Annotated in this window: 111 protein-coding genes, 1 tRNA gene, 2 pseudogenes and 3 riboswitches (2 of these 117 only partly in view); of the genes and pseudogenes, 83 read left to right on the top strand and 31 right to left on the bottom strand. The window is 54.2% G+C overall.

Annotated elements, in window-relative coordinates:
• The 4 genes from ACAF76_RS03425 to ACAF76_RS03440 form a co-directional block, all read left to right on the top strand.
• Positions 1 to 485, top strand: the 3' portion of a protein-coding gene (locus ACAF76_RS03425) for a lecithin retinol acyltransferase family protein (protein WP_421617424.1). The gene continues 94 nt to the left of window position 1, outside the view; 485 of the gene's 579 nt are visible here — the last part of the coding sequence; the start codon falls outside the window, past its left edge; its stop codon occupies positions 483 to 485.
• A gap of 197 nt (positions 486 to 682) precedes the next feature.
• Entirely contained in the window at positions 683 to 1,696 is a 1,014-nt protein-coding gene (locus ACAF76_RS03430; protein ID WP_421617425.1) for a VanZ family protein, read from the top strand.
• Between the two features lie 214 nt (positions 1,697 to 1,910).
• Positions 1,911 to 2,447, top strand: coding sequence for a suppressor of fused domain protein (locus ACAF76_RS03435; protein WP_421617426.1), 537 nt, complete (start codon positions 1,911 to 1,913; stop codon positions 2,445 to 2,447).
• Between the two features lie 15 nt (positions 2,448 to 2,462).
• Positions 2,463 to 2,930 carry an NUDIX domain-containing protein gene (locus ACAF76_RS03440; RefSeq protein ID WP_421617427.1) on the top strand — a complete coding sequence of 156 codons (468 nt, stop codon included), beginning with the start codon at positions 2,463 to 2,465 and terminating at the stop codon, positions 2,928 to 2,930.
• A 38-nt stretch (positions 2,931 to 2,968) separates the two neighbouring features.
• On the opposite strand, the gene ACAF76_RS03445 is transcribed toward ACAF76_RS03440, so the two are convergent.
• Positions 2,969 to 3,880, bottom strand: coding sequence for a DMT family transporter (locus ACAF76_RS03445; protein WP_421617888.1), 912 nt, complete (start codon positions 3,878 to 3,880; stop codon positions 2,969 to 2,971).
• 157 nt (positions 3,881 to 4,037) lie between these two features.
• On the opposite strand from ACAF76_RS03445, the gene ACAF76_RS03450 reads away from it, so the two are divergent.
• The gene (locus tag ACAF76_RS03450) at positions 4,038 to 5,477 is read left to right on the top strand and encodes a PLP-dependent aminotransferase family protein (RefSeq protein WP_421617428.1); all 1,440 of its coding nucleotides are present in this window, start codon (positions 4,038 to 4,040) and stop codon (positions 5,475 to 5,477) included.
• Positions 5,478 to 5,544: 67 nt separating this feature from the next.
• Positions 5,545 to 5,760, top strand: coding sequence for a CLC_0170 family protein (locus ACAF76_RS03455; protein ID WP_421617429.1), 216 nt, complete (start codon positions 5,545 to 5,547; stop codon positions 5,758 to 5,760).
• On the opposite strand, the gene ACAF76_RS03460 is transcribed toward ACAF76_RS03455, so the two are convergent.
• From ACAF76_RS03460 to ACAF76_RS03470, 3 genes are read right to left on the bottom strand one after another with little or no spacing between them, the layout of a single operon-like run.
• A complete protein-coding gene (locus ACAF76_RS03460; RefSeq protein ID WP_421617430.1) occupies positions 5,753 to 6,895 on the bottom strand; it encodes a Ger(x)C family spore germination protein in 1,143 nt (380 codons plus the stop codon). The genes ACAF76_RS03455 and ACAF76_RS03460 overlap by 8 nt on opposite strands.
• Positions 6,892 to 7,980: a GerAB/ArcD/ProY family transporter gene (locus ACAF76_RS03465; RefSeq protein WP_421617431.1), complete on the bottom strand. Its 1,089-nt coding sequence runs from the start codon at positions 7,978 to 7,980 to the stop codon at positions 6,892 to 6,894. The genes ACAF76_RS03460 and ACAF76_RS03465 overlap by 4 nt, the downstream gene beginning before the upstream one ends.
• Positions 7,981 to 7,982: 2 nt before the next feature.
• The gene (locus ACAF76_RS03470; RefSeq protein WP_421617432.1) at positions 7,983 to 9,386 is read right to left on the bottom strand and encodes a spore germination protein; all 1,404 of its coding nucleotides are present in this window, start codon (positions 9,384 to 9,386) and stop codon (positions 7,983 to 7,985) included.
• Positions 9,387 to 9,542: 156 nt separating this feature from the next.
• On the opposite strand from ACAF76_RS03470, the gene ACAF76_RS03475 reads away from it, so the two are divergent.
• Together ACAF76_RS03475 and ACAF76_RS03480 are read left to right on the top strand one after the other, a co-directional pair.
• Positions 9,543 to 10,058 carry a serine protease gene (locus ACAF76_RS03475; RefSeq protein ID WP_421617433.1) on the top strand — a complete coding sequence of 172 codons (516 nt, stop codon included), beginning with the start codon at positions 9,543 to 9,545 and terminating at the stop codon, positions 10,056 to 10,058.
• A 22-nt stretch (positions 10,059 to 10,080) separates the two neighbouring features.
• Complete coding sequence (locus ACAF76_RS03480) at positions 10,081 to 11,658, top strand: SPFH domain-containing protein (protein WP_421617434.1); 1,578 nt, start codon at positions 10,081 to 10,083, stop codon at positions 11,656 to 11,658.
• A 52-nt stretch (positions 11,659 to 11,710) separates the two neighbouring features.
• On the opposite strand, the gene ACAF76_RS03485 is transcribed toward ACAF76_RS03480, so the two are convergent.
• A complete protein-coding gene (locus ACAF76_RS03485) occupies positions 11,711 to 12,454 on the bottom strand; it encodes a polysaccharide deacetylase family protein (protein WP_421617435.1) in 744 nt (247 codons plus the stop codon).
• A 289-nt stretch (positions 12,455 to 12,743) separates the two neighbouring features.
• Here ACAF76_RS03485 and ACAF76_RS03490 point away from each other — a divergent pair, with 289 nt between their 5' ends.
• A complete protein-coding gene (locus ACAF76_RS03490; RefSeq protein WP_421617436.1) occupies positions 12,744 to 14,150 on the top strand; it encodes an aspartate kinase in 1,407 nt (468 codons plus the stop codon).
• Here ACAF76_RS03490 and ACAF76_RS03495 read toward each other — a convergent pair.
• Positions 14,126 to 14,575, bottom strand: a complete 450-nt coding sequence (locus ACAF76_RS03495) for a M67 family metallopeptidase (RefSeq protein WP_421617437.1) — start codon at positions 14,573 to 14,575, stop codon at positions 14,126 to 14,128. The two genes, ACAF76_RS03490 and ACAF76_RS03495, sit on opposite strands and share 25 nt — an antisense overlap.
• Positions 14,576 to 14,629: 54 nt before the next feature.
• Between ACAF76_RS03495 and ACAF76_RS03500 the strand changes: the two genes are divergently transcribed.
• From ACAF76_RS03500 to ACAF76_RS03520, 5 genes are all read left to right on the top strand, one after another.
• Positions 14,630 to 15,481 (top strand): DUF72 domain-containing protein, encoded by an 852-nt coding sequence (locus ACAF76_RS03500; protein ID WP_421617438.1) that lies wholly within the window; start codon positions 14,630 to 14,632, stop codon positions 15,479 to 15,481.
• A 21-nt stretch (positions 15,482 to 15,502) separates the two neighbouring features.
• Positions 15,503 to 16,327, top strand: a complete 825-nt coding sequence (locus ACAF76_RS03505; RefSeq protein ID WP_421617439.1) for a sulfite exporter TauE/SafE family protein — start codon at positions 15,503 to 15,505, stop codon at positions 16,325 to 16,327.
• Positions 16,328 to 16,352: 25 nt separating this feature from the next.
• Positions 16,353 to 17,798 (top strand): bifunctional metallophosphatase/5'-nucleotidase, encoded by a 1,446-nt coding sequence (locus tag ACAF76_RS03510; protein WP_421617440.1) that lies wholly within the window; start codon positions 16,353 to 16,355, stop codon positions 17,796 to 17,798.
• A 75-nt stretch (positions 17,799 to 17,873) separates the two neighbouring features.
• Positions 17,874 to 18,176 (top strand): YunC family protein, encoded by a 303-nt coding sequence (locus ACAF76_RS03515; protein WP_421617441.1) that lies wholly within the window; start codon positions 17,874 to 17,876, stop codon positions 18,174 to 18,176.
• 137 nt (positions 18,177 to 18,313) lie between these two features.
• Positions 18,314 to 19,411 carry an HD-GYP domain-containing protein gene (locus tag ACAF76_RS03520; protein ID WP_421617442.1) on the top strand — a complete coding sequence of 366 codons (1,098 nt, stop codon included), beginning with the start codon at positions 18,314 to 18,316 and terminating at the stop codon, positions 19,409 to 19,411.
• Here the strand turns inward: ACAF76_RS03520 and corA are convergent, their stop codons facing one another.
• The gene (corA, locus tag ACAF76_RS03525) at positions 19,412 to 20,347 is read right to left on the bottom strand and encodes a magnesium/cobalt transporter CorA (protein WP_421617443.1); all 936 of its coding nucleotides are present in this window, start codon (positions 20,345 to 20,347) and stop codon (positions 19,412 to 19,414) included.
• Positions 20,295 to 20,483, bottom strand: a complete 189-nt coding sequence (locus ACAF76_RS03530; protein ID WP_421617444.1) for a hypothetical protein — start codon at positions 20,481 to 20,483, stop codon at positions 20,295 to 20,297. Before ACAF76_RS03530 ends, corA begins: the two co-directional genes overlap by 53 nt.
• 248 nt (positions 20,484 to 20,731) lie before the next feature.
• Here ACAF76_RS03530 and ACAF76_RS03535 point away from each other — a divergent pair, with 248 nt between their 5' ends.
• The 6 genes from ACAF76_RS03535 (at position 20,732) to ribE (ending at position 27,083) form a co-directional block, all read left to right on the top strand.
• Positions 20,732 to 22,048 carry a globin-coupled sensor protein gene (locus tag ACAF76_RS03535; RefSeq protein WP_421617446.1) on the top strand — a complete coding sequence of 439 codons (1,317 nt, stop codon included), beginning with the start codon at positions 20,732 to 20,734 and terminating at the stop codon, positions 22,046 to 22,048.
• A 188-nt stretch (positions 22,049 to 22,236) separates the two neighbouring features.
• Positions 22,237 to 22,968, top strand: a complete 732-nt coding sequence (yunB, locus tag ACAF76_RS03540; protein WP_421617889.1) for a sporulation protein YunB — start codon at positions 22,237 to 22,239, stop codon at positions 22,966 to 22,968.
• 98 nt (positions 22,969 to 23,066) lie between these two features.
• Positions 23,067 to 23,213: riboswitch (FMN riboswitch) on the top strand.
• 134 nt (positions 23,214 to 23,347) lie between these two features.
• A riboswitch (FMN riboswitch) is annotated at positions 23,348 to 23,495 on the top strand.
• Positions 23,496 to 23,604: 109 nt separating this feature from the next.
• Positions 23,605 to 24,744, top strand: coding sequence for a bifunctional diaminohydroxyphosphoribosylaminopyrimidine deaminase/5-amino-6-(5-phosphoribosylamino)uracil reductase RibD (gene ribD, locus ACAF76_RS03545; protein WP_421617448.1), 1,140 nt, complete (start codon positions 23,605 to 23,607; stop codon positions 24,742 to 24,744).
• On the top strand, positions 24,729 to 25,385 hold the full coding sequence (locus ACAF76_RS03550) for a riboflavin synthase (protein WP_421617449.1): 657 nt from the start codon (positions 24,729 to 24,731) through the stop codon (positions 25,383 to 25,385). Before ribD ends, ACAF76_RS03550 begins: the two co-directional genes overlap by 16 nt.
• 16 nt (positions 25,386 to 25,401) lie before the next feature.
• The gene (locus tag ACAF76_RS03555) at positions 25,402 to 26,598 is read left to right on the top strand and encodes a bifunctional 3,4-dihydroxy-2-butanone-4-phosphate synthase/GTP cyclohydrolase II (protein ID WP_421617450.1); all 1,197 of its coding nucleotides are present in this window, start codon (positions 25,402 to 25,404) and stop codon (positions 26,596 to 26,598) included.
• 20 nt (positions 26,599 to 26,618) lie between these two features.
• On the top strand, positions 26,619 to 27,083 hold the full coding sequence (gene ribE, locus ACAF76_RS03560) for a 6,7-dimethyl-8-ribityllumazine synthase (protein WP_421617451.1): 465 nt from the start codon (positions 26,619 to 26,621) through the stop codon (positions 27,081 to 27,083).
• Between the two features lie 65 nt (positions 27,084 to 27,148).
• Here the strand turns inward: ribE and ACAF76_RS03565 are convergent, their stop codons facing one another.
• The 3 genes from ACAF76_RS03565 to ACAF76_RS03575 all read right to left on the bottom strand — a co-directional run bounded on the left by ACAF76_RS03565 (position 27,149) and on the right by ACAF76_RS03575 (position 31,363).
• The gene (locus ACAF76_RS03565; protein ID WP_421617452.1) at positions 27,149 to 28,675 is read right to left on the bottom strand and encodes an aldehyde dehydrogenase family protein; all 1,527 of its coding nucleotides are present in this window, start codon (positions 28,673 to 28,675) and stop codon (positions 27,149 to 27,151) included.
• A 64-nt stretch (positions 28,676 to 28,739) separates the two neighbouring features.
• A complete protein-coding gene (locus ACAF76_RS03570; RefSeq protein ID WP_421617453.1) occupies positions 28,740 to 30,233 on the bottom strand; it encodes an IS1182 family transposase in 1,494 nt (497 codons plus the stop codon).
• Positions 30,234 to 30,352: 119 nt separating this feature from the next.
• Positions 30,353 to 31,363 carry a M23 family metallopeptidase gene (locus ACAF76_RS03575; protein WP_421617454.1) on the bottom strand — a complete coding sequence of 337 codons (1,011 nt, stop codon included), beginning with the start codon at positions 31,361 to 31,363 and terminating at the stop codon, positions 30,353 to 30,355.
• 178 nt (positions 31,364 to 31,541) lie between these two features.
• On the opposite strand from ACAF76_RS03575, the gene ACAF76_RS03580 reads away from it, so the two are divergent.
• From ACAF76_RS03580 to lipA, 3 genes are all read left to right on the top strand, one after another.
• The gene (locus tag ACAF76_RS03580) at positions 31,542 to 32,669 is read left to right on the top strand and encodes a metallophosphoesterase family protein (protein WP_421617455.1); all 1,128 of its coding nucleotides are present in this window, start codon (positions 31,542 to 31,544) and stop codon (positions 32,667 to 32,669) included.
• A complete protein-coding gene (locus tag ACAF76_RS03585; RefSeq protein WP_421617457.1) occupies positions 32,555 to 34,861 on the top strand; it encodes an ATP-binding protein in 2,307 nt (768 codons plus the stop codon). Before ACAF76_RS03580 ends, ACAF76_RS03585 begins: the two co-directional genes overlap by 115 nt.
• Before the next feature lie 88 nt (positions 34,862 to 34,949).
• On the top strand, positions 34,950 to 35,837 hold the full coding sequence (gene lipA / locus ACAF76_RS03590) for a lipoyl synthase (RefSeq protein ID WP_421617458.1): 888 nt from the start codon (positions 34,950 to 34,952) through the stop codon (positions 35,835 to 35,837).
• 68 nt (positions 35,838 to 35,905) lie between these two features.
• On the opposite strand, the gene ACAF76_RS03595 is transcribed toward lipA, so the two are convergent.
• The gene (locus ACAF76_RS03595) at positions 35,906 to 37,111 is read right to left on the bottom strand and encodes a YhcN/YlaJ family sporulation lipoprotein (RefSeq protein WP_421617459.1); all 1,206 of its coding nucleotides are present in this window, start codon (positions 37,109 to 37,111) and stop codon (positions 35,906 to 35,908) included.
• 127 nt (positions 37,112 to 37,238) lie between these two features.
• On the opposite strand from ACAF76_RS03595, the gene ACAF76_RS03600 reads away from it, so the two are divergent.
• Entirely contained in the window at positions 37,239 to 37,847 is a 609-nt protein-coding gene (locus tag ACAF76_RS03600; protein WP_421617460.1) for a YutD family protein, read from the top strand.
• A 72-nt stretch (positions 37,848 to 37,919) separates the two neighbouring features.
• Here the strand turns inward: ACAF76_RS03600 and ACAF76_RS03605 are convergent, their stop codons facing one another.
• Both ACAF76_RS03605 and ACAF76_RS03610 read right to left on the bottom strand, forming a co-directional pair.
• Entirely contained in the window at positions 37,920 to 38,171 is a 252-nt protein-coding gene (locus ACAF76_RS03605; protein WP_421617462.1) for a hypothetical protein, read from the bottom strand.
• 96 nt (positions 38,172 to 38,267) lie between these two features.
• Entirely contained in the window at positions 38,268 to 38,537 is a 270-nt protein-coding gene (locus tag ACAF76_RS03610; protein WP_421617463.1) for a DUF3055 domain-containing protein, read from the bottom strand.
• 178 nt (positions 38,538 to 38,715) lie between these two features.
• Here ACAF76_RS03610 and ACAF76_RS03615 point away from each other — a divergent pair, with 178 nt between their 5' ends.
• The 8 genes from ACAF76_RS03615 to ACAF76_RS03650 all read left to right on the top strand — a co-directional run bounded on the left by ACAF76_RS03615 (position 38,716) and on the right by ACAF76_RS03650 (position 44,882).
• Positions 38,716 to 38,823: an amino acid ABC transporter permease gene (locus ACAF76_RS03615; RefSeq protein ID WP_421617464.1), complete on the top strand. Its 108-nt coding sequence runs from the start codon at positions 38,716 to 38,718 to the stop codon at positions 38,821 to 38,823.
• 10 nt (positions 38,824 to 38,833) lie between these two features.
• Complete coding sequence (gene hepT / locus ACAF76_RS03620; RefSeq protein ID WP_421617465.1) at positions 38,834 to 39,268, top strand: type VII toxin-antitoxin system HepT family RNase toxin; 435 nt, start codon at positions 38,834 to 38,836, stop codon at positions 39,266 to 39,268.
• 92 nt (positions 39,269 to 39,360) lie between these two features.
• Positions 39,361 to 39,987, top strand: a complete 627-nt coding sequence (locus ACAF76_RS03625) for a helix-turn-helix transcriptional regulator (RefSeq protein WP_421617466.1) — start codon at positions 39,361 to 39,363, stop codon at positions 39,985 to 39,987.
• A gap of 117 nt (positions 39,988 to 40,104) precedes the next feature.
• On the top strand, positions 40,105 to 40,896 hold the full coding sequence (locus ACAF76_RS03630; RefSeq protein WP_421617467.1) for a TIGR01457 family HAD-type hydrolase: 792 nt from the start codon (positions 40,105 to 40,107) through the stop codon (positions 40,894 to 40,896).
• Positions 40,897 to 41,013: 117 nt separating this feature from the next.
• Positions 41,014 to 41,748 carry an HAD family hydrolase gene (locus tag ACAF76_RS03635; protein WP_421617468.1) on the top strand — a complete coding sequence of 245 codons (735 nt, stop codon included), beginning with the start codon at positions 41,014 to 41,016 and terminating at the stop codon, positions 41,746 to 41,748.
• A 212-nt stretch (positions 41,749 to 41,960) separates the two neighbouring features.
• Positions 41,961 to 43,046 (top strand): hypothetical protein, encoded by a 1,086-nt coding sequence (locus tag ACAF76_RS03640; protein WP_421617469.1) that lies wholly within the window; start codon positions 41,961 to 41,963, stop codon positions 43,044 to 43,046.
• A complete protein-coding gene (locus ACAF76_RS03645) occupies positions 43,003 to 43,962 on the top strand; it encodes a 2-hydroxyacid dehydrogenase (RefSeq protein ID WP_421617470.1) in 960 nt (319 codons plus the stop codon). The genes ACAF76_RS03640 and ACAF76_RS03645 overlap by 44 nt, the downstream gene beginning before the upstream one ends.
• Positions 43,959 to 44,882: an alpha/beta hydrolase gene (locus ACAF76_RS03650; protein WP_421617471.1), complete on the top strand. Its 924-nt coding sequence runs from the start codon at positions 43,959 to 43,961 to the stop codon at positions 44,880 to 44,882. The genes ACAF76_RS03645 and ACAF76_RS03650 overlap by 4 nt, the downstream gene beginning before the upstream one ends.
• Positions 44,883 to 44,958: 76 nt before the next feature.
• On the opposite strand, the gene ACAF76_RS03655 is transcribed toward ACAF76_RS03650, so the two are convergent.
• Positions 44,959 to 45,180 carry a NifU family protein gene (locus ACAF76_RS03655; protein WP_421617890.1) on the bottom strand — a complete coding sequence of 74 codons (222 nt, stop codon included), beginning with the start codon at positions 45,178 to 45,180 and terminating at the stop codon, positions 44,959 to 44,961.
• 192 nt (positions 45,181 to 45,372) lie between these two features.
• On the opposite strand from ACAF76_RS03655, the gene cysK reads away from it, so the two are divergent.
• The 5 genes from cysK (at position 45,373) to ACAF76_RS03680 (ending at position 49,576) form a co-directional block, all read left to right on the top strand.
• Entirely contained in the window at positions 45,373 to 46,296 is a 924-nt protein-coding gene (cysK, locus tag ACAF76_RS03660; RefSeq protein WP_421617472.1) for a cysteine synthase A, read from the top strand.
• A 2-nt stretch (positions 46,297 to 46,298) separates the two neighbouring features.
• On the top strand, positions 46,299 to 47,432 hold the full coding sequence (locus ACAF76_RS03665; RefSeq protein WP_421617473.1) for a bifunctional cystathionine gamma-lyase/homocysteine desulfhydrase: 1,134 nt from the start codon (positions 46,299 to 46,301) through the stop codon (positions 47,430 to 47,432).
• A gap of 39 nt (positions 47,433 to 47,471) precedes the next feature.
• Positions 47,472 to 47,801: a YuzD family protein gene (locus tag ACAF76_RS03670; protein WP_421617475.1), complete on the top strand. Its 330-nt coding sequence runs from the start codon at positions 47,472 to 47,474 to the stop codon at positions 47,799 to 47,801.
• A gap of 169 nt (positions 47,802 to 47,970) precedes the next feature.
• Entirely contained in the window at positions 47,971 to 48,312 is a 342-nt protein-coding gene (locus ACAF76_RS03675; RefSeq protein ID WP_421617476.1) for a hypothetical protein, read from the top strand.
• Positions 48,313 to 48,478: 166 nt separating this feature from the next.
• Entirely contained in the window at positions 48,479 to 49,576 is a 1,098-nt protein-coding gene (locus ACAF76_RS03680) for a threonine aldolase family protein (RefSeq protein ID WP_421617477.1), read from the top strand.
• A gap of 43 nt (positions 49,577 to 49,619) precedes the next feature.
• Here the strand turns inward: ACAF76_RS03680 and ACAF76_RS03685 are convergent, their stop codons facing one another.
• Positions 49,620 to 50,687 carry an NAD(P)/FAD-dependent oxidoreductase gene (locus ACAF76_RS03685; RefSeq protein ID WP_421617478.1) on the bottom strand — a complete coding sequence of 356 codons (1,068 nt, stop codon included), beginning with the start codon at positions 50,685 to 50,687 and terminating at the stop codon, positions 49,620 to 49,622.
• A gap of 175 nt (positions 50,688 to 50,862) precedes the next feature.
• Between ACAF76_RS03685 and ACAF76_RS03690 the strand changes: the two genes are divergently transcribed.
• Positions 50,863 to 51,117 (top strand): DUF1450 domain-containing protein, encoded by a 255-nt coding sequence (locus ACAF76_RS03690; protein WP_421617479.1) that lies wholly within the window; start codon positions 50,863 to 50,865, stop codon positions 51,115 to 51,117.
• 61 nt (positions 51,118 to 51,178) lie between these two features.
• Here ACAF76_RS03690 and mqnE read toward each other — a convergent pair whose 3' ends face one another.
• Positions 51,179 to 52,282 (bottom strand): aminofutalosine synthase MqnE, encoded by a 1,104-nt coding sequence (gene mqnE, locus ACAF76_RS03695; RefSeq protein ID WP_421617480.1) that lies wholly within the window; start codon positions 52,280 to 52,282, stop codon positions 51,179 to 51,181.
• 255 nt (positions 52,283 to 52,537) lie between these two features.
• On the opposite strand from mqnE, the gene ACAF76_RS03700 reads away from it, so the two are divergent.
• From ACAF76_RS03700 to ACAF76_RS03735, 8 genes are all read left to right on the top strand, one after another.
• Positions 52,538 to 52,759: a Spo0E family sporulation regulatory protein-aspartic acid phosphatase gene (locus ACAF76_RS03700; protein ID WP_421617481.1), complete on the top strand. Its 222-nt coding sequence runs from the start codon at positions 52,538 to 52,540 to the stop codon at positions 52,757 to 52,759.
• Positions 52,760 to 52,907: 148 nt separating this feature from the next.
• Positions 52,908 to 53,267, top strand: coding sequence for an iron-sulfur cluster insertion protein ErpA (gene erpA / locus ACAF76_RS03705; protein WP_421617482.1), 360 nt, complete (start codon positions 52,908 to 52,910; stop codon positions 53,265 to 53,267).
• 217 nt (positions 53,268 to 53,484) lie between these two features.
• Positions 53,485 to 54,609 (top strand): glycosyl hydrolase family 8, encoded by a 1,125-nt coding sequence (locus tag ACAF76_RS03710; protein ID WP_421617483.1) that lies wholly within the window; start codon positions 53,485 to 53,487, stop codon positions 54,607 to 54,609.
• Positions 54,593 to 55,444: a GGDEF domain-containing protein gene (locus tag ACAF76_RS03715; RefSeq protein ID WP_421617484.1), complete on the top strand. Its 852-nt coding sequence runs from the start codon at positions 54,593 to 54,595 to the stop codon at positions 55,442 to 55,444. The genes ACAF76_RS03710 and ACAF76_RS03715 overlap by 17 nt, the downstream gene beginning before the upstream one ends.
• A complete protein-coding gene (locus ACAF76_RS03720) occupies positions 55,410 to 57,143 on the top strand; it encodes a DUF2334 domain-containing protein (protein ID WP_421617485.1) in 1,734 nt (577 codons plus the stop codon). The genes ACAF76_RS03715 and ACAF76_RS03720 overlap by 35 nt, the downstream gene beginning before the upstream one ends.
• Positions 57,136 to 58,419: a glycosyltransferase family 2 protein gene (locus tag ACAF76_RS03725; protein WP_421617486.1), complete on the top strand. Its 1,284-nt coding sequence runs from the start codon at positions 57,136 to 57,138 to the stop codon at positions 58,417 to 58,419. Before ACAF76_RS03720 ends, ACAF76_RS03725 begins: the two co-directional genes overlap by 8 nt.
• 12 nt (positions 58,420 to 58,431) lie before the next feature.
• Entirely contained in the window at positions 58,432 to 60,678 is a 2,247-nt protein-coding gene (locus tag ACAF76_RS03730; protein WP_421617487.1) for a cellulose biosynthesis cyclic di-GMP-binding regulatory protein BcsB, read from the top strand.
• A 47-nt stretch (positions 60,679 to 60,725) separates the two neighbouring features.
• A complete protein-coding gene (locus ACAF76_RS03735; RefSeq protein WP_421617488.1) occupies positions 60,726 to 61,370 on the top strand; it encodes a GGDEF domain-containing protein in 645 nt (214 codons plus the stop codon).
• A gap of 68 nt (positions 61,371 to 61,438) precedes the next feature.
• Here the strand turns inward: ACAF76_RS03735 and ACAF76_RS03740 are convergent, their stop codons facing one another.
• The 3 genes from ACAF76_RS03740 to ACAF76_RS03750 all read right to left on the bottom strand — a co-directional run bounded on the left by ACAF76_RS03740 (position 61,439) and on the right by ACAF76_RS03750 (position 64,129).
• Positions 61,439 to 62,773, bottom strand: coding sequence for an ATP-binding protein (locus tag ACAF76_RS03740; protein ID WP_421617891.1), 1,335 nt, complete (start codon positions 62,771 to 62,773; stop codon positions 61,439 to 61,441).
• Positions 62,695 to 63,597 carry a 7TM diverse intracellular signaling domain-containing protein gene (locus tag ACAF76_RS03745; RefSeq protein ID WP_421617489.1) on the bottom strand — a complete coding sequence of 301 codons (903 nt, stop codon included), beginning with the start codon at positions 63,595 to 63,597 and terminating at the stop codon, positions 62,695 to 62,697. Before ACAF76_RS03745 ends, ACAF76_RS03740 begins: the two co-directional genes overlap by 79 nt.
• Before the next feature lie 157 nt (positions 63,598 to 63,754).
• Positions 63,755 to 64,129: a hypothetical protein gene (locus ACAF76_RS03750; RefSeq protein ID WP_421617490.1), complete on the bottom strand. Its 375-nt coding sequence runs from the start codon at positions 64,127 to 64,129 to the stop codon at positions 63,755 to 63,757.
• Between the two features lie 222 nt (positions 64,130 to 64,351).
• On the opposite strand from ACAF76_RS03750, the gene ACAF76_RS03755 reads away from it, so the two are divergent.
• Positions 64,352 to 65,491 carry a response regulator gene (locus ACAF76_RS03755; RefSeq protein ID WP_421617491.1) on the top strand — a complete coding sequence of 380 codons (1,140 nt, stop codon included), beginning with the start codon at positions 64,352 to 64,354 and terminating at the stop codon, positions 65,489 to 65,491.
• Positions 65,492 to 65,553: 62 nt separating this feature from the next.
• On the opposite strand, the gene ACAF76_RS03760 is transcribed toward ACAF76_RS03755, so the two are convergent.
• On the bottom strand, positions 65,554 to 67,191 hold the full coding sequence (locus ACAF76_RS03760; RefSeq protein WP_421617493.1) for a M20/M25/M40 family metallo-hydrolase: 1,638 nt from the start codon (positions 67,189 to 67,191) through the stop codon (positions 65,554 to 65,556).
• A gap of 212 nt (positions 67,192 to 67,403) precedes the next feature.
• On the opposite strand from ACAF76_RS03760, the gene ACAF76_RS03765 reads away from it, so the two are divergent.
• The 4 genes from ACAF76_RS03765 (at position 67,404) to ACAF76_RS03780 (ending at position 70,578) form a co-directional block, all read left to right on the top strand.
• Positions 67,404 to 68,888, top strand: coding sequence for a DUF4153 domain-containing protein (locus ACAF76_RS03765; RefSeq protein ID WP_421617495.1), 1,485 nt, complete (start codon positions 67,404 to 67,406; stop codon positions 68,886 to 68,888).
• Between the two features lie 128 nt (positions 68,889 to 69,016).
• Entirely contained in the window at positions 69,017 to 69,403 is a 387-nt protein-coding gene (locus ACAF76_RS03770; RefSeq protein WP_421617496.1) for a cupredoxin domain-containing protein, read from the top strand.
• A 103-nt stretch (positions 69,404 to 69,506) separates the two neighbouring features.
• The gene (locus ACAF76_RS03775; protein WP_421617892.1) at positions 69,507 to 69,920 is read left to right on the top strand and encodes a hypothetical protein; all 414 of its coding nucleotides are present in this window, start codon (positions 69,507 to 69,509) and stop codon (positions 69,918 to 69,920) included.
• A gap of 40 nt (positions 69,921 to 69,960) precedes the next feature.
• Entirely contained in the window at positions 69,961 to 70,578 is a 618-nt protein-coding gene (locus tag ACAF76_RS03780; protein ID WP_421617497.1) for a hypothetical protein, read from the top strand.
• A 61-nt stretch (positions 70,579 to 70,639) separates the two neighbouring features.
• Here ACAF76_RS03780 and ACAF76_RS03785 read toward each other — a convergent pair whose 3' ends face one another.
• Together ACAF76_RS03785 and ACAF76_RS03790 are read right to left on the bottom strand one after the other, a co-directional pair.
• Positions 70,640 to 70,894, bottom strand: a complete 255-nt coding sequence (locus ACAF76_RS03785) for a hypothetical protein (RefSeq protein ID WP_421617498.1) — start codon at positions 70,892 to 70,894, stop codon at positions 70,640 to 70,642.
• 150 nt (positions 70,895 to 71,044) lie between these two features.
• Positions 71,045 to 72,046: an NAD(P)/FAD-dependent oxidoreductase gene (locus ACAF76_RS03790; RefSeq protein WP_421617893.1), complete on the bottom strand. Its 1,002-nt coding sequence runs from the start codon at positions 72,044 to 72,046 to the stop codon at positions 71,045 to 71,047.
• Between the two features lie 326 nt (positions 72,047 to 72,372).
• On the opposite strand from ACAF76_RS03790, the gene ACAF76_RS03795 reads away from it, so the two are divergent.
• The 4 genes from ACAF76_RS03795 (at position 72,373) to ACAF76_RS03810 (ending at position 75,137) form a co-directional block, all read left to right on the top strand.
• On the top strand, positions 72,373 to 73,563 hold the full coding sequence (locus ACAF76_RS03795) for an NAD(P)/FAD-dependent oxidoreductase (RefSeq protein ID WP_421617499.1): 1,191 nt from the start codon (positions 72,373 to 72,375) through the stop codon (positions 73,561 to 73,563).
• A gap of 281 nt (positions 73,564 to 73,844) precedes the next feature.
• Positions 73,845 to 73,997: a YuiA family protein gene (locus ACAF76_RS03800; RefSeq protein ID WP_421617500.1), complete on the top strand. Its 153-nt coding sequence runs from the start codon at positions 73,845 to 73,847 to the stop codon at positions 73,995 to 73,997.
• A gap of 110 nt (positions 73,998 to 74,107) precedes the next feature.
• Positions 74,108 to 74,368 (top strand): YuiB family protein, encoded by a 261-nt coding sequence (locus ACAF76_RS03805; RefSeq protein WP_421617501.1) that lies wholly within the window; start codon positions 74,108 to 74,110, stop codon positions 74,366 to 74,368.
• Between the two features lie 145 nt (positions 74,369 to 74,513).
• Positions 74,514 to 75,137 carry a 3D domain-containing protein gene (locus ACAF76_RS03810; protein ID WP_421617502.1) on the top strand — a complete coding sequence of 208 codons (624 nt, stop codon included), beginning with the start codon at positions 74,514 to 74,516 and terminating at the stop codon, positions 75,135 to 75,137.
• Positions 75,138 to 75,232: 95 nt separating this feature from the next.
• Here the strand turns inward: ACAF76_RS03810 and ACAF76_RS03815 are convergent, their stop codons facing one another.
• Together ACAF76_RS03815 and ACAF76_RS03820 are read right to left on the bottom strand one after the other, a co-directional pair.
• A complete protein-coding gene (locus ACAF76_RS03815) occupies positions 75,233 to 76,009 on the bottom strand; it encodes a cobalamin-binding protein (protein ID WP_421617504.1) in 777 nt (258 codons plus the stop codon).
• A gap of 17 nt (positions 76,010 to 76,026) precedes the next feature.
• Positions 76,027 to 76,494 (bottom strand): divergent PAP2 family protein, encoded by a 468-nt coding sequence (locus tag ACAF76_RS03820; RefSeq protein ID WP_421617894.1) that lies wholly within the window; start codon positions 76,492 to 76,494, stop codon positions 76,027 to 76,029.
• A gap of 194 nt (positions 76,495 to 76,688) precedes the next feature.
• On the opposite strand from ACAF76_RS03820, the gene ACAF76_RS03825 reads away from it, so the two are divergent.
• From ACAF76_RS03825 to ACAF76_RS03840, 4 genes are all read left to right on the top strand, one after another.
• Positions 76,689 to 77,060 (top strand): DUF309 domain-containing protein, encoded by a 372-nt coding sequence (locus tag ACAF76_RS03825; RefSeq protein ID WP_421617895.1) that lies wholly within the window; start codon positions 76,689 to 76,691, stop codon positions 77,058 to 77,060.
• Between the two features lie 56 nt (positions 77,061 to 77,116).
• A complete protein-coding gene (locus ACAF76_RS03830) occupies positions 77,117 to 78,622 on the top strand; it encodes a leucyl aminopeptidase (protein WP_421617505.1) in 1,506 nt (501 codons plus the stop codon).
• 13 nt (positions 78,623 to 78,635) lie between these two features.
• Entirely contained in the window at positions 78,636 to 79,067 is a 432-nt protein-coding gene (locus ACAF76_RS03835; RefSeq protein WP_421617506.1) for a CoA-binding protein, read from the top strand.
• 79 nt (positions 79,068 to 79,146) lie between these two features.
• Complete coding sequence (locus tag ACAF76_RS03840; protein WP_421617508.1) at positions 79,147 to 79,731, top strand: sulfite oxidase-like oxidoreductase; 585 nt, start codon at positions 79,147 to 79,149, stop codon at positions 79,729 to 79,731.
• A gap of 399 nt (positions 79,732 to 80,130) precedes the next feature.
• Here ACAF76_RS03840 and ACAF76_RS03845 read toward each other — a convergent pair whose 3' ends face one another.
• Positions 80,131 to 81,078 (bottom strand): DMT family transporter, encoded by a 948-nt coding sequence (locus ACAF76_RS03845; protein ID WP_421617509.1) that lies wholly within the window; start codon positions 81,076 to 81,078, stop codon positions 80,131 to 80,133.
• A gap of 133 nt (positions 81,079 to 81,211) precedes the next feature.
• On the opposite strand from ACAF76_RS03845, the gene ACAF76_RS03850 reads away from it, so the two are divergent.
• Together ACAF76_RS03850 and ACAF76_RS03855 are read left to right on the top strand one after the other, a co-directional pair.
• Positions 81,212 to 82,603, top strand: coding sequence for a PLP-dependent aminotransferase family protein (locus ACAF76_RS03850; protein ID WP_421617510.1), 1,392 nt, complete (start codon positions 81,212 to 81,214; stop codon positions 82,601 to 82,603).
• Between the two features lie 540 nt (positions 82,604 to 83,143).
• The gene (locus ACAF76_RS03855; protein WP_421617511.1) at positions 83,144 to 83,740 is read left to right on the top strand and encodes a hypothetical protein; all 597 of its coding nucleotides are present in this window, start codon (positions 83,144 to 83,146) and stop codon (positions 83,738 to 83,740) included.
• 49 nt (positions 83,741 to 83,789) lie between these two features.
• Here ACAF76_RS03855 and ACAF76_RS03860 read toward each other — a convergent pair whose 3' ends face one another.
• Positions 83,790 to 85,865, bottom strand: coding sequence for a serine hydrolase (locus tag ACAF76_RS03860; protein WP_421617512.1), 2,076 nt, complete (start codon positions 85,863 to 85,865; stop codon positions 83,790 to 83,792).
• 202 nt (positions 85,866 to 86,067) lie between these two features.
• Between ACAF76_RS03860 and ACAF76_RS03865 the strand changes: the two genes are divergently transcribed.
• The 3 genes from ACAF76_RS03865 to ACAF76_RS03875 all read left to right on the top strand — a co-directional run bounded on the left by ACAF76_RS03865 (position 86,068) and on the right by ACAF76_RS03875 (position 88,708).
• Positions 86,068 to 86,143 (top strand) — tRNA-Lys (locus tag ACAF76_RS03865).
• A gap of 254 nt (positions 86,144 to 86,397) precedes the next feature.
• Positions 86,398 to 87,459: an ArsR/SmtB family transcription factor gene (locus ACAF76_RS03870; protein ID WP_421617513.1), complete on the top strand. Its 1,062-nt coding sequence runs from the start codon at positions 86,398 to 86,400 to the stop codon at positions 87,457 to 87,459.
• A 37-nt stretch (positions 87,460 to 87,496) separates the two neighbouring features.
• Entirely contained in the window at positions 87,497 to 88,708 is a 1,212-nt protein-coding gene (locus ACAF76_RS03875) for an MFS transporter (RefSeq protein WP_421617514.1), read from the top strand.
• Between the two features lie 140 nt (positions 88,709 to 88,848).
• Here ACAF76_RS03875 and ACAF76_RS03880 read toward each other — a convergent pair whose 3' ends face one another.
• Positions 88,849 to 89,796, bottom strand: coding sequence for a substrate-binding domain-containing protein (locus ACAF76_RS03880; protein ID WP_421617515.1), 948 nt, complete (start codon positions 89,794 to 89,796; stop codon positions 88,849 to 88,851).
• A gap of 375 nt (positions 89,797 to 90,171) precedes the next feature.
• Between ACAF76_RS03880 and modA the strand changes: the two genes are divergently transcribed.
• The 12 genes and pseudogenes from modA (at position 90,172) to ACAF76_RS03940 (ending at position 102,151) form a co-directional block, all read left to right on the top strand.
• Positions 90,172 to 90,978 carry a molybdate ABC transporter substrate-binding protein gene (gene modA, locus ACAF76_RS03885; protein WP_421617516.1) on the top strand — a complete coding sequence of 269 codons (807 nt, stop codon included), beginning with the start codon at positions 90,172 to 90,174 and terminating at the stop codon, positions 90,976 to 90,978.
• Positions 90,956 to 91,639 (top strand): annotated as a pseudogene (gene modB / locus ACAF76_RS03890) (molybdate ABC transporter permease subunit). Before modA ends, modB begins: the two are co-directional and overlap by 23 nt.
• A gap of 158 nt (positions 91,640 to 91,797) precedes the next feature.
• The gene (locus ACAF76_RS03895) at positions 91,798 to 92,691 is read left to right on the top strand and encodes an AEC family transporter (protein WP_421617517.1); all 894 of its coding nucleotides are present in this window, start codon (positions 91,798 to 91,800) and stop codon (positions 92,689 to 92,691) included.
• A gap of 232 nt (positions 92,692 to 92,923) precedes the next feature.
• A riboswitch (cyclic di-AMP (ydaO/yuaA leader) is annotated at positions 92,924 to 93,057 on the top strand.
• A gap of 194 nt (positions 93,058 to 93,251) precedes the next feature.
• Positions 93,252 to 94,010, top strand: a pseudogene (locus ACAF76_RS03900) (ABC transporter ATP-binding protein); the annotation flags it as partial.
• Between the two features lie 57 nt (positions 94,011 to 94,067).
• The gene (locus ACAF76_RS03905; protein ID WP_421617518.1) at positions 94,068 to 94,718 is read left to right on the top strand and encodes an ABC transporter permease; all 651 of its coding nucleotides are present in this window, start codon (positions 94,068 to 94,070) and stop codon (positions 94,716 to 94,718) included.
• A 35-nt stretch (positions 94,719 to 94,753) separates the two neighbouring features.
• Positions 94,754 to 95,638, top strand: a complete 885-nt coding sequence (locus tag ACAF76_RS03910; protein ID WP_421617896.1) for an osmoprotectant ABC transporter substrate-binding protein — start codon at positions 94,754 to 94,756, stop codon at positions 95,636 to 95,638.
• Positions 95,639 to 95,671: 33 nt separating this feature from the next.
• Complete coding sequence (locus ACAF76_RS03915) at positions 95,672 to 96,331, top strand: ABC transporter permease (protein ID WP_421617519.1); 660 nt, start codon at positions 95,672 to 95,674, stop codon at positions 96,329 to 96,331.
• A gap of 276 nt (positions 96,332 to 96,607) precedes the next feature.
• Entirely contained in the window at positions 96,608 to 98,011 is a 1,404-nt protein-coding gene (locus ACAF76_RS03920) for a sigma-54 interaction domain-containing protein (protein WP_421617520.1), read from the top strand.
• Between the two features lie 205 nt (positions 98,012 to 98,216).
• Positions 98,217 to 99,506 (top strand): CitMHS family transporter, encoded by a 1,290-nt coding sequence (locus ACAF76_RS03925; RefSeq protein ID WP_421617521.1) that lies wholly within the window; start codon positions 98,217 to 98,219, stop codon positions 99,504 to 99,506.
• Positions 99,507 to 99,517: 11 nt separating this feature from the next.
• Entirely contained in the window at positions 99,518 to 100,840 is a 1,323-nt protein-coding gene (locus tag ACAF76_RS03930) for an acyclic terpene utilization AtuA family protein (protein WP_421617522.1), read from the top strand.
• Positions 100,837 to 101,157 carry an AtuA-related protein gene (locus ACAF76_RS03935; RefSeq protein WP_421617523.1) on the top strand — a complete coding sequence of 107 codons (321 nt, stop codon included), beginning with the start codon at positions 100,837 to 100,839 and terminating at the stop codon, positions 101,155 to 101,157. Before ACAF76_RS03930 ends, ACAF76_RS03935 begins: the two co-directional genes overlap by 4 nt.
• Before the next feature lie 97 nt (positions 101,158 to 101,254).
• Positions 101,255 to 102,151, top strand: coding sequence for a DMT family transporter (locus ACAF76_RS03940; RefSeq protein WP_421617524.1), 897 nt, complete (start codon positions 101,255 to 101,257; stop codon positions 102,149 to 102,151).
• Here the strand turns inward: ACAF76_RS03940 and ACAF76_RS03945 are convergent.
• Together ACAF76_RS03945 and ACAF76_RS03950 are read right to left on the bottom strand one after the other, a co-directional pair.
• A complete protein-coding gene (locus ACAF76_RS03945; RefSeq protein WP_421617525.1) occupies positions 102,126 to 102,833 on the bottom strand; it encodes an ArsR/SmtB family transcription factor in 708 nt (235 codons plus the stop codon). The two genes, ACAF76_RS03940 and ACAF76_RS03945, sit on opposite strands and share 26 nt — an antisense overlap.
• A gap of 198 nt (positions 102,834 to 103,031) precedes the next feature.
• Complete coding sequence (locus ACAF76_RS03950; protein WP_421617526.1) at positions 103,032 to 104,789, bottom strand: methyl-accepting chemotaxis protein; 1,758 nt, start codon at positions 104,787 to 104,789, stop codon at positions 103,032 to 103,034.
• A 291-nt stretch (positions 104,790 to 105,080) separates the two neighbouring features.
• On the opposite strand from ACAF76_RS03950, the gene ACAF76_RS03955 reads away from it, so the two are divergent.
• Both ACAF76_RS03955 and ACAF76_RS03960 read left to right on the top strand, forming a co-directional pair.
• Positions 105,081 to 106,067, top strand: a complete 987-nt coding sequence (locus tag ACAF76_RS03955) for a lipoate--protein ligase (RefSeq protein WP_421617527.1) — start codon at positions 105,081 to 105,083, stop codon at positions 106,065 to 106,067.
• Between the two features lie 42 nt (positions 106,068 to 106,109).
• Positions 106,110 to 107,291 (top strand): MFS transporter, encoded by a 1,182-nt coding sequence (locus ACAF76_RS03960; RefSeq protein ID WP_421617528.1) that lies wholly within the window; start codon positions 106,110 to 106,112, stop codon positions 107,289 to 107,291.
• A gap of 6 nt (positions 107,292 to 107,297) precedes the next feature.
• Here the strand turns inward: ACAF76_RS03960 and ACAF76_RS03965 are convergent, their stop codons facing one another.
• Positions 107,298 to 108,269, bottom strand: a complete 972-nt coding sequence (locus ACAF76_RS03965) for a helix-turn-helix transcriptional regulator (RefSeq protein WP_421617529.1) — start codon at positions 108,267 to 108,269, stop codon at positions 107,298 to 107,300.
• Positions 108,270 to 108,429: 160 nt separating this feature from the next.
• Here ACAF76_RS03965 and ACAF76_RS03970 point away from each other — a divergent pair, with 160 nt between their 5' ends.
• The 5 genes from ACAF76_RS03970 to ACAF76_RS03990 all read left to right on the top strand — a co-directional run.
• A complete protein-coding gene (locus ACAF76_RS03970) occupies positions 108,430 to 108,903 on the top strand; it encodes a tripartite tricarboxylate transporter TctB family protein (protein WP_421617530.1) in 474 nt (157 codons plus the stop codon).
• Between the two features lie 15 nt (positions 108,904 to 108,918).
• Positions 108,919 to 110,439 carry a tripartite tricarboxylate transporter permease gene (locus ACAF76_RS03975; protein WP_421617531.1) on the top strand — a complete coding sequence of 507 codons (1,521 nt, stop codon included), beginning with the start codon at positions 108,919 to 108,921 and terminating at the stop codon, positions 110,437 to 110,439.
• Positions 110,440 to 110,466: 27 nt separating this feature from the next.
• Positions 110,467 to 111,480 (top strand): tripartite tricarboxylate transporter substrate binding protein, encoded by a 1,014-nt coding sequence (locus tag ACAF76_RS03980; RefSeq protein ID WP_421617532.1) that lies wholly within the window; start codon positions 110,467 to 110,469, stop codon positions 111,478 to 111,480.
• A gap of 121 nt (positions 111,481 to 111,601) precedes the next feature.
• Positions 111,602 to 112,912, top strand: coding sequence for a transcriptional regulator (locus ACAF76_RS03985; RefSeq protein WP_421617533.1), 1,311 nt, complete (start codon positions 111,602 to 111,604; stop codon positions 112,910 to 112,912).
• Between the two features lie 100 nt (positions 112,913 to 113,012).
• A protein-coding gene (locus ACAF76_RS03990; protein ID WP_421617534.1) for a YfcC family protein crosses the window boundary here: on the top strand, positions 113,013 to 113,942 show its 5' portion. Its footprint extends 450 nt past the window's final position; 930 of the gene's 1,380 nt are visible here — the first part of the coding sequence; the start codon lies at positions 113,013 to 113,015; its stop codon lies off the right edge, out of view.

The raw sequence follows: 113,942 nt of genomic DNA on the forward strand, positions 1-113,942 counted from the left end.
TCAAGACGGATATGAAAGACCTGACGAAGCGGTACCATCCAAAGACTGGCGAAGCAATCGAGAAGATTGATCGGGCAGCACAGGCGATTAAAAACGCCAAGAGATCGCTCCCGTATCCATACAATCGCGAACCACAGATTTCTTTTTCCCGGATTGAGGAGATGTCTCCTGAAAAATTGCAGCGCGGGGATCATATCTACGTTCAGCGCTTTGGATATGAACACCATGCTCTTTACATCGGAAACAATCAAATCATCCATTACTCCAACGGTTCCATCCGGCGTGATGAGTTGGAGGCGATGGACAATGCGTTGAACCAGTCGGATGTTCGCGTCAAGAACAGCCCCTGTCTGTATGATCTCGATCTGGTTGTATCGAGAGCAGAATCGAGAATCGGGGAAAGTGACTACAATCTGGCTCTGAATAACTGTGAGCATTTTGTAACGTGGTGCAGAAGTGGTGGGAAGTATTCGGACTCGATATAAAATTTGCGTACGACCACGTATTCAAACGGATGTTTTTCTTACCAACACCTCAAGGGTTCGCTCCGCCTTGCGCTCTTTACCCTGTTGACTCAGAAAAAGATGTCTGAATCGGTTGATGAAGCCTGATTGAATGTTCTGCGTCTTTTCGGTTGCATAGAGTGGATTGGGATCATCGAAGAAAAGGGAAGGGTGTACGTATGTATCAAGGAAAATTGCGAAAAATGATCCTTGGACTGTTGGCGCTATACACTTTGGTAACCTTCTATTTTTTATTCATAGGTTTTCAAAGAGCTTCTTCTGATCAAGGCCAAGGCATGCGGTACAACTTCATTCCCGAGGGGATTCCTTTACACTTTCCAATAGGGAGAGACTTTCAAATTTGGTTTTTTGAATTGGGAAACTTTGTCGCATTCATACCGTTTGGGATTGTCATCCCCCTTCTGTTTCGTTGCAGTTTTCTTCGATTTCTCAGCCTGTTCCTACTGTGCATTACGACTCTTGAGACACTGCAAATGATCTCCCGTTTAGGAGCGTTTGATGTAGACGATATCATCATTAATACGTTGGGGGCTGCTGTGGGATATTGGTCGCAGCGGCTCGTAACCCGTCATCGGGATACATGGAAAGGGATGTTTCGAATCATTCTGACAGCAGCAATTATGTCAGTAGGTACGATTGCTGTCATCGGTGGCATCAATCATTATGTAGATCACGGAGGCGGGGAAACCGTAGCACTGAATGAACTTGTTGTACAAGATGGGTCTGTACTGTGGGATGAAAGTCTTGCCGGTTTTTCGGCAGGTCAAACAGAAGTTGAGCCTCAGATCAATCTATACAGTAGAAACAATGCAAAGAATAATGAGTTTTCCTATCTTTTAAATGGGAAATATGCAAGGATGGAAGGCTCTGTCGCTATACCGGACGTTGACGGCTACACTGCAAGCAACGGGAGAAGTGCAATTACTTTTATCGCAGATGGAACAGAGATGTATTCACTGGAATATACTTCCCTGGACTCATCCGTTAACAGCGGGGAAACCCGGCTTGATTCCTTTCAAATCCCTTTGCATGGAGTAAATGAGCTTACCATAAAAGTAATGAACGACGGTCCAAATCCGTTTACAAATGTTGTGTTGTGGGACATTACGATTACAGAGGTAAACACAGGACAGATGCTAATAAACAATATGAAATCTTTGTTTTACCGCTAGTTGAAAAGGAGGGATCGAACACGCATGAAGAGAAATGGCAACGTCGGGAATTTTCACAACGGTTAATCGTACCGCCACACCCTCCCCTGCACGGGGATTTTTCTTTTGTCCGCAAATGCGCACCTCTCCCCACACAACGCTTGGCAAAAGCCGCTTTTCATTCTGTATACTAAAGATAGACCATTACGCAGATTCCCGAAATGGAGACATACATATGAATGTAGTAAGACAATTGCTGCAGCACTGCGACTCCGCATTTGGCGGGCAGGGAACCCTGTACCAGTACGAAGCGGCGGACGTGCTGATCGCGGTCTACCCGCCGTCAAAAAGACGGGGCTGGTGGACGTATGCGACAGTGGAGTTGCATCGGAGCGGGCAGAGTGAGTGCGTGATGTATTCCTATCAGTACGATGCCGGCATGATTGACCACCTGGCTCATGTGGCGGCCCAGGTGAGCAGGATGTGGCAGCAGGAGCAGCTCCGTCTTTACACCGGTGCCGTGTTTTCGCTGTTGCGGCCTGTCGCTGAGAAGTCCAGCCTGCAACATGTGCTGGCCACACCGGCATACTACGAAGAGGAAGGCTTTTCCTATTTCACCAATGGCAATGATGTCATCCGGCTGATGATGCTGCATGCAATTGCGGATACAGAGGTCGACTTTCTGGCGCAGTACGGTTGGGAAGCGCTTGCGGAGCTGTTCGCTCGGACAGGCGTCGATTCGTTGGACGTGATGCGCGGTCCTGCCGTATAAGGAAGGAGTGGGCGAATGAAAGCAATTAGCCCGAGAGTAACGGTTGTCGTGGAACGGATGGGACAAATTCTCGTGATCAAGGAGAAAAAAGAAGGGTACAGTCTGCCAGGCGGCAAGGTGGAATTTTTGGAGTCGATAGCCGACGCGGTCCGGCGTGAGGTGTGGGAAGAGACAGGACTGCTCGTGGAGATGGAGCGGTTTCTCTGGGTGGACGAGCGGATTGATCCGGCGGGCGAGGGAAAGCATACGATCAGCATTGCCGTCCTGGCCCGACTGGTTGGCGAGGAGACGACGCCGATTCCCGGCGGTATGGAGGACGAGCAGATCGACTGGGCAGGCTGGGTCACGCTCGATGAGTGGAACACGATCCCGCTCCATTCCGAAGCAGTCCGAGAACGTGTCCTCCATGCGTTGCGTGCAGCCGCCCAATCGCTTGCCGCCCCGGGTACGTACTGGACAGGCGAGGGCGGTCCTATCGGCTGAAAATGGCGGCAAGAGGCGGCCCAAGAGGCAGATGCCGACTAGCGCTGCACCGCCGCCTTCTTCCCGTTGGCTACCGCCAGTACGACCACGGCTGCAGCTGCGATTGCCCCGACGGTAATCGATTCGGACAGGAGCAACCAGGAGGCGAGGATCGTCAGAAAAGGTTGGAGGTACTGCGTCTGTCCCACCCTGGCTACGCCGCCGACAGCAAGTCCGTGATACCACGCGAAAAATCCGAAAAATTGGCTGACCACACTTACATAACCAAAACCGAGCAAGGCTGGCCATGTGGCATGCTGCCATTCTTCCAAGAGCGGACCGCCTACCGGGATGACGAGGACGGGGAAGGCGAATACAAGCGACCAGCTTATCACCTGCCAGCCGCCCATGGTACGCGACAGCTCACCCCCGATGGCGTAGCCGACCGCGGCAGAAAGGACCGCCGCCAGCAGGGCGAGGTCTGCCCAGTGCAGCCCGCCGAATCCGGCTTGAAATGCGTAGACCAGTATAGCAAGGCAAGCGACACAGCTGGAGATCCAGTACATGCGCGAAGGACGCTCCCGGGAAAAAAAGGCCGCCGCCCCGGCTGTAGCCAGGGGGAGCAGAGCGACGACAATCGCCCCGTGACTGGCAGGGACGCGTTCCATCGCCCAGGCACTGAAAAAAGGAAACCCGAGAACGACGCCAAGCGAAACGACGAGTATACGCTTGATTTGCACCAGGCTGGGAAAAGGCGCTCGTTTGAGCCACAATACGAGTGCCGCCAGCACGGCGGCTACGAGTGCGCGTCCCAATCCGGCTGAGAGCGGCGAAAAGGCAAGCAACGCGATTTTGGTCGCTGGCAATGTCAGGCTAAAACTGCATACGCCTACTAATCCGAAGAGCAACCCTGCCCGTTCCTGGGCGAGGTTGCTTTGTTCTTGCAGAGCTGTTTCCGATCCTGCCACGATTATCCCTTCTTTCTGTATTTGCCGATCGTTTCACCTATCATAGAGTGGATCGGAGACGATGCGAAGAGCCAATTGGCGAGAGGAGAAGCAGGCCAATTTGTCGAATGGAAGGGCAGGATATGCATTTCGTACGGTAGGGGAAGAGGGAGGAAGCAGAGTGGAGTGGAAGCCGGACAAGCAGGCGAGACTGCCGGTGTACAAGCAGATCGCCAAAAGGCTCGAGGAACAAATCGTGTCAGGAGAGCTGCCTCCAGGCAGTTCTCTTCCGGCAGAGCGTGTACTGGCCAGGCGCTTTGGCGTGAACAGAGGCACCGTATCCGCAGCTTATGAAGAGTTGCGTGCGTCCGGCTTGTTGCAATCCTGGCCGGGAAGCGGCACCTGGGTGAGCCGTCACTTGTGGGGTGTGAAGCAAATTCCAAACTGGCACAAATACACGAATGGCGGGGCCTTTTTGCCTGCCTATCCGCTGGCGAAGCGGATTTCGGAAGTGAGCTTCGATCCGGCGATCATCAATCTGGCAAAAGCGGAATTGATGCCTTCGATGATTCCCTCACTGCCGTCCCGCGAGATGGAGTCGCTGCTACGGTGCGGCTTTGAACTGGGCTACGCCCACCCGAAAGGAAATCCCGAGCTGCGCAGGCTGATTGCCGATCATGTAAGGGAGCAGTACGGCATCGTCGCATCGCCCGAAGAAATCCTCGTAACTTCGGGAGCCCAGCAGGCGCTGCATCTGATCTCGCTTTGCCTGCTCAGCCCTGGAGACGCTGTGGCGATGGAGGGGCCTTCCTACTTCTATTCGCTGCCCTTGTTTACCTCAGCCGGATTGCGCCTGTACCGGTTGCCAATGGATGAGCAGGGAGCGCAGGTCGGGCAGGTGTACGAGCTGTATCAGAGCCAGAGAATCCGCATGGTGTTCGTCAATCCGACCTACCATAATCCCACCGGAGTCGTGTGGAGCGAATCGCGCAGACGCGAATTGCTCGACCTGTGCCGGGAGCTGCGCATTCCGCTGGTAGAGGATGACGCGTACGGAGCGCTTACTTTGCCGGGAAGCCCCAAGCCACCACCGCCAATCAAGGCGATGGACCCGGACGGTGTCGTGCTGTACGTAAACAGCCTGTCCAAGACGATCGCCCCCGGCCTGCGCATCGGTTGGGTGATCGGACCCGTTTCGGTTATCGATCGCCTGGCAGACGCCAAGCAGCAGATGGACTTCGGGACGAGCAGCGTATCTCAGCAGTTGGCCCAGCCATATCTCGGAAAAAGCGTATGGGAGGAGCAAATGGCTAGGTTGCAAGCCTTCCTGCACGAGCAGAGACAGACCATGCTGGCGGTTTTGGAAAAGGAACTGGCAGGACTGGCCGACTGGAAAACTCCGTTAGGCAGCTATCATGTCTGGTGCAGGCTGCGCCTTCCCGCAGATGAGCAGTGCCTGCTGGATGCAGCCATCCGCGAAGGCGTCATCTTTACGCCGGGGAGCGTATACGGAGCAGAGCCGGGATGGCTCCGCTTGACCTATGCATGGGCGGGCAAGGCAGACGTGGAGGAGGGAGTCCGGCGGCTGGCGCGAGCCTTGCGTACCGCTTTGTCGAATTGATAGCCAGTGCTCTCCCGGTCCATACTAAAGCCATGTGACGATTCGACCGCAGAAAGGAATGAAGCACATGGGCTATTCAATGGTCATCGGGTTTTTCGAATCGCTGACGTCCTACTTTCTGGTTATCGTGTTTCTTGCGACCGGGCTGCTGCTGCGATTTCGCTATTACACGGCATACCGCAGTCGCCAGATGGAGCGTGACGCAGCATGGGCAAAAGGCGGAGGGTATGTGCTGCTGGGTCTGTCCCTGGCAGTGTTGATCGGCCATTCGGTCACTAGCTGAACTGGCCGATTCTCCTGATGTAGATTTTTACGTCCACTTGCACGTCTGCCCGCTGGAACAGCTCGTCCCATTCCTCCTTGTATTTCTTCCAGTACGGATATTGATGCCTGCGCATCTCCTCGCCAAATCCGAAAATGTCGATCTGCTCCTTCTGCATGCGGGCGATCAGCTTCTCCACGCTTTTTTTGATCGTGCGGCTGAACTCTTCCTCTCTTTTTTTCCACAATGCGAGCGTCGGGTGGTGGTTGAAGCCGTCTTCTGCAAGGCTACCTTCGCCGCGAATACGCAGGGCGATGACCGGCTTTCCATCCCTGATCCCGGTCTCGACGCTTGCTTTGGCACCACGCACCTCAAAAGTCATTACCTTTTCCTGATCATCCCCGCCTTCTTTGGCGATCACCTCGTCGCCTGCGTTAAACGTCCCTTTGATCCATCGCAATGCCTTGACTTCGCTATCGGAGAGCCAGCCAGCCAGCTTGTCGTGTTTCATAATCGCGCCGCCGGCCATCTTCACCTCATGCCGATGCAGGTGGATAGCAGGAAGTACGCAGTGCAGTCCGCCGTGATAATGGCTGGCAAATTGACCGATCGTCGTCACCCGCGGTTGCCGGGCAGTCTTCGTCTCTCCTTCTTCGGTCAATTTGCTGATGTATTGACCTGAGACGGCTAGCAGTTTGGGTTGTACCTTGAGGGCGTCCTTCGCTTTTCCCTTGGCGATGACCAGCTTGATTTTCGGGCGTGACTCGTGGTCGCGGTAAAACAGGTCCAGTGCGTCATCGATGCCGTCGGTGGCTACGTCTTCGCCAATGATGATGACTTGCAAGTGGTCGAAATAGGGCGGACGTGCTACCCGTGTCGCCAACAGGCGGATGCTCTCAAAAATGGAGGGCGCTGTCGTCGTGACGTTCCACACCGGTGCGATATTGGAGCTGCTTTGCTGACTCGACAAGGCGCGTGCTTCCGTGAGCTGGGCGGTAAATTCGTAGTAGTTTCGTTTCTTCTCCGCATCCGGTTGATTTTTGTCGATGGCGACTGCCATGACAAGCAGGCGATCCTGTATCTCGATTCGGTCCCAGCAACCGGATAAAAGCAGCAAAGATGCGATAAGCATGCAAAGGAAGAGACGTCGCTTCACTGCTCCAGCCTCCGTTTCTTCCAGTGGTATGCGATCACGAGCAGCAAGGGGACGACGCTGACCAGCACACATCCGAACAGACTGGTCCACTTGCTCAATATCTCTACCTCCAGGACATTTCGCGGGAGTACGGCAATCAGGTAGACAACCGGCACGTAGAGCAGCGTGACGACGCGATGCTCTTCCATTCGCAAAAGCTGGGAGGTGATCAGACTGGCACAGTAGAAAAACATGACAATTGTCGTGAGTGCAAACGGAAGCCAGACCATCATCATAATCGAGTCCAGCCGTTCGATAAAGGCGCCGGGCACCTCTATGCTCTTGATAATCGCCAAGGTCGGGTACTTCACCAATGCCGTTTCGGATGCACCGAGTACCGCCGTGCTCAGTACAGTCAAAAGCAAATAGAGCAGCATCGTACTGCCGATCGCGACCAGGGAGGCGTGCTTTGCCTTGCCTGGCTTTTCCATAAAAGGTTGAATAAACAGCAGTGTCTCATACCCCAAAAAGGCGAAAAAAATCGGGGGCAATGCGTAGAGGACTGGCTGGATGCCGTCGCCCAGGACAGGCAGGATTCTGCCAAAATCCGTTTCCCGCAATGTTTGCGTCAGGACGAACAAAAGGATGATCAGGGTAGTCGGCTGAATCAATTCATTGAAGCGGGCAACGGCATTGATCCCGTTTTGAATCAAATACGTGCTTGTCACGAGCATGCCGATCACGATAATTTCTACCGGCGTCATGTCGAGCAGAAACAATTTGGTCACGTCGGCAGAGATGCGCAGCACAATGCCTCCAAACAGGAGGAAATACAGCAGAAAAGCGAGCAGGATCAGCACGCCCATGAAGCGTCCCAGCAGAAACGGGGCGTACTGGATCAGGCTTTTCCCGGGAAAGCGCGAGCCGATGTACGCCATGGGCGTCACGGCGATCATCGAATACAGACCCGCCAGCAGGATGACGATCCAGCCGTCCACCCCAGCATAGCGGCTCAAGGTTTGCGGCAGAGAGAGAAGTCCCACTCCCACCATTGCCGCATACAATTGGACCGTCACCTGAGGAGTCGTCAATCTGTCTTTGATCACCACTACCATCCTTTCTTGCGCTTGTGCAGATCCATCCGTGTACGGTTGAGCGGATGAAGCAGTTTCGGTCGCTTGTTGAGATAGGGCAGCGGAGCACGGATGAGCAGGTCTTTCCAATCGCTGGGCCTGTAGGGAACGACAGGAGACAGGTAGTTGATGCCGAAAGATTTGAGCGATACCAGATGAATCAAAATCAGCATGACTCCCAGTATCAAGCCGAACAGTCCCAGGCTTCCTGACAAAAGCATCAACGGAAAACGAAGCAATCGCAAGGCGACCGACATGTTATAGGCAGGGACGAGAAAGCTCGAGATGGCAGTGATGGCGACGACGATTACCAGAACCGGGCTGACGATGCCCGCTTCGACCGCAGCCTGTCCAATGACCAGACCGCCGACGATGCCGATTGTCTGGCTCAGCATTTTGGGCAAACGCAGCCCAGCTTCGCGCAGCATCTCCAGCGTTGCTTCGATGGCTACCGCTTCGATCAAGGCCGGAAACGGCACTTCCGTACGCGAAGCGGTAATGCTCAAGGCGAGCTTCGTCGGGATCATGCCCGGATGATAGGAGATCAGCGCGATGTACAGCGAAGGCAAGGTCAGCGCCACGACAGCGGCGACCAGGCGAATGATGCGGATTGCCGAGCTGATCATCCAGCGTTCGTAGTAGTCGTCTGGCGCCTGAAACAGCATGGAAAACGTAACCGGTACAAGCAGGGCAACTGGAGATCCGTCCACCAGCAGGGCGACCCGGCCATCGAGCAGGGCATGCAGCACTTTTGTCGGCAGCTCCGTTTGCTGCACCTGGGGGAAGGGAGAGTACCAGCTGTCCTCGATCCACTGTTCGACAACTCCGCTTTCCAGCACCTGATCGACGTCGATGGTGGAAAGCCGCGTGCGGACCTCATCAAGGATATTCGGGTTTACAATTCCATTCATATACAAGAGCGCCACCTTGGTTTTTGTCTGGCGGCCCAGTACGTACGTGTTGATGATCAGATCCGGATTGGGAAGTCTGCGCCGGACCAGAGACAGGTTGGTGTTCAGCGACTCGACAAAAGCGTCGCGCGGTCCGCGAAGCAGGCTTTCATTTTCCGACTCCTGGATACTCCTGGTCTCCATCCCCTCGCTGACCGCTTCCAGCAAAACCTGCCGCGTCGTGTCCCAGACGATGATCTTCCCTTCGACGATTGCTTGAGCCGCTTCGTCCATCGTCGGGATTTCCGGAAAGACCGAGATGTCATTGCACGTTTTCAGCTTTTCTGCGACGTGATTTTGTATGTAGCCATTCTCAACCAGGCTGTCCATATACAGCACCGTGTACGATTCGTCGCCGATCCGAAACTGCCTGTATTGAAAATCGGAATGCTCCTCAAACCTCTCAACCAACTGCTCGATCCAGTTCATGGCAAAACCTCCTGGAAGGATACAGGTATTTTTTTGCCTACACTATAAAAATATTCATTGTAAATATATGTAAATGGAAATAAATCACAGTTATGAAACCTTTCGCCGATTGACACGTATGAAAAATAGACACATATTTGGGAATGGGTGACAAACATGGGCGTCATGGAAACAATCTATCTGACCTGCCTCGTAGGAGGACTCATCTACGCACTGATTACGCTTTTCCTGGGGGATGCAATCTCTGACCTTATCGGAGAGATCAGCCTGCCGTTGCTGCAGCCGATTTTGCTGGTCAGCGGCATTACTGCCTTTGGCGGTATCGGGTTTTTGCTGACTCGTCTGACTACTCTGTCAGTGGTTCAGGTGTTGCTCTTCGCCGTGTTAGCGGGTGCTTTGCTGGCTGTCGGGGCGTACTTTCTCTGGATCAAGCCGATGGGCAAGGCAGAGATGTCGATTGGCTACTCGATGGAGCAATTGCAGGGGAAAATCGGCGAGGTGGGGACTACAATACCGGCTGAGGGACTGGGCGAGGTGCTGATCAGCATGGTGAGCGGTATCACGCATCACATGGCTGCCAGCGTCGACAAGCAGCAGATCCCGGAAGGCACTCGCGTTGTAGTGGTTGAAGTGCGTGACCACGTCTTGTATGTCGTTCCTTTCCCGGAGTAAATGAAGCAAGGAGTTGAACGAGATGTTCCTGTTGGATTCACCTGTCCTCATGGTTACGGCAATCATTGTTGTCGTCTTTGTCGTGCTGGGAATTGCCTTTTGGGCCAGGTACAAAACAGTCGGCGCCGATGAGGCGATGATTGTGACCGGTAGCTTTCTCGGGTCCAAAAACGTACTCAGCGACGAATCAGGCCGCAAGATGAAAATCGTGCGCGGCGGCGGTGCCTTTATTCTGCCGATCTTTCAACAAGCCAATTTCTTGAGCCTGATGTCGCACAAGCTGGACGTCTCCACGCCGGAAGTGTACACCGAGCAGGGTGTGCCGGTCATGGCAGACGGGGTTGCGATTATCAAGGTTGGCGGATCGATCGAGGACATCGCCACGGCTGCCGAGCAGTTTATGGGCAAATCGGATGCCGATCTGAAGACGGAAGCGCAAGAGGTATTGGAAGGCTATCTGCGCGCCATTCTCGGAAGTATGACCGTAGAGGAAATCTACAAAAACCGGGAGCGGTTCGCGCAGGAAGTACAAAGCGTGGCAGCCAAGGACTTGAAAAAGATGGGCTTGTCCGTCGTCAGCTTTACGATCAAGGACGTGCGCGACAAAAACGGCTACCTGGCGGCATTGGGGATTCCGCAGATCGCAGCAGTCAAGCGTGACGCCACGATTTCCCAGGCGGACGCCGACAAGGAAGCGCGGATCAAGCAGGCACAGGCAGAAGAGGAAGCGCGCAAGGCGGAGCTGCTGAAAGAAACCAACATCGCCGAAGCAGAGAAGGAAAAAGAACTGAAAGTCGCTGCCTTCAAGCAGGAGCAGGACAAGGCGAAAGCAAGTGCTGACCAAGCCTACAAGCTGCAGGAAGCAGTGGCGAAGCAGCAAGTTACGGAAGAGGAAATGAAGATCGACCTCGTCCGCAAGCAAAAAGAAATCGAGCTCGAGGAAAAGGAAATTCTCCGCCGCGAGCGGCAGTACGACGCAGAAGTGAAGAAAAAGGCCGATGCGGACCGCTACGCTGTAGAACAGGCCGCAGAAGCGGAAAAAGCGAAAAAACTGCGCGAGGCAGACGCGCTCAGCTACCGGATCGAAGCGGAAGCGAAAGCGATCGCCGAGCAGAAGCGACTGGATGGTTTGGCTATTGCAGAAGCGGAAAGAGCCAAAGGTACAGCCGAAGCAGAGGTTACCCGTCTGAAGCTGGAAGCGGAAGCGGAAGGGAAAGAAAAACTGGCCCAAGCCTTCGAAAAGTTCGGTCATGCAGCGGTGCTGGACATCATTTCGAAGATGCTGCCGGAGCTGGCAGAGAAGATTGCCGAGCCGATGAAAGCGATCGACAAGGTGACGATCGTGGACGCAGGCGGCGGACAGGGAGATGGCGTCAACCGCTTGAGCGGCAACGTAACCAAGCTGATGGCGCAGCTTCCCGAGATGCTCAAGGACGTCTCCGGGCTGGATATGAACAAGATGATTTCCAGCTTCATGCAACTGGAGGAAGGATTGCCGGGACCAAAAACGCAGCCGGCGGTGCAACCGGCACCACAGCCTGCCGCGCAGGAAACGGCTGCAACAATCGCAGACGACGAGACAAACGTGGCAGACAAGTAAGAGAAAAAAGGTGTTTCTCAGCAGGCATTCGCTACTGGGAAACACCTTTTCTCTATTTCCCGACCTTTTTGTGCTGATCTTGCATCAGCTCGGATACGGTGACAAACTGATAGCCCCGTTTTTTCAGTTCGGGCAAAATTTGGCGCAGTGCATCGACGGTTTGCTGCCGGTTACCGCCAAAATCGTGAAACAGCACAATATCGCCATTGTGCGCGTTGTTCAGCACCTTGCTGACGATTTTGGGCACGCCGGGGTCGCTCCAGTCGCGCGTGTCCTGGTGCCATGACCACATGATGACCTGAAAGCCGGACTCTTTTGCCACGCGCACGAGCGATTCGTTGTAGTACCCGCCGGGCGGACGGAACAGCTTTGTCTTCACGCCTGTGGCAGAGTAGATGGCTTCTTGGGCAGAGTCGACTTCGGCGCGCAGCTTTTCCGGTGAAATCCGCCGCAGGTCAGGATGAGTGAACGTATGGTTGGCCAGTTCATGCTGATCCAGGACGAGCTGACGCACGACTGACGGATATTTTTTTACGCGCGATCCGACGACGAAAAAGGTAGCCCTGGCATTGTACTGGCGGAGCAATTCCGCAATCTGGACTGTGTACGCAGGATCTGGGCCGTCGTCAAAAGTAAGGGCGATGACTTTTCGGTCTGTCGGTACTTCCCACACGATTTCTCCGCGGGTTTCGTAATATTTTCGATCCTTTTCTTTGGCGACAACAGATCCGTACTGGGAGGTAGTGAAAAAGAGCGCGCAGGTGAGCAGCAGGCAAAACATTTGTCTGTTCATCATGTTCTCTCCTTGTTTGCATGTGCCATCCAGCTTTGCAGCGTTACGGTGCTACTATGTTGTTACTATGCGCCAAGGATAAGCGAATATATGACAGGGAAAGAAAGACCACGACTGCCGCTCGTCCCGATGCAGTGATACAGAAGGGTTTTGCCGGCTGCGGGAAATGGTGGATAATCGATGTCCTTCTGAAAAAGACACTTGTGCTTTTATGGCGGATACTTTACTCTTATATCATTAGTCGATAAACGAGATGCGAAAGCATGAGACAGAAAAGCTGGAGGAGTCGGAGATGAAGGTTGCCAAGTTTGGAGGAACTTCACTTGCCAATGCAAAACAGATAAAAAAAGTGTGCGAGATTGTCAGGGCGGACAAAAAACGGCGGCTGATCGTCGTTTCCGCACCTGGTAAACGATATAAGGACGATCAAAAGGTGACAGACCTGCTCATTCGCTACGCTGATGCCTTTCTCGCGTCAGGGGAGGCGGAAGCCGAGAAGCAGGCTGTTTTTCAGCGCTACCGGGAAATCGTCGAGGAGCTCGGTCTATCCCGCGATTTTGGCGCGCAGATCGAAGCCGACCTGGACGAGGTGCTGACGAACCGGGCAGGGCTTTCACCCGAGCGTTTTGTCGATGCGGTCAAGGCAGCAGGCGAGGACAACAGCGCCAAGGTCGTGGCTGCCTATTTGCGCGATCTCGGCGAGGTGGCGCAGTACGTCAACCCGCGCGAGGCAGGTCTGTTGGTTTCGGATGAGGCAGGCAATGCCCATGTGCTGCCGGAGGCCTACGAGCGGCTGCACGCCTTGCGCGAGCGCGAGGGGATCGTCGTCTTTCCGGGATTTTTCGGATTTTCGCCGGCAGGAGAGCTGGTCACTTTTTCCCGTGGCGGGTCGGATATTACCGGTTCGATTCTTGCGGCAGCGGTCAAGGCAGAGGTGTACGAAAACTTCACGGATGTGGATTCGGTCTACGTGGTCAACCCGAATCTGGTGGATAAGCCAAAGGAAATCAAGGAGATCACGTATCGGGAAATGCGCGAGCTGTCCTACTCCGGCTTCAGCGTCTTTCACGAAGAAGCGCTGATCCCCGCTTACCAGGCGAATATTCCGGTCTGCATCAAAAACACGAACAATCCGTCCGCACCGGGTACGATGATTGTCTCCGAGCGGATGGCGACAGCCAGGAAAGTGTCCGGAATTGCGTGCGACAGCGGCTTTTGCAGCATTTATGTCAGCAAATTCCTGATGCACAAGGAAATCGGCTTCGGACGCAAGCTGCTGCAAATTCTGGAGGAAGAAGGGCTCTCCTACGAGCATACGCCTTCGGGAATCGACAACATCTCGGTCATCCTGCGCGAACGCGATTTGACACCGGAAAAAGAAGCGAGGATCACGGAGCGCATCTCAAGCGAGCTGCAGGTAGATGATCTGGCGGTGCAGCACGGGCTGGCTCTGGTAATGATCGTCGGCGAGGGGATGCGCCAGTCGGTCGGTACTTCCGCCCGGGCCACTTCCGCGCTCGCGTCTGCGCGAATCAATCTGGAGATGATCAACCAGGGCTCTTCCGAAGTGAGCATGATGTTCGGGGTAACAGCGGCAGATGCCGACCGTGCCGTCGTAGCTTTGTACGAGGAGTTTTTTGGAGAGGGAGCGAAGAGCAGGGACGAGCAGACAGATCAGGTGCAGTCTGCCAGCAAATAGGCACATTCGGAAAATCCCTCGTTTTCCCATCTGTATACCTTCCACTCCGGGTCACGGGTGCTCAAGCCGAGTATCCAGTAGCTCAGCGTCGGGTAGTGCCAGCCCTGCTCGTCTTTTGCGGACGGCAGCGGCGGAGTCGAGGGGTGGGAGTGCAGGACGCCGAGCCACTCCTGTCCGGCTTCGTGGATGTGGCGCAGGCCGGCAAGAAAGCTGGGGCCGTCCCAGCGAAACGAATGTGCGTCTGCCGTGTGGGCAGGCATCGGGATATGACCGGAGATGGTCGCGCCTTTTCCGTACAGCAAAGCGGAATATTCATCGGGAAACGCCTCTTGTGCTTCGGCCAGGAGGCGTTTCGCTACTTTTTTCGTCAGGCATAGTCTGGTATCCTTAAACGCAAAGGGATTTCCCAACAGACTCGGGTTCATAACCAACCTCCTTAGGGACGGGAATACGTACATGAGGCAAGGAGTTACGGGCAAATGAGTACGATACACATAGGGGTATGCGGCTGGGGCGACCAGGACGAGCTGTACAAGCATGGCGTTGCCAACCGGGACAAGCTGTCCGTCTACGCCAGTCATTTCCCGATCGTCGAGCTGGACAGCTCGTTTTACGCTATTTTACCACAACGCAATTACGAGAACTGGGTGCGGGAAACGCCAGATCGTTTTGGCTTTATTGTCAAGCCGCACCAGGCGATGACCGGCCATCAGCGCGGGGAAGCTGTGGCGGATCGCAAGGAACTGTTTCGCCAGTTTGAGGAAAGCATCCAGCCGCTCGTGAAAGCGGGCAAACTAAAAACGCTGTTGTTTCAGTTTCCTCCATGGTTCGACTGTACTGCGGAGCACGTGCGCTACATTCAGGTGTGCCGACGGTTGATGGAAAAGTACCCGTTCGCCGTGGAATTTCGCCACCAGAGCTGGTTCGCGCCTCGCTTTCGGGAGCGCACGCTCGATTTTTTGCAGCAAATCGATGCGACACACGTCTTGTGCGATGAGCCACAGGTCGGCAGCGGCTCCGTACCGCTGGTCGTGGCAGTCACCAACCCGAAGCTGGCGCTGGTCCGCTTTCACGGCCGCAACAACGCGGGCTGGCGTGACCCTGGAGAGGGGCAAAAATGGCGCGATGTCCGCTATTTGTACAATTACAGCAAAGAGGAACTGGAAGCATGGGTGCCGCATATCCGGCAGATCGAGGGCGAGGTCGAAGAGGTCTGTATCCTGTTCAACAACAATTCGGGAGGACATGCCGCGGCCAATGCCAAGCAGTTTTCCGAAATGCTCGGGTTGCAGCCAAGCGGATTGAACCCGCGCCAAATGGAACTGTTCTAACAGTAGAAAGAAGGGTTTTTTATGGTTGTAGTGATCGCAGCACTTTTTTTGCTTATTGGTATGGTGGCAGGCATGATCGGCAGTATTGCCGGATTGGGAGGGGGGCTGTTTTTCGTACCAGCGCTGCTGATCATCGGCAACCTGTATGAGTCCGGCTCGGTGACGTCGCAAGTCGCAGCGGCTACATCGCTGGTCGTCATCGCAATCACAGCCCTCTCCTCGACGATTTCCTACATGAAACAAAAAAAGGTGGACAAGCAAAGCGCACTGCTTTTTTGCATCGGCAGCGCTCCTGGCGCAATCGTCGGGGTGTACCTTAATACATTACTACAGACCGGGCAATTCACGCTGTTGTTCGGCTTGTTTCAGCTCTGCATGTTTTTTCTGATCATGGTCAAGGACAAACTGAATCCGCGGAATCTCCATTGGGAAATCACCCGCACTTACGTCGACAACGAGGGGAAAGAGTGGGAGTACGGGTATAGCCGTTGGGCAGCGCTTTTGGTCGCGTTTCTCGTCGGGGTGTCCTCATCCCTGTTCGGGGTGGGCGGCGGCGTCTTGATGGTGCCGGCGATGATGGTCCTGTTTCGCTTTCCTCCCCATCTCGCTACGGCCACCTCCATGGCCGTCATCTTCTTCTCTGCGGTCGTTGGATCGGCTACCAATATCGTACACGGTCACATCGACTGGCTGTACGCGGCGATGCTCGCTCCGGGGGCATGGGCCGGCGGCAAGCTGGGGGCATTGGCTGCCAGCAAAATGAAAGGGAAGACGATCGTACTCGTGCTGCGCATCCTCATTTTGGGTGTCGCTTTGCAGATGATCGGCGAGTCCTTTCTCGGTTAAGGAAAGAAGAGGGGGAGTGTGAATCGTGGCTGCCACCTGTACCTTGCATCTGCTTCACACCAATGATGTGCACAGCCAGTTTGCCAGCGTACCGCGAATCGCGACTTGTCTGCGCACATCTCGTGAAAACTGGGAAGCGCAGGGAGAACATGTCTTGACCTGTGACATTGGCGATCATCTGGATCGGATGAACATAATGACCGAAGCCGGCTTTGGTCAAGTAAATGTGCAGGTGATGAACCGGTCGGGCTACCAGTATGCGACGATCGGCAACAACGAAGGTGTGACCCTGCCCAAAGAAAAGCTGGATCGGCTGTACGGGCAGGCCCGTTTTTCCGTGATCGTGGGAAACCTGCGGGACGGAACGGACGGCAGCCGACCCGCCTGGGCGCTGCCCTATGCAATTCACGCTTTTCCCGAACTGAAGGTGGCTTTGCTCGGCATGACCGTCCCGTATCCGGACACCTATGAAGGCCTGGGCTGGATCGTGGATGATCCGATACCTCTGCTCCGGCGCCAGATTGCTGACTTGCAGGGCAGAGCGGATGTGATCGTCCTCTTGTCCCATCTCGGCTATATGGAGGACTGTCGCCTGGCTCGCGAGCTGGAGGGAATTGACGTCATTCTCGGAGCCCATACTCACCACGTGCTGGATACAGGAGAGCGGATCGGGAATACGCTGATCGCGCAGACTGGACGCTTCGGCCAGTATATCGGTCATGTGCGGCTCGTTTGGAACCAGGAGAGCCTGCGTATCGAGCAGGCAGAGGCCGAGCTTTTGCCGGCAGAGCAGTATCAACCGGACGCAGCGCTCTCTGCTTTTTTGCAGGAGGAAGAGCAAAAGGCAAGACGAACATTGACCCAGACGATTGCGTCTATTCCGCGCGATCTGCCTGTGCGTTGGGATGAGGAAAGCCCGTTAGGCTCGTTTCTTGCAGCCAGCATCCGGGAGAAGACCGGGGCGGAGATCGGTTTGGCCAACGCTGGGCTGCTGCTCAGCGACCTCAAGCGAGGAAGCCTGTCTTATGCCGATTTGCTGCACTGCCTCCCGCATCCGATCAATTTGTGTGCGGTCACGCTGTCGGGAGCGCAGTTGACCGAGCTTTTGCAGCAGGCGATTCAGCCGGAAATTGTGGGCCTCAAACTGCGCGGGTACGGCTTTCGCGGGAAGGTGGAGGGCTGGATGGCCGTCGACGGCTTGCGGGTCACGTATATTGGTGGCGACAAACCGACGATCGCTGCAGTAGAGGTAAACGGCTCGCCGCTCGATCGCAAACGGGAATACCGGGTCGGTACGGTCGACATGTTTTTGTACAATCGCCTGTTTCCGCAGCTTGTGGCAGGCAGGGACCCGGAGTATTTTTTATCGGCCATGCTGCGCGAAATCATTGCCGAATCGATTTTGGACGAACGGATGCTGGAAAACTCCTTTTCTCCGCGCTGGATAGCCTTGCCTGCTGAGCAGCACTGACCGGGATACGCACACCATTCCCTCGGCAGCTTCATACAATAGGAGGGCAGGCTGCGCATGGGAGGGGGAGACAGGATGGTAGAAGTACAGCCAATCCATTTTGCGGAAGGAACCGCGATTGCCGTCACCGTTCGCTTGCCCAAAACGACGCTGCTGGCGGTGACGACAGATCGGGGCTACATCATGTGCGGAGCGCTCGACGTGGCTCTGCTCAATGAACGGCTGGCCAGCCGCGAGATCATTGCTGGCCGTGCCGTAGGCGTGAAGACGATTGAGGAACTGCTTGACGCTCCTTTGGAATCGGTGACGACCACTGCCGAGAAGTTGGGGATACAGGCGGGGACTATCGGTCGGGAAGCGATAGTAAAAATGCTGTAAAGGATCGTTTGCTTTTACATGTTAGCCTTTGTCGAAAAGACAAAGGTTTTTTCTTGTGAGCCTTAAATTTGCGTGTAGAAAACAGTCGAATCACGTTATAATAGGGGTTACCATAGGGAAAGGCGAATGTTGGAAACATGAGATTAAAATCGATTCGCAATTGCCGTTCAGGGGAGACGCTTGCCCGTTCCATTTACACAGAGACAGGGATGGTCCTGGTGGGGGCCGGTGTAGTGTTGACAGACCGGATGATTGCCCGCTTAAAAGAAAAAAATATTACATCGCTGTACATCATGGATTCCCGCACTGACGATATTGTGGTGGACACCGTCATTTCCGAGGAGACACGCCGGGAAGCGATGTCATTGATCCATGAAACCTTCCAGGCTGTAGGAGACACGTCATCCAAAAAATGGAAAAACGTATTCGCCGACAAGCTGTTCGGACGCGAGCTCAGGCAGGTTATGAGCGCGATCGCCGACGAGGTAAAAAACTGCCGCTCTGCAATGAACTTGATGGCAGACGCGTGCGCCTACGACAACTATATTTTTTCCCATTCCTTCAATGTCGCCCTCTACAGCACTGCGATTGCGATGAAGACCGGCTTTTCCGAGAAAGAGGTTCTCGAGATCGGCACAGGTGGGCTGTTGCATGATATCGGAAAAACCTGTGTGCCCGACGAGATTTTGCAAAAGCCGGGCAGGCTTGATCCAGATGAGTTTGAATTGATGAAAAAGCATGCAGAACAAGGCTTTGAGATGCTGCGCAAACTGGATGATATTTCGCTTGTCGTCGCCCACTGTGCCTACCAGCATCACGAACGCTGGGACGGCTCCGGGTATCCCCGTGGCCTGAAGGGGGAGGACATCCATCCGTATGCCCGGCTGATGGCGGTGGCAGATGTGTTTGACGCGCTGACGACACATCGCGTGTATCGCTCGTCGGTCTTGCCTCACGTCGCGATGGAAATTTTGTACTCCGGCTCGAACACGATGTTTGATCCTACCTATGTGATCGCCATGCGCGACACGATCGCCCTGTATCCGGTCGGACTGAGCGTGACGCTGAACACCGGAGAATCGGGAGTTGTCATAGGAGGCAATGCCGGACTTCCGAGCCGTCCCATCATTCGCATTCTTTCCGATGAAAGTGGCCAGCAGGTAGACAAGCCGTATGAGTATGACCTCGGCAAGCGGCTCGACCTGATGATCGTCGCCTGTGATGAATTGATGTAGCTACAGCCACTCTTTCATTTTGAAGAACAAGTACATACTGATGCCCACCCCGGCCATGCACCCGAGAACGATGTAGTATCCGTAGGGGGATTCGAGCTCGGGCATGTTGGTAAAGTTCATCCCGTAGATGCCGGTAATGATCGTCAAGGGCATAAAGATGGTCGTCAAAGCTGTAAAAACGCGCATGATGTCATTGGCCCGACCTGTCAGGGAAGCCTGGTATGCTTCCCGCAGGTTGCTGATCAGGTCGCGGAAGGTGTCGAAGCTCTCGACCACTTTTGCCGAATCCTCCACGATGTCGCCAAACAGTTTTCGCACGTCCGGATCGATCAGCTCCAGTTCTTTTCGGTGCAGCATGTCGATCAGATCACGCTGCGGCAGCAGCATTTTGCGTGCGTACAAAATTTCGCTGCGCAGCCCGATGATCTGGTCCAGATGCGATTTGCGCGTATTCATCAAAATCTCTTCTTCCAGCTTTTCAATCAGATCCTCGATAAGCTCAATCACATCAAAATAGCGGTCCACGACTTCGTCGATCAGTTGGTAGAGAAATTCCGCCGGACGGTTGATTTCCTTTTCCCGCAGCAGGTTCAGCAGTTGCCCGAATTCGGGTGTTTCCTGTTTGGTAATCGTGATGATCGTATGGCGTCCGAGGAAGAGATTGATCTCCCGCAAAAAGATGTCCTGGTTGTGAAAGGCAATCCCGTTGACGACCAGAAAATAGTGGTCGTCGTACACTTGCAGCTTGGGTCGCTGCTCCTCCTCGTCAATGCAGTCTTCCACTGCCAGATGGTGCAGGCCGTACAAAGGCTGGAGCAGATCGAGATCGAACGGACTGGCATCGATCCAGTAAAATCCGTTTGCGGGCGGCTGCAAGGTTTCTTCAATTTCTTCCAGAGGGGTAATCAGCCCGTTTTGGATGAGCCGAATCTTCATCGTTTCTTCTCCTGCCAGTAGGTTGGGGAATCGAAGAGATGCGCGGCACGATTTTGCCGAGAACGAGCTCATAGGCGGCGAGCAGTGCAGCCTTGCTGGGCGGTGCGGGACTGACACGCTTGTTGACTGAGTCCACGTGACTTTCCTCCTTGCGTAGCCTTCTTCTTCTTTTCCCATGCTATGACTGCCAGTTTGTCTCCTATCCGAAGTTTTTCGCGCCTCTTTTCATTTGTAGTGTGCCTCATTTAGTATCTTTCACATCCCGGCTTTCTGCGGCAATCACGCTGTTTTTTGTTTACTTACTGCGGAAAAAGGGTATATAATTCAGAAGATACTTGCAATGGAAAAAACTGTGTCTCGATATCAATAAAAGGAGTCTACTTCATGTCGAAACGTCCGTTTTCCCGTTTATTTGGATCGAATACAAAGCCAAAAGGGGGGCTGTTCTTCACTGACCTGCAAAAGCAGGGAGAGGTGCGAGTACCGCAGCATTCTACCTTGGCGCGGCAGTTGGCCATGATCCAGTTGCGAGATGAAGATTTGGCGATTGCCAAGGCAATCCAGCCAATCATTGTAGAACATATCGATAAAATTGTAGACGCTTTCTACGAAAGCATTGCTACCGAAGAGCTGTTGATGCAAATTATTGACCGCAACAGTTCGATCGACCGGCTGAAGCTGACGCTGAACCGGCATATCCAGGAGATGTTTTCCGGCAGGATTGACGAGGAGTATTACCAGCAGAGAAGCAAGATCGCGGCAATCCACATGCGTATCGGGCTGGAGCCGAAATGGTACATGTGTGCCTTCCAAAACCTGCTGCGCTCGATTATCGAGCTGCTGAACCAGTCCATCCCGGACAAGCAGGAGCTGGTGGTGGCGATTCAAGCCGTCAACAAGATTTTGAGTATTGAGCAGCAAATCGTGCTTGAGGAGTACGAGAAGGAGCATGAGCAGGTCCGTCAGAGCGAGCAGCAGAAAAAGGACGAGCTGCGTGCCGTTCTGGCCAATTCCGCTCACGAGCTGGCCGCTGTGGCAGAAGAAAACAGCTCTTCCGTAGAAGAGTTGACCGAGCAGTCCCGCGAAGTGCTTCGCTTTGCCGAAAACGGGGCGGACTTCTCCAGCAAGGCGCAGCAGCTTTCTGTCGAAGGAAAGGAAAAGCTCGAGAACCAGCAGCAGCAGATGAATCTGATCGAGCAAAGCGTGGGACAGATCGCCCGCGAGATGGACATGCTCGAAGAAAACGCGGACAAAATCCGCGGTATTGTCGATGTCGTCACCGAGATTGCCGAGCAAACGAACTTGCTGGCTTTGAACGCGGCGATCGAGGCGGCGCGCGCAGGCGAGCAGGGGCGGGGTTTTGCTGTGGTGGCCGACGAAGTGCGCAAGCTGGCTGAGCAGACAAAACGGTCGGTTTCCGGAGTGCGCGAGCTGATTGAAAAAACGAACCAGCAGACAGTCGTCCTGTCATCGGTTGTCAAAGAGATTCAGGGGCTGGTTCATTCCAGCACGACGATGACAAGCGAGACCAATGCCTTTTTCGAGGGGATTATGAACGCTGTTTCCGAAAGCAGGGAGCAGAGCGGTCGCATCCAGCAGGAGCTGGAAAATTTCTTCCGGGTCATGGAGGATATGAACAACGCGGTTGCCCAGGTGGCAGAGTCGGCCGACGAATTGTCGGATATTACGGAGAATTTGTAGCAGGCACTTATTTGTCTACATATTTTACAAGAAGAAGCTGTCCCGTTTTTCGGGGCGGCTTTTTTGTATGGAGAAAAGGTGTCCGGTGGCGGATTCCGCTGTGCGCTGCGCAGCGAGCCGAGCCGGTTGCGGCCAAGGAAACGCTAGTCTTTTTTCCGGGATCAAGCCATAAAATGTACTACTGGGAGGTGACGGGCGTGGCGAAGTTTCGAACCCGTCGGCGTTGGAGAAACCCGCTTTCCCGCACCAAAGCGTTCTTTATTGCGCTGGTCATTTTTTTTGTGTTGATTATTCAATCACTCGTTTTGCTGGAAAAACGGCTGGAACCTACGCTGAAAATACTCGCAGCGCAAAAAGCGGAGCAACTGGCCAAGGAAGCGATCACTGATGCTGTGACGAAGCGGATTTCCCAACAGGGCGTCGACTTTAACGAAATCGTGATCATCGAGAAGGATAACGAAGGGCGAATCCAGGCGTATCAGTTCAACTTTCGCGAATATGCGCGCATCGTCGGGGAGACGACAGCGCGTGTACAAAACAGGCTGAAAGAGTTTGAGACGGAGAAGGTGGATCGCACCGTGCCGCTTGGGCTGGCTACGGGAAACAGCTTTCTGGCGTCGATGGGGCCAGATTTGCCGATCACGTTCGTACCGATCGGCTCTGTCAAGACGAGGCTGGAGACGGAGCTGGATGAAGCGGGGATCAATATGGTGCTGGCGACCGTCTATATTTACGTCGAGGTCGATTTGCGGATCGTCATTCCGTTTGCCACCGAGGAGCAGACGGTGACGACGAGAATCCCGATTACCCATTCGCTGATTATCGGCGACGTGCCGCAATACCTGTACAACAATCCGGACGGCAAGCCGGACGTGCCGCGAGCCAGGTCCGAGTACCAGTTGAATATGCCGGCGGATTGAGCGCTGGAGTCAGGGGTGTATTTTTCCACTTTGCACTTTTGGCAAGAAAAACAGGACAAAAGAGACGCAGAGTATGGTATAGTGGTAGGCAACTGAATACCAGCCTTCAGGGCAGGGTGAAAGTCCCGACCGGCGGTAATGACGAACGCACGTCTGAGCCCGCGACTCGCAGACCAGCTATTGGCTGCGACTGACTTGGTGGAAATCCAAGGCCGACGGTAAAGTCCGGATGGGAGAAGGTATTTGGAATAGCCTTTGCAAGCTGTTTTTTCGAAAAAAGCGGCATGCAAGGGCCTGCTTTCTTATGCCCCGCGCCCACAAGCACAGGGCATTTTTTATTGGCAAAGGAGGGAAAAGTAACACAGGCATCAATTTCATAGGCGATCTTCAGGGCAGGGTGAAAGTCCCGACCGGCGGTGATGACGATGAGCGTCTGAGCCCGCGACTCGCAGACCAGCTATCTGGGCTGCGACTGACTTGGTGGAAATCCAGGGCCGACGGTAAAGTCCGGATGGGAGAAGATGTGTTTGGCTTTCGTGCGCCGTCGAAAAAAACGGCATAAGAAGGCTTCTTTCCCCATGGCCCTGAAAACCCGGAGCGGTTTTTGGGGCTTTTTGTTTGCGAAAGGAGAGGAACATGGAGGACGCACGATATATGGCAATGGCTATCGAACTGGCGAAAACGGCAGAGGGACAGACGAGTCCCAATCCGCTGGTCGGGGCGGTAGTCGTCAAGGATGGTTTTGTGATCGGCATGGGAGCGCATGTGCGGGCAGGCGAACCTCATGCCGAGGTTCACGCCCTGCGCATGGCGGGCGAGCGGGCAGCATGCGCGACGCTCTACGTGACGCTGGAGCCATGCAGCCACCACGGAAAGACACCTCCATGCGCGGATGCGGTGATTGCAGCAGGTATTCGCCGCGTCGTAATCGCGACGCTCGATCCGAATCCGGCAGTTTCCGGTAGAGGTGCGGGCAAGCTGCGGGCGGCCGGAGTGGATGTCGTCGTCGGTGTCCGGGAAGCGGAGGCAGTCCGGCTGAATGAAGTGTTCTTTCATTTTATCCAGACCAGGCGGCCGTTCGTCACAGTCAAGACCGCGAGCACTCTGGACGGAAAAATTGCAACATCGACCGGTCACAGCAAATGGATCACCGGAGCAGCAGCACGCGAAGAGGTGCATGAGCTGCGCCGCAAACACGACGCGATACTGGTCGGAGCAGGCACGGTCCTGGCCGATGACCCCGAATTGACTGCGCGCAGGGACGGTCAGCCCTACGGCAAACAGCCAGTGCGGGTCATTTTGGACAGCAGATTGCGCATCCCGCTGTCCGCGCGCGTAGCACGAGTAGATCAGGCGCAGACGTGGGTCTGTACTACAGCGCGTTCGCCCGAGACAAAGCGCGAGGCGTTGGCCAGCCAGGGTGTGCAGGTGATCGTTTTGGATGAGCCGATCACGGTGGATGCGGTACTGTGTGCCCTCGGCGAGCGGGGCATTACCTCTTTGCTGGTGGAGGGAGGCGCGGAGGTGAACGGTTCGTTTTTGCGAGCGCGAGCCGTACAAAAGCTGATCAGCTATGTGTCGCTCAAACTGGTCGGCGGAAAAAACTCTCCTACCCCGTTTGGCGGCAGCGGCTTTGCCACGATGGACGAAGCCGTGATCTTGACCGGTACGAGCGTTGAGCAAATCGACGAGCAGGATATTCGCATTGTCGGTTACCCGTTGTGGAGAGAGCGGCATGTGAGAGGAGAGGAGGAAGGAACATGTTTACAGGTCTGATTGAGGAAGTTGGGCGTTTGGAAGCGATCGTGGGAAATGAGCAGGCGGGTTGTCTGGTGATCCGTGCGGAAAAGGTACTGGAAGGAGTCCAGCCAGGTGACAGCATCGCGGTCAACGGAGTCTGCTTGACCGTCACCTCTTTTACAGCTCGCCAGTTTCGCGCGGATGTCATGCCAGAGACATTGAACAAGACAAATCTGGGACGGCTGCGAACAGGGCAGCGGATCAATCTCGAACGGGCGATGCGGCTGGGGGATCGGTTTGGCGGTCATATCGTCTCGGGACATGTGGACGGTACGGGCGTGATTCTCTCCCGCCAACCGCATGCCAACGCGGTGCTGTTTCGCATCGAAGCCGCTCCGCAGTTATTGAAATACGTGATCCCGCGTGGCTCGATCTGCATCGACGGCATCAGTCTGACCGTCGTCGATGTGGAGGAGCAGAGCTTTGCCGTTTCCATCATTCCCCATACATTGGCCCAGACGAACTTGCAGGATCTGCGGGCAGGGGATTGGGTCAACCTGGAAATGGACGTAATCGGCAAGTACATCGAGCGATTGATGGGGGCTCGCCGTACTGACGAGGGAAAGACAGAAAACGGACTCAGCCTGGCATTTTTGCAGGAAAACGGATTTGTTTGACGAGGAGGGAAACGAGATGTTTCATCGCATAGAAGAGGCGCTGGAGGATTTGCGTCAAGGCAAGACGGTTATCGTCGTGGATGATGAGGACCGGGAAAACGAAGGGGATTTCGTCTGCCTGGCGGAAGCGGCGACGCCGGAGATGATCAATTTCATGGCAACCTACGGGCGCGGGTTGATCTGTGCACCGATCACGCTACAAACGGCACAACGCCTTCACCTGCAGCCGATGGTGGCAAACAATACGGACAAGCACGGCACGGCCTTTACCGTATCTGTCGACGAGATCGGTACGCATACGGGCATTTCCGCCCAGGAGCGTTCCCGGACCGTTCTGGCGATGTTGGACGAGACGAAGCAGGCAAGTGACTTTCGCCGGCCGGGACACATCTTTCCGCTGGTGGCCAAGCCTGGAGGCGTACTGCAACGGGCCGGGCATACGGAAGCTGCTGTCGACCTGGCTCGTATGGCGGGGAGCGCACCCGCAGCCGTAATTTGCGAAATCATGGACGAGGACGGTACGATGGCGCGTCTGCCGCAACTCGAAGAGATCGCCCGCCGCTTTGATCTGAAGCTGATTACGATTGCGGACTTGATTCGTCATCGGATTCAGACGGAGTCGCTCGTCAATCGAGAAGTGACCGTCGAGTTGCCGAGCGAATACGGAGACTTTCGGATCGCCGCCTACACCAATTTGTTGGACGGCAAAGAGCATGTCGCGCTGATCAAAGGAGAGATTTCGCCGGACGAAGCAGTGCTGGTGCGGGTTCATTCCGAGTGTCTGACTGGCGATGTATTCGGCTCGCTTCGCTGTGATTGCGGTCCGCAGCTACACCATGCACTGCAGCGAATCGAGCAGGAAGGCAAAGGCGTGCTGCTGTACATGCGCCAGGAAGGGCGGGGGATCGGACTGATCAACAAACTGCGCGCCTACCAGCTTCAGGAGCAAGGTCTGGATACGGTGGAGGCGAACGAAAAGCTGGGCTTCCCTGCCGACTTGCGGGAATACGGCATAGGGGCACAGATTTTGCGTGATCTGGGTGTTCGGCGGATGCGGCTGCTGACCAACAATCCGCGGAAGATTCGCGCCCTCAGCGGGTATGGCTTGCTGGTAGACGGACGCGAGCCGATCCAGATGCCGGATCAACAGCATAACTGGCGGTATTTGTCTGCCAAGCGCGAGAAGCTGGGACATTTGCTGCAACGCATGTAAAAAACAGGAGGAGAGACACAATGAAAACACATGAAGGAAATCTGATTGGAACCGGACTTCGTATCGGGATTGTCGCAGGGCGATTCAACGAACTGATTGTCAGCAAACTGGTAGGAGGAGCACTGGACGCCCTGAAGCGGCATGGCGTGAACGAAAACGACGTTGAGGTGGCATGGGTGCCGGGGGCGTTTGAAATTCCCCTGATTGCCAAAAAAATGGCCGAATCCGGGCGTTTCGATGCAGTTGTGACGCTGGGGGCGGTCATTCGCGGCGCTACTCCGCATTTTGACTACGTCTGCAACGAATGCGCCAAAGGAGTGGCTTCCCTTTCCCTGAGTACGGGAATCCCCGTCATTTTCGGCGTGCTGACTACCGACACGATCGAGCAGGCGATTGAGCGGGCAGGCACCAAGGCAGGGAACAAGGGCTGGGAAGCTGCTAGTGCAGCGATCGAAATGGCCAACTTGTCACGGCAATTTGCCTGAGCGCCATCAAAATCATCCCTTCGGCACAAGAGCCGAAGGGATTTTTCTTTATTTAGCAACAGTCCTTATCGCCTGCGAAACTCCCGCCAGATGGCAGCGAGCGTCTCTTTGTTCCACGTCCGCTTCGCTCCGTACAGAAGCCGGGTGATCCCGCTCATCATCGTCTGCTGATCCTCCGTGTACGGATACCAGTTCAACTCCCGCTTCTTGTCCCCGGGATCATGGATGATCGAGATGCTGTGCGTAAATGATTGCAGGCTGCCCATCCCGCGGTACCGGCCGATACCGCTCTGCTTGACGCCGCCAAAAGGCAGGTGCGGGTTGGCAAAGCTGATGATCACGTCGTTGATACAGACGTTTCCGCTTTCCAACCGCTCGGCGATCCGTCGCGCCTTTTGCTTGTCCTGTGACCAGACGGATGCGTTCAAACCGTACGGAGAGCTGTTGGCAAGCCGGATCGCTTCTTCTTCGTCGGATACGGCCATGATCGGAAGCACCGGACCAAACGTCTCCTCCTGCATGATTTTCATCTCCTGTGTCACTCCGGTCAGCACGGTTGGCGGCACAAACATCCCCTCATCGGGGAAAGTGCCTCCGGTGACGGCTGTCGCACCGTTGGCGATCGCATCCTCGACGTGTTCGCGGACGATCTCGATCTGTCTGGGGAACGTCATCGAGCCTATCTCGACCTGATCGGGAAAGCCTTGCCGCAGCACTTTCGTCTTTTCTGTAACAAGCTGGACAAAGCGGGTGTACACCGTTTCGTGGACGTAGACCCGTTCCACCGACATGCACACCTGGCCGGAATTGGTAAAAGCTCCCCAGACAGCGGCGTTGGCAGCGCGCTCCAAATTGGCGTCGGCACAGACGATCATCGGGTCTTTTCCACCCAGCTCCAGTTCGACCGGAATCAACTTCTCGGCTGCAGCCGCCATGATCGTTTTTCCTGTGCGCACCGATCCGGTGAAGAAAATTTTATCAGGATCCGCCTGTACCAGCGCTGCTCCGACCTTGCCCCCTCCGTGCAGGACGGAAACGACATCGGGCGGGAATGAGACGGCGCGAAACAGTTCCTCGATCGCCAGTCCGGTCGCCGGGGTTACCTCGGACGGCTTGAGCACGACTGTATTGCCTGCCAAAAGTGCCGACAGGACGGGGATGACAGCGAGCTGAAACGGGTAGTTCCACGGGGCGATGACAGCGACTACGCCCATTGGCTTGTAGTGAATGTACGACTTTTTGGGCCAGAGCAGCAATGGCGTCTTCACCTTTTGCGGAGCGAGCATGCGTCTGGCGTTCTTTTCGTAAAAGCGAATCGTATCGACAGTCACGAATATTTCTGTCATGTATGCTTCAAACAGAACTTTTCCCGTATCGTTGCTGATGCGTCTGGCCCATTCTTCGCCGTGTTCGACCAGAAACTCGCGAAGCCTTCTTAAATAGTCGAGCCGGACCTGCAAGGGAGTGGCAGCCCATGCAGGGAAAGCCTCCTTTGCCCGTTTCATCGTCTCGTTGACTTGCTCGTCTGTAGCTACCGGCAGCGTGCCGGAGAATTCCCCGGTAGCGGGATTGTGCAGGGAAAGGAGCGACATGTTGCAATCACCTCTATGGATCGGGGCTTTTGCCCCGGAATCGGTCGTGTGCTTATCCTCCATTCTAGGTTTCGCTCTTTTCGCCTGTCAAATGAAAGGAAGCGGTGCTTCCCCAGATTGCAGACAAACTCCCTCGCTGAACGAACAGCAGAGGGAGTTTGTTTAATAATTTGATGAAAATACCGAAGGTGTTTTGATCGTTCACCTTTTGGCGACCTGATTTCCATAGCCAGGTCGCCATTTTTTTCAAGTTCATGGCAGCGAAAACAAGCATCGCCTGCATCGTGACCTTCTCCAGTCCTCGTAAGGTCGTCCAACGCATGCCATGCTTTTCCTTCATATCAGCGAATACACGTTCAATCGTTTCTTTCCGTTTGCTATAGATTTGTTTGTTTTCCTCGGTATGCCGGAGGTGGTCTACCTCTTCGAGGTAATCAGCCCAGATGTGGCGACTCACTCTCTTTGTGTAGTCTTTACTTTCCGTGCATTGTTTCAAGAACGGACAACTTCGGCAAACTTGAGAATTTGATCGATAGATACGGTACCCATCCTTGTTTGTTGTCTCATATGTTAAGATTTGCTCGTTCGGGCAGATGTAGCAGTCGAAATATTCATCATACACATATTCGTGCTTTTTAAAAAAACCTTCTTTGGTGCGTGGTCTTGTGTAGGGCATAACGGGGCGAATCTGGTCATCAAGGAGTGTTTTACTGATGTAAGGCGTCTTGTATCCCGAGTCCACTGCCACAGCTTGAGGCTGTGCAAACGTCTTTCGCACTTGATTCAAAACATCCTCAAAAACCTGACTGTCATGCACATTGCCTGGCGTTACCTTGGCACCAAGCACAAATCCATTTCGATCACATGCTGTATGAAAACTATAAGCAAATACACGTTCCTTTTCCCCTTTTACAAACAATCCGCAATCCGGGTCAGTTGTGCTGACTTTCACCTCCTTCTTCGAAGTTTCTGTCTTTTTTTCAAGGGGCTTCTTTCCATGTGCAATACGATCCTGATTGATTTCTTCGTCCAGCAGCTCTTGATATTTCTTCGCTTGTTCTTCAACGATTTCTTTCACGTATTTATGCTTATTCGCACTGGCTTTTACATGCGTAGCATCAATGAAAAGCACATCAGGCTTCACGAATCCATGATGAACCGCCTCCTCCAATATTCGAAGGAAGATCGACTCGAAGAGTTGAGTATCCCGAAAACGGCGAACATAGTTCTTGCCTAGGGTCGTGAAATGGGGAATGGGCTGACTGAAATCATAGCCAATAAACCACCGATAGGCAACATTGGTTTCGATCTCTTTAATCGTTTGTCGCATGGAACGAATTCCAAAAATATATTGGATGAAAGCAATTTTAACTAAGACTACAGGGTCAACACTGGGTCTGCCATTGTCATGACAGTAGAGGCTTTCCACCAAGTCATAGATGAACGAAAAGTCGATTGCATTTTCAATTTTTCTTACGAGATGATCTTCTGGCACCAACTCATCTAGCGAGAATGCAGATATCTGATAACGCCCTTCGGCCTCTTGCTTATTAAGCATAATGCCACCTCTAAAAAATAACTTTTGAAAACGTAACATGTTCTATATTCAACAAAAAAGCCTGCAGACCCTGTTCCTTACGGAACTTTGTCTACAGGCTGAGGAAGCGGTGCTTCCCGTCACCGCTTCCTGCTCTGCCGCTCCCAGCGAATGAGATACGGATATGGATCAAATGCCCATTCATTCCCGCCTGTCTCCCGGTACATCCCGTAGTGGAGATGGGGCGGAAACTTTCCGGAAGTGCCCGGCTTGCCGTAGCCGGAGCTGCCGACGTAGCCGATGACCTCTCCGGGCTCGACAATATCTCCTTGCTTCAGGCCTTTTTTGAATGAAGAGAGATGGGCGAAATAGTGGTACACATTGCTCATGTCCCGCATGCCGATCCGCCATCCGCCATAGCGGTTCCAGCCAATGACTTCGATGATGCCGTAGCCGGTGCTCAGTACCGGCGTACCGTGACTGGCGAATATGTCTGTTCCTTCGTGAATTCGTCTGCCGCCCCAGCCGCGCGGGTAGCCCCAGGTGCTGCGGTAGCTGTATGTGTATCTGCTCGGGATGGGGAAGCTACGTCCGTCCAAATCGAGATGCTGGTACTTTTCGTATATCGTGGAAAACTGGTCGATGGTGCGTACTGCGCGGTCTCGCTGGTAGTAGTTCCACAGTCCGATCAGCCAATCTTCACGGGCGTACCCGTAGGAAGAAAAGTGGTGGATCAGCGTGGCCAGCACGTCGCGATCATTGGTTCGCTCTGCCTTTCCGTCTCCATCGCCATCGACTCCGACGCCTTCAAAAAAGCGGATGGAATCCGGATTCGTGTCGTCCTGATCAGGATTTAGGGGACCGCACCAACGATCGGCGGGAATCTCGATAGCGGTCAGTCGTGCGGAAGGCGCATCGCTCTTTTGCTTTCGGCCTACCTGCATGGCCCGCTCGTATTGATCGATGGCAGCCAGATAGGTCCAGGGAATCCCGTGCGTTGCCTCCAGTTCCTGAAACAGCTGCAAACGCTCTTGTTTGACCGGATCTTTCGCCGGTGCGGCGGACGGAGCCTTGGCAGTGGCAGGTAATCCTGGCGCAAGCAAAACCGCCACAGACAAACCAATTTGCATGATGAGGCGGAAAACTCTCATTGGTCTCCCTCCACCCGGTTTTTCTCCTTTGTATTGTTTGACCCTGACATTTGTTTATCCCAGATAGATTTTGGAAGTACGCGGCAAAATCGCTTTGCAAAGGGAGAGCTTCTCGATTATGATAAAAAGGGAAAATATGTTCGTAGTTTTTGGCGTGCGCTGAGGAGGTCTGGAGGCTTTGCTGAAATTTATCCATAGCGCGGACATTCATTTGGATGCGCCGCTTCACCACTTGTCGGAACTGTACGATCTGCGCCAGGACGATCTGCGTCGCACCATGCGCAACATCCGCGATCTCGTGCTGGAGCGTCAGGCAGACTTTTGGCTGATCGCAGGGGATATGCTGGAGCATCACGGAGGCAGACGCGCAACCGCACTGTTTTTGAGCGACCTGTTTGCCAGCGTGGCTCCGGTTCCGGTCTGCATCGCTCCGGGAAATCACGATCCGTGGCGCGACGATTCCTTTTACCAGAGCATTTCCTGGCCAGCCAACGTCTTCTGGTTTACCCCGGAGTGGGGGGCGTTTGAGTTTCCGGAAAAAGGCTGCGTCATTTACGGCTGGGGCTTTCCGCAGCCGCATGTATACGATTCTCCGCTGGACAGCTTCCCTGGCAAACTTTCCGGCTACGCCCATCATCTGATGGTACTGCACGCCAGTGTCACCAGCGCCAAGGCCGAAGAGCACGATCCGTACGCGCCAGTGTCGGTGCAGCAGCTTGCCGATACCGGCATGGACTACATCGCGCTCGGGCATATCCACAAGCCTGTCCAGTTTCTTCATCCAGGAAAAATGCAGCCCTTTGCCGCCTATCCAGGAACGCCGGAAGCGTTGACCGCAAAAGAAGAGGGCGAGCGCTGTGTGCTGTACGGAGAACTGGATGATGCCGGAAAACTGCACTTGGAGGCAGTGCCGGTGCAGCAGCGTCAAGTCAGCAAACGGCAGATTTCCATAGCCGGAGCACATACGATGGAGCAGGTGGTCGAGCAAATCGAACGCGAACTGGCGAACGAACCGGAGGAAAACATGGTGTACGTCACCTTGAGCGGAGAGCGTGCCGCACATTTCACCCCTGCTCTTGGCGTGCTGGAGCAGCGGTTTGCCCGTCGCTTTTTCCTGATTCGCTTCCGGGACGAGAGCTGGCCTGATGTTGACGAGCAGAAGCTGATCGCCGAAGGGGGCGTGTTCGGCAGATGGCTGGCGTTGCTGGCGGATGCCGAGCAGCGGGCGGGCAGCGAGGAAGAGCGGCAGATCGCCAGTCTGGCGCGAAAAGAAGCGCTGAAGCGGATCGGAGGGAGCATGCGGTGAGAATCGAGGAGCTGCACGTAAAAGGCTTTGGTAAATGGCAGGACGCATCGTTTCGCTTTGCACCGGGAATCAACTTGTTCGAAGCTCCCAACGAAGCAGGGAAGTCGACCCTGCTGCAAGCGATCTTCGCCGCGCTGTACGGGATGAAGCGGGATTACGTGAAGACGACGCGCTATCTGCCGGAATACGAGAAATACCGGCCCTGGCACCTGGGCGAATACGAAACGATCATTACATACACGCTCGCCGGCAAAACGTATCGGCTGCATCGCACCTTGCACAAAGAGCGGGAGCAGACCCGGCTTTTTTTGCTGCCGGACTGGACAGAGCTGACAGACGTATACCACGAGGATCGGCGCAAGGAGCGTGATTTTCTCGAACGCCATCTCGGTCTTACCCGCACCATGTTCACGGACGTGACCTGGATCAAGCGGGAACCACTGTCAGCCAGCGAGCACCTGCTGCCGGCGCTCAAGGGGGACGCGGAAGCTGACGATGCCACGCCTGTTGTACGCCAGCTTCTCGAGGAGCTGGAGCGCGAAGCAGGGGCGATCGGGGTGAAGGAGCGGGCCGAAAATACGCTTTTGGGCAAAGCTGCCTCCCTCGCAGCACAAAAGGAGCAGGAGTTGATGCAGGCGCAGTCGATGTGGCAGGAGGTCGCGCAGTTGACGCGGCAGATTGCCGACTGGGAAGCGCAAAAAAGTGCCGGAGAGCAGCGGAAAATGCGCGTGCAGCGCAAAAAGGAACTGGCTGTGCAGCGTGAAGCCGCCTGGCAGGAGCGCTGGAGACGCAGCTACGTCCTTCCGGATGAACAGGGATGGGCATGGTGGATGGAGACAGCAGCTTCGGAAGCGGAGCGCGCGCTACACGAAAGGAGCAAAGCTGCCCTCACAGATGCCTTGAAAGAACCCAATCCTGCCCTGCATGACCGGGAACAAGAAACACAGGCGCAGTGGGAGAAGGTAAACGCCGATTACCAACGAGGTTTGCAGATTCGCCGCGAATGGGAAAACGCCCATTTCCAACTGGCACAGGCTGCCGTCTCGCAAGCGGCTACCGGAGGCAGGCGCAGCCAGCGTTCCCGAACGCGCAAAAGCTACACGACGTGGTTCTTCGCTATTGCTTGTCTGTTTGCCGGAATGGGGGCGATCTCCCTTATGTTTGCGGAATGGACAAACGGAGCAGTCGCCTGCGCGCTGGCCGTTTTGTCTGCGCTGATTGCGCTGGCGGCAAGGCGCAGACAGTCAGGAGCAAGGACGCAGGAGCGCGGCCTGTCTGAATGGGAGACGTGGCACGGGGAAACAGAGCGTCTCGGTGATCAGCTTGCCCAGTTGTTTCAAGTCTGGGGGGTAGCAGATTGGGATTCCTTTTTGCAGATGCGCGAGAAGCTGCGAGAGGAACACCACGCCAACGAACTTGCCAAATCCGCGGTTCAGGCAGGCAGTCAGGAGAGAGCGGATGCGATTCTCCGCGATTGGGGAGAGCGTCTGCGCGAATGTCTGAACGAAGAGCGTCCGCAGTGGGAGCAGGAGCTGCAGGCAAGTGAGGATGAATTGCAGCAGGCTGAGCAGGAGTTGCAGCATCTTCGCGAGCAGATCGCACGTGCCCAGGGGCAGCTTGAGGCACGTGACGGCGTATCGCTGGCGAAGGCGCAGAGCGAATATGATGCGGCTGTACGAGAAGTCCGGGAATTGCAGATGAGACGGGAAGCGCTGCGGCTTGCCGGCGACACCCTGCGGGAAGCTGCGGCGACGTGGAACCGCGACATCTCGGCGGCTGTCAGCGATACGGCCTCACAGGTGATGACACAACTGTCGGGTGGCGTTTACCAGCAGATTCGGCTAGACCCGCGCGAAGGGTTCCGCATCCGCCTGCTGGAGCCGAAGACCAGGCAGGTTTTGGAGCAGGAGCAGTTTTCGACCGGAACGCAGGACCAGTTGTACTTTGCCCAAAGAATTGCCCTGTTTACGCATTTTAGCGAGCAGACCGAGCCGCTGCCGCTGTTTCTCGATGACCATTTTGTCCACTATGACCAGCAACGGTTGGAACAGGCCTTGGACTACGTTGCGATGCTCAGTGAACAGCACCAGATATTTTTGTTTACGTGCATGCAGCGGGAAGGGGCGTATTTGCAGCCGCTGCTCAGCTCCGCAAATCGCCATGCCCTTCATCGTCTGGTTCTGAGCCGTTGATGAGCCGCTGAGGTGCGTCAAAAGGTTGCTCCGCTTCCAGGCAAGCTCTATAATGTAGGGAAATGAAGACAAATGAGGAGTGAGCCCATTGACACTACGCAAACCAGAGTGGCTCAAGATCAATCTCGTATCAGGCAGCGAATTGGCCAATTTTCGAGAATTGAAACAAACGATGCGGAGCAAGACGCTGCACACCGTATGTGAAGAAGCGAAATGTCCCAATATTCACGAATGCTGGGCCAACCGTACAGCTACGTTTATGATTTTAGGCGATATATGCACGCGCGCCTGTCGCTTTTGCGCCGTCAAGACAGGGTTGCCGACGGAGCTCGACCTGGCCGAGCCGGAGCGCGTGGCAGAGGCGGCAGAACAGATGGGTCTCAAGCACGTGGTAGTTACTTCTGTTGCCCGGGACGACTTGGCAGACGGAGGAGCGCAGATTTTCGCGGAGACGATCAAAGCGATTCGCAAGCGCTTGCCGCTGGCTACGGTCGAAGTGCTGATTCCCGATTTTATGGGCAATTGGGATGCCCTGAAGGTCGTTATGGATGCCAAACCAGACGTGTTGAACCACAACATCGAGGCGGTACGCAGACTGTCCGATCGGGTGCGGGCACGCGCCAAGTACGACCGTACGCTTGCCCTGCTGAAAAAAGCAAAAGAACTCCAGCCTGACATTCCCACCAAATCGAGCCTGATGATCGGGGTAGGGGAAACCATCGAGGAAATTCTGGAGACGATGGACGATCTGCGGGCAGTCGATGTCAACATTATGACGATCGGCCAGTATTTGCAGCCGACGAAAAAGCATCTTGGCGTGGTGAACTACTATCACCCCGATGAATTTGCAATGCTCAAGGAAGAGGGCATGAAGCGCGGCTTCAGCCATGTCGAATCGGGGCCGTTGGTGCGCAGCTCGTATCACGCCCACGAACAGGCGAATGCGGCGAAAGAAACGATCGCCCAGGCCAGATAACAGCAAAAAACCACCCGCCGGGCAATGGTTGCCGAGGTGGGTGGTTTTGTCCTTATTCGACAAGCATGTTACCTGCCAGAAGTGTTACCGTGCTGTCCGGCAGTTCGTTGCGTGCGAGCCTCTTCACGTTCTGTTTTGCCACCCATGCGCTTGATCAGCGGAGTGACATTCATCTCATGGTGTCCAGCAGAGGAGACGTTGCTGGAGCGACTCGCGGTAGTGGTCAGCTCCTGCACGATATTCGGGTCCGTCGTTACATACACTTTGTAATAGCGCGGCGCGATCGACATGGCGTTTTGTCTCGCCTGTTTTTTCGCGGTATTTGCTTCCTGACCTGTCGTGTTCAGACCGACCAGGATTTCTTCGTCGGTAACCAGTACCGTGGAGCGTTCTACGCCAGGGCAGCTGGCTGTTACGTTGCTCACTGCTTGGGCCAGGGCATCACGATCGACATAGACATGATCCAGACCGTTCGTACGGATCTGGTTGCTGTTCGTCTGGGAGTACCCCAAACGGGTCATGCCTGTTTGCATTGCTCCCATGCCTCGTCTGTTGTTCGTATTGCTTTGGTAGATCGAGTGGGTGCCTGTATTGCCTGTCGTACCGTTTGCACCAGTGAAGCCGCCAGTTCCGGTCATGCCGTTAGTTCCCGTCATGCCGCCTGTCATACCGCCAGTTCCCGTCATACCGCCTGTCATGCCGCCAGTTCCGGCAGTACCCATGCCTGTTCTGCCGTCGGGGAAGGCAGTGTATGGACGGGCACCGTTGTTGTTGTTATTGATGTTGAAGTCATGGCCGAGGCCGATACCGGCAGTGCCGTATCCGCCGTTACCAGGTGCAGTCCAGCCAAATCGTCCGTTATTGCCGGCCATTCCGTCTGCACCAAAACCGCGATTGCCGTCTGTACGCAGGCCATTCGTTCCAAATGGGCGGGTGCCATCTCCCCGAACGCCATCCGTGTGACGGAAGCCAAATCCATTGCGCATTCCGCCGAATGTGCCTGCACCTTGACGGTTTCCAGTGGATTGCCCATACGTCGTACCATTGGTTCCGTCAAATCCGGTACCATTGTACCCTGCACCATTTCGGCCAACACCGAAATTTTGCACTCCGTAATTTCGCGTATTCATCCCATCAGCGCCATACCCCATGCCTGCTCGTTGCGTGTTGGTCGTGTTGTTGGGACTCGTGTAATTCGGAGCAGCGTTGTTGCCACAAGCGGAAACCATCAATGCAAAGCCTGCAATTGCTGGAATGAGCCACTTTTTGCTCAATGTGAACACCCCCCTAAGCGATAGAATGTCCAGCGACTCGATTCCGTTTTCGTGGGAATTTTATCTCTTGTTGCATGAAATATGGTAAGATGGTCGTAATACGGAGCAAAGCAAGGAGGAAGCGGATTTGATTCGCACGCAAGCCGGTACTTATGAAGTCATAGAAGAAAATCGCGATGGCTGGAATCCGGAGGCATTCAAGGAGCGGTACAGCGATATTCTCGATAAATACGATTACATCGTGGGCGATTGGGGATATGGCCAGCTTCGTTTGCGGGGGTTTTATTCGGACTCGAACCGCAAAGTACCGTTCGAGCAGCGAATCTCCGCTTTGGACGAATACCTGCATGAATTTTGTAATTTTGGCTGTCCGTATTTCGTGCTGCAAAAGGTAAAGGCAAACCAGCTCACGGATCAGGACCAGTCCCAGTACGAGGATGAAATCGTGGAGACGCGGCCGCTGCAAACAGGAGAAGGTGCGGGCGCGGAGCGAAAAGAGCGCCGTCGTTACTATCCCCGACCCAACAAACAGGAGCGGGAACAGCGTTCCAACGGTTCCAAGGGAAATGGGCCCGGACGCAACGATCGTCCAGACAAGCCCAAATACAACAAGGACAAGCCAGACAAAAACGGCAGGGACGGTGGAAAGGAAAAACGGCCACCATCGCAGTCCAGACCCAACCGGGACCGCGACAAGGTATCGAGCGGTCCAAACCAGCCGAAGCGGGATACGTAAAGCGATATAACGTATAGAAGACAAAAAAGCAACAAGCCCTTTTTCGGAGCTTGTTGCTTTTTTTCGCCAGACCTAATAACCGTATGGGTAGCCGTATGGGTACGGATAAGGCGTGTATGGGTACGGATAAGGATACGGATACGGGTACGGGTAGTAGCCCGGACCAAAAGGAAGGATGATGGGAAAAAACACATCAAAGTTTCTCCGCCTTCTACCGCGCCAAAAAACGGGATGAGCCTGGTCTTCGGGGACTTGCTGGTACTCCAGCTCATGGGAAAACTCTGGTTGCTGCTGATACGTAAAGTCGGGCTGATAAGGTTGCATCGTGCGCTCTGCACTCCTCTCAATATCTGATGTGCAGTAGCAGTATACGGGATAAAAGCCCTTGTGGCGCTTTGTCCATTCAAAATAGGCGTCCGTCTAAATGACAGTCTCCAAAAACGAGAGCAGCTCTGCCGCTTCTTGTTCACTGAGGTTAAAGGCAAATTCCAGATACCCTTCTTCCTTCAGATCATCCTGTCCGATAATGGCAGAGCGGCCATTTTGAATGTTGATGACCAGCTTTTTGCCGTAGAAATGGTTCGTCTGGGTGATGGCCAGATCGAAACGAGTCGTTTCTCCCGTAAAGCTGACAAAACGGGTCTTTGTGTCCTCTGTCTCATCGTACAAGTAAAACAATTCCTGGGTCATACGTCTCCCCCTGTTTTCATGTAAGTTTGGGAAAAAGCCTTCGTCATGTACCTATCGTACACCGAAGAGGCTTGGATTTCCAAAAGGCTGATCACGATTCATTGTAACATAAAGTTGAGTGCGATTCGTGACAGCGTGTACAAATTTGGTATACTGGTGTTGAAAAGGGGTGAAGGCAGTGAGCAATTCCTATCTGCGGGAAGGGGAATTGGTTATTCTCGTCCTCGTTTTGACCTTTATCATCACGATCGTATACGCAAAACGAAAAGGAAAAAAGCAAAAGTAAGGAGAATTCCATGTACGATGTAAATACTGAACGGATCGATCAGGTGTTGCAGCATATGCAGCGCTCGATCGGCCTCTTGCAGACGTTGAGCGGGCGGGGAGCAGAAGCGGTGCTGGCCGATGAAGTGGCGGTGGCTGCGATGGAGCGGGCCCTTCACCTGGCGATTGAAGCCGTAATCGACGTAGGGAATTTGTTGATTGACGGATTTATTATGCGCGACCCTGGAAGCTATGCAGACATTGTGGAAATCCTCCGCGACGAGCAAGTCATTGACGACGGACAGGCGCGGCAATTGACGAAGGCTACGGAATTCCGCCGTCATCTGGTCAATGAGTATACCCATGTACCGGTAAAAGACATGTTTGTGTTGGTGACAGAGGTGCTGGACAGCTTCCGTCAATTTGATCCGGCTGTACGGGCCTATCTGGAAAAAGAACTGTTTTAGAACAGAACTGCGGATTTTTTATACAAAACCATTTCATTTGTTTACTAACGTGTCGAAATCCGCTACAATAGAGAGAAAGGGCGGTGATACGTATGACAAATGAAGGAACGTCCACCCGCGACCAAATCCTGCACATGCTCAAGGTAAAGGGCTCGCTGTCTGTCAGCGACATGGCCGTCGAGCTGGGGATTACAGAAATGGCTGTACGGCGCCACCTGAACACGTTGGAGCGGGACAATTTGATCAAGTCTACGCTGGTTCGTCAGGCGATGGGACGCCCGACTAATGTATATTCCTTGTCGCAGGAAGCAGACGAACTGTTTCCGCGCAATTATTCGCATTTGACACTCGATTTCCTGCGGGATTTGCAAGATATGGATGGAATCGGCAAAGTGGAGATGCTTTTCCGCCGTCGTGAAAACCGACTGGAGGAAACGTATCGCTCGCATGTACAGGGAGACCTGGAGGAGCGCGTCGCCAAACTTGCCGAACTGCAAAACGAGAAAGGCTACATGGTCGAATGGGAAAAGGCATCGACTGGAGACGGATACGTTTTCCAGGAGTACAATTGCCCAATTGCACAGATCGCCCGTGAGTACAACCAGGCGTGCAACTGTGAACTGTCCCTGTTTCGCCGCGTGCTTGGAGCCAAAGTAGAGCAGAGTTCTTGCATGGCCAAGGGCGGGGAAAAATGCGTTTTCGAAATCAAGGAAGCGTAGCGTGATCGCAAACACAATATGATGGCGGGGGTCCTGCAAGCGGAAACACTACTTGTAGAGACACCCTTTTTTCATACGCACGGAAGTTACTTTCGGTACATAAAGGAGACGCGAGACATGGATAGGAACCGCTACAAAGGATACTTGCTCGACCTCGACGGGACGATTTACCGCGGCAACGAAATCATCCCGGGTGTCGTGGAATTTCTCTCTGCTTTGAAGCAGCAGCAAATCCCATACCTCTACCTCACAAACAACGCCTCGGTCACTCCCCAACAGGTAGCAGAGCGGCTGCAAAAGATGGGAGTGGATGCGAAGGCGGACGAAGTCTACACCTCTGCCATGGCGACAGCCCAGTATTTGCGCGAGCAGGCCGGGGAGGGCAGCAAGGTGTACATGATCGGCGAGCACGGATTGCGGGAAGCGCTGCTTGAGGCCGGGTTTACGATCAGTGAGGACGAGCCGCAGTACGTCGTGGTCGGGATTGATCGTTCGTTTACATATGAAAAGCTCGCTGTGGCAGCTCGTGCCGTCCGCAACGGGGCTGTCCTGATCGCGACGAATGGCGATGCCGCCGTACCCACGAACAAAGGGCTGTACCCCGGCAACGGATCATTGGTCGCAGCAGTCTCGGTCGCATCCGGAAAAGCTCCTGTCGTGGTCGGAAAACCGGAGCCGATCATCGTTCGCTATGCCCTGCAAAAGCTCGGCGTGTCCGGTGAAGAGACGATCATCGTCGGCGACAACCTGCATACAGACATCGAAGCGGGGGCAAAAAGCGGACTGGACAGCCTCTTGGTTTTGACCGGCTTTTCCACGGCAGACGAAGCAGCCAGCTCCCCGGTCAAACCGACGTATATCGCCCGCGATTTGCTGGAATGGCGGGATCGGGTCAAACTCCTCGGTTGAGGGGTTTTTTTGTGCCCATGTAATTTATGGATACAGATGAGACGATCAATGTGTGCAATTCGATTTGGGGAGGATAACAGGTGCACTCTAAATTCACTAGCAAGAGAGGAAGTTCTCGTGGAAAAGCTGAACATACTGTTCGATTTGGACGATACGCTATCGCATTGCAATAAATACTTCGATATGGTGTTGGATGAGTATTTGCACACGATGGTCGACTGGTTCCAGACATACGGCGTCACCCGGGAGCAGATCAGCAACAAGCAGATGGCCATCGACCTGGAGTATGTCGATCAATTCGGGTTGACCTCGGAGCACTTTATCCGCTCCTTTGTGGAGACGTACGAATTTTTCTCCCAGCAGACCGGGCGAGAGAAAAAGACGCTGGAAATCGTGGAGCTGACAAAGCTGGCACTGAGCGTGTACGAACAGGAATTTGAGCCGTATCCGCATACGTACGACACATTGGAAAGGCTGAAAAAAGAAGGACATACCCTGCTTTTGCACACAGGGGGAGAAGAGAAGATCCAGAAAAAGAAAATTACGCAGTTGCATCTGGCGACGTACTTTGAAAACAGAGTGTTCATCAGCAAGCATAAAAACACGCAAGCATTGCGGGTGATCGTAGAAAACATGAAGTTTGACCGCAACAAAACGTGGATGATCGGCAATTCGCTGCGCACGGACATCGCTCCCGCCCTGGAATTGGGCATAAACGCCATCTACATTCCGGCACAAAACGACTGGCATTACAACATGGTCGACATTGCCGAGCCGTCCACAAGCGCCTTTCTCACGCTGGCATCATTGGCCGATGTACCCGATGCCCTTCGCACGCATTATGCCAAATAATCTGGCCTCCGTCGACTGATGGCGGGCTTTTTCTTTTGCGTCCGGGCGATCTGATGCGTTCCTTTTGACCGAAGGAATCGGGTGTTTGGTATAATGTAGGGTGAGAGGAATAGACGCGATCTTCCCCATGTCCTTCCATTTTTGATAGGCACCTATCCTGCGCAACGATCATACAATGCGCCAAGAGAAGGTGTGCAGGGAGGTTGGAATCAATGGAAGAGAAAGCGTTTCTGGAGGAGGAATACGGATTTGCCATACACGGCCAGCGGGATACGGGAGCGGGCAAGGTGCTGGAGACGGACCAGGGACTGTTTTATCTCTACACGGCTCCGGCCAATTACAAGTACAAAAGCAAAATGGTGGAGCGGATCCGGCAGCATCTGAGCCAACAGCCTGAACTTGGCTTGCTGAAGCTGGTGCAAAACAGGACGGGTCATCCCCATGTTATTCTGGAAGGACAACTGTATTACGTGTACAGGGGAGTGCGGGAAGCGAATCTGCAGGACCCGTATTTTGCCTGCGGGGAATCGCTTGCCCATTTTCACCAGGCCACTACTTCCCTTGCCAGGGACAAGGTACAGTTTGCCCACAGCTCACTGGGCAACTGGCCCAGCATGTGGGGACGCAGGCTGCGCGAATACAATACGTATCGGGATGAGCTGGATGAGGGGGAGGCGGAACTTACCTCACTCGACGAATACTTGCTTACCAGTTATACGTATGTCCATCAGCTTGGAGAGACAGCGATCCAGTATTTGCAGGCATGCGAGTACGACAAGGTCGTCAAGCAGACGTCCGGCTTCGGCAAAGTGGCGTACCAAAATTTTGACGCGGGATATATTCGTTGGAATGAACAAAATGCGCGACTTGTCGGCGGCGAATACAACTGGGTGTTCGATATGCGGGCCAGAGACATCGGACAATGGCTCAAGGCCGAGAGCAAACGCAATGGCTGGCAGGACGAGGCTGCGATCCGGTTTTTGGACGGCTACAACAGCGTGTCGCCGATTTTGGAGGCGGAGTACGCCGTCATTTACGCCCTGATGCTTTTTCCGGGCCGTTTTCTCAGACTGGTCGAATCGTACCAGCAGTTGCCGGACGAGGAGCGGCACGAAGTGGATGGGCCGTCGTGGCAAGCGTTTTTGGATAATGATCTGTTGCAAATGGAAGCGGCACTCCGGCGGTATCCACAGGTGGTAGCACAGCAGTACGGGGCCACTCTTCCACAAATCGACTGGTTGTGGAGGTACGAAGATGAAAAAGCCGAAAGTTCTGATCACGAGGAAGATCGCGAGTGAAGCGGTCGACCTGCTGCAACAGACAGCCGAAGTGGAGGTATGGGAAGAAGATCGACCCATGCCAAGAGACGTATTTCTGGCAAAAGCAGAGGAAGCAACAGCGATCTTGAGCATGCTGACGGAAAAAGTGGACGAAGAAGTGCTGGCGCGGGCCAAACAGTTGCGAATGGTCGCCAATATGGCAGTGGGTTACGACAATATTGATGTGAGTGCCTGCAAAAAGCGGGGAATTATCGTCACCAATACACCCGACGTACTGACAGAGGCGACGGCAGACCTCGCTTTTGCCTTGCTGCTGGCAGCAGCGCGCAGGATACCGGAAGCAAACCGCTTTGTACTGGAAGGCAAATGGACGTCCTGGAGTCCGACATTGCTGGCGGGGCAGAGCGTCTATCAGACGACACTGGGGATAATCGGCATGGGCAGGATCGGGGAAGCTGTCGCAATGCGCGCAAAAGGCTTTGCGATGAATATTCTCTACCACAACCGCAGCCGCAAGCAGGAAGCGGAAGAGCAGACGGGAGCGGTCTGGGTCGAGCTCGATACGCTTTTGCGCGAGTCCGATCACGTCGTCCTGCTTACGCCGTTGACGGCAGAGACGAGGTTGTTGATGGGAGAGCGGGAGTTTGCCCGGATGAAGCAGACGAGCGTATTTGTCAACGTATCACGCGGCGGGACCGTCGATGAACAAGCGCTGTATCGGGCATTGGCGGAAAAGCAAATCTGGGCAGCGGGACTGGACGTGTTTCAGGAGGAACCCGTCTCGCCGAACCACCCCTTGCTGCAACTGCCCAATGTCGTTGCCTTGCCGCATATCGGCAGCGCGACGATCCAGGCACGCACCGAGATGGCCCGGCTGGCGGCCGCGAATATCGCTTCCGTGCTGGCCGGGGGGGAACCGTTGACAGCGTTATGAGTACGTTCGTGTTGATTGTTGGCGGATTGCTGCTGCTTGCTCTTTTGGCTGCAGCGGGACTTGCCCTGCATGTGACCTGGAAACTGACCCACCCCGTGCGCAAACCGGTAGATATGGACCCCGCCGAATATGGATTGGCTCATGTCGATGACGTACGATTTCCCAGCAGAGAAGCAAGGCTCTCTTTGGCCGGCTGGTACATTTCGGCTGCTGCCAACGGATTTCGCTCGCGCAAGCAGACGCTCGTATTTGCCCACGGATACAGCCAGAACCGCCTGGAGCCGCATCTTCCCGCCTTGTCGCTGGCGTCAAAGCTGGTGGAAGCCGGATACGATGTCCTTATGTTCGACTTCCGCAATGCCGGGGAGTCGGATCAGGCGATGACGACGATCGGTCTCAAAGAGCAGGATGATCTGCGCGGTGCGATCGATTACGTACATAGCGTTCAGCCCGATCATGCTGTAGGGCTGGTCGGCTTTTCCATGGGGGCAGCTACGTCCCTGCTCGCCGGGGCAGCAGATGAGCGGGTCGAGGCGATTGTGGCGGACTCGCCGTTTTACTCGCTTCCGGAATACCTGGGCGAAAACTTGCCGAAGTGGACGGGCCTGCCGCGTTTTCCTTTTAACTGGCTGATTCTGACGCTGTGTCCGCTGTTTCTGGGAGCGAATCCGCGAGACGTGAAGCCGTATCTGGCGGTGCAGCAGGCGGACAAACCGATCCTGCTCATTCATGGGACACATGATACGACTGTGCCGCATGAAAACAGCCAGCGACTGTACGAACTGGCGCGCGCTCCCGGCTCGTCGCTCTGGCTCGTCCCGGGAGCCGGGCATGTGCGCAGCTACGCCAAAGAACCGGAGAAGTACGTGAGCAGGGTACGCGCTTTTCTCGAAGACGCCATGGGCGAACAAACGACGTGACAGCAGGAAGCCGCGATGCAAGAAAAAAGCAGCTACGCTTGGCCGCTGTAGCTGCTTTTTAGACGGTGTTCCTCGATTAGAATACTTGTTGTACTTCCTTGATGCCAGGGATTTCTTCGATCAATGCACGCTCAATCCCTGCTTTCAGAGTGATGGTGGACGAAGGGCAACTGCCGCAAGCCCCCATCAGGCGAAGTTTGACAACGCCTTCTTCAACGTCGACGAGTTGTACGTCACCGCCGTCACGTTGCAGGTATGGACGCAATTTATCGAGAACTTCCTGGACTTGATCCATCATTTCCATGCTACTTCACTCCTTTCCCAGCTTCCTCTCTATTATAAACAGGGAACGGGGAGAAATCCATGGCTAACATACCCTGTCTGCACTTTTCAGCGATAGACGTTGTGGAAGTGCAACCCTGTATCCCCTTTTTGTTCAGTTCACATGCTATAATGATGGAGAAAATACATGATAAGGAGTCAGACTGACGTGAATGTATACCGCAATATCAAGGAACTGATCGGCAATACGCCAATCGTGGAGATTACGCAGTTTGCGCTGCCCGATGGCGTGCGCCTTTTTGCCAAGCTGGAGTATTTCAATCCGGGTGGCAGCGTCAAGGACAGGCTGGGCATGGAGTTGATCCGCGCAGCCGAAGCAAGCGGGCAGCTTGCGCCAGGCGGCACGATCATCGAGCCGACCGCAGGCAACACCGGGATCGGAGTGGCATTGGCCGCTGTGGGAACAGGGTACCGAGTCATTTTCTGTGTACCTGCCAAGTTCTCGGAGGAGAAGCAAGAGCTGATGCGTGCGCTCGGAGCCGAGGTCGTCAACACTCCGACCGAAGACGGGATCAAGGGAGCGATCGCCAAAGCGCAGGAGCTGGCAGCCTCCATCCCCGGCTCGTTCGTGCCGCAGCAGTTTGCCAATCCAGCCAACCCGGACGCTCACTACAAAACGACCGGACCGGAAATCTGGGAGCAGATGGACGGACAGGTGGACGTATTTGTCGCGGGAGCGGGTTCCGGCGGTACATTCATGGGGGTAGCACGCTATCTGAAAGAGAAAAACCCGGCGATCAAGACGGTGATCGTCGAGCCGGAGGGTTCGATTTTGAATGGCGGCAAATCCGGTCCGCACAAAACAGAAGGAATCGGCATGGAGTTCTTGCCGCCATTTATGGATACGAGCTATTTTGACGCGATCCATACGATTCTGGATGTCGAGGCGTTCGATCTGGTCAAGGAACTGGCTGCCAAGGAAGGCATGCTGGTCGGCAGCTCTGCAGGCGCAGCGATGGCAGCTGCTTTGCGGGAAGCGAAACAAGCGGCACCAGGCAGCAACATCGTCGTTCTGTTTGCGGACAGCAGCGAGCGCTATCTCAGCAAAAAAATCTACCAGGGAGGTATCTGAAAATGAGACTGAAAACACGATTGATTCACGGCGGAATCGAGGGAGATCCACATACGGGCGCAGTGTCCGTTCCGATTTATCAAGTGAGCACCTACAAACAGGAGGCGATCGGCGTCCACAAGGGCTTCGAATACTCCCGCACAGGCAACCCGACGCGCCATGCGCTGGAGACGTACATCGCCGAGCTGGAAGGCGGAGCGCGCGGGCTGGCGTTTGGCTCCGGAATGGCAGCATTGTCTACCATTTTGTCCCAATTCAACAAAGGCGATCACCTGGTTGTCGGTGACGATGTGTACGGCGGAACCTACCGCGTCATTACCCGTGTCTTCTCCCGCCTCGGGCTGGAGCCGACCTATGTGGATACGAGCGATCTGGCTGCGGTCAAAGCAGCAATTCGCCCGGAAACAAAGGCGATCATTATGGAAACGCCAACCAACCCGCTGCTGAAAGTAAGCGACATTCGCGCGCTTGCCGACATTGCCAAGGAAAACGGCGTGCAGCTCATCGTGGACAACACCTTTATGACGCCTTACTGGCAAAATCCGCTCGACCTGGGCGCCGATATCGTGTTCCACAGCGCGACCAAATACCTCGGTGGCCACAGTGATGTAGTGGCTGGGGTAGTCGTGGCAAAAGATGAAAAAGTTGGAGAAGAACTCCATTTTCTGCAAAACGCCATCGGCGGTATTCTCGGTCCGCAAGATTCCTGGCTGCTGCTGCGCGGGATGAAAACGCTGGGGCTGCGCATGGAAGAGCATGAGCAAAATGCGCGCGCATTGGCGAAATGGCTGTCGGAGCGCAGCGATATCAAACGCGTCATCTACCCTGGTCTGGAAAACCACTCCGGACACGAACTGATCAAAAAACAGGCGCGCGGCTTTGGCGGCATGATCTCCTTTGACGTAGGCAGCGCTGCACGTGCCGACGAGGTGCTGGCAAAAGTCAAATACTTCACGCTGGCGGAGTCGCTGGGTGCAGTCGAAAGCCTGATCAGCGTACCGGCGCGGATGACACATGCTTCGATCCCGGCTGAGCGCCGTGCCGAGCTGGGCATTACCGACGGTTTGGTTCGGATTTCGGTAGGAATCGAGGATGTACAGGACCTGATCGAGGATTTGGAGCAGGCACTCTCCTAATACGATGCGCGTAGTCGCAAAGGCAGGTGTTGATTGCTAATGAGTGTCGAAGTAAAGGTGTACGGTACGGAGCAGTTGTGCGCCAGCTGCGTCAATCTGCCTTCTGCCAAGGAAACGGCTGAGTGGCTGCAAGCCGCACTGTCTCGCAAGTACGGAAGCGAGCATATTCGCATCATCTACAGCGATTTTCAGCAACCGCAGACAGAAGAAGAGAGAAGCTGGGCTACACGTATTATCGAGGAAGATTTGTGGTATCCGCTTGTCGTAATTTCCGGGGAAATTGTCGGCGAAGGCAATCCCAAGCTGAAAGATATTTGCGCCAAGCTGGAGCAAATGGGCTTGGCACCAATGGAGCAAGCCGGAAAATAAGAAAACTGTATCGCAGAAGAGCTGTCCCAAAAACTCGTTTCGAGTGAGGGACGGCTTTTTTTGTATACATTTGCCGAGTAGACTGGTAGCCAATGCCGGAGAACAAGATGTTCTATCGTTCTTCTCTCCTACATATCATGGCGGTGACGAATGTGAGGGGGGCGAGTCTATGGAGCAGCTAGTAGCCCGATACTACGAATTAAAAGAACTGCAAAAACAGGTAGAAGAAGAATTGGAGGCACTGCGAGCCCGGCTTTTGGACGCGTATGCCGAAGCGGGACAAGCGCAGGAAGGGGAATACCGCTTGTCGATCAGCTACCAGGAGCGGCGCGACTACCACGATGACAGGCTGTATAATGCGTTGCCCGATCCTTCGCTGTGGCGGCTGATGTCGCGGGCCGACGGCGGAAAAATAGCCAGCCTGGTGAAGCTGAATGTAATCGCGGAGCCGCTGTTGTCCGGGACGTATGAGCTGCGCAAAATCCCCGTACTGCGCGTAAAAAAGTCATAGCAGGTCGTGCATTGCCGCCTCTTGTCCGGGGCGGCTTTGTTTTGGTACAAGCCATGGCGGCGATGGTGGCGCGCAACGGCAATTTTTTCTGTCAGGCAAGCCGCTTCCGGTGTATAGTCGTAGTAGACAAAGCAGAGCTAGTACAGGACATGAGGGGGCAACCAGAATGGATGTAAAAAAGAAGCTGGCGGAAGCGTATTACCGCACGACTTACCCGATGCTCGGCCACGGCAAGCGCAATCTGCACGTGTTGCAAGAAGTGCTGCAGGGGATGGATGGCGATCTGGCCAGCGACATGTACGGTACAGGAGCGGTTATCGAACAATTTCAAAGCGAGATGGCAGCGCATCTGGGGAAGGAAGCAGCAGTGTTTTTCCCCAGCGGCACGATGGCGCAACAAATTGCCATGCGCATCTGGTGCGACAAGGCATCCATCAAGCGCGTCGCCTACCACCCTCTGTGCCATCTGGAGATCCATGAAGAAGACGGGCTCAAGGAGCTGCACGGAATCCAGCCCGTCCTGCTCGCTGACAAGGAACGGGTCATCCGGCTGGAAGACGTGGTGAACATGCAGGAGGAAGTCGCCTGCCTGCTCTTGGAGCTGCCACAGCGCGAGATTGGCGGGCAGTTGCCGGAGTACGAGGAATTGGAGGCGATTTCTGCCTACTGCCGCAAGAAGGGAATCAGGCTCCATCTGGACGGAGCAAGACTGTTTGAGGTTTTGCCATACTATCAAAAAACGGCTGCACAGATATGCCAGTTGTTCGACAGCGTGTACGTCTCCTTTTACAAAGGCGTGGGCGGAATCGCCGGCGCGATTTTGGCAGGCGACAAATTATTTGCAGAGGAGTCTGTCATCTGGAAAAGACGGCATGGCGGTGATCTGATCAGCCTGTATCCGTACATTCTCAGCGCGGCTTACTACTTTCAAAAAAGAAAGGAAAACTTTCCAGCGTATTACGAAGATGCCAAAGAGCTTGCTGCATTGTATAATCGATGCCACGGGATTACGACAAAACCGCTCGTTCCCGTATCCAATATGTTTCACGTCCATGTTTCGCTGAACAGGGAAAAGCTGGCGCAACTGCTGCTATCGCTGTATGAGGAAACCGGCGTAGGCTTCACGCATGGGCTGTATGCAGCAGGAGAAGACGCCTGCTACTTCGAAGTGAGCGTCGGCGATTGCTACCCGCGTATTCCAAAAGAAATAGGCAGACAAGCCTTTGCAGTATTGGACAGGAAAATGAAGGAATTTATGGAATAAAAAAGAAAACCTACCTGACCACCGCCAAATAGGTTCGCTTGTTCTAGCCCATATGCTTTTTGTACAGCCAGAGCTGTCCGCTTTTGATGACACGCGCCATCTGTCCGACCAGCGAGACTTTCCCCATGCTGGCGAATCCCTCTTTTTTGCCCAGCGATCCGAGGAAGCCCTTATGCTTGAGCGGAGGCAGAGACGGGGGATACTCTTCACCTTTGATGTCGATTTTCAGCATCTGTGCGACCTGCTCTCCCTGCAGCTCTGCGGTCTGCGCGCTGGGAGCGATTTCCGTGCTGGCGCAGTCACCGACGATGTAGACGTTGGTGTGGGAGGGGAGCTGGTGGTAGGCGTTCAGCTTGGCACGTCCGATGTTGTCTGTCTCAATCGGCAGATCCCGTACAATCCGGTTGGCCTGGATTCCGGCCGTCCAGACGATGACATCGCTCTCCAGCGGTTGATCGTGGTTGTACACGACACCTTCTTCGACTCGCGTCACGCTTGCCATGGAGACGAGCTGTACATCGTGTTCGATAAACCACTGTGACGCGTATTCTTGCAGTTTTTTCGGGAACGGGCTCAAAATGCTGGGGCCGCGGTCCACAATCCGCACATTCAAGTCAGGGCGGCTCTCACGCAGCTCTGCAGCCATCTCTACGCCACTCAATCCACCGCCGATAATGGAGACGCTGGAGTAGGGGTCGAGACAGTTGATCGCTGAATACGTCTTGCGTGTGGAGCTCATACTCTGGATTGAACAGGTGAACTGATCGGCTCCAGGAATACCATGGTAACGGTCCTCACAGCCGAGGCCAATTACCAGCCAGTCATAGGAAAGGTTGTCCCCGTTGGCAAATTTGACGAGCTGCTCGTCCAAATCGACACCGACGACTTCTCCATACTTCACAGTCAAACGAGGATCACTGGGGAAAGGAACACGCAGATGGGATTCCGGCTGTGTCCCTGCAGCCAGCGCGTAGTACTCCGTCTTCAAGCCATGAAACGGCATCCGGTCTACAAGTGTCAGCATTACATCATCTGGCAAATCCGGGGACAGGACGCGTTCAATAATGCGAAGACCACCGTATCCTCCGCCAAGGATCACAAGTCGTTTCATAGAAAGTCTAGTCCTTTCTTCTGTCCGTTTTTTACAGCACCCATTCTATTTTTAGTTCTCTTTCGCCAAAATTGCAAGCACAATCTTTTTCCCATATTCGTATCTGGATTTTTGCTGCGTACGAGGTACAATAAAGGGGCGCAAGGATGTCAGGGCAACTGGAAGGTGAGCATACATGAAGCCGTTGATCGAGTTTTGTGCGAGTAATGTCGCTTCCTATACACAAAAAGTCGTCGATGCATTGGAAAACGACCCTGAGCTGGACCTGGACGTGCTGGAGTACGGATGTCTCGGCTATTGCGGAGAGTGTTACATGGAGCCGTACGCCCTGGTAAACGGAAAGCTGGTACAGGCCGCCACTGCCGACGAATTGTTGGACAAGATCAAGCAAGTAATAAAGGAAGAAGAAGAACTCGACGATCTTTTCTAAAAAGGAAAAAAGCTGGAACCTGTTGGTTTTTCAACGGGAACCAGCTTTTTTCTTTGTTTGCTTAGTGCTCTTTGATTACATTATAGAACGTATCCCGTTCCAGTGCGCGCTTGCCTGCTCCCTTGATGAGCCAGACCAGCTCGTCGACAGTGAGCGCTTGCTGGGTCAACGCACCTGCGGAGTGGCTGATGCGCTCTTCGATAAGCGTGCCGTGCGCGTCGGAGATTCCCATGGTCAGGGAAAGCTGTGTCAACTGCGTGCCGATGTTGATGAAGTACGCCTTGATGTGCTGGAAGTTGTCGAGCATCAGGCGGCTGATCGCCATCGTTTTCAGGTCGTCGATCGCGGAATTGCGGCGCTTGATCCCGGCTGTCGGCTTGATCGGCTGTACGGCGAGCGGGATGAAGACCATGAAGCCGTTGGTCTCGTCTTGCAGTTCACGCAGGCGGAGCATGTGAATCACGCGCTCCTCCAGCGTCTCGATCGAGCCGTAGAGCATCGTGGTATGGGTTTTCAAGCCCAGCTCGTGAGCCGTGCGATGCACTTCCAGGTACATGTCCGTGCTGGCTTTTTCCGGGCTCATTTTCATGCGGTAGCGCTCGGTCAAAATTTCCGCGCCGCCGCCCGTCAGGCTCTCCAGACCGGCTTTCATCAGCTCCTGGATGACTTCGCGGATGGACAGTCCGGAAATGCGGGAGAAGAACTCGATCTCCGCACCGGTGTACGCCTTCAGCGTCACGTTCGGATACGCTTTTTTCAGCGTCCGCAAATTTTCTACATAATACTCGAACGGCATATGCTGGTTGTGTCCGCCCACGATGTGGAACTCGCGGATCCCCGGGTGGTAACGCGTCTCTACATAATGAAGCAATTCTTCCGTGTTCATGGTGTAGGCGCCTTCTTCTCCCTCGTCGCGGCGGAATCCACAGAACTTGCAATGCGCCTCGCATACGTTCGTAGGATTGATATACAGATTTTGCAAAAAGTACACATTGTCGCCATTTTTCTTTTGATTTACAAAATTGGCAAGCTGGCCAATCGTCAAAAGATCGTTGGAGTTAAACAGGGTAACGCCGTCCTCCAGAGTCAGGCGCTCTCCGTTAAACACTTTCTCAGCGATAGGGGCAAGCGATTTGTCTTGAATGGCAATGGTGTCAAGTGCCATTTCGTCACTTCCTTTCAAAGGATCCATGGAAAGTATGTAGCATACGTCAGCAAAAGGCCATCTCTAATTATAAACCTCTTCCAGCAGGGGAACAATATCATAACTTCACCAGCAGTCGACTTGTAAAAAACTTACAATTCCCGTCAAAAGTTGCTGATTCTCCAAGAATAGTGGGAAATTTTGTTTGCGAAACCACTTGTACTCTTGTAAAATATAGGTATGAAATCCCGATTTTACATTAGGAGGAGCTTCAAAATGCGGGACGTTTTACTCGAGAATATCGAACTCCTTCGACAGCGGATGGTGAAGCTCGCACTAGAGTCCGGGTTGGATCACCCCAAAGTCCTGGAATATAGCATTCAAATCGACCAACTTCACAACGAACTGAACGAGATGGATTACGATCGATCTACGGTAGAACCGAATCAGAAGCCTTACCGTTTTTACCTGTTGGAAAACAAGGCATTCTTTGCATAGAGAGGGAAACCTCTCTTTTTGCTTTTTTCCACCGGCTGCATGGCGCCCAGAAGTGCAGGGGAACCTTGTGGGAGAGGATGTTTCTTTTGTATACTGGTAATGAGGAATGAGTTGCTCCAGGTGACTTTTGGAAAAGGAGGGAACAACGATGATTACATTGACAGAAAAAGCGAGCCTGAAGGTAAAGGAAATGCTTGAAGCGGAGAACAACCCCGACATCTTCTTGCGGGTAGGTGTGCGTCCGGGCGGTTGCAGCGGTTTCACCTACGGAATCGGCTGGGATCAAAACATGCAGGAAGGCGATCAAACCTTCTATCAAAACGGTGTCAAAATCGTTGTCGACAAGGACAGCTATCTATACATCAACGGAACAGAAATCGACTACAAGGATTCGATGATGGGCGGCGGCTTCTCCATCCACAACCCGAACGCGATCGCGTCCTGCGGCTGCGGTTCGTCGTTCAAGACGGCGCTGGCCGAGGGGAAAGAAGAGAAGTGCGACGATTGATACGTCGCGTCGCGGCAATGAAATAATTGTAGAAAAGTGGCAATAGGACCTCTCTGGCATGTGTAGTGATTACACAGCAGCCAGAGAGGTTTTTTTGTTGGGCTTTGCATCATCCGGGACAAGCCTCCAGGCCCGGACGCCAGTATAGTATCTGTATAGTTTGAAGTTGTATAATAGGCGTAATGTTCTAGGGCTTATGGACTAGGGGAGGCAACTAATGAATTCGCGCACAGTCGGTGTTTACATCGTAGCTATATGTTTACTTGCGGGGGTGGTGCTTTTTTCGGAGCTGTTTCCATTTGACTCCAAAAAAGCAGAGTCTGTTTCTTTGCCGGTGACGAGCAGAATTCTGCCCGGGGAGGAATTTATTCGTACCCATATGATAAACGATGACGGCACGCTCAAGACAAATTTGCAGCCGCATCAAACCGGCGACCCGAACGTGGCGCAGGGCGACGAGGCATTATCTGAATCCATCGGCCTATGGATGTTGTATGCCGTAGAAAAAGGCGACAAACAGTTGTTCGATGCAGCTGTTGCGGTATTGCAAGACAAATTCGCGATCGGAGGGTGGATATACTGGAAGATTAGTCCGAAACCTGTGAACACCAATGCGCTGATTGACGATTTGCGCATTGCCGAAGCGTTGTACAAGGCATATGACGCCTGGCAGTCGACGGAATACCGGGATTTGGCCAACCAGATTGCGCGAAGCATCGTAGAAAAACAGGTCATCGATGATGCTTTCACCGATTTTTACGACATGCGCGCCGATTGGACGAGTCCTGTCATTACCTTGTCCTATCTGAAGGCTTCTGCGATGAGTGACATGTACAAACACGGAGAACTTAGCGACGACCTCTATGCGAAAACCGTCCAGTTTTTGCGGAACCTTCCCGCACGCAACGGTTTTTTTCCATTTTCCTACGATGTTCAGGCGCAGACTTACTTGTATCACGATGAAATCAACATCATCGACCAGTTGTACATCGTCTACCATCGTGCGCAAATCCAGGAGCCTTCGCCGGAAATTTGGGCGTTTCTGAAGGCGGAATTCGAGCAAAGAGGATACTTGTACGGGCGCTACAAGATGAATTCGAAAGAGCCAGCCGTCGAATTCGAATCGCCAGCGGTTTACGGCCTGGCGATCTTGGCTGCCATTGAACTGAATGATGGAGAGTTTGCGAAAGACCTGTACTATCGCATGATCCGTCATCAAGTGTTGAACCCGGAAGGCGAGTACTTCGGGGGGTACACATATGCGGGCGACACCCATATTTTTGACAACCTGATCCCTTTGTTGGCGGAAAGGAAGATGTTTAATCGTGGGCTTTTACGATAAAAAGCGAACTTTTCTTCTCTATCAGGGACTTCTGCTTCTGTTTGCCATGTTGCTGGTCTTCTATGCGGCAGATTTCCCGAGCATCCCTGTAGTCGAGCTCGTATTGCTGGGCTGCACCCTGCTGATCGCAGCCAGCGGACTGATTTACGGCTCCCTGGCCAGTCTGGCGCTCAGCCTGGTCGTCTTGTTCCTGTTCGGTACGCTTCTCATCTGGCAGGAGTTTGTATCAGCCACGAATGAAATGAGCTTGTGGGAGATTGTCCTGTGGATGGTCGTGTTTCCTGCTGCGGCGCTGATAAGCGGGACGTTTTCCAAATGGATGGCGGGCGTTCTCGCGGAAAACCGGGAGTTGAAGGAGAAGTTTCAGTCCCTGGTCACGATCGACGAGGTGACGAAGTTTGACAACCAAAATCGCTTTCAGTTGCATCTGGAAGAAGAATTCAAACGGACGCAGCGGACGAATTCGCCGTTTTCCCTCCTTTTGATCAAGGTGAAATACTTGGATAAATTCGAACAACTGTACGGTGTGAAGGAAAAAAATCACTTGCTACGCTCACTGTCCTCCATATTATGGGACAAACTGCGGATTACGGACCGCAAATTCCGGATTGCCGATGACACGTTCGCCGTCATCCTGACGCATACGGAAGAGGAAAACACGGCGGATGTGATCCGCAAAGTGGAGGGCATGCTCAAGCATCACCAGTTGTCCAACCAGAAGAGGGATATCACCGTGACGCTTGCGTTTGGCGTAGCCCATTACCAGGCGGAACTATTGGATTTTACGGAGATGATTCAACATGCCCAGAGCGACCTGGAGCATTATGTTCAGTAAGATTGTGCGGCTGATTGTACTGTGCGGGCTTGTGCTCGTTCCTCTTGCGTGGCCTGTGACAGCAGGAAAAGCGCACAGCGGGTCAGCAGAAGCCGGGGAGCGAAAACTGCTGGTCGTGTTTTCCAACGCCAATGGGGACATTACCGAAACAGTGCGCACGCTGGATGTCGCACTCGGACATTTCGCTGATGACATTGTATTTACAAGCGATGATCGATTGACGAGCGTGGATATGAAAACTATCACCCACCTGATTTACTACGGAGAGGTGAAGCGGCAACTCCCGGAAGAGAGCTTGCGCATCCTGTCCGGATTCGCCGGACCGATGCTTGTCATCGGAGAAAACATCGAACAGTTTCCCCGCCGCTTCCCGCTGGATGCAAAGCCGCAGACAGGTACGATCAACAAGGTGTCCAAGCCGGCAGATTCGTCTTTTTACTTGCTCCAATACAACTACCCGATTGCAGAAATCGCCTGGAGTGGTGCAGAAACGATCCTCCAGGGCTGGAGAGGGGAGTACGCCTTTCCGGTCATGCTGATGAAGGACGACAGCGCCATTTTTGCTTTGAAAAAGCTGGATTACCGTTCGCTCTATTTATTGGCGGAAGGGCTTCATGCGTTTTTCCGCGAGCAGCACGCTGCCGAGCATCTCGCCTACATCCGCCTTGAAGACGTCCATCCGTACTCCGACCCGGATCTGGTCAAACAGGCAGGGGACTATTTGGCTGAGCGCAACATCCCGTTTATGATCGCGCTGATTCCGGTGTACACGAATCCGGAGACTGGCAAGCAAGTCCACCTCGAGGACGTTCCGGAGCTGGTCGCGGTGCTAAAAGAGCTGCAGGAAAAAGGCGCGAGCATCATTTTGCACGGGTATACGCATCAGTACAGAAGCTCTGAGACGGGAGAGGGCTTCGAGTTTTGGGACGTAGAGAACGACATCCCGATCGCCGGCGAGCCGGACGAGCAGATTGTGATCAAACGCCGGCATGAGTTTGCCTCCCAGGCGGACTATGACGCCTATCGGGAAGAACTGCGGCAATTCGACCACATGTACACAAAGACGCGATTGGAGAGCGGCATACGGGAATTGACGAGCCTTGGACTGTATCCGGTCGCTTTTGAGCCTCCGCACTACAACATGAGCCAGGAAGGGTATCGGACGACCGCGGAATACTTCCCCTTTCTGGTCGGTCAGGTACAAATGGGGGACAACACCTGGATGAACATGCTGTCCGCTCCGTACATCTCGCGTCCATCCTTTTTGCACGGCATGACCCTGTTGCCGGAAACGATCGGCTTTTACGACCCTGCTTCTGTGGCGCCCCTGCACAATATGAAAGAGGGGCTGCATGACGTCATGTTCGTGCGTGATGCGATGATCGGCATGTTCTACCATCCGTATCTCGGCTTGGAGCATCTGCAGGAAATGATCGCCCTGGTGCAGACGGTCCCCAACCTCAAGTGGATTGACCTGAAAAATATGGCGTATACCGAGCGGGAGAAGTTTACTGCGGTCAGTTGTTATGAAAAGCCGTGTGAACGAAGCGAGTTTGGCTCAGATCGCCTGATCGGGATAGTCCTGTGGGTGATTGTGGCCATCGTATCGCTGGCGGTGGCAGCTTTTATCGTCTATACCGTGCGGATTCGCATGGAATTGCGAAAACAGTTGTTCGAGGAGAGAGGAACGGGTGGCTAATCAACTATTTTATCTGTCTTTGGCCGTCATCTGGCTGATGCTGCTCTACCATATGTTTTTGATGCAGGGCGGCTACTTCCACTACTTGCGCTACCCGCGACGGATCGCGGAGTGGGAACGAAACAGGCAGCCGCTGCCAAAGGTAAGCATCCTGATCCCGGCACACAACGAAGAAGTCGTGATCGAACGGACGCTGAAAGCGATGGTCCGCCTCGATTATCCAAAAGACAAGCTGGAGATCGTCCTGATCAACGACAACTCCTCTGACCGCACGGGAGAGATTGGCGACAGTTTTGCGAGACGGTATCCGTTTGTCAAAGTGGTACATACCCGTCCCCCGAACGCCGGGAAAGGCAAATCGGGCGCCTTGAATCAGGGGCTGAAGCAAGCGACAGGCGAGGTCATCGCCGTGTACGATGCGGACAATACGCCGGAGCGAAAAGCGGTCTACTACCTCGTGCTGGCTCTGCAAAACGATCCCAAGGCAGGCGCTGTAGTGGGGAAATTTCGTGTCATCAACGCGAACCGCAACCTGCTCACCCGGTTTATCAACATCGAGACGATTTGTTTTCAGTGGATGGCCCAGGCAGGGCGGTTCAACTGGTTCGGCATTACGACGATTCCCGGCACCAACTTTGCGATCCGCCGCTCGCTGATCGATGAGCTGGAAGGGTGGGACGAAAAAGCGTTGGCAGAAGATACGGAATTGACGATCCGCGTCTACAACGCCGGCTACATGATTCGTTTCTTCCCGGCTGCGATCACCTGGGAACAGGAACCCGAGCAGTGGCGAGTGTGGTGGAAGCAGCGCACACGCTGGGCGCGCGGCAACCAGTATGTCGTGCTCAAGTACATGTGGCGGCTGTTTTCGCTGAAAAAGAAGAGCATCATGTTTGACCTCGTCTATTTCTTCTTTACGTACTTCCTGTTTTTTATGGGTGTGATTGTCTCTGACCTGCTGTTTGTCACCAATCTGTTTGTCGACCTGAAGTTGACAGTGGGGGCGGTGGCGATTCTGCTGTGGATTCTGGCGTACCTGTTGTACGTCACAGAAGTGATGATCGCACTCAGCATTGAAAAAACGGAATTCAATTACAAGAACTTTCTCGTCGTCCTGTTCATGTATTTTACGTATTCGCAGATGTGGATTCTGCTCGTCATCTACGCGCTGTTCCTGGAGGCGAAGCGGGTGCTGCTGCGCCAGGAAAGCAGATGGTACAAGACAGAGCGCTTTTCCACAAAGCGGGGACAAGGCGCGATTAAAGAAAATAGATAGGAGTTTGGAAGTATGCACAAATCGAATAAAATGGTCAGTTTGCTGGTCACAGCAGCGCTCGTGACCGGGCCGATTGCAGGGAGCGCCTATGCCGAAACGGCAGCCAGCCAGCGTGTGCTAAGCCTGACACCGTTGCAGGAGAGTCTTTCGGGCAAGCAGGCGTCCAACGTATCCCATGCGACGCCAGGCCATGTAATTCGCTTCCTGGATGACCCATTGCACATGCCGAAGGTAGAGCAGGCACATGACTTCTACTATTTGGTACCGAAGGCGGATTTGGGGGCAAACAATTACCTCGAACTGGTCTGGACACAGTCGGAGCTGCTCATTCCGACACAGTCGACATTGACAGTTATGATTGATGACATGCCGTTGAAAAGCGTGTTTTTGGACGGACAAACAAGACAACTGCAAATTCCTCTCGGATCGAGCCATCTGACGCCCGGCTATCACAAGGTGACAGTATGGAAACACAGCCTCGTCTCGGATGATCTTTGTACGGACGAATACAATCCTGCCAACTGGGTGCGCATCGAACCGACAACCTCCGTTTTTCTCGACACGCAGGCTGTCTGGTCGACCGGCAATCCGTTGAAAGAATTCCCGCATCCGTTTGTGGAGCAGGGAGCTTTGGATGAAGTGTACGGGGCAATCGTACTGCCCGACTCCGCCTCGGCGGGGCTGATCGCTTCCGCTCTGGAGCTGGCTACCCATCTGTCGATGCAGACGAATGGCAAAAGACACGTGCCGATCTTGACGGAGTCGGAATGGACGGCAGGAAGTACGATTCCGCATGCGATTGCACTGGGCAGCACAGATTCGTGGACCGGATCGGTCAAGCAGGCGGTCGACTCTGTTCCGCGCAAAGCGGCGGGCGAGGAGTTGCTGCTGCAATATTATGCCGTGGCAGACGGACAGGCTGCAGACAGGCAATTGTTGCTCGTCACCGCAGAGGCAGAGCAGGTGATCGCAGAAAAGCTGCATGTTCTCACAGATTCCACCCTGACCGGCCAACTGACGGGAACCCAGGCAGTGATCGCGGAAACGCCGAAAAGGGAGGTTTCCAATCCTGGGTCGCGCAGCCTTACCTTTGCTTCAGCCGGGTACGCCGATCTGCTGTTGAACGACGTGAACAACCATGCCGCCAACCTCTTCATTACCGTTCCATCGTATTGGAAAATGACGGGCGATAGCTGGCTGAATCTGAAACTGAAAGTCTCCCCGTTACTGCTGGTGGAAGACAATAAAACGAGCAAAAAAGCCAGCCGCCATACGGCACAGGGACTGACGCTTACGATCAACGACATCCCGAAAACGATCTCCCTGGACGAACTAAAGCAACTGGGGAGCGACTCGGATTCGTACAACCTGCGAATTCCGCTGGAGCCGAACATGATGCCGGGTGGAGACAATGGCAACGCAATCCGCATCAACATCGCGGCCAACATCAGCGAAGTGAGCGGCGCATGCTTCAAGGAACGAAACGACGGTCGCTGGATCTTTATCGACAAGGAAAGCGGTCTGGAGATGCCGTACGAGGTATCCAAAGACGCGTCCTTCAAATACTGGCCCGCACCTTTTGTCAACGACCAGGGAATCAACCGGACAGCGTTTCTCGTGCCGCAAAATGTCGACGGGAAATTCCTGACGCAGTTGTCGATGGTCGCAAGCGAGCTGGTAACCATGACGCAAAACGAAAGCAGCTTTGCTGTGGTGCAGGAGCCGCTGGATGCCAAGGCAGAGGAAACGCTCAAGGACCATAACATCATCGTCCTGGGCGACCTGAGCCAGTACCCGTCCCTGCAGGCTGCCAAGGATCGCTTGTTGCTTACGGAAAACAGCGGTCCTGGACGCTTTTTGAACTACAGCGTGATCGCGGAAATGGCGGACTACGCTGCGTGGGTGCAGCCTTCCGTCTGGAACGAAGAATACGCGCTGGCTGTCTTCCAGGCGACTGACGAACAGGTAGCGGCAAACGGGCAGATGGTGCATCCGCGTTTGCTCAGCTCGCTTAAACAGCATTACATCGCCGCCCAAATCGCGGTGATGAGCAAATCGGAGGAAGTTTTCTTCCCCGATGCCAACGAGGAACCACAGGCGGTTGCCGTGTCCAGCACGGCGGAAAAGCCTGGCGATCAGCCGGAGGAGGCCAAGCCGATTCCGATGTGGATCTGGATTCTGATCAGTGTTCAATTTTTTGCCATGCTGTTCGTGGTAGTCAAACTGTGGCGCAGGCGGGAAAAAGACCGTCAGCAATGAGACCGCGAAATCAGCAAAAAGGATGAATGGGTGAAAGGGGGTTCGTGATGGTGACATGGAAGTGGGCGACTGTTTTGCCGTTACTGGCATGCCTCAGCTCGAGTGCTTTGGCCGGGTACATCTACGCAGCGCTTGGTCGGGTACATCCTATCATTCTCGCAGCTTGCTGTTTTCATATATGCTTTGCCTGGTGGATCGGACAGAAATACGATCACGTGAAAAACCAGGCGGCGAAGGATGGATTGACGAATGCTTTCAATCGGAGAATGGCGCATGGCATCTTCAACAAGCTGAAAAAAGACGCGGACAAACGCGGAGAAAAGGTGCATTTTCTGTTCATTGATGTAAATCAGTTCAAGCAGATCAATGATCGCTACGGGCACTACGTGGGCGACCAGATTTTGTGCGACCTGTCCGGATTGCTGAGAAGCCTGTTTCGCGACCGGGCGGAAGTATTCCGCTGGGGCGGCGATGAATTTCTCGTGATCATGGTCGGCGATGAGTCGAGAATTGACAACCTCTATCTGCAGTTGCAGGAAAAGATGTCTGCCTTGTCCGAGCATAACGCGTTGGACGTGACCATTTCGGTGGGACATGCAGCCTATCCGAACGATGGAACGAGCATGTGGGAGATCGTCAACCAGGCTGACCAAAAAATGTATCAGAAAAAAACACTCAGCGTGAACCAATAGCTTTTCTTTGGTACGGGGTGTTACCCGACTTCCCGCATAGCCGCTTTCTTGACAGTCAAAGGCTCCGCTCATGATTCGAGCGGAGCCTTTTTTGCTGTCGGGATGAAGAACGAAACCGTCGTTCCCTGACCGGGTTCACTTTCGATCCGCAGTCCTTCGCCAAATAGCTGCTTCAGGCGCCGATCGGTATTGCGCAGTCCGATGCCCGCGACACGGTGGGCATTGCGATCGAACACTTGTTGCAGTCTCTCTTTTTTCATGCCGACACCGTCATCGCGCACGGTAACCAGCATCCCTTCGGATTGGCTGGCGATCAACACGCTCACCGTACCTCCTTGGCTTCGGGCAAGGACGCCGTGGCGCACGGCATTTTCGACCAGAGGCTGAATGGACAATGGCGGCAGCAGTACGTGCATCAAGTTTTCATCTACGTCCAGTTGGATGTTCAGTCGTTCCTCAAAGCGCACTTGCTCAATGTACAGATACGATTGGATGAGGTCCAGCTCATGGGAGAGCGGGACAAATTGGTCGGCGTTCTGCGATGCAAAGCTGGCTTGCAGGAAGTGCGCGAATTCGTTTAGCAGTTCACGCATTTTTTCCACGTCGTTCTCGCTGAGAGCGGCGATCGAACTGAGCGTGTTGAAGAGAAAATGCGGTTCAATTTGCGCCTGGAGAAAGGCCGCTTCGATGCGCAGCCGCTCGTGTACGGACCGCTTTAGTTCGGTCAGCGCTTTGACCCGCGCGCGCAGTTCCAGTCCGTCAATCGGCTTTGTCACGTAATCGTTTGCCCCGCAGCGGAAGCCGATATCCGCGTCCTCGGGGCGGGACCTTGCAGTCAAGAGCAAAATGGGCAGCTCATATACAGAGAAGCGCTCCCGCACCAATCGCGTCAGCTCGTATCCCGACATGTACGGCATCATCACATCGGCGATGATCAGATCCCACTTTCCGTTGTCGAGCATGGTCATGGCTTCCCTGCCGGTTGCGACCGTGACGATTTCATATGTCTCGGAGGGGAGAATTTCCTTTAGAATACCGAGATTGACCGGGTCATCGTCTACCGCCAAAATGCGGGCTTTGTCGCTGGCGACCGTCTCTTTCCGAGCATGGTCGGCAGGGATCGGCTCGACTTCAGCAGCGGAAGCCGTAGCAACGTAACGCGCGGCAGAGGCGAGAAAATCGGTGATGTCTTGCGTCTCCTGGCCGGTATGCTGCTCAGAAGGCTCGGCGAACGGCAAGGAAAACGAGAATTCCGAACCGTAGCCAGGGGTGGAGCGGACTTCGATGGTCCCTCCGTGCAGTTCCACGAGTTGCTTGCAAATGCTCAGCCCCAGACCAATCCCGCCTCCGATCGCCGTAATGCCGGAGTCAATCTGCTCGTAGCGTTCGAAGATTTGCTGCAAGGAGTCTTCATCAATGCCGACGCCTGTATCAGAGATGGTGATATAGGCCATGCCCTCCCGCTCTTCTGCACGGTCTGGGCGATGTTGAGGATGCCGTGCAGCGGATTTTTCAGCTCATGGGATGTGTTCGCGAGGAAGTCATCCTTCATCTTGTCCGCAGCCTGCAACTTTTTGTTGAGCGTTTCCGTCTCTGTAGCGTATGTAAAATACCGTTTTAACCAGAACGAGACAAAAATCGTGAACGTAATGATGAAATCAAGCGGATAAAAGGTAACCGGAGTCACATAGCCCCAATACTTTTTCAGCGCTGCCCACAGCACGTTTCCCAAAATCGAGACGGCAGCCAACAGAAAGAAGATACCGTCTTTATCTTTTTTCACAAAGGTTCTCAGAAACAAAATCGGTGCAAGCAAGAACGGTACGTGGTACAGCAAGCTAACCAGCGGCAGCGTAAACAGCGAGAGTGTAACCGGTACAAACAGAAACCAAAGCCCGGCGATGACATAGATGACACCTGCCAGACGGAAGAAACGGTTGTTGGCGTACTCGGGAATCAAGTATCGGACGAATTGCAAAAGGAAACCGCTTGTCCCGATGACCGACAGGTACGCCAGCTTTATCGAACTCTCGAAGCTGAGCGGATACCAGACGAGCAGCAGGCGGTCATCCGCGTTCAATGTCATCAATGTCGCGGAAAGTAGCAGCAGGATGAAGAAAACCAACACTTTTCCTCGCGTACCAAACAAGTAGGCAAGCAGGGCGTACAGCGCGTGCATGAGCAATATGGCAGCGACGGTAAACTCCATCATTGAATCAAATTGCACCTTTTTCGAAAGGGCCTCGTAACTGCCAAACAAGATGGGTTCTGTAATGCCTCCATCTAGCGGATGAATGTTATTGGAGACGTGGAGAACGAGTTCAATTTCGCTCCTGTCTGATCTGAAATGGGCCGTATAAGGGGTCCGATCGGCTCGAAAGATCTCATCGGACAAGGATGGCTGTCCGGATTGCGCCAACAGTTGGCCGTTTACATACAAGGCAGACGAGGTCGATACTTTGTAGACGGTAGACGCGAATTCCGTAGTCTTGCACATGCTCTGGATCTACCTTGATACGCAAGCGATAGGTGCCAGAACCGTACGGCGTGTCATTGGAGAGAGACGACTTCCAGTTGCCGGGAACCTGGATATAATCGGGCTTGTCCTGAAACGAAAGCGTATGGCGATACGGGTAAAATTCCCACTCGCCGTTCAGGCTCAAGGGGCGATTGGTCTCAAAGTCCCAATTTCGCAGGTCCAGTTCTCCTCGAACAGCGTTTTCATGTTCGGCAGCGCCGTGGTACTCCATCCAAAACACACGAAGGCTCGTCAATAGCATTAAAAATAGGATCGAAAGGACTAAAGCTTTTTTTTTTCGTCATCATCATTTATAGTGAATTCGACATATTCTGATACCGATCCTGCAATTTTCCCTCTTTTTTGTGAAGATAAACAAGTTATAATAAAAATGCTGTTTTCAACCATCTTCATGTCAAGTGGAGTGAAACAAGGAACGGGAGCAAAGAGAGGGGATACACCGATGCGAGCAATTCTCGTCGATGATGAAAGATTGGCTTTGCAGCATCTTCGGCGGATGCTGGAAACGGAAGTAGGGGATGTCGACATCGTCGGTGAATTTACAACTCCGGATCAGGTTGTCGTCCGGGCAAAAGAACTTTCGCCCGATGTGGTTTTCCTCGATATCCAGTTGCCAGCGATGAACGGTCTTCACCTGGGGGAGCAGGTCCAGGCGGCGGTCCCCGATGTCGAAATCGTCTTTGTCACCGGATTCGACAAGTATGCGGTGCAAGCGTTCGATCTCTACGCACTCGATTACATTATGAAACCGGTCCAACGGGGGCGTCTGCGCCAAACGGTACAGCGTTTGCGGGAAAAAATGCAGCTCAAGGCGGAGCGATGCCACGACCCGATGGAGCAGCAAATATGCTGTTTCAACCAGATTCGCTTCCAACTGCCGGGGCAAGAACCGCAAGTTCCCAAATGGCGGACCAGCAAAGCACAGGAATTGTTCGCGTATTTGCTGCATCATCGCGACCAGGTGATCGATCGGGGCATTTTGATTGAGCTTTTGTGGCCGGATTTTGAAATATCGCGGGCCGCGCAGCAGCTTTATACGACCATTTACCACATTCGGCAGACGCTGAAAAACAATGGAATGGATACAGTGTCGATCACTCCGAGTGAATTTGGCGGGGGCTACCGGCTTGACATCGGAGAGGCGAACATCGACACGGAAAGTTGGGAGAATCAGGTAAAAGAACTCGACCTGCCGAGTATCCACACCATCGTACACTATGAACATGTTTTGAACCAATATACCGGGGATTACCTCGGCGAGTACAGCTATCTCTGGGCGGAACCGGAACGGCAGCGGCTGTCGATGGTATGGCTGAACCTGGCGAGAAAGATTTCCGCGTTCTACATTGAACAAGACGACATAAAGGCTGCAATCCGGGTCAATCAGCGCATCCAGCACATACTTCCGGATGCAGAGGAAAGCTACTTTGTTTTGATGAAGCTCTACGATGCGTTGGGCGAGTTTGGCAATGTGGACGAGCAGTATTGGCTGTTGACGAACAAAGTCGAGAGGGAGCTGGCGTCTAGCGTTGGCGAGGAGATCAAGTCCTGGTATAAGCGGTGGAAAAAAACGGCCCGCTAAACAATCAAGCAGCACCCGGCATGGTATTGCCAGGGTGCTGCTTCGCTTTTGTGCGATACGGTTTATTTCGCCTGATCGCTTCCTGGCTCCAACAGCATGTGGATGCACGCGATCAACATTTCTTGTAGCGGACCAAAGGCGTATGCGACATCCAGCCGCTCCGTCCATTGATGGGCGTCGCGCCCGACAGGCCCGAGGTTCATTACCGGTACGTCGAACGCTTCCAGCTCTTGCAGCGGAATCGTATAGCCTTTGTCCCACAGCGGCATGTTGGCGACGAGGGGCTGCATCGCTGTGGCCGGAACTTGCAAGCCGCAGTAGCTCAAGTCCGATATTCCGCCGAAGTAATGCTGCAGCTTCAGACGTACCTGGTGCTGCGCTTGCGCATGTGCCTGCAATGCAGGGATGACACGCTTGATCAGCGGATGATGGCGCGAGCTGATTGCCGGGTAGAAGGGGGGAGCGAAAAACAGGACGATCATCGGCGAAAGCTCCTTGCACAAGATCGCCAGCCCGTCTACCAACTCGATTGCCATGTCGCGGTCGTCCCTGTCGCCGCGCTGGTCGATCAGTTCTTGCTGCAGCGCCTCGACACGCTCCTTTCCATGAGTGCGAACGGCGTAGTCGTACAACTCCGCGTACGACATGACGGCAATCGAGAGCGGTTGCGGTGCAAACGCGGCGTATTGGCTGTACTGCTCGGCCTGCTCGGCATAGTGCCTGGCCAACTTGTCCGCGGCCTTTTTCGCCGTTGCGAGCAGTGGTTCGACGACATCCTCGATCTGTTTTTCCAGCAAAAACAGGTTAAACAGCGTCACGGCACGATGCGGAATTTGCACCGAATAGCCTTTTTTCAGATCTTTTTGGATCAGGTTGGTCGGTGGGGCTGTCGCTTCCCCCTCGATCGTCTCGCAAAACGATGTGTTCAGTTCCATTTCGCACGTAAGCTGGGAAGCCATGAGATTGGCATTCAGTCCTGCCAGTGGTTCACCTACATGCGTCTCTTTGCCGTAACAGAGAAAGCCGGGCAGCACTTTGCCGATCGACCCGGTGTATATGTACTTCTCCGTATCGCCGGGAAAACGGGCGAACATCGGCTCGGAATTGACCACTGTCCTGTACACGAGTCCGTGCGTGCGGGCGAGTTCCAGCAGCACTGGCACTGCCGCGCGCATCCCGACGGAGTTTGCCTCTTCGTCTGGGACTGTCACCAGGAGCAGGTTGCCGGCAAACTCTCCGGCACAAGCCCGCTCGATCAGCGACATGTGCAAGGCAAGCCCGCATTTCATGTCCATCGTGCCGCGGCCAAAAAGCCAGTCGCCCGCTGCCATATCTTGCTGTACCGCCTCGGGAAGCTCGTCTGGCTGCTCGGCATAGAGACGGGTCAATGTCCGGGGATCGAAGGCGTGGGGCATCCAGGCACCGTAGTCCTCGACACTTACGACATCGAAGTGGCTGATCAGAATGATCGTATCCTGCACACCTTCTTTTTTCGCCAGGGCTGTGACAAATGCCCGCCCGTCATCTGTCGGGTGAAGCTGCAGGTGCTCAGGATGCTGCTGATAGTAGTCGAGCTCACGCAGTCGTTGCGTGACCGCAGACGGAAATTCCTTTTCCGCTGCGGATTCTGTGACGCTGGGAATTTGTACCAGATCACACAAAAGGTCGAGAAGCTGTTCATGGGTTTGCCATTTGCTCATGTCTGCATCCTCCGCTAGCCGCATGAACAACAGACATGCGGCCGATTACATGACCAATCTATCAGAATTTTCTCGCATAATCAATTGTGTGCGCTTCTTTTGCCAAAAGCCAGGGATCAGTGTGTATCGTTTGCGGTAGCCTGCCCGTAGTAATCAGCGATGTTTTCAAAAACGTGGATGTGTGACGATCAAACATGCAGGAGTGATGAAGAATGAAAACGGAGATTGCAGGCAAACCAATCCATGCCGCATCGCTGTGGATCGGATCGCTGGTGATTGCCTTCGCGGCCGACTTGCTGTTTTACGGCAAAACGCTCGGTGTTTCCTATCTGTTGTTTGTACTCGCACTGTACGTCTTTTTCCTCTGGCAAGCCAAGAGCCGGGGCTCCCTGGGGCAATTCCGCAGCAAGACGGGAGCGTGGCTTTTGACTGTGCCTGTATTGTTGCTCGCAAGCACCTTTGTGCTGTTTTCCAATCCGCTGTTTCCCCTTCTGAATGTTCTTTTGGTCCCGTTTTTGTTTATGCTGCAAACTTTGCTGCTCACCGACCATTTGCCAAAAAGGAGCCATCCCCTGGAATGGATCGGAGGCGTGTTCGGGTTTGTATGCGCGCGCGCCTTGCCAAACATCAGGCTGCCTTTTCGCTTCGCCAAGGACTGGTTCAGCGCCAACATGGATCGGCGCGGCATCGCCAAAAAGATCGGGACGGGTCTGCTCGTTTCCCTGCCGATCCTCATCGTCGTCATTCCCTTGCTGGCCAAGGCTGACAGCGTCTTTGCACATCTGTTCAACGAGCTGCCGCGGCGTTTGTTTGAACTGCAAGGTGTCGACGTGATCTTTCGGATGCTGCTGATTTTTCTGTTTGCCATCGGGGTATTCGCCTACTTTTACGCCTTGTGGAACGGACGCAAGGAGACAGCAGAGGAGCCGAAAGCGGCGGAACCGACGGAAAAGGCGGCATGGGACGGCATCGTGCTGGTGACGGTGCTGCTCGTAATCAATATCGTCTACGCCTCGTTTACTTACATCCAGATTTCCTATCTGTTCACGGGGGAGCGCGCGGTGCTGCCGGCGGGGATGACCTATGCCGAGTACGCGAGAAGCGGGTTTGGCGAGCTGGTGTGCGTGGCGCTGATCAATTTTGCGATCATGCTCAGCGCCATGTGGTACGCGTCCCGCGAGAAGCAAGGCTTGTACCGGACCGTCCAGCTATTGCTCAGCCTGCTTACGGTGTGTACGTGCTTTCTGCTCGTTTCCGCCTATTACCGCCTGTCGCTCTACGAAGCGGCGTACGGCTATACGTACATTCGCTTTCTCGCGCATGCGTTTATGATCGTGCTGTTTGTGATGCTGCTTGTCGCCCTGCTCAGCATATGGCGGGAGCGTTTTCCGCTGGTCAAGTCTTGCTTGTTGATCGGTTTTGTCGCTTACATCGCCGTCCAGTACGTCAATATGGATGCGCTGATCGCCACGAAAAATATCGCGCGCTATTACGCGACGGGCCAGATCGATGTGGAGTATCTGTCGCGGCTTTCCTATGATGCCGTACCCGCGATCATGCAATTGGCCCGCGATGAACAGATGCGGGATGCGGTCGCCGACCTGCTCCAGACGAAAAAAGAAGAGCTGGCAAAGCAGCGTTCCTGGCAGTCTTTCAACCTTTCCCGCTACTGGGCAGCAAGGCATCTTTCCCCGTAGCCACGCGTTCACCAATCGTTTGCCAGTTTGTCAACATTCGTTCACAGCTGCCATATTTTGGACGTCGTTTATTCCGTTACAATAAGGGTGAAAAGAGTCCAACAACGATACAGAAAGAGGGTTCTGACATGAAAAAGAAGTGGGGATTGCTAGTGTCGGCACTGGCTCTATCGACAATGCTTGTGACAGCCTGCGGAGGGGGGAACGCAGAGCAAGCATCCAATCAAAACGAATCGACTCCTGCGTCTACAACCGGTACCCAGGTGAATATCGAGGCGAGCAACTGGAAGTTCAACCAGGAAGTATTCGAGGTGAACGCGGGCGAAGAGTTCACGATCAACTTCAGCTCGACAGAAGGCTACCACGGGATCGGTATTCAAGGCCTGGACGTGGAGATCGAAAAAGAGGGAAGCAAGACCTTGAAGGTGGATGAACCAGGCGAGTACACGATTTTCTGCAATATTTTGTGCGGACCGGATCATGGCAAAATGATCGCCAAACTCGTCGTCAAGTAAATTACAAGCGCATTTTCCCAATACAAATGAGAGCGCTCTGTCCTGCCAAATCAGCGGGACGGAGTGCTTTTTTTCATCGATATACATATTTTCCCTCTGCTTGGTGCAAGGTAAGGAAGAAGCGATAAAAGGGACCAGTTTTTGGAGAAGGAGTTGGGCCGCCCTGGAAAAAAAGCGATACTATGTCACGCTGCAAGCCGGAACCACGGTCGCCGAGATTCGAGAAGGGAAAGGGGATTCCACCTACGACTTCGAGATCGAAGCGGACGAGGTAGAAGTGGGCATGATGCGCGACCTGCTGGAAAACTGCAAACACGGCGATTTTATGATGTGGATGCACGGCCATACGCTCTGGTCGGATATGCCGGACCGGGACAACGATGAGTACGATGACAATTTGCGCGCGCTCTACCAGATCGTATACCGGCTCGGCACGCCGAAGACGAGGAGCGACTTGCAGCAGATGGGACTGGTGGACAGGTTGGGGCTGGACAGGGAAGAACTGCGCCCGTTTTAAGCGGAACACACATGACCAACGAAGCAAGGAGTGAGGGAACATGAAGAAGTGGAACCAAGGCGTGATTGCTGCTGCACTGCTGCTTGGCACCGTGCTGCCAGGGGGCGTGCATGCGCAAGACCTGTCACAGCCGGTGGCTCTGGAACAGATGAGCCGCGACGAGGGCGGAGGGCACCTGAAATTCCGCCAGCGCATCAGTGCGCATCAGACGATGTACATGACGCTGTTGGCGGAAAAATATACGCCCGAGAGTGTAGATGAGTGGAAGCAAGTCTTGAAGGAGCGCGACCGGCTGATCGAGGAGATGAGGGCCGCCAAGGAAGCATCCGGTGAGGATCGCGAATGGATGGCCAAGCGCGAGGAACGCAAGAAAATCAGGGAAGAGCTGCGGGCCAAGGTGGAAAAAGGCGAAATCACCAGCGATGAGATGAAGCAGGAGCTGGAAAAGTGGAAGGAGAAGAACTTTCCCGGGAAAGCAGGCGACGATCAGGCCAGACGTGCGCAGATGGAGCAGTTCCGCGCTGTGTATGAGGAGTTCGACGGCGCGATCCAGTCTGGTGATTCTGCCCAGATCAAGGCCGTCATGCCCAAGCTGCTGGAACAATTGAAAGCCAAGAATGAACGGTTGGCAAAACGGCTGAAAGAAGTGAAAAAATAACAGGCAGGTTGACGGGTGTTCTCCATGCGGACGTAGCAGGCATGTGCGGGCACCCGTCTTTTTAATGATGGCTGCCTTCACGGACGGTCACGATCTGTTCGGACTCGCACGCCGGACACCAGCAAAGGTGCAGGCACTGGTGAAGTCGCAGGTCTGGATAGCCATTGGTCAGCTTGGCATCGTCGATTTCCCTGTAAGGGCTGTAATCACCGTAGTAATCGTACAATCTGCCGCCATCCTCCAAAGGACCGCTGCATGTGGTGCATGCTGCCCGAAGCGAAGAGAAACCATTGCAGACAGGACAGATATCATTCATGCTCTACTCCTCCCGAACACGGTATGCTGGGCTTAGCTTTTGCTTGCAGCGGACAAATTATGAGGCAGCAGCGCGAGCAGGATGCAAAAGCCCCGGCGACTCGCGTGGAGTCGGCGGGGCGTGAAGTTCGTCTGTATACTTCGAAAATGGTTATGACTTGAAATTGTCCATGCTCGATGAATGTCCTGGCTGCAGCTTGGCGTTCGGATTGATGTAGGCGATGGCATTGTTGACTGCTGTAGGGGCTTCGCCAAACCCTACGGCGATCAGCTTGACCTTGCCGGGATAGGTGGCGATGTCGCCGGCGGCGTAAATGCCCGGAATGTTTGTCTCCATGCGGGAGTTGACCACGATCGAGCCTTTTTCCAGCTCCAATCCCCAGTTTTTGATCGGCCCCAGTGAAGAGATAAAGCCGAAGTTGACGATCACGGCATCGACGTCGAGGTCGATTTCTTCCTTTGTCGCGGTATGCTGCAGCGTAATCCGCTCGATGTTTGTTTCGCCGTGCAGGGCTGAGATTTCATACGGGGTGGTGACCTTTACTTTGGACGACATCAGCATCTCGACGCTGTGTTCATGGGCGCGGAATTTGTCTCTGCGGTGGACGAGTGTGACTTCTGCGGCAATCGGTTCGAGCATCAGCGACCAGTCGAGAGCGGAGTCTCCACCGCCGATGACGGCCACGCGTTTGCCCTTGAAGGAGTTCAGATCGGTAACGAAATAGTGCAGATTGGTTTTCTCATATTTGATGGCATCTGGATGCTCCAGCCTGCGAGGTTCAAAAGCGCCGACTCCGGCGGTAATGATGACGGCCTTGGAGTAGTGAATGCCTTTGTCAGTCGTAATTTCCAGTACGTCATCCTGATTTCTGACTACGTTTTCCACCTTTTCTTCCAGGCAGATCGTCTGCTGGAACTGGGAAATCTGTTCTTTCAGGTTATTAATCAGGTCTTGCGCCAATACTTTGGGAAATCCGGCTACATCGTATATGTATTTCTCCGGATAGAGGGCAGAGAGCTGTCCGCCAAGTTGCGGCATACTTTCGATTATTTTGACAGAAGCCTGTCGCATTCCGCCGTAAAATGCGGTAAACAGGCCTGCAGGGCCGCCCCCGATAATGGTGATGTCATATACGTGCTCGTCCTTTTGCAGAAAATTCAATCTAAGCACCTCCGAATTAGTCTGAACGAACTTCTTCCTTATTATACCTATTGTTCCAGTCGAAAAAAAGCAGAGATTATCCGCTCATGGATTGGGAAAAAACGCTTGCAAATCGCATCAACTGTGGATAATATGATGGTAACTGTAAAAAAATTGTCATATTTTGCTTGTCTTTATTTGTGCATTTTTTCACAGGTGGAAAAGTTGAACAACGATGTGCCAAAGAAGTGAATCGTGGGCATCCTATGATCGAGAGTTACGTGAAAATTGGCACAAACTTCCACCTGACCACTTACTAAGAGAATGGAAGGGATACCATGAGCACACCAAACATTTTGATTCTGGGGGCAGGCTACGGGGGATTACTGACCACCCTGCAACTGCAAAAAAAGCTGAATTACAACGAGGCCGAGGTAACGCTGGTCAACAAGCACGACTACCACTACATCACGACCTGGCTGCATGAGCCGGCGGCGGGAACTTCTTCTGCCGACCACGCTCGCGTCTACCTGGATGAGATCATTAACAAGGACAAAATCAACTTCGTCAAAGGCACTGTCGCTTCGATTGAACCGCAGGAGCAGACTGTGACGCTGGAGGACGGACAGGTGCTGCCGTACGACTATCTGGTCATTGGTCTGGGCAGCGAGCCGGAGACGTTTGGCATCGAAGGACTGAAAGAATACGCCTTCAGCATTCGCAGCATCAACGCTGTTCGCCATATTCGCGAGCATATCGAGTACATGTTCTCCAAATACAAAAATGAGCCGGATCGTACCGATTACCTGACGTTTGTCGTCGGCGGCGCCGGTTTTACGGGCATTGAGTTCTGTGGCGAGCTGGGCGACCGGATTCCGGAGCTGTGCAAGGAGTTCGACGTCGACCGGGAGCTGGTCAAGGTGTACTGCATCGAGGCAGCACCGACAGCACTCCCAGGATTCGATCCGGAGCTGGTCAACTACGCGATGGAGATTTTGGAGAAAAAGGGCATCGAGTTCAAGATCGGCACGCCGATCAAGCAGTGCACACCGGACGGCGTCGTGCTCGCGACCGGCGAGGAAATCAAATCGAAGACAGTGGTCTGGGCTGCTGGCGTTCGCGGCAACAGCATCGTGGAAAAAGCGGGCTTTGAAGTCATGCGCGGACGTGTCAAGGTAGACGAATACCTGCGTGCTCCCGGCTACGAGAACGTCTTCGTCGTCGGCGACTGCGCTCTCATTTTCAATGAAGAGGGACGCCCGTACCCGCCAACCGCACAGATCGCAGTCCAGGAAGGCGAGACGCTGGGCGAAAACCTGGTAGCGATGCTGCGTGGCGAGCTGCCGCACAAGTTTGTCCCGCATCTGCAAGGAACCCTCGCCTCGCTGGGCAAAGGCGAAGGCATCGGCCAGGTGGGCTCGAAAAAGCTGTTTGGCAGCACGGCTGCGATGATGAAAAAAGCGAGCGACCTGCGCTATCTGCACAAAATCGGCGGAGTCGGCCTCGCATTGAAAAAAGTAAAGCTGTAGGCAAGGAACAAACAGTGTCCGGAAAGCGGCAGATGCTACTTTCCGGGCATTTTTTTATCCGGCGGGTCGATAAAGCCCCAGCATTTCCCTGCCGGATTTTGATGTTTTGCCGCAAATCAGAGAAAGAAGGAAGAAAACGAAGCTGCAATCGCTTACATTCGGGATTTTTCTTTCTCCATCCCATTGTCTGCAATTAGTGGACCGTGGTATATTATAATTCATTCATCTGAATTATCAGAATATAGAAAACAAGACTGCAGTGGAGGAAGGGAGAGACTTCGATGAAAAACACAAAAGAAGCGTGCACTTACTGCCAAGGAGAAGGGTACTTTCAGCTCTTGCTGGGGGGAACAGAAAGCTGTCCAGGTTGTGCAGGAACGGGTGTGCAGCCGTCACACGAAGCGACCGCTGCCATCGGGAGCGCAGCCGAGTAATCCGCCGTGTATTGACCTGCCTATCCGATTTGGGTACACTGAAAAACGGATATGCTCTTTTCCATATGTTGCGAACGGAAAAGAGATAGGCAGGAGGGTAACGGACTTATATGAGCGTGCTGCAGTTTGTCGTTTCGATCGTCTTGTTCGCCGTGCTTGGCTTTGGGATCGGGTTTATTTTTAACATGATTTTGCGGACAACCTGGCTGCCGGTCGTCTTTGCCGTCGGGATCGTGGCAGGGACGTTGATCGTCCAGAAGATTGTGCCGGGGATTTGGGATACAGTCATTCTGGCTTGCGGATTGTTGGGAACCGTGGGGAGCGGATGGACAATCCAAACCTTGCGAAAAAAGGGATATCGCATGTTTTGACATGCAAGCAAAACAGGCCCGAAAAAGGGGTCTGTTTTTTTTGTCGCATCGCAAACGCATGAATATTTGGGAAACAACCGGTGAATTTGTGTATATTTTCCTCCGGCTCGGGACATGACTAGAACCGAGAGGAGGTATACGAGAAATGTTTGGAAGAAAACCGCTTGCGAGTATCCTCGTGTGTTGCTTTCTGTTTATAACCTGCTTTGCCCGCGATGGATACAGCTATCATCTGGTGGGAGAAGGAGTGACCAGAGCTTCCGCATTTGGAGTGACGGAAATCAAAGAGGGACAGCGAGTTGTAAAAAAACGGACCGTATCTGCTGGCTCAGCCACGCAAGTGATCGATAAAACCGAAGTCATGCTGGAGCAATATCCGAAAGTGCGCGTGGTCGCTACTGGTTACTCCGCAGGATTTGAATCGACGGGCAAAACCCCGTCACACCCGTCTTACGGCATTACATACTCGGGTGTCAAAGTAAGAAGGGATGATTACTCGACGATTGCAGCGGACTTGCGCGTCTTCCCGCTGGGGACGGTTCTCTACATCCCCGGTTACGGGTACGGCGTAGTCGCGGACAAGGGAGGAGCGATTCGCGGCAACAAGATCGACCTGTACTTTGAGACCAAGCAAGATGTGTATGAGCAGTGGGGCAAAAAATCGGTCGATGTCTATGTCGTCAAGCGTGGAGACGGCAAGGTTACAGAGGCGTTCCTCAACTCGCTGAACGAGAAGGGCGTCGCTGCCTTGGCCGAAGTATCCAACTGAACGCACACGTGATTGTGCTGCTATTCAATCAGAATGTAAAAAGGTTTCGGCCCGTCAATGGGCGAAACCTTTTTTCCTTTTCACAAACGATGGGTCTATCGGCGATTGCCATGCACGAGGGCGACCAATTGCTCCAGTCCTTCGATAATCCGCGGAGACGGGCGGCAGTACAAGCCTTCCTCCAGCAGGTGCACCTGTCCCTGGCGAATCGCGGTCATGTCCTGCCACTCGGGCCGATCGGCGATCATGGATGGCTTGATGCGTTCGAGCTCGATGCCGCACCAGACGACACAGATATGGTCGGGATCACGCTTACGCACCATCTCCCGGGTCGCTTTCACATTGGCGACAGGATAGTCGGCGAACACGTTGGTGGCGCCGGCAAGCTCGCTTACATCGGTCAGCCAGTTTTCCTTTCCCGGGGTGTAGATCGGGTTGGGCCACCACTCCCAGTAGAGCTTCGGTTTTTCGTCCAGGGATGCCGTCTGCTGCCGGATCGTTTCTACTTTTTCGGCAAATTCGCAGGCGAGCTGCTCGGCTTCCCGGACTTTTCCGATGGCTTCTCCGACCAGCCGGATGTCGTCCGGGATGTCCGAAATGCGGGAGGGATTGAGTACGATATGGGGGAGCCCACGCTCCTGCAGGGCTGTGATGTTTGCCTCCATGCCAGGGACGCTGAGCGAGGCGACGACGAGGTCCGGCTTCAAAGCGGCGACGCGATCCATGTCAATCGTCAGGTCCGGCCCGACTCTCGGCAAATGCTGCCACTCATCCGGCCAGTCCGAATGGTCGTCGAGCCCGACAACCTCGTCTCCTGCACCCAGGTAATACAAAATCTCCGTATTGCTGGGACAAATCGATACGATGCGCATACGTCTCCCTCCTGTGTCTATGTAAAGAAAGGATGGACGAGCAAGGCGACGATGACCCCGAGTGTGCCGCCTACAAATACTTCAATCGGCTGATGGCCGAGGAGTTCTTTCAGTTTTTTTGTCTTTTCCTCGCTGGGGCGGCGTTTTAAAGTCTTCATGCCTTCCAGCAGGTGGTTGAATTCATCAACCAGCTTGTTGAGGACGACAGCCTGCAGTCCGGCATGACGGCGCACGCCGGCAGCGTCGAACATGACGATGACGCCGAGGATGGCACAGATCGCAAACATGTTGCTGCCAAAGCCTTCACGCAAGCCGATTGCCGTCGAGAGAGCGGTGACGGCGGATGAGTGGGAGCTGGGCATGCCGCCCGTGCTAAACATCAGCGGCCATTGCCACGTCCGGGTAGCCAAAAAATGAAGCGGAATTTTGATGAATTGGGCAATTCCTATGGCAAGTAGCGCAGCCCACAAAGGAAAGTTGCTCATTACATGATTCGCCACTTAAAAAACATTCCTTTCTATGTACACATCTGAATTTATTGTAACAGAAGGGCGCTCCTCTCATCCGTAAAGTTTATGAAAAACCGTCAACCGGCCATAAGCTCATTGTCTGGATTTCAGTAATTGCCAATCTGTGTTACCATGAAGGGGATAAGACCACAACGAAAGGCGTGCACATGATGCAGTATCCGGCCCAGTATGTACAGTTCATCGAAAAGTTCAATGCGGGCGAGTACTACGAGTGCCACGACTTGCTGGAAGAAATCTGGATGGAAGACAAAACCGACAAGTTCTTGCAAGGACTGCTGCAGCTCGCTGTCGGGCTGTACCATCTCGAATACGGAAACATCAAGGGAGCGCGCTGGATGTTCGGCAATGCCCGCAAGTATTTGAGCCGTTACGAACCTATGCACGGCGGGCTTGATGTTCGTGACATCATCCGCTACATACAGGCTTGCGAGGCGGTGTTGCCGGATGCCGACACGATTTCGTTCGAACAGGCAAAGGCATTGGAAGTCCCTTCCATGCGGCTGGTGATTGCCGGTCCGTAACATTCTTGTATAGCGCGCACAATAGTATCCTACCATATGAGGAGAGGGAAGAGTATATGGAAGTAAAGGTGGAGCGACGATTGCGTCTGACCGAAACCCCGTGCGATGAGCTGTTGATTCCGCTCTGGAAGGGAGAAACGCTCGCGGAGGTGTATCCTGAGCTGGATCAGGCATTTGCTGGAGGTCTGGGCGAGCTTCAGGAGGAGCAGGAAATCAAAGGGGAGGTCAAATCCGTCGCCATCGTGCATACCATGGGCAGATTGGCAGCGAAAAAGCTGATCGTCGTCGGTATGGGCGATCCCGATACATTTGACTTTGTCGCGGCTCGCACAGCCTGGGGCCGCGCTGCGAAAACAGTCTTTGCAAAAGGCAAGGACAAAAGCATCGCCATCGATCTGCTGACAACTGACAAACTCGCGCCGGAGCGGTTGGCTCAGGCAGTGACGGAGGCGTTCGGACTGGCCGATTACCATTACGAAGGCTACCGCAAGCAAGTGAAGCGCGAGCAGCAGCCTGTCGCGGAAGTGCGGATCATGGTCGGCGAGGAGATGGAAGAGGCAAAAGTCGGCGAAGGCGTCAATCGCGGTCTGGCACTGGTCGCGGGAACGAACCTCGCCCGGACGCTGGTCAACGAGCCGGGGAACTACCTCGTCCCGCGCGCGCTGAAGGATGCGGCGGTAGAAGTGGCCACGCGCCATGGCATGGAGGTCGTGGTGCTGGGACAGGAGCAACTGGAAGAGCTGGGCATGGGCGGCGTCCTGTCTGTAGCCCAGGGCAGCGCACAGGAGCCGTACGTTGTCGCGATTCGTTACCAAGGGCGGGAAACCTGGGATGACGTGATCGGCCTCGTGGGCAAAGGGGTCACGTTCGATACCGGGGGCATCTCGATCAAACCGGTAGCGGGTATGGAGAATATGAAATCAGACATGGGCGGTGCGGCTTCGGTACTCGGCGCAGTAGAGGCGCTGGGAAGGATTAAGCCGAAAGTCAACGTGCTGGCTGTCATCGGCACGGTCGAGAACATGCCGTCGGGTACGGCGTATCGCCCCGGCGATGTGATTACGACGATGAGCGGAAAAACCGTGGAGATCATCACCACCGACGCAGAAGGCCGACTGGTGCTGGCCGATTGCATTACTTACGCCAAGCAGCAAGGCGTCAGTTGTCTGGTCGACGCGGCGACCTTGACCGGCGGAGTGAGTGTCGCGCTGGGCAACATTTGCTCCGGAGCGATGACGAACAACCAGCAACTGATGGACGAACTGCTCGCAGCCGCTGACGTGGCCGGAGAGCGCCTCTGGCAGTTGCCTACTTTTCCGGAATACCGCGAGCTGAACAAGAGCCATTTTGCCGATCTGAAAAATTCGGGCGGACGCTACGGGCACGCCATCATCGGCGGCGTGTTTTTGCAGGAATTTGCCGAGGATACGCCGTGGGTGCACCTGGACATCGCCGGCACCGCTTACGCCAGCAGCGCCAAGGACATGCAGCCATACGGCGGGACAGGCGTGATGACCCGTACACTCGTCCAGTTTGTGACCAGTCGCAGTCAATCCAAGTAAAGGGAGTGTTTGTATGACACAAAATCCGAGCAATGAAGCGCGTCGCCAACTTCTCGAGGAAGCCAAAACGATTGCGGTCGTCGGTCTTTCCAACAAGCCGGATCGCACCAGCTACATGGTCTCTGCCGCGATGCAGAGCAACGGCTACAAAATCATTCCGGTAAACCCGATGATCGCCGGGGAGACCGTGTTGGGAGAAAAGGCAGTAGCCAGCCTGCTGGAAATCGATGGGCCGGTGGATATTGTCAATGTGTTCCGCCGCAGCGAAGATGTATTGCCTGTCGCGGAAGAGACGTTGAAAATGAAGCAAAAGCCGAAAGCGTTCTGGATGCAGCAGGGCATTGCCAACGAAGAAGCGGCAAAGCTGGCTGGCGATGAGGGAATCGCCGTCATCCAGGACATGTGCATCAAGGTCGATCACGCGTTGCTGCGCGTCGGAAAATAAGAGCGGCTTGTCGGCGGGCAAGCAGTTGTGGTAAGAAAAAAAGTACTGACAGATACGCAATTGGACAGGAGGGTTATTGATGTCAAATCGAAGTGTACAGGATCGCATTCCTCCCAATCAGAAACAAACGACCGGATTTCCTGTGCTGCATTACGGGGATGTGCCGGAATATACAGATCTTTCCACGCAGTGGAGCTTCCGCATCTTCGGCCTCGTAGAGCAGGAAGTGACGCTCTCCTACGAGCAGATGATGGCGCTGCCCAAAGGCGAGTCGACCAACGACATTCACTGCGTAACGGGCTGGAGCAAGCTCGACAACGTGTGGGAAGGCATCCCTGTGGAAGAAGTCGTGAAGCTGGTCAAGGTGAAACCGGAAGCGAAATACGTCATGCTGCACGCCGAGCAAGGCTGGACAGCAAACGTGCCGCTCGCCGATTTCCTCGCTCCGGGCAACCTGTTTGCCACCAAGCACAACGGAGAAGACTTGACCCCGGAGCACGGCTGGCCGCTTCGCTTTGTCATCCCGCACCTCTACTTCTGGAAGAGCGCCAAATGGGTGCGCGGCATCGAATTCATGGAGAAAGACCGCCAAGGCTTCTGGGAGAGAAATGGTTACAACATGTACGGAGACCCGTGGAAGGAACAGAGATTTGCCTGGGATTAAAACGAGCTCTCACTCCAATAGCAGTGTGCAAAAACAGCTTATTCCTATTAAGGATAAGCTGTTTTTTTATTTGCTCAATGGCTAAGTTGACGTTAAAACCCCGCCCGGAGCAAAAGCAATGGGCGGGGGCTTGTGACTAGCTTCCAAACCGAATGAAGAAACATGCGAAAGCAACCAAGAATGAAATGAGAGTAGCTAGACGTTTGTTTATGCGTGGAAAAAAGATGACAAGTGCGAACATGGTAACGACAAGAGGAACCAAAGTCCATAAGACGAAGGTCAATAGACCTCCTAGGATTAATTCCGTAAACAATTCAATTTCTGGCATGATTTCACTCCCCTTTTACCAATTATCGGAGAATGAGAACGAAAGATTTGTATAAAAGTCTCGATTGTTCGTCAATTTATTCCCTCCCGGACATTCCGCACTTGCCCCTGACTGACTCCGATCAATGCCATACCTAACACAATCAAACCCCCGCCCGTCCACTGCTGCCTGCCCGCGGTTTCTCCCAGTACGACAACCGACAGCAACAGGGCCGTAAACGGCATCATCCCGGAGAGAGCCGCTGCGGTCGAGGCGTGGCATCGTTTGATTCCCGCATACCAAAACAGAAAGGCGAGCGCGGTCACAATCGGCCCGTACCAAAACAGTGCCAGCCATTCCCGCCAGCCGATGAGAAAGAGGGCTGACAGCGGTTGCTCAAAGTACGACGGGACCAGGCAGAGCAGCCAGGCGATGAACGTGACCAGTGTCGTCTGGGCCAACGGATGAAGCGGTTTGCGATGACCGACAGCGTTCTGTACGGCGCTGCTGCGTGAAATGACGTTAAACAGCGATTCGCTCACCGCCGCGCATAGCACGAGAATGTTTCCAGCGGCATGGTTCAGGGAAAACGCATCGCCCGCTCCAGGTGTCAACAGTCCTTGTACAAGCAAAATCCCTCCGATGGTGCTTGCAATTCCCATAAATGCGCTTCGCGTGATCCTCTCCTTTAGCAAAGCCACTGCCAGCATAACGGTGACAGCAGGAGTCGCTCCGGTCAGGATTCCGGCTTCTGCGGCGCTCGTCAGGGGCAGGCCGTAGAGAAAAAACATGCGGAACAACACGATGCCAAACAGCGCTTGCAACGTGAGCAGCCCCCAGTCGCGCACCGTCAATTGACGAATTGCTCCCATCACAAACCGCCAGCTAAGCGGCAGCAAGCACAGGATCGCCAAAAACAGGCTCATTGCCGTTATGCGAAATATTCCGAGCGTTGCCGGAATGAAACTGGCGGCGATCACCGAACTGCCTGCCAGCGTAAACGCGCCGATCAAATACGCCATACCTCTCCACTGCTCCACCAACAGCCACATCCTTTTGCCAAAAATCGCTCCCATAGGAACTGGAAAATCATGCTACAATCGTAAAAAAGAAAGTGGTATGGGAAAAGCACCAGTTCAGCGCTAGTTGATCCAGACCAGTTGGAGGGCACCTATGTGGGGAATCGAACTGCAGCGACAAAGCGAAGTTCCGTTAAAACGTCAGATTTACCAGATGTTCAGGGAGCAGATTGTGAGCGGCAGGCTGAGGGCTGGCGAAGCATTGCCCTCCACGCGCGAATTGGCTGCGGAGTTGAACGTCTCGCGCAACACGGTCAATGAAGCGTACGACATGCTGCTTGCCGAAGGCTTTGTCGCCAGCCGCCAGGGAGCGCCGACACGTGTAGCCGAGGGAATCTCGCTGGAGCAGATCCCGGTAAGCAGGCCGAAGCGACCGAGTGAGACAGCACGCTTTTGGGAGGCCGACTTTGCTACCGGTCGTCCCGATTTGCGGCAATTCCCGCGCTATGTATGGCAGCAGATATCGCAAAAGGCATTGGGCGATATGCCGCTGGACCTGTTGGACTACAGCGGTCCGCAGGGATTGCCGGAGCTGCGCGAGGAAATCGCCGCCTGGCTGTTTCGCAGCAAAGGACTTACGGTGGACGCCCGGCATATATTCATTACGGCAGGTGCTACCCACGCCCTGCACGTGATCGCCGACCTGGTCCACCAGGAAGGGAAAGAAATGCTGGTCGAGGACCCCTGCAATCGCGGAATGCTGCAGACACTGCAAAACAAAGGCTACCCGATCGCGCCGATTCCTGTGGATGCGAGCGGACTGCAGACGGAAGCCTTGCAGGGAAAACGCGCCTGTGCGGTCTATGTCACGCCTTCACATCAATTTCCGCTGGGAGGGATATTGCCCGCTGCCCGTCGTGCGGCGCTCATCCGCTACGCCCGCGAGCAGGACTGCTATATCGTGGAAGACGATTACGACAGCGAGTTCCGGTATTACGGCGATCCTGTCACGCCGCTGTTCGCCATGGACCCGGAGCGGGTGGTGTACGTCGGCACCTTTAGCAAGGTCTTGTTCCCGGGGCTGCGCATCGGCTATGTGATCCTGCCCGGCAAACTGCATCATCAGTGGCGGCAATTGCGTACGCACACGGATGTGCAAAACCCCCCGTTTGAACAAGCGGTTCTGGCTGAATTTTTGCGAACGCGAAAATTCGACCACCATCTTCGGAAGATGAAAAAGCGTTACCGGGAGCGTCGTCAGGTGCTGCTGGAAGCGCTGGCGATGCATTTTGGAGATACATGCCGCAGTTGGGGAGACGCGGCAGGGCTGCATCTCGCAGTGGAATTTCCCGGTGCTTGCCTGGACGAAAAATTCGCGCAGGCATGCCGACAGAGCGGGATTCGCATTACGCCCGTCGAATATCACTGTATCCAAAAAGGAAGGCATCGAGACAAGCTGTTGTTTGGCTACGGTCATTTGGAGCCCGAGGAGATCCGTCAGGGAGTCAGGTTGTTGTGTGATGTGTGGAAATCCTTTGCAAAATGAGAGGAGGCCGACCCTGATCGGAACGGACAACATGTTGATCCAATCCGGTGTCGTTGCCCATGTAGAGGCTTTATACCATCCTTTTTCAAAATGGGATAGTTTGAAAAAGGGAAACGGTAATTATTAATGTTGATAAGGTACCAGCAAACAGTAAAGTGATGATGTTCCGTCTGTTCGTCTCTTCAGAAGGTTTCACAAGTTCTCTGGACACTGCAATCCAAATCACAATGGACGCTATAGCTATAACACCTATAGGCACAATTGACACCCCCTTACAATGTTTCCGTCATTTCAGACACAAATGATGGTAAAAGAATGTACCTAGCAAGGTATGAAGAGCTTTTCCATTTCCCATAGAAGCCGCGTTGGGGAGGGTTGTCCTTTTTGAGAGTACAAGAAAAAAGGTCTCGTCACTTTCCACGATACCATCAATATGGTCAAAATCCAATTGTTTAACAATGAAATCCAAGGTACCCCACGCTTTCAGCCGATTTTGACTCATTGGTGGGCTTTGAAGCAAATTAACGTAGGGGGTTAGTTATGAATAAATACGTTTGGATAGTTTTCGGTTTAGTAATTGTTGCTGGAATATCGTTGGCTACTTGGGCGGGCGCGGCTAACAAAGGGGATAAGGAAGCACTACATGCCTATTTGAAGATGGAACAGGCACGAAACCAAGACAACAAATCTTTCAAGAAATCGAGTAGTCATGTCACCCTGTCAGACTTTTCAATTCCGGGAGCTGTATTGTCAGAAGTAGACGAAATCAGATCATACAAAGGTTCAAATATCGAGGACTTACTAACTTCGTCCGATGAGAAGCTATCGTTCATTATGGAAGATGACGAAGTAAAAGGCATCGTGATAGCAACCGATTCAGAGCCAATCATGGCCGGTGGTGAAAAATCGGGTCCTGAGTTGTTTGACCTTTACGAAGAGATCAAAAATACGCTCGGTGAAGATGTAGACATCAAGTACTTTAGCTATGCAGGCGGGTTTGCTTTCGTAGCAACTGATAGCGAGGGAGAAGAACATTTGTGGCTCGATGAACGCGCTGCTGCATTTTTAAAGCTCTCTCCTCACACTCAACTCGATGCCGAAGAAGTTGTAGAAAGCATAAAAGAAGGCGCACAATGAATGATCCGACAAAGAAAGTCCCCCTTGGCTTATAGGGGGACTTTTCGTGTTAGTGCTCCTGCATCAACTCGGATGCGATAATGTCGATCGGTTGCAGCAGCACCTGGTACAACAGGGCCGCTTCTTCTTGCCGATTCATCGGTCGGAGGGAATGAAAATCGGCAGCGCCGTCTTCCTTGATCTCCACCTCTGGTCCGTGATAGCCAAACGCGACCATCATCTTGACCCCCGGAATCGCCCAGTCGTTCGTTTTCCCTGCCAGCTTCACGTCTTCGAACAATTCTTCGGGATAGGTCCAGCGGTACAGGTTCCAGAGCATCGCCGCCGCTTCCTGGCGAGTGATCGGGCGTTCCGGCTGGAAGTAACCGTCATTGCTTGGCGGCAGCATGCCCAACTCATAGGCGAGCTGGATGTACGCCGCATCGGGGTGTCCTTCGATATCAAAGAAGGCGTACTTCTCCGGCGGGATGCTGCTGACCCCGTTGATGTGCAGGAAGTTGCGGACGAATTCCGCTCTTGTGACCGGCTGTTCGGGGTGGAACAGGCCACCTGGCTGATTGGGATAATGATTCAGCGATTGGAGCGCGTGAATGTAGGGGGCGTACGGATGATCCGCTGCAATATCGGAAAATCCCGCCGGTTGCCCGGTTTTGTGCGAGTAGCCCAACGTATTCAGGTACGGTTCCTTCATGTAGACTGTCTTGCCGTCGGAGTGAAAGGCGGTAAACTGCTTGCTGATCTCGTCAATAAACAGATTGTCGCCAACCTGGCGCAAGGTACGCTCGCCGAGGTAGCCGTCGGAGATCGTCAGCAGACCGTCTCCTTTTGCCGCGACGGTCGAGAGTAACGAATGAAGCCGCAAGTCGTAGTACAGACCGTCGAGCTTTTTCAGCTCCGCGACGGGCGTCGGCTGTACGGGCGGCAGCTTGGCTGGCTGGCTGTACTCCGGGAAAAAGGTGTTCATAAACATGGAGTAGAACGTATGCCGCACCCCTCCTTGCCCACTGTTCGTAAGGAAAAAACCGGTGTCGTGTTCGGGTATGAGCACGAGGTACGAACTGTAGCCGGGGACGTCTCCCGCTTTGGTCAGGACAGAGGGGCTGCTTCCGGCCTCGGGAAGCTGGAATGCGGCTTCAAACCCGTAGGTGGTGTCCGGCAGCACGGCGTGCATGGACGAGCGGTAGACAAACATCGCTTCCGCCGACTCTTTGGAGAGGATGCGGCCAGACGGAGCTTTTCCGTCGTTGAGCAAGGCAATCATCAAGGCGCCAATATCCCCGGCGGAGGAAACCATTCCTGCATGCGGCATGACCGTAGGTGTCGTCGCGTACGCCGGGATCGGCTCGAAGTCGGAATCGTACCCGGTCGCCAGATGTTCAAGCAGCTCGCCTTCCAACAAAAAGCCGCTATGTTCCATCTGCAACGGCTGGAAAATGTGTTTTTCCATGTATGCCTCATACGGTTCGCCGCTCACTTCCTGCACGATCAGCCCGAGCAGCAAATACGCGAAGTTGTCGTACATATAAGAGGAGCCAGGCTCGCGCACGACGGGCGGCATGTGTTCTTTCGCAAATGCCTCGATGGAAACCTGCTTGGAGAAATCGACGTGCAAATCGCCCGGCTGCGGGTCGCGAATCTCAAAGCCGCTGCGGTGTGTCAGCAAATGTTCTACGGTAACAGGGGTGGCGTACGGATTTTCGAATTCCAATGAATCGAGATAGGTGCGGATGTCTGCCTGAAGGTCAACCTTGCCTTGTTCGACCAATTGCATGATCGCAACGGCAGTAAAGGTTTTGGATACAGAAGCGACGCGAAAAACGGTCTCGCCCGGATTGACCTTGCTTTCCTTTTCCAGGTCGGCATAACCGTACCCTTTTTGGGCGATAATCCGGTCTTTCTGTACGATGACGACGGATGCGCCAGCATAATCGGATTCGACATACGGTGAAGCGAAAAAGTCGTCCAGGAACGCTTCGGCTGTTTGAGGTGTCAACGGTTTCGCGGACGGATTGCTTGCAGCCAGGGCTGGAATCGCGCTGGTGGCGACGAGAGATACAGCAAGAAGTACAGAGGTGGCAACTGTGCGGCAAATGCGTCGGCGCAAGGCAGATCGAAGGAACTTCAAGTTTTGAATCACTCCATTCATAGCGTATACATTCTGTAACGGGCGAATTGGTTGAACTGTTTCCATATATTGAATTATGTGGAGAGAAGCGGCGCTAGAACTGCAATCTCCCAATATAAGAAGATAGGTTATTTACTACCAAAAAGTTAGTATATATCTGCGATGCGAGATGCGCTAGAATTGAGATACGAAAGTGAAGCAAGGGGTATTAGCTCAGCTGGCAGAGCAGTTGACTCTTAATCATCAGGTCGCAGGTTCGATCCCTGCATACCCCACCATCGTTCGGGAATCTAGGAAAGACTTCTATGCAGGGCGGCCATCGTCCTGCTTTTTTTGTTGAGATAGCGGATGTGAGAGAAGCCTGCCTCTGTTAGGGACATAGACCGACTGCCTGACAATGAAGCCGAGGGGACCGTAAAATGGCGCCCATCGAGCAGTGCTGGTACATCCAGACAAAGTTTGTTCGAAAAATATAGAAAATTAAATTCGATAATGTTAGAATTTGGAGACAATCTTCGCGAGGGGTGTTTCGATGAGGCTAATGGATCTCACCAATGGACGAGCTACGTACGAGGTAGAGTTTCGCTTTTCGACGTTGTTCGAAGCAGCCTTGGGGCTTGCAGCGGCGACTTACCCGGACATTCATCACACGCTGGAAAGACCGCCGGCCTACTGGGCAGAGCTGAAAGCAAAATTGCCTGCCGACGTTCAGCAGCACGTATCCCATCTCCAACGCAACAATACGTGGAAAACACTGTTGAACCTGCTGGACAGGCATTCGTTTGCGGATCTGGAGGACTTTCTTTCGTACATACAAAACAGCGATGCGCAACAGCTGCGTTATGAATCACTGCCCTTTTTGGGACAAGCCTGGCAAGAGACGAGAGAAAAGGCGGCAGCAGGGGAGACAACCGCTGTTGCCGCATTGCAGCAGGCATGCCGTGACCACAAATTTTTCCCGGACTACATCCGTTTTCTCTGCGAAGTCGAAATCGATACCTTGAAACATCATCTCGTCACGGTTATGGCAGGCTGGTATCAGGCGATCATCGCGCCGGAGGAGGAACGGGTGCAAGGCATTCTCGAGCGCGACTGCGAGGCCAAGCTGGCGATGGCTGCCAAGCTGGAAGCGGAGGAACTCGTTGAATGGGCGACGGGGGGAATCCGCTACCTGCCGGAGCCGCATATCGATAAGGTACGGCTTGTTCCGCAATTTGTGTACCGTCCGTGGAGCATTCAGGCAGAGATGGAACAGACGAAAATCCTCTACTACCCGGTATCCGATGAAAGCATCTCCACAGAGCCTGACCCGGACCGTCCTCCTCACATGCTGGTGCTCCAGTACCGTGCTTTGGGCGACGAGCATCGGATGCGCATGACAAAGCTGCTGTATCGTAAGGACCATACTTTGCAGGAATTGACGGACAAGCTTGGCCTGGCTAAATCGACGGTCCATCACCATCTGTCCATCCTGCGTTCTGTGCAATTAGTCGGCGTCGAGGGACAGCGGTATGTATTGAAGCACGCCAACGTGAACGCGCTTTTCCCGGCGTGGCAAAGCTACCTTGAGCGTGGAGGCGATTTGCCTGAGTAAGCCTGCCGAACTTGTCGCCACCACTCAGGGTACTACTTTGCTCAAAAATATGCCGTTTGTCGCCGTATGGACGGGCGAGACTGTCTCGACACTGGGTGGCAGCTTCAGCACGCTGGCCAGCTCGTGGCTCGTCTACCAGATTACCGATTCGGTAACCGCGATGGGCGACATGCTGCTGATCTATTTCTTGCCTTCTTTGCTCATGCAGCTCATCATTGGTCCTTACCTCGACCGCTGGAACCGGCGCAATGTAATGGTCTTCTCCCAGTGGACACGGGGTATTGTTGCGCTCGCTCCATTGCTTTTGCTCGTGCATGAACAGCCGGTAGTCTGGCCCTTGTACCTCGTTTCGCTGGCGAATGGCTTGATCCAGCCGCTCTATGTGCCGTCCAGCATGGCCTTGATCCCGATGCTCGTGCAAAAGGAACAAATCACCTCAGCCAATGCCTGGCTGGATGGTTCGTCGCGGCTGATGATGGTGCTCGGCCCGCCCGTGGGAGGCCTTGTCGTCGCTGCAATCGGTGGCGAGTACACGCTGATGCTGGTCGCACTTTTCTACGGACTAAGCGGTTTGCTGCTGCTTTCGTGCCGGATGCCAACGGTCGATACCGCGGACTACTCGCCAAAGCAATCGTGGGGCAGTCAGTTTTGGGAAGGCATCGCGTTTTTTCGGCAGCAGGCGATCCTGATCTGGCTCGGAATCTTTCTTTCATTCGTCCAGTTCGCTCTCGGGGTCACCTCCGTGCTGAATCTCCCGTTTGTCGCTGACGAGCTGCTTGGCACCTCATACCAATACGGTTTGTTCATCGCCGGCTTTCCGCTTGGCTATTTCTTCGGTTCGTTGCTTGTTGGCCGGCAAAAACAGTTGAAAAAACGCCGACTGGTCATGTTAGGCTCCCTGCTTGTTGGCGGCAGTACCTTCGTTGCGCTGTCTTTTACCGATAACATCTGGCTTGCCGTGACAATCGAGGTCATCGCTGGGATGGCCGCTCCGTTTTTCCACGTGCATAGCAACAGCCTGTTTCAGCAAATCGTTCCCAACCACCTGCTCGGTCGTGTCCTGTCCGTCCGTCTGCTGATCATCCGCACCGCGATGCCGCTGGGAATCGTGCTGGGCAGCCGTTTGGGGGACATCTGGGGGATACGCCCGCTGTTTGTATTGATCGGGGGCATCATTTGCCTGGTGTCGTTGCTCGGTCTTACGTTGCCGTACTTCCGCTTTCTCGATCGGAGCAGTTCGGACTCGTAGCCAGACTTACAGAAAACAGCGGTTTTGGCGGCATAGTTCACCCAGTCGCACCATTTGCTGGCTCATTGCAGGCAACAGAAAAGAAAAGCGTCAAAGGATTCGTTCCTCATCGAAACGATCCGTTGACGCTTTTTCGCGGCTTACGACTCGTAAATCAATGTGCCGGTCAGGCTCAGGTCGTAGCCGTTTAACTGTGCGAGCTGTTCCAGGTAATCGCTGGATTGGAGAGCTTTCTGGATGGCATTGCGCAATTCCAGGTTGTCTTTTCTTTTCAAAATGACAAGATCGTACTGCTCTTTGATCATCGGGATAAAATCGACGTTTACCATTTTGGCGGCATTTTCGATCCCGACACCGGCATCGGCCTGCCCGCTGGCGACAGCAGAAGCGACGGAAAAATGGCTGGTCAGCTCGTGCTCGTATCCGTTTACGTCTTCCCTGGCGATTCCGTTGATTCGTAGCTGTTCATCCAGCAGCACGCGTGCCCCGGCCCCTTTTTCGCGATTGACGATAGTTGTGTGCGGGTTGGCCAAATCGCGCCACGTCTGGATCTTTTTCGGATTTCCGCGCTGCACGTAAATTCCCGCAGTGCGGCAGACGAGATTCAACATGATGAATGGCTGGCAGACCAATATGCGTTTGACGTAGGGGAGGTTGTATTCGCCCGTGTCTCCGTCGTACAGATGGACGCTGGCGATGTCGCACTCGCCGTTGTACATCGACCAAAGGTTGTTCAGGCTGCCCGTATACTGGCGCAGCGGCGTTATCGAGGTGTGCGTCTCGATGTACTTGCTCAGCATGTCCAGCACGATGTCCTGTCCACTGATGATCGCCTGCTGTTTGTTCTGCTTGGCAGGCTTGGCAGGTTCCCGCAGCAGCAGTTCTCTGCCAGCAGGCTGATCCCCAGCGGCACTCCCCGTCCGGTTGCGCGCTTTGTACCTCTCCAGATCGGCGTGGTCCACCCGCATCTGCCTGCCTACGCGGTATGCGGAAAGCTCCTCTTTTTTGATCAGGTCGTAGACGGTCAGTTTTGATATTTTCAGCAGTTGGGCAACCTCTTCTATGGTATAGGAGGAATTCGAAGTCATATCATCACTTCCTGTTTTATCTTGTTATAACGGGATATAGGTAATGATAAAAACGGGTGCCTGGTATCGTTGTGGCAAATGACGAAGAACAATGGCTGAATTAAAGGTACAACACATGGGGAAAAACGACAATACGAATCCGGAATGGCTGCAAAGATTTCTGGCGAGATCAACAGCGAAGCGGCTGTCTGGTTCGCTTTTCGCCAGTCGTGACAGCACACGCGGATCACGTGCTTATGCCCGCGAATCAGCCCGGCACAGATGAACGGGCAGCAGATCCTCAAGGCAGAGAAGAAAAGTCATTGATGATGAGAGAATGTTATAATAAGATATAATTAGTTATAATTAATTATATTCTGAATGTGGGGGAGTCGTATGAAAAAGCGTTTGGCAATTCTCTCTGGTTTTTTCTTTCTACTTTTGTCTCTGACAGCCTGCTCCAATCAGCAGGGCGAGGCACAAGCGCCCGGCGCATCGGGGAATGGGCAACAAGTCGAGCTGATCGTTTCTGCGGCAGCGAGCCTGAAGGATGCCATGGATGAGATTCAGCGTACATACAAGCAGGAGCGACCGGAAGTTACACTGCGCTTCAACTTTGGCAGCTCCGGTGCGCTGCAGCAGCAAATTTCCCAGGGAGCGCCGGTTGACGTGTACGTTTCGGCAGCAGAGGATACGTTTACGAAGCTGGTGCAAGACGGGATCATTGCGGAAGAAGACGGGGTAGACCTGCTGGGCAATGCGCTCGTGCTGGTTGTACCGAAAGACAGCACGGCAGTGACAGGGTTTGCCGATCTCGGCAAAGAGGAAGTGGACAAGATCTCGATCGGGATGCCGGAGTCGGTGCCGGCAGGCAAATATGCCAAGGAATCGCTGGAGAAGCTCGGGATTTGGCAGGATGTCGAGGCAAAAATGGTGTACGCCAAGGACGTGCGCCAGGTGCTGTCCTACGTCGAGACGGGGAACGTGGACGCGGGAATCGTCTACAAGACCGACGCGATTGCCTCCGAACAGGTGAGCATCGTCGCCACCGCCGATCCGGCTACCCATTCGCCGGTGATTTATCCGGTCGGAGTGATCAAGCAGTCGGCTCATTACGAAGCAGCCAAAGACTTGTACCACTACCTGCAGAGCGACGCAGCAATCCAGGTGTTCGAGAAGTATGGATTTACTGCTGCGCAATGATGCCTTTTTGTCGGAGTTCATTAGTCCCATCTGGCTTTCTGTACAGGTAGCGGTCGTGGCGGGACTTGCCGTCGTGCTATTGGGAACCTTGACGGGGCGGCTTTTGGCCAGACCGCATTTTGCCGGAAAAGCCGTGGTGGAGACGATACTCATGCTGCCGATGGTGCTGCCCCCAACGGTCGTCGGGTTTTTCCTGATCGTCTGTTTTGGCCGCAACAGCTTCGCTGGACAAGCAATCGAGTGATTGTTTTCGCGGCCGATCATCTTTACCTGGTGGGCGGCTGTCGTGGCTGCGGTGGTAGTGGCGTTTCCGCTGATGTACCAATCCGCCAAATCCGGCTTTCTCGGAGTAAACCCGGATATTGAGGAAGCGGCGAGAGTCGATGGAGCGGGGGAATGGAAAGTGTTTTTGTTCATCTCGATTCCATTGGCGTCACGCGCCCTGCTCACCGGATGCGTATTGAGCTTTGCCAGGGCGCTGGGGGAGTTTGGCGCTACCTTGATGTTTGCCGGCAATATTCCCGGACAGACGCAAACCATCCCGACCGCCATTTACGTCGCCATGGATTCCGGGAACATGCACATGGCCTGGCTGTGGGTGATTTCGATTGTCTGTATTTCCTTCTTGATGCTGCTCGTGGTCCGGGTGAAGCAGGAATGACGGCGTCCGGAGGAGCTGGCTGTGGTGAAAATGACATGCGCATAACGAGTAAAACGAAGCCGGTTGCCCGATGAAAAGATGCGGGAATCGGCTTTTTTCTGTTCGCTCTCTGGTATACTGGGAGCGTATGAATGAACGAATGCGGAAGAGGGAGAGACATGATTTTTTTGGAAGTCATCATGCCGGTACTGCTGATATTTTTTTCTGGCTACGTTTTGCAGCGGATTTACAAACTCGATCTCAAGCCGATTTCCACGCTTGCCATCTACGTCCTGTCGACGGCGCTGGTGTTTCGCACCTTTTACAAGACGCCGCTGGACATGCAGCTTTTTTACATTATCGTCATCTCGATGCTCTTGACGTTGGGGCTGATCGGGATCACCTACCTGACGGCGAAGTGCTTCAAGTACGATAGGCAGCAGGAGAGTGCCATGATGCTCTCTACAGCGTTTATGAACAGCGGGAACTACGGAACCCCGATCATTTTGTTCGCCTACGGGGAGGCGGGGTTTGACTACGCGGTGCAAATTATGGTGTTCCACGGGATTATCATGGGTGTGTTCGGCGTCTATTTTGCTTCCCGCGGCAAGGGCGGGGTGAAGGATGCCGTCCGCAACGTGCTGAAGCAGCCGTCCAACCACGCGTTTATCGTTGCGATTTTGCTCCAGCAGGCGCACATCGTCATTCCGGACAGCTACTACCAGGCGATTGACCTCGTGGCGCAGGCGGGGATTCCTGTAGTCATGCTGATTCTCGGGATGCAGTTGGCCAACGTGTCAGCCAAAGAGCTGAACTGGCGGGAGCTAAGTGTCGCCAGCGTGATTCGGCTTGTCGCTTCCCCAGTGCTCGCCTATTTGATCTGTCTCATGTTTCCGATCGACCCGCTTTTGCAGAATGTACTGATCATTTTGGCGGCGATGCCATCTGCGGCGACGACGGCGATGTACGCGATCCAGTTCAACGCCAGGCCGCAATTTGTCTCCAGCAGCGTGCTGGTGACGACTGTGATGTCTGTCGGGACGTTGACGTTTTTGCTGCACATCCTGCAATAGCTGTAGCGGCGCGGCTGAGATAGGCACTTCGGGACCGCTTAGCGTGAATATGCAAGGAAATGGGAGGATACGTTTGAAAGGTGTCCCTTGATTCCGGTTAACTCGCTCTGAGGCAGGTTAGCTCACGTATATGATGAATTTTCAGAATTGAGGGGTATCCGATATTATGGTAACTTATTACGTACAGACTCGTACATGAGGCAGAGGAGATGAAGGAAGAGGGACCATCAAACTTCATATCGGGCCTAGTTCCGTCACAGACGGAAGCGGGGGAACCATTTTTGGGGTTAATTCTGTGTAAACAGAAGGGGTGCAAACTGCCATCCTACCCGTCAGCTAACCTCGTCGGCTAAAGCAGGATCTGCATATTACGTTTCATCATCCGCTTGTTTTGCGTAGCAGCAACAGCTCTCTTTGGGCTATCTGCTGGGAGTCATTCAAGCGTTCGTTTTCCATAATTTGGAAAGTGAAGACGAAGCACTGCTTTAGTCGGGAAGGGCCCTGACCAAGAGCATGCTTCGTCTTTTTGTTTGGAAAAAATCAAAAAAGGAGCGATGAAGATGATTACCTTTCACCAAGTCAAGAAGAGCATCGGGGATGTGTCGATCATCAAGGGGTTGGATTTGCAGATCAAGGCAGGAGAGCTGTTCGTCCTGATTGGCCCGAGTGGCTGCGGAAAGACGACGACGATGAAGATGATCAACCGCCTGATCGAGCCGTCTTCGGGCAAGATCGAGATCAACGGGGAAGACATCGCTTTGGCAAACCCTGTTGAGCTGAGGCGAAATATCGGATATGTGATTCAGCAAATCGCCTTGTTTCCGCATATGACTATCGGTCAAAACGTCGCACTAGTCCCAAAATTGAAAAAAATGGACGCTGCCAAATACGAACAGCGAGTCGATGAATTGCTGGATATGGTGGGACTCGATCCCAAGGTGTTCAAGCACCGCTATCCTGCCGAGCTGAGCGGGGGTCAACAACAGCGTGTAGGCGTGATTCGGGCGATGGCCGCCGATCCGCCGATTATCTTGATGGATGAACCGTTTAGCGCTCTGGACCCGATCAGCCGGGAGCAGCTCCAGGATGACTTCGTCCATCTGCAAAAGACGATCAACAAGACGATTGTTTTTGTGACGCACGATATGGATGAAGCGATCAAGATCGCCGACCGCATTTGTCTGTTGAAAGACGGGCAGGTCGTCCAGCTTGACACGCCGGAAAAAATACTGCAGCGGCCAGCTAACGAGTTTGTGGCCAGCTTTATCGGCTCCAAGCGTCTGCGCACAGCCCAGGAGCGCGGTGCCGCCGCAACTGCCGCGAAAAAGACGGTGCAGCTACCGCGCTTGGGTATATCCTAACAGCGGGGTGATGACATGAATGACTTTATGCAATTTTTGGTGGAGCGACGTGAACAAATCCTGACCCTGGTCTGGGAGCACAGCTATATTTCTTTTCTGGCTGTCATGGGCGGTTTTTTGATCGCTGTTCCGCTCGGGATCATCCTGACCCGGACGAAAACGATCAACCGTTACGTAATGGGATTTGTCAACATTTTACAGACGATTCCCAGCCTTGCCTTGCTTGGCTTTATGATTCCGCTGCTGGGGATCGGAGCGGTCCCGGCCATCTTCGCTCTCTTTCTCTATTCGTTGCTGCCGATGGTCCGGAACGCGTATACGGGGATTAAAGAGGTCGATCCTGCGCTGGTCGAGGCAGCGCGCGGGATGGGCATGACCAGCTTGCAGATTTTGTGGAAAGTCGAACTGCCGATGGCGATCTCGATCATCATGGGCGGGTTTCGCACGGCGACGATCTACACGATCAGTTGGGCTACACTGGCGGCCGTCATCGGCGGCGGTGGGCTCGGCTACTTCGTCTTCACCGGACTTGGGGTTGCGAACAACAACATGTTGATTACCGGTGCGCTCGCAACCGCAATGCTGGCGATGATCGCTGATTTCATTACGAGAAAGATACAAGGTGTCTGCACGCCGAAAGGACTGCGGGCAAAGCGCGCCGATTGAAAATGAGGGGGACTACAGAGATGAAGAAAAACTGGATAAAGATGATGTTTGTATCCATGTTCAGCCTGGCGTTATTGGCTGGATGCGGATCGAGTGACGTGGTAAAGATCGGCCATCAGCCGACTTCGGAGGGGACGATCCTCGCCCATATTTTGCAGCAATTGATCGAAGACAAGACTGATATCAAAACCCAGCTTGTCGGTGGATTGGGAAGTACGCCGATCGTACTGCAAGCGATGGAGAACGACGACATCCAGATTGCCTCGGCCCGCTACGTCGGTACGGACTTGACGAGCAGCCTGGGACTGGAGGAGTTCAGCAAAGACCCGCAAGAAGCGTTTGAACTGGTGAAAAACGGCGTGGCAGAAAAGTTTGACCAGATGTGGTTCCCGTCTTACGGGTTTGACAACACGTATATTTTCACCGTCAGAAAAGAGATTGCCGAACAATACAATCTCAAAACCGTCTCCGATCTGGCAGCGGTCGCTGGCGAGATGAATCTGGGTACGGACACAGCCTGGCTGGAGCGCCCGAATGACGGATATGCTGCATTCCAGGAAGCGTATGGCATCAAATTTGGAAAAACGACTCCGATGGACATCGGACTGGTGTACAAAGCGGTAGCGAATGGCGAAGTCGACGTCGTCCTGGCGTATTCGACCGACGCCCGCTTGCAGGAATTCGGTCTCGTCACACTGGAAGACGACAAGCACTTTTTCCCGCCGTACGGAGCGTCTCCGGTAGCCCGCAACGATACGCTGGAGAAGCATCCGGAGCTGGCTGAAGTAATCGACATGCTGAGCGGCAAAATCGATACGGAAAAAATGACGGAGCTCAATTACAAAGGGGATATTGAACAGCTTGATCCGGCTGAAATCGCCAGAGAGTTTCTGCTCGAACAAGGGCTGTTGAGTGAATAAAGCAAGCAAATTTACGGAGGGGAGGTAGATGCGATGGAGACCCTGATGGGAACGATTCAGTACATGGTGAGATATTGGGATCAGATCGCCTCGCTCACCGGGGAGCATCTGATTATGAGCGCCAGCGCAATCGTGATCGCGATCGCAGTGGGGGTTCCGCTGGCGATCCTGATGACCCGCAACCAGACGCTTGCTGTTGCCATCCAAAACGTCATCAATACGATTCAGACGATTCCTGCGATCTCGATGCTGTTGATCATTATGATTTTTCTCGGGCTGGGGTACAGTACGGCAATTACCGCACTGGCGCTCTACTCGCTCTTGCCCATCGTGCAAAACACGTATTCCGGCTTGGCCAATGTGGATAAAAACATGATCGAGGCAGGACGGGGAATGGGTATGACCCCGCTGCAGCTTTTGCTCAAGGTGAAAATCCCGCTTTCCTTGCCGGTGATCCTGACCGGGATACGGGTCGCCTCGGTGGTAGCGATCGGGACAGCGACGATCGCCACCTTCGTCGGGGCGGGAGGTCTGGGAGAAATGATCATGCGCGGTATCGCGACGACCGATGACATCAAGATTTTCGCCGGAGCGATTCCGGCAGTCGTCATCGTCATTCTCGTCGATCTGCTGATGGGCCGGATCGAAAAGAGAGCCAGCTTTCGCGTAAGTACAGGACGGGCGGGCAAGTAGCCACACACGTTCGCGGTTGATTGATCGCCAACAAAAAAGGTCTGATCCGATTCGGGTCAGGCTTTTTTGTGTGCGGCCAGGCAGGTCAAGCGATCCGATCGCGCCACACTTGCACAGCGTACTAAGGAAACGGCATATCGGCTGTCGTGCTTTTTTCATGCAGGGCTGTATCGGCATTGCCCTTGACCTTTTTTGACCGGACGCACTACACTAGACGAATAATCAGGAGAGACGGAATTCTCTGAACAAGATCACGACGAAGAAGGGGCGATTTGCATGATACAGCATAACCTCAATCTGCAAACAGAGTGGTTTCAGGCGATCATTCATTCCATCCACGATGGAGTGCTGGTCATTGATCGCGATGAGATTGTCCGTCTGATCAATCCAGAGTATACGCGAATCACCGGGGTAAAGCCGGAGATGATCATCGGCAAGCCGCTGCGTGAAGTGCGGCCGGGTGCGCAACTGGTGGAGACGCTCAAGGACGGACAAACGAGAGTCGGGATTTACCGCCGGGAGGGGAGTACAGAATATGTCGTGGACATGGCTCCGATCCATATCGACGGGCAAATCATCGGCGCTGTCTCCATCTGCAAGGGACTGACAGAAGTTCACAAGCTGGCGCGGGAACTTGCGAAAAACAAGGAAAAACTGCTTCAACTGGAAAAAACGGTAGACTCGCTGTACAGGGCGAAATACAGCTTCGCACAGATCGTCGGAGCGGATCAGGGGCTAAAAGAAGTCGTCCACATCGCCAAAAAGGCAGCAGATTCTCATCTTCCCGTGCTGATTACCGGAGAAAGCGGCACGGGGAAGGAGCTGTTTGCCCAAGCGATCCACAATGCAAGCAAACGGGCCGATCGACCGTTTATTCCCGTCAACTGCGCAGCGATTCCTGCGTCCCTGCTGGAGAGCGAGCTGTTCGGCTACGAGGAAGGGTCTTTTACGAACGCGAAAAAAGGCGGGAAAACCGGATTGTTCGAGATCGCCCACGGCGGAACGATTTTTCTGGATGAAATCGCGGAACTGCCCTACGACTTGCAGGCCAAGCTGCTGCGCGTGCTTCAGGAGCGGTCGATCCGCAAAGTGGGAGAAGTGCGGGAAAGAGAGATCGATGTGCGCGTGATTGCGGCCACGAACAGGGATTTGCAGCATCTCGTCGAAAAAAACCGCTTTCGCGAGGATTTGTACTACCGCCTCCATGTGTTGACGATCCGGATTCCTTCTTTGCGGGAGCGCAGGGGAGACATTCCAGAGCTGGTTACCGCCTTTCTTTCCGCCTCAGCCGACAGGGGCCAGCCGGCTTGGACGATGGAGGAGGAAGCGCTGCATGCGCTGAAACAGTATCACTGGCCGGGAAATATACGCGAACTGAAAAATACGGTGGATTACGGCGTCTGCATGGCAGAGAGTGCGGAAGTCCGCCTGCACGACTTGCCGGACTACATCATTTCGGCTGCGCGTGAAGCTCCGCGTATTCTCTCCCACGATGCGCGTCCTACCTTGCGCGAAGTGGTTGACGATGCGGAGCGAACATGGATCAGCGAGACGCTGGCGCAGTTTGGCAACGATCTGGAGGATCGGAAGAAAGCAGCCCAGACGCTGGGAATCTCTCTGGCGACGCTGTACAACAAGATGAAAAGGTACAATCTCGGGGGCTCCCACTATTCCAAATAATTAGAATCTCGTTCTAAAAATGAAAAACGTGCCATGCAATGCCTGTATTCGCCTGTTTTTTGGCTGAATATCCCCCGGTTATTTTACAAAGTTGGAATGACGAAGGAAGAGAAAGCGCTTCATAAAAGCGCTTTCTTTTTTGGTACGGTCTTTGCAATGAGAAAAGAGGGAGGGTATTTATCCGTACTTTGATAGGAGGTAGGCTATGCTAGCGCTTCTCGGTTTTTTGACAGTTGGCATTTTTCTTGTATTGATTATGAGCAAACGAATGTCGGTGGCCGTTGCCCTGATCCTGGTACCGCTGGTGTTTGCGCTGGTAGGCGGCTTTGGACCGGAAATGGGACAAATGATGCTCGAAGGGATTCAGAAGGTGGCTCCTACGGGGATCATGGTCGGCTTTGCGGTTCTGTACTTCGGCTTGATGATCGATGCAGGCATGTTTGATCCGTTTATCAGGCGGATGATTCGGCTGGTCAAGGGAGATCCGTTGAAAGTGGCGGTCGGTACAGCGGTGCTGACGATGATCGTCGCCCTGGATGGCGACGGCGCTTCGACGTTTATGATTACGATCTCGGCACTGCTGCCGCTGTACAAACGGCTGGGCATGAGTCAGCTCGTACTGGCTGGAATCGTCTGTTTGGGAGCTGGTGTGATGAATATTGCTCCGTGGGGCGGTCCTACAGCGAGAGCGATGACCGTCCTGAATACGGACGCGACGCATTTGTTCAATCCGGTTATCCCCGCGATGATCGCCGGGATCGTGTGGGTGCTTTTTGCCTCGTATCTGCTGGGCAAAAAGGAACGGAATCGCTTGGGAATTCTCAACATTCAGGGAGATGAGCTGGCTGTTCCGATCGGTCCGGAAGACAGCAAGCGACCGCATTTGTTCTGGTTCAACCTGGTGCTGACGATCGTGCTGATTGCCTGTTTGATCAAGGCGGTCTTGCCGCTGCCGATTTTGTTCATGGTCGCATTTGCGATCGCGCTGCTGGTCAACTACCCGAAAGTGCAGGATCAGCAGGAGAGGCTTGCCAGCCACGCGGGAAATGTCGTTCTGGTGACCACGATGATATTTGCCGCAGGGATTTTTACCGGGATTTTGACGGGAACGAAAATGATCGAAGCGATGGCATCCGCGATGGTTTCGGTTATCCCGGACGCCATAGCTGGCTATTTGCCTGTACTGGTGGCATTAGTGAGCATGCCGCTCAGCCTGGTGTTTACGCCTGATGCCTTTTACTTTGGCGTCCTGCCGATTCTCAGCGAGACGGCGAGCAATTTCGGCATCGATCCGCTGATGGTCGGGCGGGCGGCAATCCTCGGCCAGATGACGACAGGCTTCCCGCTCAGTCCGCTCACGGCTTCCACGTTTATCCTCGTCGGTCTTTCGGGAGTGAGTCTGGGCGAGCATCAGCGCTTTATTTTCAAATGGGCGTTTGGCACTACCATCGTGATGACAATCGTCGCGCTGCTTACAGGGGCAATTACAATTTGAGGTGATCATCTATGATTCGAATCGGTTCTGGAGCCGGTTTTTCCGGAGATCGGCTGGAACCAGCCGTACTACTGGCTGAACAAGGAAAACTTGACTACCTGGTGCTGGAATGTCTGGCTGAGCGAACGATCGCGTTAGCCCAGAAGCGCAAGCGCCAAGATCCGGGCTTGGGCTATGACCCGCTTTTGGAGAAACGGATGGAGCGGCTGTTGCCGGCGATCAAAAAACATGGCATTCGCTTGCTGACGAATATGGGAGCAGCCAATCCGGTAGCGGCAGCAGAAAAGATCGTGGAGATTGCCCGCAGGCAGGGGCTTTCGGTCAAGGTCGCTGCCGTGACCGGGGACGATGTTCTGGAAAAACTCGATTTGCAGCAGCCAACATTGGAGTCGGGCGATCCGCTTGCTTCATACGGCGCACTCATTTCCGCCAACGCCTATATCGGGGTGGACGCGCTGCTGCCGGCGCTGCAGACAGGCGCCGATGTGATCGTGGCCGGACGCGTGGCTGATCCATCGCTGTTTCTGGCACCGATGATCCATCATTACGGATGGTCGCTCGATGATGCCGACAAACTCGCCCAGGGAACGGTGATCGGTCATTTGCTGGAATGTGCCGGACAGCTCACCGGCGGCTATTATGCCGATCCGGGCAAAAAGGATATACCCGACCTCTCCCAGCTCGGCTTTCCGTACGCAGATGTAGCCGAGGACGGCACCGCTGTGCTCTCCAAGCTCGAAGGCACTGGCGGCGTCATACACCTGGGAACAGTAAAGGAGCAGTTGCTCTATGAAGTCACCAACCCGGCTGCGTACCTCACTCCGGACATTACAGCCGATTTTACCAAGGTTCGCCTGCGTGAGCTCGGCCCAAACCGGGTACAGGTGACGGGAGGACGAGGCAGGCCAAGACCGTCCCACCTGAAAGTAAGTGTCGGCTACCACGCGGGATATATCGGGGAAGGAGAGATTTCCTACGCCGGGACCAACGCCCGGGCAAGAGCGGAGCTGGCCGGTGCGATTATTAGCGAACGCTTGTCTGCCGCGTCCTTTCCCGATATGCGCGTCGATTACATCGGCAGCAACTCTACCCACCGCACGTCGTTTGGCGAGATCAGTCAGCCGTATGAAATCCGTCTGCGGGTCGCAGCGAAGACGGCGAGCAAGGAAATGGCTGCGGTCATCGGCGAAGAAGTCGAGGCTCTGTACACAAACGGTCCGGCAGGTGGCGGAGGGGCACGCAAATACGTACACGAGGTGGTCGGCATCGTTTCGGTAATGATTCCGCGCGAAAGCGTCCGTCCGCAAGTAACCATCCGGGAGTGTTTCGCATGAAGAAAAAGCTGTACGATTTGGCACACAGCAGAGCAGGCGACAAAGGAAACACCTTGATTGTGTCCCTGATCCCCTATGACGAGCGGGATTACGAGATGTTGTGCCGTCTGGTGACCGCAGAAAAGGTAAAAGAGCATTTGAAGGAGATCGTGACCGGGGAGATCGTGCGCTACGAACTTCCGGGAATCAGCGCGCTGCAGTTTGTGTGTCAGCGCGCATTGCTGGGCGGGGTGACCACTTCGCTCGGAATGGATACACACGGAAAAAGCCTGAGTTTTGCTCTGCTGGAAATGGAGATAGAGATCGAAAACAGATAAAACGAAAAATCAGTGACAACACTTCGTCCCTCATCGAACAATTCGTCAGGTACACTTAAGACACATACCGGAAATTGCGAGATGGGGGATGACCGTTTTGAATCGTGTCTGGTTTGCAATCCTTGTTGTCGTCACGACCTCGCTGATGGGCTCCTCGTTTGCAGTCGGCAAAATCGGACTGAACTACGTGTCCCCGCTCCTGCTGGTCGGGCTCCGTTTTACGCTTGCCGGGGTGCTGATGGCTCTCTGGGTGTGGAGAAAGCCGCTGCCCGCCTCGCTTCGCGACTGGGGCAAGGTGCTGCTCATCGGCTTTTTTCAGACAGCCTGCGTGATGGGCTGCATTTTTCTCAGCTTGCGGACGATTCCGGCGAGCGAGTCGTCGATATTGACCTTTATGAACCCGCTGCTCGTCGTCATCTGGGGCACGGTGTTTCTGGGGCTGCGCTACCGCTTTTCACAGTGGCTGGGAGTGGTGATCGGCATTGCTGGCGTGTTCGTAACATTGGGGTTTCATCTGGAGTGGGAGACGGGTACGCTGTTTGGCATCGGTTCGGCATTTGCCTGGTCAGTCGCGACGCTGCTAGTCAAAAAATGGGGTGAGCGCTTCAACATCTGGGTGATGACTGCCTATCAGATGCTGTTCGGGGGACTGGTGCTGCTGCTCATGGGTGTGACACTGGAGACGCCCCGCTTCGAGCTCACCCCTGCCTCGGTACTGATCGTACTGTGGCTGGCGATCATGGCTTCGGTCGTCCAGTTCGCCACCTGGTTTGCCTTGCTGCAAAAAGGAGACCCCGGAAGGACGAGCGCGTTCTTGTTTTTGGCTCCGTTCTTTGGCGTCCTTTCCGGTTGGCTCCTGCTCGGAGAAGTCATTCCATGGCATACCTACGCGGGTGGATTCTGCATCTTCGTGGGGATTTTTCTCGTAAACTGGACGTTCGCGAAAAAGGGGAGGGGCAGCAAGCAGCTCAGCGCGGAGCGTGGGGCGAGTTGAAAGACAGGCCGAATGTTTCCCCAAAGCCCTTGTGCCCGGCTGCGGTAATGCGCACTCCGCGATGCTCGGGATACCGCTCGATCCAGCCCAGCTCCAGCAGACGTCGTGTCAGGGCTGCGCCGAGGCTGCCTGCCAGGTGGTGACGCCGCTCGCTCCAATCGAGACACTGGCGGGCATAGCTGCGCCGGCTTTTGGCAGGCTGTTCGAGCTCCACTCCGAGGGCGAGCAGCTTTTCCTTTCCTTCTGGACGGAGGTGAAACTCTTTGTCTCCCTTCTCGATCCAGTCCAGGGCCAGCATCTGTTCGGTCAAGGCGACGCCGACTTCTCCGGCGAGATGGTCGTAGCAAGTACGGGCAAAGCGGATCGCCCGCAACTGATCGGACTCACGCAAGGAGCGGACCGGTGCAGGAGAGGCAATCGCCTGCAGCGACTCGATGGCGTGCGCTACCTCGGCATTGGCCAGCCGGTAGTAGCGATGGCGCCCATTTCCTTCGCTGACGAGCAGTCCCCCCTCTACCATTTTGGCGAGGTGAGAGCTGGCTGTCTGCGGAGTGATGCGGGCGACGCGGGCCAATTCGCTGGCGGGCAGCGACTTCCCTGTCAACAGGCTGACGAGCATGGCTACCCTCGATGGTTCGCCGATCAGCGAGGCGACTGTGGCGATATCCGGCATGGCGTTCATGGATTTCCCTCCTGTTTTTCGTTTGTATATCATACTTCGATGTTAGTAGAAATGTGTGTGGAACTCAAGAGACTGGAAAATCGTTTTCCGAAGCAGTCATCTGCGTATGGCTTTCGGAACTACATAAAAAGCTGGCAGCTTTCATCCGGACAATGCGGAGGAAGCTGCCAGCTTTTGTTTTCGTATAAAAAGAGCAGGCTATACCTTGAATTTTTGCACCAGGTTTTGCAGCTCTTCTGCCATTTGCGACAGGGCGTTTGCCGAAGACGAGATTTCCTCCATGGAAGCGAGCTGTTCCTCAGCGGCTGCCGAGATGTTTTGCGTGGCGTCCGATGTAGTAGAAGCCATTTCAAACACGCTTTCCATGGAACGAACGAACTGCTCCGTACCTTTGCTCAAATGGGATGTGGCTTGCGAAACCTCCTGGATTTGCAGGACGACTTCCTTGATGCTCTGATCGATTTCCTGGAAGGAGCGGCCTGCCTTGTTGACAACGTCGATTCCTGCGGCGACCTCTGCCGTAGTCGTCTGCATCGAAGTGATGGCGCTGCCTGTCTCCGCCTGAATCGTAGCGATCAGCTCGACGATCTGCTGGGTGGAGTTTGCGGACTGCTCCGCCAGTTTGCGCACTTCGTCTGCAACGACGGCGAATCCTTTGCCGTGTTCGCCAGCCCGCGCTGCCTCGATCGCTGCGTTGAGCGCCAGCAGGTTGGTCTGTTCGGCGATGCCGGTAATTACTTCAACGATCTGGCCGATTTCGCGGGAACGCTCTCCCAGCGAGCGGATCGAGTCAGACAATCCGCTGACGGTGGCGTTGATCGAATTCATTTGCTGGATCGTCGTTTGGATCGCTGCATTTCCTTCATTGACAGTGGAGGAGGAGTTCGTCACATTGGTGTACAACTGCTCCGTATTGGCCGAAATCTGCTGCAAGCTCGCGGACATGGCACTCGCCGTCCGGGAGTTTTCTTCGAATGTGCGAATCTGGCTTTCCGTTCCTTGAGCCACGTCCTGGATGACGGTGGCGATCTGCTCGGTTGCCTGGCTCGTCTGCTGGGCGCTAGCCGACAGTTGCTCCGATGTGGCCGCGACGTGGTCGGAACTGTTGCCCACTTGTTGGATCAAGGTGCGCAAATTGGCTACCATGACGTTGACATCCTGAGCGAGCTGACCGACTTCATCATTGCTCTTGACCTGAATTTTTTCGACAGTCAAATCGCCTTCTGCGACGCGATTGACGTTTTGCGCGATGGCGACAATCGGTTTGGAGATGCGGCCAGACGCAAACGATACGAACACCATACCGAGCAAAATAAACACGGCTGTCACGATCAGTACCTGATACAAAAGACTTTCTGCAGGTTTGTTGAAGTCGCTTGTGTATGTGCCGGCGCAAATGATCCAGCCCCAGTACGGGTCTTGCTCGGCGTAGGTTACTTTTTCTGCGAGAACATCAGGGTTTTCCATGCTCGGCCAGTAGTAGTAGGTAAAGTCGCCGCCGTTCATCGCCTTGTGAATGATTTCCTGTGTGAACAGGCTTCCGTCAGGGCCGACCGTTTCCCATGTGTCTACGCCTTCAATTTGTGGAGAGGCGAGCATGACGCCTTTTTCGTCGAGGACGAAGATATAGCCGGACGCACCGACGTCGATATTCGGGTTGATGTCACGTGTACCATCTGCTTTTCTCGGACCCAAAATTCTGCTTTTTACAGACTCCTGTGCTTCTTCTAGGGAAATATCTCCGCGTTCTACGTACTCTTGCAGAGACTTGATCATTTCCATCGTAAGCCGGACGTTGTTTTTCAACGCACGTTGTCCCAGTTCATCCAGACTGCTGGTGGCGGCTTGGTAGGTTTGGAGGCCGATCAATAGACAAGGAATGATCAGCAAAAGCAATGCCGCTGTCATCAGCTTGAAACGAAGTGATTGAAACCGGGAATGCAATTTTCTCTTCATCTGGTAGGAAACACCTCTTTGTCTGAAATTCGGGAGCTGGTGTCGCGATGAGTATCTCGGAAGAATGCTGGCAGGAGTGGTATGCAAACCAATTGGGTAATTTGCAACCCCGACTTTTGACCCCCCTTCTTTATGTATCGTCGAAATATAGTAGTTAGATTAGAGGAAATTTTGTATATAAAACAGTGTTTTGAAAAAAGTCTGATTTATGTTGGCCGCAAACGGTTGTGTTCTAGTGATTCAATCAAAAAACATGGTATGATGACAAAAATGCCGCATAGGGGGATCGAAATGAAATTTATCGATAATAAAGGGATAACAGATCCGCGAATCAATTTGGCGATTGAGGAGTATGCGCTTACATCTCTGCCGACTGTGGACGACTATCTGCTGTTTTACATAAATGAACCGTCGATCATCATCGGCAAAAACCAAAATACAATCGAAGAAATCAATGCCGATTACGTGAACGAGCACGGCATCCACATCGTACGCAGGCTGTCCGGCGGCGGAGCGGTATACCACGACCTGGGCAATCTCAATTTCAGCTTTATTACCAACGATGATGGCCAATCGTTCCACAACTTCAGCAAGTTCACCCAGCCGGTCGTGGAGGCGCTGCGCAAGCTGGGGGTAGAGGCAGAGCTGACCGGGCGCAATGACATCCAGGTCGGCGAGCGAAAAATATCGGGCAACGCCCAGTTTTCCAAAAAGGGGCGCATGTTCAGCCACGGCACGCTGCTGTTTGATTCGCAACTGGAGAATGTCGTCTCCGCGCTCAAGGTAAATGCGGACAAGATCAAGTCGAAGGGGATCAAATCGATTCGCAGCCGGGTCGCCAATATTACCGAGTTTTTGCAAGAGGAAATGAGCATCGATGAATTTCGTCTGGCGATTCTTCATTCAATATTCGGCGGCAAAGAGATCGCGGAGTATCGGCTGACAGAAGAAGACTGGCGCAAAATTCACGAGTTGTCCAAGGAGCGCTACCAGCAGTGGGAGTGGAACTACGGAAAGTCGCCCAAAAGCAATTTTCGCCACTCCCAGCGCTTCGACATCGGGACGGTCGAGGTACAGCTCGACATTGAACGGGGCAAGATCCGGGAGGCGCGCATCTTTGGCGACTTTTTCGGCGTCAGAGACGTGGCGGAGCTGGAAGAGCTGCTGCGCGACCAACCGTACGACAAGACACTGCTGACGGAGCTGATCGCCAAGGTGGATGTGCAGGCATACTTCGGCAAGCTCGATCGGGAGTCGTTTGTCTCACTTTTGTTCTAGCCGGTATTTTTCATTTTGGATGAGTGGAAGGATGGAATGTCAATGTCTGCACCGTACAAAAAAGTATTCTGGGCGGCTGGCTTCGGCTGGATGTTCGATGCGATGGACGTCGCTCTGCTGTCCTTTATTATGGTAGCGCTCCGTCAGGAATGGGGATTGTCTGGAGAAGAGGCGGGCTTGTTGGGAACGGGCAATCTCGTCGGGATGGCGATCGGGGCGATGGCGGGCGGATATCTGGCCGACAAACTTGGCCGCAAACCCGTGTTTTTGCTCACTCTGGTGCTGTTTGGCCTCGCCAGTCTGGCCAGCGCCTTTGCCACGGGTTTCATCGCCATGCTGCTCTTGCGCTTCGTAATGGGACTGGGGCTGGGAGCTGAGCTGCCGGTTGCTTCCACGCTGGTCAATGAATTCGCGCCTGCGGAAAAGCGCGGCCGAACGGTGGTGCTATTGGAAAGTTTCTGGGCGGTCGGATGGATTATCGCCGCAGTCATTGCGTATTTTATTATCCCCGAGTACGGCTGGCGCGTCGCTGTGCTGTTGGGGGCAGCTCCGATCCTCTACGCTTTGCTCATCCGCAAAAATATTCCCGAGTCGCCTGCTTTCAAGCCCAGTACAGAGCGCGTCCCGCTGGAAAAGCTGCTGACCTCGCACAAGCGGGAGACGATCACGCTGTGGTCGGTCTGGTTTGCCATCGCCTTTTCGTACTACGGGATGTTTTTGTGGATGCCGTCGGTGCTGGTAGACAAAGGCTTTACGATGATCCAGAGCTTCCAGTACGTGCTGATTATGACGCTGGCCCAGCTTCCCGGCTATTTCCTGGCCGCCTACCTGGTGGAGAAGTGGGGAAGAAAGCAGACGCTTGCCTCCTTTTTGTTTATGACAGGGATCATGGCGTACGCTTTTGGGGAAAGCAGCGGGACAGGGACTCTGCTGGTGACGGGCGCGCTGCTTTCTTTCTTCAATCTGGGGGCATGGGGGGCGCTCTACGCGTATACGCCGGAAAACTATCCGACGCCGCTGCGCGCCACCGGCTCGGGATTTGCCTCTGCGGCAGGCCGGATCGGCAGCATCATCGCACCGTATCTGGTCGGATACTACTCCAGCCATCAGTACGGCTACGGCTTTATCTTCGGCCTGTTTACCGTGGTGCTCTTGCTAGGCACAGCGGTCCTGCTGTTCTACGGCAGGGAGACCAAGGAGGAAAAGGGACCGGTCTTGAACTGACAGCGCTCATTTTTTTGCAGAAACAGGCGCAGTTTTGTACAGCGCAAGGATCGCTGCGGCCGTCTGCCTGATTTGCGTCTGCAATTCCTCCGGTTCCAGCACCTGAATTTGTGCGCCGTAGCCGAGCGCGATTTCACACGCCGAGTCGAGTGTCTCAAACTGAACCTCTGCGACCACCCAGCCGTTTTGCTCCGGCTGGGTCGTTTTGATTTGCAGGAAACGCTCCTGCCTCAGCCGGGGGAGGATTTCTGCTGCCGCACGGATGTGCGCGGGATAGCGGGGCAGCGTGGACTTGAACTGTGCCATCGAGGTTTCCCAGTAATCAGCCAGGTCAAAATCAGCAGGACGCTGGAAGGTTTCCGGAGAGACTCTGGCATCCTCCAGCCGGGATATTCTGTAGGTGCGCAACTCTCCCTCTGCCTGCGCGACGAGATACCAGATGCTTCGTTTTGCGACCAGGCCAAGCGGATGGACGATTCGTTTTACGACCGCATCCTCTCGCCGGTAGGAGATGGACAGCTTGCGCTCCTGCCAGATCGCTTCCTGGACCGTCGGCAAATAAGGAACCGATTCGCCGGATTGATGCCAGCCTGCACCGTCGATATGGATGCGTTCCCGGACGTACTCGGCGTCTTTGCGCAGCGGATCGGGCGTAGAGGCGACCAGCTTCTGGAAGGCGTCTTCGAAGTTGGCGCCCAGGCCCAGATCCTGCAATACGCTCGTCGGAGCGGCAAGCAGCAGCGATTTGATCTCTTCTGCTTTCAGACCGGTCAGATTGGTCCGATACCCTTCTGCCAGCGACCATCCGCCGCCGCTTCCCCGTTCGGCGTATACTGGCACGCCAGCCATGCTCAACGCCTCCATGTCCCGGTGGATCGTCCTCTCCGAGACCTCGAGCCTCTCCGCCAGTTCCTTTGACGTCATGCGTCCCCGGTTTTGCAAAATAAGCAAGATCGAGATGAGACGATCAGCCCGCACGAGTACCACTCCTCCTTATTCATTTCTGAAATCGCTTTTTGCTGTTATGACCAGTATATCCGCTTACTATGACAGGTGCTGTCATATTTTCAGGCTGCAATTCACACAATGGGCTGGTGTGCCATAGGCTGATGGTAGCTGTTGGCATGGAGGTGATGGCGTGATTCGCCCGGGCAATGTGCCTGATAGCTTCGGCGCTTTGGTCTTTGTCGGACTCGGCTTCCTGGTCTTGCGGGAGGCGCATCGGCTGCAAGCCTACGCTTCCTCTGTTTACGTGGGCGACCATACATTTCCGGGGATTGTAGGAATGGTGCTCGTCGTCTTGGGCGCACTGCTGCTGCTCCAGTCCTGGAGAGGCAAGGGGAGAGCAGAAGCGGCAGCCCGCCCTGCCGGTGCGGCGCCGAGCCGTATGCGTCTGTTTCTTTGTCTCGCTGTGCTCTTTTTGTATGCGGCCCTGATTGCGCTGGCAGGCTACGTGCTGGCGACGTTTGCGACCAGCGTGGCGCTGTTTCGCCTGATCGGCGGCTATCGTTGGCCCGTTTCCCTTTTGTACGCTGCTGTGCTGACTGCATGTCAGTACATACTGTTCATTTACTGGCTGCAAATCCCATTATCCAACGGTTCGCTGTTTTGAGGGGGGAGGCTGCATATGGAAACAGTTCATTTGCTTCTGTCCGGTTTTGCCTCGGCGCTTTCCCTGGAAAATTTGTTGATGGCTGCGCTCGGTGCCCTGATCGGCACCTTCGTCGGCGTACTGCCTGGACTCGGTCCGACTTCGGCGATCGCCATCCTGCTGCCGGTGACAGCGGTACTCGAGCCGACCCAAGGCATTATCATGCTGGCCGGCATTTACTACGGCGCGATGTACGGCGGGTCGACAACGGCGATTTTGCTCAATATTCCGGGTGAACTGTCCTCCGTTCCGACCTGTCTGGACGGCTACCCGATGGCGAAGCAGGGGAGGGGCGGACCGGCGCTTGGCATCTCCGCCATCGCCTCGTTTGCAGCAGGCATACTCGGGGTGGTCGGTCTCGCCCTGTTTGCCCCGATCCTCGCTGATCAGGCGCTCAAGTTCGGGCCGCCGGAATACTTTGCGCTGATGATCCTGGCCCTCACCTTGATGGTCAGCCTGTCGGGTGGCTCGTTGATCAAGTCGCTGCTGATGGGGGCATTCGGCTACACGCTGGCGATGGTTGGACTCGGCCCGTCTTCGGGGATGCCGCGGTTTGATTTCGGCTTTGCCCCCCTGGTCGGAGGTTTGGACATGATCAGCATCATCATCGGGCTTTTTGCCATAACGGAAGTGCTGAAGGGGATTGCGGAGAGACGGCTGCATACGGCGGTCGGCAAGCCGGGCAGCGTCTACCCGGGGAAAGAGGACTTGAAAAAAAGCGCCGGTCCCACACTGCGCGGCGGATTGATCGGTTTTTTCCTCGGGCTGTTGCCAGGCTGCTCGGCAGCGGTGACGTCGTTTCTCGCCTACGATGTGGAGAAAAAGGTATCCCGGCGCCCCGAGAACTTCGGCAAAGGCGAAATCGCCGGCGTAGCGGCCCCGGAAGCGGCGAACAATGCGACGTCCAGCGCCGGATTTATTCCGCTGTTCTCGCTGGGTATTCCGTCTTCGCCGCCTTTGGCGATCTTGCTCGCCGGGTTTATGATCTACGGGCTCACGCCGGGACCGGTGCTGTTTGAACAGAACGCTTCCTTTGTCTGGACGGTCATCGCCTCGATGTTTATCGGCAATGCGATGCTGCTTGTGCTCAATTTGCCGATGGTCTGGTTTTGGGTAAAGCTGACGAGAGTACCGTACGGCATCATGGCTCCGATCATTTTGATGTTTTGCACGATTGGCGCGTACAGCGTGCGCAACAGCATGTTTGACGTACTGGTCGCCTTTGTTTTTGGCGGAATCGGTTTTTTGTTCAACAAATACAAATGGCCTGTGGTGCCGATGATTTTGTGTTTTATTCTGGGGCCACTGCTGGAAGAATCGTTTATTCAGAGCATGGCGATGGGTTCAGGGAATTTGTCGCTGGTCGTGACGCGTCCGATCTCGCTGACGATCCTGCTCGTAGCTGCAGCGCTGCTGATTGTCTCCACGCTGCTGAACAAACGGACGCAGGCGCGGGTACGGGAAGAAAAGCGGCGCCGGGGGCTGGACATAGCATAGAGAGAAAGTCATAAGGAGGAATTTGCGTTGAATGGGTATCGGAGATGGGGAAAGCTGCTGCTGTCCCTGGGGCTTGCCGTCACGGCCAGCGCCTGCGGAGCGGGTGGAGCCGGTGAGAGCACAGGCGAGGTGCCAGCGTATCCGGAGCGACAAATTGAATACGTCGTGCCGTATTCGGCCGGGGGCGGCGTCGATCTGGTCGCGCGGGCTGCTGCTGACTACTTGAGCAAGGAGTGGGGGCAGCCGATCCTCGTCGTCAACAAGCCGGGCGGAGGCGGCGCGATCGGTGCCGAGTACGCCCTGAAGCAAGCCAAAAACGACGGCTATACCGCGCTTGCCGTCAATGTCTCGAACACGACGATGCTGACCGCCGGGATGGAAAATCCCCCGGTCGCCAATGAAGATCAAATCTACACGGCACGGATCGGAAAGGGGCAGCTCGCCTTTGCGGTCAAAGCTGACGCGCCGTGGAACGATTTTGCCGAGTTTTCCCAATGGGTGAAGGAGAATCCCGAGGAGCTGACCTGGACGTCTGTCGGGCCTGCCGGGTTTTCCGCCTTTGGCGTAGCCGAATGGCTGGACGCCATCGACGCCGACTTTTCCAAGACGAGAATGATCGTGACCAAGGGAGGCTCCGATTCTTTGCCCAAAGTGGCGGGCGGACACGCTGTACTGGCCGTTCATATGGTCGGCGAAGTCATGCCCATGCTGCAGGCGGGCAAGATCAAGGTGCTGGCTGTGTCGGGCTCTGCGCGCAGTCCGTTTTTGCCAGACGTGCCGACGACGGAGGAGATGGGCATCGAAGGGCTCTCTGTGTTCTGGTGGACGGGAGTTTCCTTTGCCCAGGGCACGCCTGCCCACATCATCCGCCAATGGGAAGAGGGTATCGCCAAGATGCAGAACGATCCGGCTTTCATCAAGCATCTGGAGACGATCCAGGTAGAGCCGGACTACGCGGACAGCGCCACGTTCACCCAGGACGTCATCGAGGAGACGGCGTACTATACCGAGCTGGCGACGAAAAGCGGCATTCGCAAGTAAGCAAAAGGCAGTCGGGAGGAAAGCCTGCCCGGCTGCTCTTTTATATGGAGAAAAAGGAATTTTGTAGGATGAAAACGAACACATAGGGTACTGGATGAAGACGTGAAAGCAGGTGCAGAGCATGTGGATACAGATAGCTGTCATTTCACCAGAGGATTTTGCCGGACGCATTACAGCCTATGCCGAAACATCCGGCAACAAGCGTTTTTCTACCTATTATTACAGACATCCCCGGGAGTCCGGCAGCATCGTGGAGCAAATCGAGGATTGTGACGTGCTGTTGTTTGCCGGTCCGCTGCCCTATTATTTCGCGCGCGAGCTGTCCGCTGCGAGACGGATCCCATCTGTCTACATCCCCTCGGACGAGTATTCGCTCACCTTGACGCTTGGGGCTATTTATTTGCATCGCAGCGAGGGCCTGCAGCGGCTGTCCGTCGATATTCCGCACAAGGACTACATCCGGCGGGCGGCAGAGGAGTTGCAGCTCGATACGTCCCGCTGGCAAATACGCGACTACAGCGTCATCGTGGATGGAGAAGGAACGGAGTTTGATCTGGACGCTCTGCTCAGCTTTCACCGGAGCAACTACGAAAGCGGCCGCAGCAACCTGGTTTTGACCAGTGTCGATTACGTATACGAACAGCTTCGGGAGGATGGCATACCTTGTGTGAACCTGCTGGTGCCGGAAAAAAGCATCCGCGAGACGGTCGCCAAAGCTGCCTCGCTCGGGCAGATGCTGATCAGTGAAAATGCGCAAATCGCCATCGGTCTGGCCGCGATTGAACAGCGTGGAAAAGAGGGACCAGCAGCCGCGCCGGAAGCCTCGATTGCCTTGCAGCAAAGGCTGCTCGAACTGGGCAAGGAGGCCGATGCTTCCGTGCAGCAACTCGGGTTGGACCAGTACATCATGTACGGAACACGGGGCAGCGTCGAGCACATGACGCATAACTTCCAGCACATGCCCGCAGTCGGCGACATCTCCTCGTTGTACGATGTGACGATCAGCATGGGGTTTGGCTTCGGGCTGACAGCCAGAGAGGCGGAGAGCAACGCCCGCATCGCCCTGTTCTCGGCCCGCCAGCAAAAGGAGGAGAGCAGCGCGTTTCTCGTCACCCATGAAAAAGAGGTGATCGGCCCGCTCGGTGCCAGAGCCAAAGCGTATCACCTGAAAAGCGAAAACCAGGGACTGCTGGAGATCGCCGAACAGACCGCAATCAGCATCGCGACGATCAACAAACTGCTCTCCTTCGTCCGGCTGCGGCGGGATAACCGCTTTACTGCCACCGATCTCGCGGAATACTTGCAAGTCAGCCGGCGCAGCGCGGAGCGGATTTTGAAGAAACTGGCGGATAAACATGCAGCTTCACGCGTAGGCGAGGAACAGCCGTACCAGCAGGGGCGACCGCGTGCCGTCTATCAAATTCATTTCTAGTTTGCGCCTTGACGGAGGATTCAAAATTCCGTATATTTATCGATAATTGACGACAGAATAGCGACAATTGTCGTTAAATTGATGAAAGAGGTGGAAGCAAATGGCGTCGAGAGTCCCTCATGTATTCGTGATTTTGTTCTCGGTCATTTTGCTGGCTGCGCTTGCGACGTATATCGTGACTCCTGGTGAGTATGATCGCGCTGCGGATGCAAACGGCAGGATGATTGCGGTTGATGGGAGCTATCATCCTGTCGAGGCTGAAAACATTGGCTTTATGAGTGTGTTTGAATCGATTTATACGGGAATGGTCGCGGCATCTGACATCATTTTTTACATTTTTGTCGTAGGCGGCTCATTCGGGATTTTGCTTTCCACCAATGTTGTACAAGGCGCCGTAGGGAGTATTTCGCAGAAAATGGAAGGGCGAGAAAAGCTGATTATCCCTGTGCTGATGATCTTTTTTGCCCTGAGCGGTGCGATGCTCGGTCTGGCAGAAGAAACGATCGCGTACATCACGATCCTGATTCCGCTCATGCTGCGTCTCGGATTTGACTCGATGACGGGAGCCGCGATTGTGCTGGTCGGTACATCGGTCGGCTTTACGACTGCGTTTATGAATCCTTTTACGGTCGGGGTAGCGCAAGGCATCGCGGAGCTGCCACTGTTCTCCGGGATGGGCTTTCGGATTATCATGTGGGCAGTGTTTCTTGTAATCAGCATCTGGTACGTGATGCGCTATGCGAGCAAGATCAAGAAAAACCCCGAGGCGAGTCACACCTTTGAGAGCGATCGCGCCTTGAAGGATGCGGAAAACGGGGAACAGCAGGTAGCGAGCTTGTCCGGCAGACAAAAGCTGGTTTTGTTCATCCTGCTTGCGGCGATCGTGATGCTGGCTGTCGGCGTGACCCAGTGGGGCTGGTACCTGAAGGAAATTGCCGGACTTTTCTTGCTGATGGGCATACTGGCGGGGATCGCCGGGAAGCTGTCGTTTAACCAGATTGCCGAATCGTTTATCGAAGGCTGCCGCACG

It is taken from the genome of Brevibacillus sp. TJ4 (genome assembly GCF_044627595.2).
In the GTDB taxonomy this organism is placed as follows: Bacteria; Bacillota; Bacilli; order Brevibacillales; family Brevibacillaceae; genus Brevibacillus.

Bases quoted from the DNA above. Each gene is read 5' to 3' on its own strand.
- ACAF76_RS03585 (WP_421617457.1), top strand. From the start codon at position 32,555: ATGGCTGGCGTTGCTGGCGGATGCCGAGCAGCGGGCGGGCAGCGAGGA.
- ACAF76_RS03915 (WP_421617519.1), top strand. From the start codon at position 95,672: ATGGAGACCCTGATGGGAACGATTCAGTACATGGTGAGATATTGGGAT.
- corA (WP_421617443.1), bottom strand. From the start codon at position 20,347: ATGAAGATTCGGCTCATCCAAAACGGGCTGATTACCCCTCTGGAAGAA.
- ACAF76_RS03835 (WP_421617506.1), top strand. From the start codon at position 78,636: ATGACACAAAATCCGAGCAATGAAGCGCGTCGCCAACTTCTCGAGGAA.
- ACAF76_RS03575 (WP_421617454.1), bottom strand. From the start codon at position 31,363: ATGAGAGTTTTCCGCCTCATCATGCAAATTGGTTTGTCTGTGGCGGTT.
- ACAF76_RS03505 (WP_421617439.1), top strand. From the start codon at position 15,503: ATGGTTGTAGTGATCGCAGCACTTTTTTTGCTTATTGGTATGGTGGCA.
- ACAF76_RS03955 (WP_421617527.1), top strand. From the start codon at position 105,081: ATGAAATTTATCGATAATAAAGGGATAACAGATCCGCGAATCAATTTG.
- ACAF76_RS03490 (WP_421617436.1), top strand. From the start codon at position 12,744: ATGAAGGTTGCCAAGTTTGGAGGAACTTCACTTGCCAATGCAAAACAG.
- ACAF76_RS03645 (WP_421617470.1), top strand. From the start codon at position 43,003: ATGAAAAAGCCGAAAGTTCTGATCACGAGGAAGATCGCGAGTGAAGCG.
- ACAF76_RS03655 (WP_421617890.1), bottom strand. From the start codon at position 45,180: ATGATGGATCAAGTCCAGGAAGTTCTCGATAAATTGCGTCCATACCTG.
- ACAF76_RS03925 (WP_421617521.1), top strand. From the start codon at position 98,217: ATGCTAGCGCTTCTCGGTTTTTTGACAGTTGGCATTTTTCTTGTATTG.
- ACAF76_RS03820 (WP_421617894.1), bottom strand. From the start codon at position 76,494: ATGAGCAACTTTCCTTTGTGGGCTGCGCTACTTGCCATAGGAATTGCC.
- ACAF76_RS03855 (WP_421617511.1), top strand. From the start codon at position 83,144: ATGAATAAATACGTTTGGATAGTTTTCGGTTTAGTAATTGTTGCTGGA.
- ACAF76_RS03675 (WP_421617476.1), top strand. From the start codon at position 47,971: ATGGAGCAGCTAGTAGCCCGATACTACGAATTAAAAGAACTGCAAAAA.
- ACAF76_RS03785 (WP_421617498.1), bottom strand. From the start codon at position 70,894: ATGAATGATATCTGTCCTGTCTGCAATGGTTTCTCTTCGCTTCGGGCA.
- ACAF76_RS03975 (WP_421617531.1), top strand. From the start codon at position 108,919: ATGGAAACAGTTCATTTGCTTCTGTCCGGTTTTGCCTCGGCGCTTTCC.
- ACAF76_RS03670 (WP_421617475.1), top strand. From the start codon at position 47,472: ATGAGTGTCGAAGTAAAGGTGTACGGTACGGAGCAGTTGTGCGCCAGC.
- ACAF76_RS03535 (WP_421617446.1), top strand. From the start codon at position 20,732: ATGTCGAAACGTCCGTTTTCCCGTTTATTTGGATCGAATACAAAGCCA.
- ACAF76_RS03870 (WP_421617513.1), top strand. From the start codon at position 86,398: ATGAGGCTAATGGATCTCACCAATGGACGAGCTACGTACGAGGTAGAG.
- ACAF76_RS03985 (WP_421617533.1), top strand. From the start codon at position 111,602: ATGTGGATACAGATAGCTGTCATTTCACCAGAGGATTTTGCCGGACGC.
- ACAF76_RS03780 (WP_421617497.1), top strand. From the start codon at position 69,961: ATGAAGAAGTGGAACCAAGGCGTGATTGCTGCTGCACTGCTGCTTGGC.
- ACAF76_RS03830 (WP_421617505.1), top strand. From the start codon at position 77,117: ATGGAAGTAAAGGTGGAGCGACGATTGCGTCTGACCGAAACCCCGTGC.
- ACAF76_RS03485 (WP_421617435.1), bottom strand. From the start codon at position 12,454: ATGATGAACAGACAAATGTTTTGCCTGCTGCTCACCTGCGCGCTCTTT.
- ACAF76_RS03760 (WP_421617493.1), bottom strand. From the start codon at position 67,191: ATGAGCAAATGGCAAACCCATGAACAGCTTCTCGACCTTTTGTGTGAT.
- ACAF76_RS03805 (WP_421617501.1), top strand. From the start codon at position 74,108: ATGAGCGTGCTGCAGTTTGTCGTTTCGATCGTCTTGTTCGCCGTGCTT.
- ACAF76_RS03625 (WP_421617466.1), top strand. From the start codon at position 39,361: ATGACAAATGAAGGAACGTCCACCCGCGACCAAATCCTGCACATGCTC.
- ACAF76_RS03495 (WP_421617437.1), bottom strand. From the start codon at position 14,575: ATGAACCCGAGTCTGTTGGGAAATCCCTTTGCGTTTAAGGATACCAGA.
- ACAF76_RS03550 (WP_421617449.1), top strand. From the start codon at position 24,729: ATGTTTACAGGTCTGATTGAGGAAGTTGGGCGTTTGGAAGCGATCGTG.
- ACAF76_RS03650 (WP_421617471.1), top strand. From the start codon at position 43,959: ATGAGTACGTTCGTGTTGATTGTTGGCGGATTGCTGCTGCTTGCTCTT.
- ACAF76_RS03455 (WP_421617429.1), top strand. From the start codon at position 5,545: ATGGGCTATTCAATGGTCATCGGGTTTTTCGAATCGCTGACGTCCTAC.
- ACAF76_RS03815 (WP_421617504.1), bottom strand. From the start codon at position 76,009: ATGCGCATCGTATCGATTTGTCCCAGCAATACGGAGATTTTGTATTAC.
- ACAF76_RS03960 (WP_421617528.1), top strand. From the start codon at position 106,110: ATGTCTGCACCGTACAAAAAAGTATTCTGGGCGGCTGGCTTCGGCTGG.
- ACAF76_RS03605 (WP_421617462.1), bottom strand. From the start codon at position 38,171: ATGCAACCTTATCAGCCCGACTTTACGTATCAGCAGCAACCAGAGTTT.
- ACAF76_RS03570 (WP_421617453.1), bottom strand. From the start codon at position 30,233: ATGCTTAATAAGCAAGAGGCCGAAGGGCGTTATCAGATATCTGCATTC.
- ACAF76_RS03680 (WP_421617477.1), top strand. From the start codon at position 48,479: ATGGATGTAAAAAAGAAGCTGGCGGAAGCGTATTACCGCACGACTTAC.
- ACAF76_RS03800 (WP_421617500.1), top strand. From the start codon at position 73,845: ATGAAAAACACAAAAGAAGCGTGCACTTACTGCCAAGGAGAAGGGTAC.
- ACAF76_RS03850 (WP_421617510.1), top strand. From the start codon at position 81,212: ATGTGGGGAATCGAACTGCAGCGACAAAGCGAAGTTCCGTTAAAACGT.
- ACAF76_RS03950 (WP_421617526.1), bottom strand. From the start codon at position 104,789: ATGAAGAGAAAATTGCATTCCCGGTTTCAATCACTTCGTTTCAAGCTG.
- ACAF76_RS03435 (WP_421617426.1), top strand. From the start codon at position 1,911: ATGAATGTAGTAAGACAATTGCTGCAGCACTGCGACTCCGCATTTGGC.
- erpA (WP_421617482.1), top strand. From the start codon at position 52,908: ATGATTACATTGACAGAAAAAGCGAGCCTGAAGGTAAAGGAAATGCTT.
- ACAF76_RS03430 (WP_421617425.1), top strand. From the start codon at position 683: ATGTATCAAGGAAAATTGCGAAAAATGATCCTTGGACTGTTGGCGCTA.
- ACAF76_RS03665 (WP_421617473.1), top strand. From the start codon at position 46,299: ATGAGACTGAAAACACGATTGATTCACGGCGGAATCGAGGGAGATCCA.
- ribE (WP_421617451.1), top strand. From the start codon at position 26,619: ATGAAAACACATGAAGGAAATCTGATTGGAACCGGACTTCGTATCGGG.
- ACAF76_RS03640 (WP_421617469.1), top strand. From the start codon at position 41,961: ATGGAAGAGAAAGCGTTTCTGGAGGAGGAATACGGATTTGCCATACAC.
- ACAF76_RS03685 (WP_421617478.1), bottom strand. From the start codon at position 50,687: ATGAAACGACTTGTGATCCTTGGCGGAGGATACGGTGGTCTTCGCATT.
- mqnE (WP_421617480.1), bottom strand. From the start codon at position 52,282: ATGGCACTTGACACCATTGCCATTCAAGACAAATCGCTTGCCCCTATC.
- ACAF76_RS03795 (WP_421617499.1), top strand. From the start codon at position 72,373: ATGAGCACACCAAACATTTTGATTCTGGGGGCAGGCTACGGGGGATTA.
- ACAF76_RS03825 (WP_421617895.1), top strand. From the start codon at position 76,689: ATGCAGTATCCGGCCCAGTATGTACAGTTCATCGAAAAGTTCAATGCG.
- ACAF76_RS03810 (WP_421617502.1), top strand. From the start codon at position 74,514: ATGTTTGGAAGAAAACCGCTTGCGAGTATCCTCGTGTGTTGCTTTCTG.
- ACAF76_RS03720 (WP_421617485.1), top strand. From the start codon at position 55,410: ATGCCCAGAGCGACCTGGAGCATTATGTTCAGTAAGATTGTGCGGCTG.
- ACAF76_RS03565 (WP_421617452.1), bottom strand. From the start codon at position 28,675: ATGTCGCTCCTTTCCCTGCACAATCCCGCTACCGGGGAATTCTCCGGC.
- ACAF76_RS03520 (WP_421617442.1), top strand. From the start codon at position 18,314: ATGAGATTAAAATCGATTCGCAATTGCCGTTCAGGGGAGACGCTTGCC.
- ACAF76_RS03710 (WP_421617483.1), top strand. From the start codon at position 53,485: ATGAATTCGCGCACAGTCGGTGTTTACATCGTAGCTATATGTTTACTT.
- ACAF76_RS03475 (WP_421617433.1), top strand. From the start codon at position 9,543: ATGGGCGTCATGGAAACAATCTATCTGACCTGCCTCGTAGGAGGACTC.
- hepT (WP_421617465.1), top strand. From the start codon at position 38,834: ATGTACGATGTAAATACTGAACGGATCGATCAGGTGTTGCAGCATATG.
- ACAF76_RS03930 (WP_421617522.1), top strand. From the start codon at position 99,518: ATGATTCGAATCGGTTCTGGAGCCGGTTTTTCCGGAGATCGGCTGGAA.
- ACAF76_RS03735 (WP_421617488.1), top strand. From the start codon at position 60,726: ATGGTGACATGGAAGTGGGCGACTGTTTTGCCGTTACTGGCATGCCTC.
- ACAF76_RS03610 (WP_421617463.1), bottom strand. From the start codon at position 38,537: ATGACCCAGGAATTGTTTTACTTGTACGATGAGACAGAGGACACAAAG.
- ACAF76_RS03895 (WP_421617517.1), top strand. From the start codon at position 91,798: ATGATTTTTTTGGAAGTCATCATGCCGGTACTGCTGATATTTTTTTCT.
- ACAF76_RS03515 (WP_421617441.1), top strand. From the start codon at position 17,874: ATGGTAGAAGTACAGCCAATCCATTTTGCGGAAGGAACCGCGATTGCC.
- ACAF76_RS03920 (WP_421617520.1), top strand. From the start codon at position 96,608: ATGATACAGCATAACCTCAATCTGCAAACAGAGTGGTTTCAGGCGATC.
- ACAF76_RS03945 (WP_421617525.1), bottom strand. From the start codon at position 102,833: ATGAACGCCATGCCGGATATCGCCACAGTCGCCTCGCTGATCGGCGAA.
- ACAF76_RS03765 (WP_421617495.1), top strand. From the start codon at position 67,404: ATGAAAACGGAGATTGCAGGCAAACCAATCCATGCCGCATCGCTGTGG.
- ribD (WP_421617448.1), top strand. From the start codon at position 23,605: ATGGAGGACGCACGATATATGGCAATGGCTATCGAACTGGCGAAAACG.
- ACAF76_RS03470 (WP_421617432.1), bottom strand. From the start codon at position 9,386: ATGAACTGGATCGAGCAGTTGGTTGAGAGGTTTGAGGAGCATTCCGAT.
- ACAF76_RS03905 (WP_421617518.1), top strand. From the start codon at position 94,068: ATGAATGACTTTATGCAATTTTTGGTGGAGCGACGTGAACAAATCCTG.
- ACAF76_RS03935 (WP_421617523.1), top strand. From the start codon at position 100,837: ATGAAGAAAAAGCTGTACGATTTGGCACACAGCAGAGCAGGCGACAAA.
- ACAF76_RS03755 (WP_421617491.1), top strand. From the start codon at position 64,352: ATGCGAGCAATTCTCGTCGATGATGAAAGATTGGCTTTGCAGCATCTT.
- ACAF76_RS03730 (WP_421617487.1), top strand. From the start codon at position 58,432: ATGCACAAATCGAATAAAATGGTCAGTTTGCTGGTCACAGCAGCGCTC.
- ACAF76_RS03555 (WP_421617450.1), top strand. From the start codon at position 25,402: ATGTTTCATCGCATAGAAGAGGCGCTGGAGGATTTGCGTCAAGGCAAG.
- ACAF76_RS03630 (WP_421617467.1), top strand. From the start codon at position 40,105: ATGGATAGGAACCGCTACAAAGGATACTTGCTCGACCTCGACGGGACG.
- ACAF76_RS03840 (WP_421617508.1), top strand. From the start codon at position 79,147: ATGTCAAATCGAAGTGTACAGGATCGCATTCCTCCCAATCAGAAACAA.
- ACAF76_RS03700 (WP_421617481.1), top strand. From the start codon at position 52,538: ATGCGGGACGTTTTACTCGAGAATATCGAACTCCTTCGACAGCGGATG.
- ACAF76_RS03880 (WP_421617515.1), bottom strand. From the start codon at position 89,796: ATGACTTCGAATTCCTCCTATACCATAGAAGAGGTTGCCCAACTGCTG.
- ACAF76_RS03440 (WP_421617427.1), top strand. From the start codon at position 2,463: ATGAAAGCAATTAGCCCGAGAGTAACGGTTGTCGTGGAACGGATGGGA.
- modA (WP_421617516.1), top strand. From the start codon at position 90,172: ATGAAAAAGCGTTTGGCAATTCTCTCTGGTTTTTTCTTTCTACTTTTG.
- ACAF76_RS03500 (WP_421617438.1), top strand. From the start codon at position 14,630: ATGAGTACGATACACATAGGGGTATGCGGCTGGGGCGACCAGGACGAG.
- ACAF76_RS03770 (WP_421617496.1), top strand. From the start codon at position 69,017: ATGAAAAAGAAGTGGGGATTGCTAGTGTCGGCACTGGCTCTATCGACA.
- ACAF76_RS03690 (WP_421617479.1), top strand. From the start codon at position 50,863: ATGAAGCCGTTGATCGAGTTTTGTGCGAGTAATGTCGCTTCCTATACA.
- ACAF76_RS03480 (WP_421617434.1), top strand. From the start codon at position 10,081: ATGTTCCTGTTGGATTCACCTGTCCTCATGGTTACGGCAATCATTGTT.